The sequence below is a fragment of the Labrenzia sp. C1B70 genome (genome assembly GCF_000475395.1).
GTDB classification, from domain to species: domain Bacteria; phylum Pseudomonadota; class Alphaproteobacteria; order Rhizobiales; family Stappiaceae; genus Roseibium; species Roseibium algicola.
Map to the genome: position 1 here is coordinate 228,287 of NZ_AXCE01000012.1, position 113,479 is coordinate 341,765.

Sequence of the window (113,479 nt, forward strand, 5' to 3'; positions counted from 1 at the left end):
GAGTATGTCCTTGTAGTTTTCAGGCGTCAGGGCGACTTTTTCGAACCGGTATCCCCGGTCGGTCACCAGCTTGGCATCACCATCAACCGGGTCGATGACGGTAAACCGGCTCTTGTCGAATTTGAAATGACGCTCGATCAGCGGCAGCGTTCCCTTGCCGATGGAACCGAGACCGATCATCACAAGAGGACCGGTGATCGTTCCGTGAACAGCGCCTGCTGATGCAGTGGAACCTACTTTCGGTTCAGCGGCCTTCGAAGCTACTGCCTTCGGTGCTGACGCTTTAGGAGCGGCTGTCTTCTCCTTGGAAGTATTCGCTGCTTCCGGTTTCACCGGAGCCGCTTTTTTGGCAGCCGGCTTGGCCGCAGTCTTGGCCTCAGTCTTGGTCTGTGTTTTTGCAGCAGCAGGTTTCGGTGTCCTGCTTGTCGAAGGTTTTGTGGCCGCCACAGACTTTGCGGGCGCTTTCGCGTCAGCTGCCTTGGTGGCGGAGGCGGACGGCTTGTTGGGTGCGGGTTTCACAGCAGCAGGCTTTGCAGAGGCTGTTTTGGCCGGAGATTTTGCAGCAGCCGGTTTCGCAGCCGCCGATTTCGCAGCCGCCGGTTTCGCAGCAGCAGGTTTGGCGGGCGCAGCCTTGGCTGCAGCCGGCGTCGCAGACGGTGATTTGGCAGGTGTCGATTTGGAGCTTGCCGGCTTTGCCGATGCGGCTCTGGAAGCAGGCGTACGCGATGTGGTCTTGCGCCGTGTTGTTGGCTTTGCGGCAGCTTTTACCGCCGGCTTCTTCGGCGCACCGTCGTTGGTGTCGTCGGTCATATGCGTAACTCCAATCCTATCCGATATGCCGCCCACATCGCTTCCAGAGGGTCCGGCCCGTTGGGAAATCCTTCAAACAACAAGGCGCACTTATTGCACCTTCGTTAGGTGTGGCTGGTTTCCGCAGGAATTTCAAGTCTTCTCGGTGAAAGCCCGTTCAAGGAAAGACAAATGACTGTCTCAACCCCTATTATTTTTAAACAATCAAGCCTGTGCTTAAAAAACAAGAGACGGCGGCGAAAAACTTCGCCGCCGTCTCCAAGTCTAAAGCTTCAAATTGCTTGCGAAACCGAGAAGACGTCTTCCCGGGCAGCCGGCACTGCCATCGGATCCAGTACACCGGATGCCGAAAGCACACCCTCCAGGCCGTCAATGTGCCCTGGAGTGAACTCCAATGCGAGGAAACGGTGATAGTCCACCGGTCCCGGCATCCCGACCTTGTCGAGAAGGCCCGCAGCAAAACCGAAGCGGGTATAATACGGCTGATCGCCGACCAGGATCACGGATCCATGGCCAAGCACGGCAGCCTGGTTGAGGGCGTGCCGCATCAGGCGGTCCCCGACCTTCAATCCCCGGCAACCCGGATCGACGGCAAGGGGTCCGAGCAACAGGCTTTGCGAGCCGTTGCGGTCCGCCACAGACCAGAGCCTTACCGTGCCAACGAGCTTGCCAGATTCGTCGATTGCAGAAAATGCGAAGACCGGAAGCCGGCCTTCACGCAGACGCTCGGAGGTTTTCCTGAAGCGGTCCTCGCCGAAACAAAGGTCAAGCAGACCCTCGCGGGCGCCGGTGTGATCCGGCGCCTCGTCCACAATATCAATCATGGCACTTGCCTCAGATGACGAAGGACGCCAGCGGCGCGAAGCCGTTGAAGCCGACCGTGGAATAGGTCGTGGTGTAGGCACCACAGGCCTCGATCAGCACCTTGTCGCCAATGGACAGGCTCACCGGCAGTTCGTACGGCGTCTTTTCGTAAAGAACGTCGACGCTGTCGCAGGTCGGGCCGGCCAGCACGCAAGGTGCGGTGGTGTCGCCGTCGCGCGGGGTGCGGATCGGATAACGGATCGCCTCGTCCATGGTTTCGGCCAGGCCGTGGAACTTGCCGATATCGAGATAGACCCAGCGCACTTCGTCGTTTGCGGATTTGCGGGAAATCAGAACGACTTCAGCTTCGATCATGCCGGCATTGCCGACCATGCCGCGGCCCGGCTCGATGATGGTGGACGGCAGACGGTTGCCGAAGTGCTTGCACAGCGCCTGGAAGATCGCTTCGCCGTATGTTGAAACGCCCGGGACGTCCTTCAGGTAACGGGTCGGGAAGCCCCCACCCATGTTGACCATTTTCAGTTCGATGCCGCGGAGCGCCATTTCCTGGAAAACGCCTGCTGCCATGGCGAGAGCGAGATCCCACGCCGTGAGGTTGGCTTGCTGGGAGCCGACATGGAAGGAAACGCCATGGGCGACAAGGCCGAGCCGGTGCCCGTGTTCGAGGACGTCGGGCGCCATTTCGGGGTCGCAGCCGAATTTGCGGGAGAGCGGCCACTCGGCGCCGACACCGTCGCACAGGACACGGCAGAAGATTTTGGAGCCAGGGGCAACGCGGGCGATTTTTTCAACTTCTTCGACGCAGTCGACGGCGAAGAGGCGGACGCCATACTGATAGGCACGCGCAATATCCTTCTCCTTCTTGATCGTGTTGCCGTAGGAAATGCGGTCGGCGGATGCGCCGGTTGCCAGCACCATTTCGATTTCGCCGACGGAAGCGCAATCGAAGGAGGAGCCGAGGCTTTCCAGGAGCGACAGGATTTCAGGTGCCGGGTTGGCTTTCACTGCGTAGTAGACGGAGGTGTCCGGCAGGGACTTGGCAAAAGCTTCAAAGTTGTCGCGCACGATGTCGAGATCGACAACAACGCACGGGCCATCTTCGTCACGTCGGCGGAGGAAATCGCGGATACGGTCGCTCATTGGGGGGCTCCCCTCTTTCTCAATCTCAGCCGCAGGCGCGCTAATCCTTGGCGTGCGCGCTGCGTTCACGTCGCAGGGTGCTGCAATGCGCACCGGGCCTCCCCCGGGATGGAACCGGAGGCCGGGTTGACTGCAGCGACGGTTGGGCTATGCGACTGCCAAGCAGCACAAAGCTTTCCCGCGTCGGGAAATGCCGTTGATTGGATCGGGAGAACCGAACCGCACGTCGGGCAATGATGTAACAAGTGCCTCTTCAGTGACGCCGGAGGTTGGAAACCCCGGCAGAGACCAAAAAAGCCCTCTTACGTCGTTGCTTTAAGCCGTCCGGATCTCAACTGCCCCGCCCCTTGGCGGATTGTCTGGCAGCGGCCCCTTAAGAGATGTCTTGTTGAACATCCCATGGACGACCACGGGCACGTGCGAATTTGGGCAAGGCGTATATGCGCCCGTTCGCCCCCCGATGCAATAGGAAATTTTCAGTTGCAGAAGGTTTTTTTTCACGCTGAACCGGACGAGTGGTCTTCAGAGCCGAAAGCCTTGCCCGACCTTAACTATTTGCTAAAAATTGTGACAGTCCCGGCAGGTGTTTCGCGGTGCCTTGCCCGGTTCCCTGGATGCCGACCGGCATTGACTTGCCAGCCCTCGAGGGTCAGACAACAAATCACCACTTACCGGACCAAACGGACCGCTCTGGAAAGGCCAGCGCATGAAGATCGGAAAGCTAGACCACGTCAATCTTCGCACCACGCGGCTCGACGAACTGATCGCCTGGTATGGCGACATTCTCGGGATGAAACCCGGACCGCGTCCCGATTTTCCCTTTCCAGGCGCCTGGCTCTACGCAGGTAACGATGCAGCCATTCATCTGGTCGGCGTTGAGGGGCCGGAAGCGACCGGATCCGAAGCCAAGCTGAAACTGGAACATTTCGCCTTTGCTGCTTCCGGTCTGGAGGCTTTCGAAGCAAGACTGAACGAACGCGGCGAACGTTATCGCCGCTCCGTTCAGCCCGGCACGGGGACAGTTGCCATCAACGTCTGGGACCCGGACGGCAACCATATCCATGTCGACTTCACCCCGGAAAGCTGAGTACCGGATCGAAACGCCCGGATCGCCCTCAGAAGGCTTCGAAGTGGATCCGCTCCTGCGAAACACCAAGCTGTTCCAGCCCGGACTTCAGATCAGCCAGGAAGGCAGACGGACCGCACAGGAAATATTGCGTCTGCAGTGTGGGTGACAAGTCCAGCAGCTCTTGTGCCGTTATCCGGCCGACTGCATCATAATCCTGACCTGAAACGTCCGAAGGCTGTGGGCGGCTATAACGGATCTCATGCCGAATGTTCGGCCTCCCCGCCGTCAGGCTTTCGACTTCCTGCCGGAAGGGATGATGATCGCCATCCCTGACACTCTGGACAAACCACACGGGACGGCTCCCGTCCTCACCAGCCAGATGATGCAGCATGCTCAGGAGCGGCGTGATACCGATGCCCGCACTTGCCAGCACCACCGGGTCATTCGTCTCCGGCAGCGAAAAATCGCCAGCCGGCCTTCCAGCGTCTATGTATCCGCCAACCTGAAGCACGTCATGCAGGAGACGCGAGACAAGTCCGTTCGGCTCGCGCTTCACGGATATTCGATAGCGGCCTTCGGACGGATCGCCGGAAAGCGAATAGCTTCGCTGGATCTTGCCATGGCCGGCAGGAAGGCTGAGTTCGATCGGCAAATGCTGACCGGCCTTGAACGAAGGCAAAGCTCCCTCATCGCGAGCCTCGAACACAAACGACGTCACATCGGAACTTTCCCGGATTTTCTCTGCGAGCCGCAATGACCGGATTGCTGATGCTTCTTTCTGCCAGCGCAAATGCAAGACCGACGTCAGTTCAACGATCTCGTCGACCTCGAAGGACACGAGTTGACGTGCACCAGGCACTTTCGCCACTTCTTCCACATCCCAAACGATCGTTGCCCGACCGGTCACCTGCAACAGGCTGCCGCTTGCAAAATCCAGGAACAACAGCCCTGTTCGCGCATCCGCCAGAATGTTGCCGAGCGTGTTGTAGAACCTGTTGCCCGCATAGTCGGGGAACATCAGCCGGCGATCATCCAGAACATGCACGAAGCCGCGTTCACCACCCCGGTGAGACACGTCCATGCCAAAGGCCTCGTCATCTCCCTCTCCCCGGTACCCGGTTGCGATGAAGAACGTATCGGCAGACCTGATCCACGCCGTTTGCGTCGCGCTCAGACGCGATCCACGAACTGCTTCTCCCGAGACAGCTTCCGTGCTCCAGCGCACATCCCGTGCCCGGATATATTGCGGGCAATTTCCGAACGACTGCCCGACAGTAAACCGGAAACCGTCGGACCCTGCTGACGCGACTGTCCCGTTAACGCGATTGCGCCGCCGGGTCGCGAGTTCGATCCCGATGAACCCGACATCCGCGCCTTCGACAAATGCCTCTTCCAGGGCGTCTCCTGCGACAGGACGCGCTGAAATCGTCAACGACCCGGGATCGGGTGAGCGTACAAATCCGGGCCAGCCCTCCAGCACTGTCGCCCAGGGGCGACCGGCAGCATCGCGCGCCGAGGCGATCATGAATGGCTGGTCCTCGAAGAAGGCCCGATGCTGATCAGGCATGAAGCCGCGGATGGCACCACGCGCCCAGCGCTCCACGTCCCTGTCGCCAAGTCGTTCTTGCACCTGGCGTTCGCCGTCATGAAACGGAGAAGGGATGACCGTCCGGTTTGCAGTCTCATCGATCTCAGCCATCGTCAAATCCTTTCGGTACCTTCGAGAACGCCAGACGCAGGCCCTTGCTCGCAAGGACCTGCAGCTCCGGGAAACGTTACGCGGCAAGGCCTGCCTTGGTAGCCGGCATGGCCACAAAGCCCGGCAAATCCTCGATGCGCTTCAAAAGACCGCGGATGCGCGGATAGGGCTCCAGCGAAACGTTGCCTTCCGGCGCATGCGCCGTGTAGCTGTAGATGGCGATGTCAGCGATCGTCGGCCGATCGCCAACGAGCCACTCGCGGCCATCCAGATGGGCTTCCAGATTATCGAAAGCCACCTTGGCGACAGACTTCGCGCGTTCCGGATCAAGCGGCCGTCCGAAGACCGTGATCAACCGCGCCGCACCCGGGCCGCTGGCAAGTTCACCGGCGGCAAAGGCCAGGAAGCGATGAACTTCCGCTTCCAGATACGGATCTGTCGGCAGCCAGTCCGGCGCATATTTGCGGGCCAGGTAGACGAGGATCGCGTTGGAGTCAGAGAGCACGGTCGAACCATCTTCGATGACCGGAACCAGGCCCACCGGATTGAGTTTCAGAAACGGATCGCGTTTGTGCTCGCCATTGGCCAGGTCGACCTCGACCAGCTCGTAATTGATGCCGGTGAGGCTGGAAAAGAGTTCCACCCGGTGGCAGTGACCGGAGAGCGGAAAACGGTGGATCTTGATTGCGTTGGACATCGCCAGCTTCCTCTTGCCTTGAAGGATCTTCCTGCGGCCGAAGCGTCTTGGTCCGGTCCGCTGCCTGCAATATGCCTCCTGACTTCAATGGAGATAATCTTCGAATTCATTCAATGATTATGTACAAATAGGGGATAAATAGCTGACGAGAGCAGGACCCACCGAGGACAATAGTGATGGACAAGATCGAAACCATGCGAGCCTTCATTGCCGTCGCACAGGAAGGATCCTTCACAAGCGCGGGGCGACGGCTGGGCCTGTCGACCAAGCTAGTCAGCAAATATGTCCAGCATCTGGAAGGCCAGTTGAAGACCCAGCTTTTCAACCGGACCACGCGCAGTGTGTCCCTGACCGACGTCGGCGCTGCCTATCTGGAACATTGCCGGCCGATCCTGGAGCAGATCGATGATCTGGATTCGCTTGTGCGTGAACGTCAGGGCGCCCTGGCCGGCCAGATCAGGCTCACGGCACCGACAGGCTTCGGCAGCACGAGGCTGAGCGAGGCGCTTGTCCCTTTCCTGCGCAAGCATCCGGATGTCGAGGTGGATATGCGCCTGACCGATCACCGGCTTGCCCTGGTGGAGGAAGGCCTCGACCTGGCGATCCGCATCGGAGCCTTGCGGGATTCCACCCTGATCGCTCGCAAGCTGGCCGGCATGCCGCTGGTTCTTTGTGCCTCACCGGATTATCTGAAGCGGCACGGCAGACCGCAGGACCCAAGAGCCCTTTCAACCCATGTCTGCCTTGTCGACAGCAATCAGACCGAACTCAACACCTGGCGGTTTCATTCCGGGGACGAAGAGCAGGTCATCCGGCTGCATGGTGCCGTCCGCTCCAACTCTCCCGGAGCCCTGGCCCGTATGGCAATGGGCGGTCTCGGCCTCACAATCGCGCCGCTCTATGCCATCGAGGACGCCCTCGCAGACGGACGACTTGAGCACGTGCTGCCGGAATACAAGACCGACACGTTTGGCCTCTATGCACTCTACCCACCCAACCGGCACCTGACCCGCCGTGTGCGTGCACTGCTCGATCATCTGGCCGCAGTGTTCAGCTCCCGCTGGCCGGACTAATGGCAGGCGGCCTCACCGGAAAGAAGAGTTCGAAGGTTGCGCCACCGGCCCCCGGCAGCAGTCGGATCGCTGCACCATGGGCCTTCAAGAGCGCCTGGACGATGCCAAGCCCCATGCCGGTGCCCCCGCTTTGCCGCCGGGTGGTGAAGAAGAGTTCGAAGACCTGGTCCTGATTGCCTTCGGAAATGCCCTCGCCATCGTCTTGCACCTGAACTGTCAGGCCTTTCTCGTCGGGCACGGCAACAATCGATACCCTGGACGCGGCGTGGCGACGGGAGTTGTCGATCAGGTTTTCAAAAACGATCCGGGCGTTTTCCGCCGACATCGGCAGATCCGCCTCGCCGGACAGGTCAATTTCCAGCCCTTCGAAGCGTCTCCTGAGCGCGGTGGCAACTTCGCTCAGCCGACAACTCCCGCCGATCTCGACGCTGTCGGCCCGGGCGAGATCTCGAAGTCGGTTCAAGAGCTTCGAGGCACGTTCGGTATCGTGCAGGATATTGCCCAGGAACTTCTCCCTGTCCGCTTCGCTCAGCTCTGCCCCTTCATCCTTCAACAGCTCCGCCGCACCATGGATAGAGGTCAGCGGCGTCTTCAGCTCGTGAGTCACGTGGTTGGCGAAGGTGGAGATATAGTCGTTCCGATCGAACAGCTTTCGCGACATGTCCAGCATGCTTTCTGAAAGCGCATGGATCTCGCGGTTGCCGTGAATGGCAAGCGGCACCAATGCCTCCCGCTCGCCATTACCGATCGCCAGAGAACGCCGTGTCAGTGCCTTGATTGGTCCGGTGATGGCGCGCGCGAAAATGAAACCGACGACAAAAGTCGCAGCCAGCACAAAGACCACGACCCAGAAGACGGCCTCGCGCTTAACGAACATTTCCTTGAGGATATTGCTGGGTGTTCGCGAGGCATAGACAACGCCCGCGACCCGGTCGCTGACGATAATCGGCATCGCGACAAAAACGCGAACGCTGGTTCCCCGGCTAATGGAATAGATCGGCTGCGGATTGTCGACGATGCGCTCGCGCAGCGCACTGGCATAATGACCTGAAAGCGCTCTTTTGATCTCCTCCACATGGGCAAGCGACAGGCCGATATCCTCACGTCCGGCGATGATCACACCATTGAAATCCAGCACCCGGAATCCGGCCAGGGTCTTCTTCTGAGTTTCCTGCAGGATGCGGTCCACGGCTTGTCCGGCACTCAGATATTCGAGAAGCGGTGATTCGGCAGCCGGCCGTGGCGCCCCTCTCCCGGGCAAGACATTTGTGCGCGTGAGATCGAGTTCCGGAAGTTGCGGCGTCCAGCTTCCGCCCGGGTTTCGCAGATAGATGCTGCGACTGCCTGGCACCTCCGTAGCCTTCGCAACCTCCGGCCCCAAAGGCAGGTCGGCGCCACCGATCTCCTCAAGGCGCTGCGCCATTGCCGCGGCAATTGCCGCCGACTGCCCGATCAGCTCCGCTTCTGTCGTCTCGATGAGCTGGTTTTCATAGACGCGAAAGAAGGCGACACCTGCGAGAGGCACCAGCAGCATGATGCCAAGAACCCCCGCCACCACGAGCGACAGCGGCGGACGCCATTTGTCTCGGAAGGTGCGCGACAGGATCATCCGCCGTTTCCATTCTCGACCCGGCAGGGCCCAAGCCGGAATCCGACGCCGTGCACGGTCTCGATGGCATCGCCGCATCCAACGGTTCCAAGCTTGGCGCGGATGTTGCGGATGTGGCTGTCGATGGTGCGATCGGAGACGTGAATATTGTCCCGGTAGGCATTCTGGAGGATCTGCTCGCGGGTAAAGACGATCTTCGGCCGGGCCAGCAGGGTAGCCAGGATATCGAACTCGATGGCCGTGAGCGTGACAGGTGTTCCATCGACTGTCACATGGCGCTGCGACCGGTCAAGTTCGACTGCACCGAAACGCAGCGCAGGTAAGTCTTCAACCATTTCGGCAGCCGCGGGGGCGCCGTAGCGCTTAAGGATCGCGCCGACGCGGGCGATCAGTTCGCGCGGGCTGAAAGGTTTGGTCACATAGTCATCGGCGCCCAGTTCAAGGCCGACGATCCTGTCGATCTCGTCATCGCGTGCCGACAGAAACAGGATCGGCACCTCCGACGTGCGGCGCAGATGCCGGCAGACATCCAGCCCGTCCATTTCCGGCAGGCCGATGTCCAGAACGATCAGGGACGGATTGCATAAAAGCGCCTTGTCGAGCGCTTCCTTCCCGTCAGCGGCAACTTCGAACACATAGGACGCTTTTTGAAGCGCGAAACAGATGACGTCCCGGATATGCGGGTCGTCATCAACAACAAGAATGGTTTGACCTGGCAAATGTCTCTTCCCGAAAAATGGCCCCCGCAGTTGCCTGCGGGAGCGTTACCAATAGCGAAGCACGGATCAGGTTTCCAGCCACCAACCATCCCGGCGCAACGTACGGGGCAAGGCAAGATCCGGCTCGCCAGACGCAGCTTCCTCATCGCGTGACCGGAACCCCCGAACCCTTTCCCGCAACTTGCGGAAGCTATTTGCCAGTTGAAGCCGGAACCGGGCAACCACAGCCAGGAGGACCAGCATCACTCCCAATATGCCTTCCGGCTCCGGCGCGGAACTGCCGGAAAGGTTCAAGGACGGATAGGCGTTGGTCGAAACGCCTGCAACTTGCGGCAAGGGCACGTTTCGGTGAGAGGCGGTCGCCGGTGCACCGTTCACCACCTTTTCAGAGACGGCGACAAAGGACGTGAACCGGGTCTGAAGCGAATAGGTCAGGCCCAGATCGACGATTTCCTGCTTCAGTTGCGTGTCGATGCTGCCGCCGATCGTATAGGCGCGCTCCTTGTCGAAAATCTGCTCGCGCGCCCAGATCAGCGGCAGGGCCCGACTGGAAACCGCACTGCCGTCGACAGAAGACTTCAGGTCGATTTCAAGCGGCAGTCTGGCAGCATGTCCGTTGACCAGACCGTTGATGAAAATCGTGTGCTTGCCGCCGGCAGCGTATCGCCCCATCACACGCACCGAGCCGCCTTCGAACAGATCGGGTATCCTGGCCGGGCTCTGTCCCTCGACCTTGAGACCGTTCCAGTCGATGGTGATGTCTGTCAGGAGCGGTGTCTTCAGGTTTGCGGCAAGGCTTTCCGCCGCTTCGCCCGCGTCTTCTCCCAAAGCCACATAGCGGGCATAGCCCCTGCCCTCCGTGGCCATCGCATCCAGCAGGAACCGATTGACCGAGTTGCCGACGCCGAAGGCATAGATACGCGCATTGCCGATACGGTTCGCGACACTCGAGATCACGGTCGCCTCGTCGCCGATATAACCGTCGGTGAGAAAGACAACGATGCGTGTGGTGTTTTCCGGTTGCACCTGATCGAAGGCGGTGTTTACGGCCTGGTTGATTTCCGTCCCGCCACCGGTCGAAAGGCCAGCCACGAAATTCAAGGCCTGCCGCTTGTTTCGCTCCGTTGCCAGAACAGCATTTCCGGCAAATTGGGAAGTGTTATTGGAAAAGCGGAGGATACGGAAATAGTCATCAGGGCGCAGAGACTTGATCGCTGCCGTCATGAAGGTCTTGCTCGCTTCGATCGGCTGCCCGCTCATGGACCCGGATGTATCCAGCACGAAGACAAGCTCGCGCTGGCAAATCATGTCTTCAGCCGGCAGTTTCGGCGGCTCGATCAGCAGCGAAAAATAGCCCCCGCCATCGGCTTCGTACCGGGACGAGACACCGGCAGCAACATTGCTCTGTGCGGCAAGCTCGTAACGCAAAACGAAGTCCCGATTGTCGATGGCCCTGCCGGACTTGAAGCGGACTGTCCGCATTTCGCCCTGGCTGGAAACCTCCAGTGCATGGGTATCGCTCGACAGCCGCGAGACAGGCATCGGTGCCTTGAGAGCAAGTTCCAGCGACACCCGCCTCGGATCGATTTCCTTCGGAGCATTCTGCCCGATGACCTCCGGATAGGCGGGAAGCTTGTCGATCTGCCAGCCGGAGACTGTTTCACTGTGCTTGAAGGCAGCAGGTTTCGCAGAGACGGGTTCATCGCTCGCATATTCGGTATCGCCGTATCCTGGACTGTCGTCCTCCGGCACACTCTTGTCCGCGATGTTTGGCGAAGGCTTCAGGGCAGCTTGCCCGCCCAGCCCCTCGTAACGCGGCCCCACCACCATCGGCATTACCAGCTCATAGGCGCCGTCGATCTTGGGGACAGTCTGGGCGTATTCCAGGGTCACTTTCACCGGGCGACCGGGCATCAGATGCGCAATATCCTGGGTGAACATGTTGAGCCGGTGCTGCGTCAGAAGGGCAGCGGCCTTGCCTTCCCGTTTCGCCTTCTCGAAGGTTGCCTTGGCATCTTCCTTCTTCTTCATCCGTGCCACGATGGTCTCGCCGTCGAGATCCATCCGCATGGCGTGAATGGCCGCCTTCTGGTTCAGCGGAAACAGGTAGGTCGCATTGAGCGGCAGCTTGGTCGGGTTCAGGAAGGTCTGCGTCAGTTCCACATGGGCAACATCGCCGTCAACCTCGACCTTGTAATCGGCCTTCAGAAGCGGCAGATGGATCTCCTTGCCACCGGCAGTGGCAACCACGGTGCCGGACAGATCGTCGAGGTCTGGCTCAGCTGAAGCCGGCAGCGCTGAAAGCGTGCCAAAGACGATGGCCAGCGAGGCTGCCAAAGTGGCTTTCAGAGTTGGTTTTAGAGAACTGGCAGACGCCAATGGGGACAGGAACGTCATATGCGTTTCTCCTTTTGGGCAGGGAAAATACCGGAAGTGCGGGTGTTGAGATCGAGCGCAGCCCCTGCGGCGGCCTCAAAGGCGGCGCGTTGCGGCTCGTCTAGTGTCCACGGGGTAATTCGCTGGATGCTGGTCCAGATGGTGCCGGGCCGTTTCAGCCACAGCCAGATCGCCTCGGCGATGTTGTGGGTCGTCTCGCCGGTGCTGGAGGTAAAGGTGACGGCAACGCGCCAGTCACCTCCGGTTTTCGACCGGGCCCGGTAGAGCGCTGTCGGAACCGGTTCGAAACGGCTGCCGAGAAAGGTCACGTCGAAGCCGAGTCCGCGCAGGCAATCGTCCGGGGCGTGCAGATGGCGCAGCGGCGAAGAGGTGTGCACCAGCGTCAGTGCCATCGGCCCGTAGCGCCGCTTCTGGGCGTGGCCACCATATTGCAGGAAGTATTGCTCCTCGATCGGCAACAGCGCCTCATCGACACCGACCTCACCCGCCAGTGTCAATGGCAATGGCTGCGGCCTGGTCGAAGAAGAAACATCAAGCGCGTGCCGCGGCAGGCTGACGATGAACAAGGCAAGGCTCAGGAACACCAGTGCAGACATCTTCTGCAAGGGCCGCGACATCACCGGCAAGCTGAAGACAGCCTGGGCAGCTCGCCATTCAGCGGGACGTGGCTTGTAAAACGCCAGCACCGGTGCCATCGACAGAAGAAGCGTCAGATAACCGATAAAGTCGTGAAGCGGCTGCGCCATGGCATCGGCTTCAAGGACACTTTCCGGATAGGCAATGCCGACGGCAAGCAAAGCGATGCGCAGAGAATTGCCGATCAGAGCCAGCCCGAGCGTGATGCCAATCCAGAGCACGGCAGTCAGCAGGTTCGGCCGGTAAAGCGCAGTCAGGATGACCAGAAAGGCCATGGCGAGCATCAGCCCGGATGTGCCCGAGCAAGGCAGGTCCACCAGAACGTCCTTGCCGGCAAGACCGATCCGGATGCCTGAGCACGAGAGGTCCGAAAAGAAGAGGCCGAGACCGCCGCAGGAAAGCTTGGCCGACAGTTCCTGCAGCGGATAGCCGATCAGCCGTTGCAGAATGCGCTCGACCGGCAGAGTGAACAGAAACAGGACGGACAGCCAGAAGGGGGAAACGGCTCTCTGCCTCTCCCCTGTCCGCAAAAGAGTTGCCAGCGCGAAGACATCAATTGCCAGCGCCAACCCGCCGATCACGTTGATCGCCAGAACCTGGCTTGCCAGCCGGATCAACGCCGCCCCCAACAGGAGCAGCACTGCCATTTGCCGGTGTCCGATCGAATTCTGCCGGACCGGGCTCGTCATCGACCAGAGCACCAGGGCTGCCACTGCGATCAGATAGAGCGCGCCGGTCGATGGGTAGGATGGGTCAGTCCATGTGCCGACCAGCCAGCGTAGCGGCTCGTAGGCAAGGATCAGCGAGGCCAGGAGGAAGGCCAGTGAGGTCGGGGAAGAGGTTGCCAGGCGGGTCATGGCACCTGTTGTGCCAAGCCCGCTTGCAGGCCTTTGTCAGCCTATGTGCAGATTTTGCGCATTTTGTCGGACGACAGGCCGGAAACGCCCGGCCCGGTGGCCTTGCCCCAGGAAACGATGACCGGTCGTTCCAACCCGTCCAGGAGCATAATCCTGCAGGCGATGCCAAATACGGAAGAGACGGTCGCTTCCGTCAGCACTTCCGTTGTCGGCCCATTGGCGGCGATCCGTCCCTTTTCGAACAGCACAACGTGATCGGCGTAGCGCATGGCCATGTTGAGATCATGCAGGACAATGACGAAGCTTCGGTTCTCGGAACGGCTCAGGTGCTTGACGAGGTCCAGCAACTCAAACGCATGGGCAATGTCCAGATGGTTGGTCGGCTCGTCCAGGAAGATCCGGGGCGCATCCTGCGCCAGTGTCATGGCAACCCAGGCACGTTGCAGCTGCCCGCCGGAAAGCTGGGCGAGAGCCCGGGTTTTCAGCTCGGCCATTTCGGTGATTTCAAGCGCACGGTCGCAGGCAGCCCTGTCCGCTGCCGATGGCCCGCCGAACCGGCTTCGATGCGCAAACCGCCCCATCAGCACCAGATCCTCAACCGAAAGATCCGACGGTGCATCGGGCGACTGGGACAACATGGCGACCTGGCGCGCAAGATCCTTCTGCGACCAGTCGCCAAGAGCCCTGCCTGCGATTTCCACATTGCCGGCATCCGGCCGGTGCAGACCGCGCATCACTTTCAGGGCAGTCGATTTGCCGCTGCCGTTCGGTCCGCAAAAGGCAATGATCCTGCCGTCGGGCAGGTCGAGACAGACCTCGTTCAGCGCAGGGGCGCCGTCATATGCGGCACTGACACGATCGAGACTGGCCAAAGTGTCAGGCATGGGATTGCCGTCCTTTTACAAGCAGATAGAGAAACAGCGGCGCACCGACGAGCGCAGTCAACGCGCCTGCGGGCAATTCCAGCGGCGGCGCGATGATCCGGGCCAGCGTGTCGGCTGCCAGCACCAGGAAGCTCCCGGTCAGAGCCACGGAAACCAGATATCCGGACCGGAACTGACCGTGGAAGATCCGCGCGACGTGCGGCGCGACCAGACCGACAAAACCGATGGCACCGACGTGGGCCGTTGCGATGGCCGTCAGGAAAACGGCAACTGCCAGCAGGCAGAACTGGGCCTTGTCCAGCGACAGGCCGGTCACGGCAGCGCTTTGAGGATCAAGTACGAGTTGCCGCAGTGTGAGCCGTTGCCACAACAACGCCGGGATGATTGCGACAAGGCCGAGACCGACCGCCAGAACGTCCTGCCAGTGGGCTGCACCAACCGAGCCCGTCAGCCAGGTCAGTGCCTGACTTGCCCTGTAGACAGGCCCGAGAATAATCAACAGCGTGACTGCGGCCTTTGCGAGTGCCGCCAGGGCAACACCGTACAAGATGATCTTCAGCGGCTTGCTGCCTGCCCGATCGAGCGATGCCAATGCGATCACCAGGGCACCGAAGACGGCCGCCCCGGCGATGGCGGCCAGAGGCTGCCAGTGAATGGAGACGGTCAGATTGTTCGCCTGATCGGAAAACAGCCACAAGAACAGCACGACGCCAACCGCCGCGCCGTCGGTAATGCCCAGAACCGAGGGCGACGCCATGGGATTGCGCACGACCCGCTGCAGCAAGGCACCCGCAAGGGCAAGCGCCGCTCCGGCCAGTATGGCAAGGGCAACACGGGGCAAGCGGAGGGTCCAGACGATTACTTCATCCATGCGGCTGCCTTGCCCGGCCAGCGCCGCGACAACACGTTCCGGCGGCATGAAGCTGGACCCGATGCCCGTTGCAGCCAGCGTCAACGCAAAAACGAGCAGCATGACCGGCAGCAGCCTGAAAAGTGGAAATGCGCCTGCCATCACGCTGCCAGCCCTTTCCGCCGGTGAAGCAGATGTACCAGCATCGGCACACCGACAAGCGCAAGAACGGCACTCATCGGCGCTTCACCGGGCGCAACCACAATACGCGCAAGAATATCGGCAAGGACTGCGATCAGGGCACCGGTCAGAAGGGAAAGCACGATCAACTGCCGTGTGGACGGCAGGGCGCCGTCGGTCAGGCGCCGGGCAAGATGCGGCGCAACCAGCCCCAGAAACAGCACCGGCCCCGCCATCGCCACCGCCCCCGCCGCAAGCAGGGCTGCAAGACCGAGCGCCGTCAATCGGACTGCGCCAACATTGACACCCACTGACCGGGCACTGGCATCGTCGAGGCGCAGCACATCCAGCGGTGTTGCCAGAAGAAGGCTGCCTGCGACCCCGATGGCAAGCAACGGCAACCCGAGTTGCAACAACCCGATCGGCCTGTCGGAAAAACTGCCCGACAGCCAGAACAGCAGTGTCTCAAGAGCGCTTTCGTCGATCAGCAGCAAGGTCTGCGTGAAGGACGCCAGCAGCGCGGCGACGGTAAATCCGGCCAGCAACGTGGTTGCCGGATTGCCTGCACCGCCAGTGGACGCTGAAATCGAAAACACCAGGGCCGTTGCCGCCAGCGCGCCCATCACTGCTGCCATGCCGATACCGGCAAGACTTGCCACGCCGAAGACCGTCACCCCGAAGGTCACGAACAGCGCACCGCCTGCATTAACCCCGAGCAATCCCGGCTCTGCCAGCGGATTGCGCGTAACCGATTGCATCAACAGGCCGGAAAGGCCGAGGGAGGCCCCGCAAACCACGCCGATCGCGGTTCTTGGAAGACGCAACGTCGTCACGATCAGCGCATCTGCGCCATCGCCCCCCAAGAGCGCGGAAAGGACCGTATGAGGCGTATAGAAGGTCAGTCCGGCATGCAGGCTGAAAATGACAGCCGCGCACAGCGCCAGACACAATGCAATCGCCGGCAGCCTCATGCGCCCTCTCCCCTCCGATTGACAAATCAACGGCCCGTCCATACACGGGTTTAATACTGGAGGCAAATATTCAACTTTTTGGAGTCATTCTAATGAAGATCTGGTCACGCCTGCTGTGCGCCCTGCCGCTGTTTGCAATGCTGGCATCGGCCCCTGCGATTGCTCGCGATGTCACCGACAGCATGGGCACCGTCACGGTTCCGGACGCCCCGAAACGGATTGTCGTCCTTACCAATGAAGGCACGGAAGCGCTGCTGGCACTGGGCGTGACGCCGGTGGGCGCGGCCAATTCCTGGAATGGCGATCCCTGGTGGGACCATATTTCCGATGCCATGGACGGAGCAGAACCTGTCGGCAAGGAAAGCGCGGTGAACCTGGAACTGATCGCGGCTCTGGAGCCCGACCTGATCCTGGCAAACAAGCAGCGGCACGAGGAAATCTATCCGCAGCTGACTGCAATCGCCCCGACCGTCATGTCCAAGGAGCTTCGTGGTGACTGGAAAATCAACTTCCGCCTCTATGCCGAAGCACTCGGCAAGGAGCAGGAAGCAGATGCAGCCATCGCCGATTACGATGCTTCAGTCGCAGACCTTCGCGAGAAACTTGGTGACCACCTCAACGAGGAAGTTTCCGTGATCCGTTTCGTGCCCGGCCAGATCCGCATCTATCAGCTCGACAGTTTCTCCGGTGTGCTTTTGAAAGACATCGGCTTTCACCGGCCGGCGAACCAGAATGTGGAAGAATTTGCCATCCGCACCGGCAAGGAGAGCATTCCGGATATGGACGGCGACCGGATCTTCTATTTCACCTATGACTCTGGCGATGGCAAAGGCACGTCTCTGGAAGAAGAAGTGCTTGCCGATCCGTTGTGGCAGTCCCTGTCCGCCGTCAAGGCGGGCAAGGTGCACCAGGTCAGCGATGCCATCTGGAACACCGCCGGTGGCATTCTGGCTGCAAAGCTGATGCTTCACGACATTGCCGGCATTTACGGCCTTGACTAGAAAACCGTTCGGCTTCCGCTTGAACGGAAGCCGTTCCCACACAGGCACCGCCCTGAGATTGCGGATAAGCGGGTTCTCACCGGCACCGACCGGTTGCCTTGCTGTCCGTCATTGAAAACAGAAGGGTAAGCCATGACCACCGACACTTCCTCGCAGCTGCGGCTCGGCCGCATCGCCGCAACACTGGGCGTCAGCGATATTGAACGTTCCCGTACACTCTACCGGGAAATCTTCGGCCTGGAAAAAGTGTTCGAAAACGGCAGTCCGGTTGGCTTCATGATCCTGAAGAAGGACGAGGCCGAATTGCACCTGACACTCCAGAAAGGCTACCGGGCTCCGCCATTCAATCAGGCCCACATCATGGTGTCCGACGCTGACGCCGCCTGCCGGGCCTGCGAGCGCCATGGTTTGCGCATCGTCAAGCGCCTCCAGAACAAGGACTACGGCCTCAGAGCCTTCGTCTTCGCCGATCCGGACGGCAACCGGATCGACGTTGCCGAGGAAATTTGACCTGGTCGACCTGCTATCTGGTTGCCAGCTGGTGGGCGGCGAATTCGCCCATCAGCTTCATGAAGTCTTCCGGCGGCGGAAAGCCTTCATAACGGTGCCTTGCAGGCGTTTCCGCCCAAGGCAACTTGCTGGCAGTCATTGTTTCCATGAAGGGTTCTGTCCAGTGGAGGTCGTCGAGCAGGACCGAGCGGACATTGACGATTTCGTCATACCCGGGAATACGCGTGAACATCCAGGTCTTGCAGTCCGGGCAGAAGTAATGATCCGCCTCAGGTCCCTGCAATCCACCTTTGACCGGCGTACCTTCGGTCACCTTGAACGCGGGCGCCGGCATGATCGCCGTCAGGGAATAGGCGCTGGAACTCATTTGCTGGCACCCTCTGCAATGGCAGGCACAGGTGATCAGCGGCGGCGCGGAAACCTCGAAGCTCGTGTGGCCACAACGGCATGTCCCCTTGAGTGAAAAAGTCTCTTGCGTCATGTCCGGCTCCATCTGGTTCGGCTGGCCGTTTGGCCAGTGGCGACGGCAACTTGCAGAGGTTCGCGTCTCCTTTCAAGTGTCTTCTGGCCTGTGGCAATTGCTGACGAGCCTGGCCAGAACATTCACCACAAGGCTGTAATCAGCCTCGGAGATTCCCTGCATCGCCTTTCTCCGCAAGGCGGTTTGGCGTTCCATCGCGCTTCTGTGGACGTCCCTGCCCTTGTCCGTAAGCCGCCAGAAATCTTCCTCGGACCGAAGAAGCCCCCGGTCTGCAAGACTGATCAGAACCTTGTGCAGGTCCCTTACCTCCAGCATGGGATCAAAGGTCTGTCTCAGCCGGCCAAACGGCATTCCTGCTGCACTTTCGGCAAGCGTATTGAGCACCTGCCAGTCGGCTCGCTCAAGCCCCAGGTCAGACTGGATGGCCTCGATCGCCTTGGTAAGACATTTATCGGCAGAGCGGATCCAGTACCCGATCGGGCGCGTGGAACCCTACGTTTCAAATGGGATCGTCATGACATGCTCCCTCGACTTCGCAAACGCGAAGGGGCGGCATCTCCGCCGCCACAGTCGGGGGTTCTTGCCGGACGGCGTTTATGCCGCCTGACCGAACAAAGCCTTCACGTGTGAAGGGACCGGGGCTTACCCGGGCGACAGGCCCAACCGGTCACGCCTTTTTCGACAACCTTCAGGTAACCTGACCGCGGCATCCTTGCAATATTGACGACGTGCCAAGAAGCCGGGATGGAACAAAAAAACGTTGGCCGGCCTGGTACCCGGTCAAACTTTCTCCAGCAATGGCCGGAGCAAGGGATGAATGTTCGGGCTTTCTTCCCGGATGAACCGCAGCAGGGCCTTCTCGTTTTCATGCAGGATACCGTCGCGGCCAATGCGCTCCACCAGCCAACTGGCTTCGTCTTCCGTCACCACTTCATTGGCGGCAATCTCCGCAAGCATCTCGTTTCCGCGGGCGGTGAACGGGTCAGGCGTGTCGCCATAGGCGTCACGAATGCCGCCGACACCACCGCTGAACATCTTCTTGAAAAAACCGCCGAGCCCACCTTCAAATCCGCCGGGCTGTTCCAGCCAGTTTTCACGCTCGAGGGCAATCTTGCGGGAGGGTGGCGTGAAACCGGACATCGCCATCATGTAATTGGCGACCGCCTTGGCAAAGAGCTCCGACCAGCCGGGAGCATTTTCCGCCTCTATTGTCGCGTCGTTGAGATCGAACAGTACCTCGGCTTCACCCTTCGAAATGGCAACGCCGCGACTGCCGGCACCGGCATAGAGCACCCGGCGCAGCAGCTCTACTTCAGCCTCGGCAATGACGCCGGGCTTGAGGTTCAGGCCCGGGCGCGTCGGACCTTTCCCCGAAATCACGCTGTCCGCCACAGCCCGTAGTGCAAACTGTTCGAGACTTTCCGGTGCTTCGCGGGCTTTTTCCAGCACATGCAGCACGGCGTCCAGCTCGGTTTTGCCACAGATATGACCATCCGCCATGATCTGGTTGACCAGCCAGGCTGCCTTGTCCTCGGAAACATAGCCCTCTGGTTTTGCCTGGTGCACCAGGATATCGAGGATGGCTTCGGGAAAGAGTTCGTACCAGGTGTCGTGATAGGTGATGTCGGCATTGTTCAGCCGAAAAAGAGCCTCGCCTTCTTCAACGGACACAGCCATGTCGCCGTAAACGTAGCGGCGCACGTTGATGACATCATCCTCACTGAGATGTCCCGCTGCTATTCTGGCAGTCACGAATTCATTCAACGTCGGTTTGGCCATGCTGTCCCCCTTGAAAACCGGAACGACTATTGCCGAAATTTCTTGAAGTTACCCTAAAACCGAACCGACAAAAAAAGGGAGCCGCGAGGGACGGCTCCCTTATCCGTTTCCCGTGCGCGGGGTGGGCCGCCGGGGGTGGGAAACGGCTCCGGCCGGTGTGATCGGCCGGAGTTTTTCAGGTGTTCTGCGCCAGATCAGCCGCGGTGGTGTTTACCCCATCCCTGACCTTGACCTTGACCCTGACCACGACCTTCGCCATCACCATGGCCGTGACCTTTCTTCCAGCCGTGGCCCTTGTCCGGACCATGGCCACCTTTCCGGCCACCCTTGAAGTCCGCCTTGGTGATCACGCCGTCGTTGTTGCGGTCGGCGCGCTCCAGCATGCGGTCCTGGTGTTTGCTCTGTTCTTCCGCGGTAATCCCGAGGCTGCCGTCGGCATCGGCACGCTGGAACATGTCGACCACCCGGTTCTCGTTGATCGAAAGCCACAGCGGACCGAAATCCTGAAGCGTGAACGAGCCGTTGCCGTCGGTGTCGGCCAGAGCAAACAATTCACCGCGCCTTGCATCGAATTCCTCGCGGCTCACCTTGCCGTCCACATCGGTGTCGAACATGCCCAGGAACATGCCTCCCGGGCCGCCGTGACCACCACGACCCATGTGGTGTCCGCCCTGTCTCATTTGCGGTCCACCGCGCCAGCCGTGCTCACCACGGCCGCCGCGCTCGGCGCGCTCTCCGCGCTCTCCACGCTCTGCTCTTTCGCCACGCGGGCCACGATCATCGTCGTCATCGTCGGCCATAGGGCCACGCGGACCGCGAACACGTTCAACGGTTCCGTTGCCGTCACGATCCAGCATGTTGAACATGCGGTTGGCGAGAAAATCCGCTTCTTCCTGGGTTACAGTGCCATCGCCGTCACGGTCGAGGAACTGAAATGCCCTGACCATGCGGTCATTGGAGCGGGTGAGAAATTCGGCCTTGAATTCCTCCAGACTGATCTCGCCGTTGCCATCTGTATCGGCCGATGTGAACTCCTGCGTCCGGACTTCCTCGATTTCAGCCTTGGTGATGACACCGTCTTCATTGACATCGAAACGTTCGAACAGCCGCTCGGCGCGTTCCTTGCCACCGCGCATGCCATGACCCCGGCCAAAGCCGTATCCCGGACCACCGCGCCCATCCATAAGCGCGACACGCTGTCCGTCGGTCTGCTGAATTTGTTGCCCCCCGTCCTGGTTTGCAGTCGCGTTCTGGGCGGAAGCGGACAGGCCGGCCGTCAGCGCGGTACCCGCGACGCTCGCAGCCAGGGCGGCAATTGCAATCTTCTTGAACGGTTTCATTCCAACAACTCCTTGGTTCGTTGATGAGCTGAAGGTAGGCAGCAATTGTCGCAGGAATACCGTCCGAATGGGCCCGAAGTGTCGCCATCTGTCCCGGATGGGCACTGCGACACACTTTGTTACAAGTTCCGGTCGCGCAAGCGCGTTCCGGAGACTATTTTTACCTTAGAAACAGTAGGATCACAGCGCCCGGCCGGTTTGAGACCATTCCCGGCAGGCCAGATTGGAGAGACACTTGAGCGATCCGAGCCCGCATATCCTGGTGGTGGACGATCACCGCGACATCCGCGAAACCCTTGCGCGCTACCTCGTCAAGAACGGACTGCGCGCAACCGTGGCGGAAAATGCCGCACAGGCGCGCAAGACCCTAAAGGCAGCGTCCATCGATCTTGTCGTGCTGGATATCATGATGCCGGGCGAGGACGGACTGTCCCTGTGCCGTCATCTGGTGGAAACCGGCTCCATGCCCGTGATCCTGCTGACCGCGATGGCAGACGACACAGACCGGGTGATCGGTCTGGAAATCGGTGCCGACGATTATGTTACTAAGCCCTTCAACCCCCGCGAATTGCTCGCGCGCATTCGCGCGGTTCTGCGCCGTACATCGCTTGTGCCGAAGGAACGCGATCCGATCGAGCACGACAGGCTTCATTTCGACGGTTGGTCGCTGAATGTCTCGCGCCGAGAGCTTCTGGACCCGGAAGGGACTTCGGTGGCCCTTTCCAGCGGCGAATTCCAGTTGCTGTGCGCCTTCCTCAAACGTCCGAAAATGGTGCTGAACCGCGACCAGCTGATGGACCTGACAACCGGCCGGACGCCCGCTGTCTTCGACAGGTCCATCGACAACCAGGTCTCCCGTCTGCGCCGCAAGATCGAGATCGATCCGAAAGACCCCAAACTCATCAAGACCGTCTGGGGCGGCGGCTACATGTTCACCGCGGAAGTGAGAGACACGGCCGAATGACGACACGTCCGACGCCCCGCCCGATCCTGTCCCGTCTCTGGCCGAGCACCCTCGCCTCGCAGCTGATCATTCTGCTGCTCGCAGCCATCGTCGCGGCACAGGCCTTCAGCATCTGGATCTTCCAGGACGAGCGGCGCATCGCGCTCGTGGCGGCGGCCCGTGACAACCTTCTGTCGCGCGCTGTTTCCCTGGCGGAGCTGATGGAAGATACACCTGCAAACCTGCAGGACAGGATCCTTGTGGCCAGCAGCAGCCGGTTCGCAGTGTTCTGGCTTGGCGACAAGCCGCTGGCACCGGCGCCCGGCAACTCGCGTTTCGAAAAACGCCTGCAGGGGTACATGGCTGAAAGGCTGGAACACGGCCAGACTGTGCATCTCAACATTCTTGCCGACGAAAAACGTGGACCGCGTGGCCGCGAGGCAGACGACGATGATCATCCGAAGTGGCGCGACGAGCCGCGGCACGAACGCCCTTCGAAACTGCGCAAGATCATGAACAAGCCGGAAGACCTGTCGCTGTCTATCCAGATGAGTGACGGGCGCTGGCTGAATGTCGCCACCAGCTATCGCCCGCCAGCAGGCGATTTTCTGCCTCTGGTCGTGCAGCTGTCGATTACCGCCCTGCTGATGGTGCTCATTATCGGATTTGCCGTCCGCCGCGTGACCCGGCCCTTGAAGGAACTGTCCGTGGCTGCCGAGAAGTTCGGCCGCGGCGAACAACAGAAGCCACTGACACCCAGCGGGCCGAGCGAAGTCCGCTCGCTGACGAACGCCTTCAACGACATGCAGGACCGTCTGACACGGTTTGTCAGGGACCGCACACGGATGCTGGCCGCCATCAGTCACGATCTCAGAACCCCGATCACTTCATTGCGCCTGCGGGCCGAATTCATCGAGGACGAGGAAAACCGCGACAAGATGATCGAAACCCTGGAAGAAATGGCCGCAATGACGGAAGCCGCGCTGCGTTTCGCCAGGGACGACGCCCAGGCGGAAACAGCGGAAAACGCCGATCTCGGTGCGATCCTGGAGGCACTTGCAGGCGACCAGCAGGACCTTGGCCACAAATGTACCGTCGAAACGGAAGAACGCATCGTGCTTCCTTGCCGTCCGGTGGCCTTGAAACGGGCCCTGAGGAACCTGATAGAGAACGGGATCCGCTACGGAGACGGCGTCTCGGTCCACGCGGCCAGATCCGCCGGCGAAGCCATCATCCGCATCACCGACAAGGGTCCTGGCATTCCCGAGGAAAAGTTGAAGGACGTCTTCGAACCCTTTGTCAGGCTTGAAGAATCCCGCAGCGAAGAAACGGGCGGCATCGGTCTGGGATTGGCGATCACCCGTTCGATCATCCATGCACATGGCGGCCGGATCGAGTTGAAGAACCGTCCGGAAGGCGGTCTTCAGGCCGACGTCAGATTGCCGCTCGGGGCGGGCAAATAGACTGGATCAAATACCGCGTGGCACAAGCGTTCCCGAGATCAGATGCGACAGCACCGAGGGAACGGGCGGGATACGGCTGACAGGAAACAGCACATTGTCGCGCAAAAAGGGCAGCAACCTGCTGTCACTTTGATAGGCCGGCGTGAACATCGCGCTGAACGCCTGATAGACACCCACATGCCAACGTCTGGCCTTGCCGTAGGCAGGGAGAGCCTGGTCAAGTGGCAGGGTCTCCACAGACTTTGCCAGGGCGGCAGCGTCCAGCAGAGCCATGTTCGCACCCTGCCCGAGCTGCGGGCTCGCCCGGTGGGCGGCATCACCGACAAAGGCAATCCTGTCACCCCAGGGCTGGCGCAAGGTGCCATGGCTGTAGCGCGCCATGGTCATTTGCTCCGGATCCGTGATCTGCTCCAGAAAGGGTCCCGCATCGGGCCAGATCGACAGCGCCGTGTCCTTCCAGGCTGCCAGCCCGCCCTTGAGCCAGTCTTCATAAGCGTCGTGGCGAAGTGACCAGAAAAACGCGGCCTTCCGCCGGTCCTGTCCCGGCATAAGGCCGACAGGCAACACACCAATCATGTGGTCTGCACCGCGATACCGCTGGGAAAGATGATCCTCGGGCAGACCGCCGGAAACCCAGTCGACAGTTCCCCAGATCGCACCGAACGACAGTGCGCGTGCTTTCAGCGGCGACAGAACCGAATTTGCGCCCGACGCATCGATGATCAGGTCGAAGGCCTCGGAAAAGCTGCCATCATCGAAACGCAGTTTTCCATCCTGGTGACCAGTGATCCGGCAATCCGTGTGCCAGTAAAGCGCACGCGTCAGCACCTTTTCATAAAGCGCGGAAAACAGCGCGGCCCGGTGGATACCAAGCCCCGGGACTGCGCCATAGTCGACGTCAAGAACCCGTCTGCCGGTTTGCGACGACCTGCCAAGCACACGCTTGATCGGTGTTGCGTGCTTCAGCACTACATCCGCGACACCAGCCAGCTCCAGGACTTCAAGCCCGACAGGCTGGATCATCAAGCCCGAACCGATGGGAACCGGTTTGCGGAATTGTTCAAACAGGGAAATCCGGTGGCCCAGACGCTCCAGAAGAATGGCTGTGGCCAGTCCTCCGATCCCGGCCCCGACAATGGCTATGTTCATCGGGCAATCACTTCATGAATGGAAACATCCTTTTGACCAGAGTCTGCCGGCAAGCACAATATGCTCCGGCACCCGTGCCGCGGAAGAGCGCAAGGCGTTCGCCGAGAGGAGCCGGGGCAACTTCGGCACCGGGTGCTCAACGCCTTGCCTGAAGGCCACCGGCGTAAGTGGCCTCATCGACCGGTTCGAGCCACTCCGCCGTCGCACCGTCCTGTTCTTCCTGTATGGCCAGATGGACAAGTGAGGTGTTCGGTCCGGCACCATGCCAATGTTTGACGCCAGGCGGGATCCAGATGACATCACCTGGCAGTATCGACAGTTTCTCCTGCCCCCACAGATGCACAAAACCTGCCCCTTCCAGTATCTGAAGGGTCTGCCCAAGCGGATGGGTATGCCAGTGAGTACGTGCTCCCGGTTCGAACGTCACCCGCAATGCACGCACGCGCGCTGGCGCGGGCGCCTCGATCACCGGGTCCTGCCAGACCGTTCCAGTGAAATAATCCGGATTTGCACGTCGCGATGGCCTGGAACCGGCCTCGAATACGGTCAGGACACTCATGGACACCTCCTCGCAAGTCTCTGCCACCATGCGCACGGATTGGGCCGCCCAGTTTCCTGCCGGCCGAATGCCCTCTTACTTGGCGGCAGATACTGGAGCCGAAACGTCTTGACGCTTCACCGCACGTGGCCAGTTGATCAGAACAACACCGAAAATGGCAAGGCAAATTCCGGCAAAGGTCTCCAGATCCAGCGTCTCCGACAGGAATACGACACCGAGAAAGACACCTACGCCTGAGCGCAGATAAGCCTGACTGGCCGTCCCCATTGCCCCAAGGGTCGACAGAAGACGGAAATAGATCAGAAATGCCAGCGCGGTGCACGCGAGCGAGAGCGTCAGCGCGGCAACGATGCCGGTCGTATCCGGCGTCAACTGCCAGGGCCGGTCAACGATGAGGCTTGCCGGGACCAGCACAACCGATGCGCAGATGAGCGTTCCCGCAGCCGGCACTATGGGCGGCAGGCCTGCAAAGACACAGCCGCGCAGGGCCGCGATGCCATAGAGCGCAGCCCCGAACAGGACGACAAGCTGCGGCACAAGGTTCCTGCCGATATCCTCAAGCGCACCGACACCGACGATCAGCACGATACCGGCAAAGCCGAACAAGGCGCCGGTGAGTTGCCGGGCACCTGGCCTTTCGCCATGGTTCAGCAGTAGGAACGAAAAGGCGAAGACCCAGAGCGGCGAGGTTGAATTCAGAACGCTGGAGACAGCCGTACCGGCATATTGCTGGCCCCAGGCCAGCATCAGCCAGGGTCCTGTGCTGTTGACCAGGGACTGGATGAAGAACTGCTTCCAGTTTTGCCTGTCCAGCGGCATGCGAATGCCCCTTGCAGCCATGATGGCCAGCAGCGCCAGCGCAGCAAGAGACACACGGATGGCAATCAGCGTCGCAGGAGGAAACGATGGCAGCGCCAGGCTGATCCACATGTAGGACGAGCCCCAGAGCAGGGCGAGCACACCCAAAAGCGCCAGTTCGATAGATCTGTTTTGCATGGCTGCCGGCTTAACCGTTCACGTCGCGGCTATCGGCGGGAGCCTCGTCGCGCTCGTCCATGCCATAGTCGCGCAGCACCTGCGCCACCCGCAACCGGTAATCCTTGAAATAGCTGTTCCGTCCGGCACGCTGCGCCTTGCGATGCTGCGTAAGCTGCCGCCATTCATTCAGCGCGGCTTCATCGCGAAAGAAGGAGACCGACAGTAATTTCTCCGGATTGGTGAGGCTCTGGAAACGCTCAACGGACAGGAAGCCGTCGATCTGTTCGACCAGGGGCTTCATCTCGGCAGCCATGTCGAGATAAGCCTGTTTCTTGTCCGCATGCGGGATCACTTCGAAGATGACGGCAATCATTTGAGTTTCTCTCCCATGCCATGCGGTGCGGAGGCCAGTTTCAGAAACGTGCGGTCTTCCCGCAAGATGAATTTTTCCTTCATGGCAAAAGCATAGTTCTCCTGCCCCAACGGGTCTGCGGCAAGCCGCGCCCGGTAGGCTTCATATGCCGCAAGGTTCTCGATGGAATAAATACCGTATGCCAGCGTCGTCGAGCCTTCGTGGGGTGCAAAATAGCCGATGAGATCCGCACCGCAACGCGGGATCGCCTGCCCCCAGTTTCGCGCATATTGCTCAAAGGCGGCTTTCTTCGTCGGGTCGATGTGATAGCGGATGAAACAGGTAATCACCAAGGTGTCCTTCAAGGCTGTGTCGATTGCGCTTGTGTGCCACGGTCTATGTCTGCAATGCTTCGACACAGATCGAACCATGGAGGAGATCTGATGAAGGATGGACCGGACATTGCCCGCATCGGCGCCTTGATGGGTGACCCGGCCCGCGCCAACATTCTGAGCGCGCTGTTAAGCGGCAAGGCCCTGACGGCGACGGAACTGGCAACCGAAGCCGGCATCACCGGCCAGACCGCCAGTTCGCACCTGAAGAAACTGATGGAAGGCGGCTTGCTGACCCAGGCCAAGCAGGGCCGGCATCGCTATTTCACGCTCGCGGGCCCGGAAGTTGGAGCCGTGCTGGAAGCCGTGATGGGCCTTGCCGCCCGCAAGGGTCACCTGCGCACACGCACCGGCCCCAGAGACCCGCAGATGCGGGCCGCCCGTGTGTGTTATGACCATTTGGCCGGCGATATGGCGGTGCGTATTTTCGACAGCCTACAGAAGCGCGGGTTCCTTGCCGTCTCGACGGACAAGGGCGGCCTCGCCCTGACCGCAGATGGTGAAGGTTTCGTCTCAGGCATCGGCATTGACCTGGGTGCCCTCACAGCAAGCCGTCGCCCGATGTGCCGTGCCTGCCTGGACTGGAGCGAAAGGCGCAACCATCTGGCGGGAGGTCTGGGGGCCGCTCTTCTCACGCGCTTCACCGAAAGCGGCTTGCTGCGCCGCGAACCGGCGGGACGCATCGTTCATATTTCGCCGAAAGGTGAAGCGGAACTGAAGAAACTGTTTCCGGTGGCCTGAGCAACACCCCCGTCCCTTTCTGCTCATCCACAGATCAACAAAAAACCCGGCCGAAGCCGGGCTTTGTAAGGAAGTGGGCAGACGCCAGGGGCAAACGAGGCGCCCAGTGATCTTGTTCTTGTTTCTTGGGGCCAATTTCGGGGTGGGCCCAGCTCAAAGAGACCGGATGGTCTCCTGAACCTTCGGAAGGGCTTCACGCCAGGAGCGATAAAGCCGTGCCGGCAACCACGCAAGGCGGTCCCGGTTGTAATCCTGGCGATGCTGAACCAGCAAAATTCTAGCGATTTGCACAGTCATGTTTTTTTCTCCTTTGGTGTGCGCAGAACCTTTATCGGCACTCACCTGATAGAGCATATGTTAGCGCACTGCGTGCACATTACAAGAGTGCACAGTGTGCATATTCTCAAAAATTTGTGTTATTTTCCTTACGTCATTTAATTCATTGGAGAAAATAAATGGCCTCCCGCGTGCGACACGCGGGAGGCCATCTGTTTCCAGTCGGTTTTGGTGGTGCGGCCCCTACTCGGCAGCGACCATCCGGGCCGGATCGTAGTTGAGAATCGGAGCAAGCCAGCGTTCCGCGTAGGCCAGATCCCAACCTTTGCGTGCGGCGTAATCCTCCACCTGGTCCCTCTCGATCTTGCCGACACCGAAATAATGGCTGTCGGCATGACCGAAATAGAGCCCGGAAACGGACGACCCCGGCAACATGGCCCTGCTCTCTGTCAGCTGGATGCCTGTCAGGCGTTCCGCATCGAGCAGCCGGAACAGGGTATCCTTTTCCGTATGGTCCGGTTGGGCCGGGTAGCCCGGTGCCGGACGAATACCCTGATATTTTTCCGCGATGATATCGTCGATGGACAGGTCTTCAGCGGCGGCGTAGCCCCAAATGTCCTTGCGTACGATCTGGTGCAGCTTCTCGGCAAAGGCTTCCGCCAGCCGGTCTGCCAGGGCCTGGGAGAGGATCTTGTTGTAGTCGTCCGACTCCCTGGCGTAACGCGCCGCCAGCTCGTCCTCGCCATGACCGGAGGTAACGGCAAATCCGCCGATCCAGTCGGCAATGCCGCTTGCCTCGGGCGCAACGAAATCGCTGAGGGCGATATTGGCGCGGCCACCCGCAGTCCGGCTCATCTGCTGGCGCAGCGTATGGAAGGTCGCCAGCGTTTCACTCCGGCTTTCATCGGTGAAGACACGCACATCGTCACCAACCGCATTGGCCGGCCACAGGCTTGCAACACCACGTGCCGTCAGCAGCTTCTTTTCAACGATTTCATCGAGCATCCGCCGCGCATCGTCGAAAAGCGCCTTGGCCGCCGGGCCGTAGCGATTGTCGGTCAGTACCGCCGGATAACGGCCCTTGATCTCCCAGGTGGAGAAGAACGGCGTCCAGTCGATGAACGGCACCAGTTCCTCCAGCGGGAAATCGTCATAGACAGTCGTGCCTGGCTTCTTCGGCGCAACCGGCTGTTTGCCCTTAAAGTCGGCCTTGAAGGCATTGTCCCGCGCGGCTTTCAGCGACGTGCGCTGCTGAGAGCCCCGGCCGGCTGCATGCTTTTCGGCAATATCGGCATATTCGGCACGCACATCGGCATAGTAAGGCGCGCGGCCACCTTCGCTCATCAGCTTGGAGGCAACACCGACAGCCCGGCCCGCATCGGTGACATAGATTGCCTGGCCGCGGGCATAGTTCGGGTGGATCTTCACCGCTGTATGGATCTTGGACGTGGTCGCCCCGCCGATCAGCAGCGGCACATCAAGCCCTTCACGTTCCAGCTCGGCGGCAACGTGGCACATTTCGTCCAGCGACGGTGTGATCAGGCCGGACAGCCCGATCATGTCGACCTTTTCCTGACGCGCGGTATCGAGGATCTTCGCTGCCGGCACCATGACGCCGAGATCGATCACCTCGAAATTGTTGCACTGGAGCACGACGCCGACAATGTTCTTGCCGATGTCATGCACATCGCCCTTGACCGTCGCCATCAGGATCTTGCCGGCGGAAGAATGACCTGTCTGGCCAAGCTCTTCCTTTTCCTTTTCCATGAACGGCATCAGATAGGCGACCGCCTTCTTCATGACGCGGGCAGACTTGACCACCTGCGGCAGGAACATCTGCCCGGATCCGAAGAGATCGCCGACGACGTTCATACCGTCCATCAGCGGGCCTTCGATCACGTGCAGCGGCCGGTCGAAGGCCTGGCGGGCTTCTTCGGTATCTTCTTCCACGTAATCGGCAATGCCGTGAACGAGCGCGTGTTCCAGGCGCTTGGCAACACCCCAGGTACGCCAGGTGAGATCGGCTTCCTTTTTCTTGCCCCCCTCGCCTTTCCAGCGCTCGGCCGCTTCCAGCAACCGGTCGGTGCTGTCCTGCCGCCGATTGAGGACAACGTCCTCGCAAAGCTCGCGCAGCTCGCGATCAAGATCATTATAGACCGCAAGCTGACCGGCATTCACGATGCCCATGTCCATGCCGCGCTTGATGGCATGATAGAGGAACACCGAGTGCATCGCCTCGCGCACGGCTTCGTTGCCTCGGAACGAGAACGACAGGTTCGATACACCGCCCGACACATGGGCATGCGGCAGGTTCTCGCGGATCCAGCCGGTCGCCTCGATGAAGTCGACGCCGTAGTTGTTGTGTTCCTCGATGCCTGTCGCGACGGCAAAGATGTTCGGGTCGAAAATGATGTCTTCCGGCGGGAAGCCAACCTTTTCAGTCAGGATCTTGTAGGAGCGCGCGCAGATCTCTGTCTTGCGCTCGAAGGTGTCGGCCTGTCCGCTTTCATCAAACGCCATCACCACAACGGCAGCACCGTAACGGCGGACCAGCGTCGCGTGCTTGATGAACTCCTCTTCGCCTTCCTTCATCGAGATGGAGTTCACGACCCCCTTGCCCTGGATACATTTGAGGCCCGCTTCGATGACCGTCCACTTGGAACTGTCGATCATCACCGGAACCTTGGCGATATCCGGCTCGGCGGCCACCAGGTTCAGGAAGGTGACCATGGCTTCCTCGGAATCGAGCAGGCCTTCGTCCATGTTGATGTCGATGATCTGCGCGCCGTTTTCGACCTGCTGACGGGCTACTTCGAGCGCAGTTGGGTAGTCCCCTTCCTTGATCAGCTTGCGGAACCTGGCCGAGCCGGTCACGTTGGTCCGTTCGCCCACGTTGACGAAGTTGGTCTCCTTCGTCACCACGAACGGCTCCAGGCCCGACAGACGCATGTGAATATCGATGTCCGGGATCTCGCGCGGTTTCTTGTCCGCAACGGCGTCCGCAATCGCCTTGATATGCGCAGGCGTGGTACCACAGCAGCCGCCGACAACGTTGACGAGACCCGCCGAGGCAAATTCCTCGATCAGGCCGGCCATATGTTCCGGGCTCTCGTCATATTCACCGAATTCGTTCGGCAAGCCGGCGTTCGGATAGGCGCACACAAGCGTGTCGGCGACGCGGCCGAGCTCGTCCACATGTGCACGCATTTCCTTGGCGCCAAGTGCGCAGTTGAGACCGATGGTCAGCGGGCTGGTGTGACGGACGGAGTTCCAGAAGGCTTCCGGTGTTTGTCCGGAAAGTGTCCGGCCCGAAAGATCGGTGATCGTACCGGAAATCATCACCGGCAGGATCTTGCCGGTTTCTTCGAAGACCTCGTCAATGGCAAACAGCGCCGCCTTGGCGTTCAGCGTGTCGAAGATGGTCTCCACCAGGATGATATCGGCACCACCTGCAATGAGACCACGGGTAGCTTCGGCATAGGCAATGCGCAGATCATCAAAGGAAACAGCACGGTAGCCCGGATTGTTCACATCCGGGGAGATCGACGCGGTCCGGTTGGTCGGGCCAAGCGCGCCGGCAACGAAACGCGGCCGGGACGGATCCTGTGCCGTGACCTTGTCGCAGGCTTCACGCGCGAGTTTCGCGCTTTCGAAGTTCAGCTCATAGGCCAGCTCTTCCATGCCGTAGTCGGCCTGGGCGATCGTCGTGGAGGAAAAGGTGTTGGTCTCGACGATGTCGGCACCGGCTTCCAGATAATCGACATGGATCTTCCGGATCGCGTCCGGCTGCGTCAGGCTCAGCAGATCGTTGTTGCCCTTGATGTCGCTCGGCCAGTCCTTGAAGCGGTCACCGCGGTAGGCCGCTTCATCCAGTTTCAGAAGCTGGATTTCCGTGCCCATGGCACCGTCAAGGACGAGAATACGGGTCTTGGCGAGGTCACGGAGGCGCTCGAAGGCGTCTGACTTGATCACGGGGTTTCCTTCCGGAAATTTCTGTTGGTTTGGCCGGCGGAAGCCGGCGTGATTTAACTGTGCAACCGGACAGCGCGTCAGCTGTCCCGGTCGGTATCGTTGTAGGAGGCGTCCCAGAACTTGGTGCGGCTGTGAACGTCGTCTTCGGTCGGGTGCCAGTCTTCGCCGCGTGCCTCATAAACGGCCAGGAGCCCGAGAATTTCGAGGGCCGAATGCCCGCGGAACTCGTGGTCCTTGTCGGTAGCGACGATCAGACGATTGTTGTCCGCGCCCATGTCGACGACATGAAGCTCGAAGCCCTTCTCGCGCAACACCGCATAGGCGGTCGATTCAATGGCATCGGCAGTGCTTAACTTGATCATCTCGCTCCGCTTCCCGCTTGGTTTCCGGCCGTTCCTGTCCTGAATGACAGCAGCGTGTCCCGGCTGCGCCGATACCCCCAACCCTGCCCCACCCAGGTAAGGGTAAGGGGCCAAGAGGGGGCATCCGCTCTAAATCCCAAACAACTGGCTCGTTTCTGCGCCCGGCCCGGCCGCCTCGCCTCCCTCAGGCTGCCAGGGTTTCCTTGGTTTCCGGCTGCCCCATGCCAAGCATGTGGCAGATGGCAAAGGTCAGGTCGGCCCGGTTCATGGTGTAGAAATGGAAGTCGTTGATGCCGCGGTCGACCAGGTCCATCACCTGTTCGCAGGCAACCGAAACGCCAACCAGCTTCCGGGTTTCCGGATCGTTGGTCAGGCCGGCAAAACGCCGAGCCAGCCACTGCGGAATGGAGGTGCCGCACTTGGCGGAGAACACCATCGTCTGTTCGAAATTGTGGATCGGCAGAATGCCCGGGATCACCGGAATATTGATGCCGGCGGCCGCAATCCGGTCGAGGTAATCATCGAACAGGTCATTGTCGAAGAAGTACTGGGTAATGATCCGGTCCGCACCGGCGTCGACCTTGCGCTTCAGATTGTCGATCTCTTTCTGCCAATTGCCACTTTCCGGATGCCTTTCCGGATAGCCGGAGACGGAAATATCGAAATTGGCGATCTTCTTGACGCCTTCAACCAGGTCGGTCGCATAGGCATAGCCCTCCGGATGCGGCACGTAACGCGAGCCGATGCCGTCGAGCGGGTCACCGCGCAGCGCCACCAGATGACGCACACCCAGATCCCAGTAGTCCTTGACGATCGCATCGATTTCGCTGCGCGCCGCACCGACACAGGTCAAGTGTGCCGCCGGTGCAAGGTCGGTTTCCTTCAGGATCCGCTCGACAGTGCGATGCGTACGCTCGCGGGTGGAACCGCCGGCACCATAGGTCACGGAAACAAAGGACGGGCTGAGCGGCGCCAGCCGCTGAACCGTCTGCCACAGCGTCTCCGCCATCTTGTCGGACTTCGGCGGGAAAAATTCGAACGAAGCCGTGATTGGCGAAGGTGCGGCCTGGTGAGACCGGCGGTTGGAACAGGTTGTCATGTTAGGCGACCTCTCGGGACGTGTCTCGGGCAGGCAGGTCGGTGACAATTCGGCGGTCACGCGCAAGCCAAAGGGTTACGGTAAGGTTGGTGTCGTTGCCGTCTCCCGGAACAAGATCGGTGACCTGTTCCAGGTCCAGTTCGAGCGCTTCAAGCCAGCGCTCCATCTGGTCATGGGCAAAGCCCAGGCGACGATGCGCGTGTTTTTCGCGCAGGAACTCCAGCTGATGCGGAGCAAAATCGATGATCAACAGGCGGCCGCCGGGACGCAGTGCACGGGCAGCCTCGTTGAGTGCCCTTGCCGGTTCCTCAAGGAAGTGCAACACCTGGTGGATCGCCACGACATCGAAGGACCGCGGCGGCACATTCAGTGCGTAAACATCGCCGTGGCGTACCTGGGCGTTTGAAAGCCCGGCCTTGGCAAGGTTCGCGCGGGCAACGGCAAGCATGTCATGCGAGGCATCGACACCGAGTGCCGTCGCATACTGGTCCGCAAACACTTCCAGCAACCGGCCGGTGCCGGTGCCAAGGTCGAGGAACGACTGGAACGGCTTGTCGCCCAGTGCCTTGCGCATCGCCTTCTCGACATCGTCTTCGGAAACATGCAGCGAACGCTCCCGGTCCCAGGTAAGCGCGCGGGCTGCAAAATATGCAGCCGCCTCGTCCGCCTTGGCCTTGCGGATCGCCCGGAACCGTTCCTGGTCCGCCGCCAGCACCGGGTCTTCCAGGGAAATGCGAGCAACAAGATCGCGTGCAAGCTGGCCTTCAGGACCATCCGCCAACCGGTAGTAGACCCAGGCCCCTTCCGGGAACCGCTGAATGAGATCCGCTTCGGCAAGCAGCTTCAGATGACGGGAGATGCGCGGTTGGCTCTGTCCGAGGATCGCCGTGGCATCCTTCACCGTCAGCTCGCTTTCCGCCAGAAGCGCAATCAGCCTCAGGCGCGTCGCCTCGCCGACAGCCCTCAGGGCGGCCAGGGTATCGTCAACGGACAGGGTCTGTTCTTCGGTCATGCGCTTCGCCATCAATGTCGATATAAAGATATCTTTATATGAAATCGAAGCGCCGTGCAAGGGATCAAAACAAATACGACACTGATTGGTCCGTATTCGTCGAAATTACGCCCGCAGGAGAAAACGAGAGCCGACCTGCGCACCGCCTCGCATCCGCTGAGCGGGGCCATCAGCACATATGGAACCAGCCACTTCAGGTCAGGTGAGCTGCCTTACGCGGTCTTGAGCCCGGGCAAGGGCAATAGCCCGGCCCTCGCGTGTCACGCCGAATTGCACCACCTCCCGCATCTGAGCAATGCGGGTGCGCTGACCTAGAGCGTCTGTGCGGCGTTGATGGAGGAGACAAACCGGCGGGTGCGCTCGCGCTCGGGATGACGGAAGATCGCGTCCGCGTCTCCGGTTTCCACCACCTGCCCGGCCTCCAGAAAGACGACATGATTTGCGATCTGCGATGCCAGTCGCAGGTCGTGCGTCGCCATCACCATGGTGGTCCCTTCCCGGGCAAGCTGACCGAGTACGTCGACCACCTCACCGGCCAGTTCCGGATCAAGCGCGGAAGTCGGCTCGTCGCACAGAAGCACCTTGGGCGAAGGTGCAAGAGCACGGGCAATCGCAACACGTTGCTGCTGACCGCCGGAAAGGTTGGCCGGCCAGGCGTCGGTCTTGTGCGACATGCCGACCTTTTCGAGCAGATCCAATGCCCGCTGCCGGGCCTTTTCACGGGGCCATTTCTGAACCACCAGCAGGCCTTCCATCACATTCTCGATCACTGTCCTGTGCGGAAAGAGCAGAAAGTTCTGGAACACCATACCCGTTTCGCAGCGGATCTTCTGAACCGATGCCTGCGGCGCTGAAACGCCCGGCTTGAACGTGATCTTGTGTTCACCGACCTGAACGCTGCCGGAGGTCGGTATTTCCAGCAGATTGATACAGCGCAGCAAAGTACTCTTGCCGCCGCCCGACGGGCCGACAAGCGCGGTGACGCTGCCTTCGGGAAAACGCAGCGAGATATCGTCGAGGATAAGCGCGTCACCGAACTTTTTCTTGATATTGGAAAGCTCGATCATCTTGAGGTCTCCAGCATGCCGCCATATCGCGCAAACCGCACTTCCAGCCGCTCCTGCAGCCAGGCAAGCACGGAACTCATGGCAAGATAGATCAGGGCAGCCTCGATGTAGAGGATCAGCGGTTCATATGTGGTGGCAACGATGCGCTGCGCCGACTGGAACAACTCCGGCACCGTGATGGCAGCGGCCAGAGACGTATCCTTGACCAGCGAAATGAAAGTATTCGACAGCGGCGGCACCGCCACGCGCCCGGCTTGCGGCAGGATCGTGCGCATCATCGCCTGGCGCCATGTCATCCCGGTGGAAAACGCGGCTTCCCACTGTCCCTTCGGCACGGAGGAAATGGCAGCCCGGATGATCTCCGACGAATAGGCGCCGACATTGAGCGTAAAGCCGATCAGGGCGGCTGGAAACGCATCCAGCAAAATTCCGATACTGGGCAGACCGTAAAAGATCACGAAGAGCTGTACCAGCAGCGGCGTTCCCCGGAAGACCCAGACATAAAAGCGCGCGACCAGCACCAGCGGCAGCGGCGCGAACAGACGTGTGACAGCCGTGGTCAGACCAAGACTGAGCCCCAGTGCGAAGGACAACAGCGTGAGCGGAATGGTGAACTTGACCCCCGCCCACAGAAGCGTCGGTAGGGAATCGATCATCAACTGAAGCCAGTGAGGCACGATAAAGCTCCAAAAAAACGCGCCCGGCGCGAACGCCCGGCGCTTTTCGTTTAGGTGAGAAGGGCCGGTCTAGATCTGCATGGACCGGCCTTCATCATGTCAGTTGGACACGTCCTGACCAAAGTACTTGTCGGAAATCGCCTGGTAGGTACCATCCGCCTTGATGTCGGCCAGCGCCGAATTCAGGGCGGCAACAAGTTCCGGATCACCCTTGCGCACCAGAATGCCGGAATAGTCGGCATTTGCCTTCTCGGCGACAACCTTCACCGGCGCGTCCGGTTTCTGCTTCTTGAAGTCCAGATAGGACAGGCTGTCGTTGATGGTCGCATCAGCGCGGCGTGTCAGCACCAGCTGGATTGACTGGTCGAACCCGTCGGTGCCGACCAGTTCCGCTCCGGCTTCTTCCGCCAGCTTGCCGAAATTGCTGGTCAAGGACTGAGCCGCCTTTTTGCCGGTGAGGTCTTCGAAGCCATTGATGTCGTCATTGCTGTCGCGAACGATCAGCACTGCCTTGGAGGCAATGTAGGGGTCGGAAAAATCGTATTTCTGCTTGCGGGCGTCGGTGATGCCGACCTGATTGATGACCACGTCGTAGCGCTTGACGTCAAGGCCGGCGATCAGTCCGTCCCATTTGCCTTCGATGAACTCGGCCTTGACGCCAAGTTTTTCGGCAACGGCCTCGCCGATTTCGACATCGAAACCGACCAGCTTGCCTTCCCCGTCGTGGAAGGTGAAAGGCGCGTAGGTGCCTTCGGTGCCGATCTTCAGGACACCTGCCGATTTGATCGCATCGAGGTTGTCACCCGCCTGCGAGGGAGAAAGGGTAAGTACCTGCAGCACTGCGGCCGCGGCAATCGCTTTGAACCAGCTCATATCAATTCCTTTCCGGCATGATGAGTGAGTGGCCTTAGTGCCGGAATGTGGAAGCGATTGCAGGAGAAGAAAGAGCAAAAATGCAGAAAGAGGGAGAATATTTTGCTCTCATATCGCGGATCGGCAGCACACGACACAACACCGGCCGCAGCCTCGACCGCCCTCTCTGGAAGTGTCCTGGCGGCAACTGTCCGCCGCTGAAACTGGTCCCGTGACCGCTCCTATCGGTGCAGTCAGTCGCTAAAGCGGCGGAAGGTTCATGGATACCTTCTCCAGGTCAGGCTCCAAATCGGCTACATGTGAATATTGCCCAGAAGAAGACGACGCCGTCTCCTTGGGCGAGGAAGCATCCAGCCCGCATCGTGTAGAAGCTCGATCGGAATAGTCACATGGCTGCGATCATCGAGCGTGCCCTCCCGAACGGATCAGGTTTCCGATTACCAATGACCGAATTCGGCGGAACTCGTCAGCTTTCCGCAGGCACAGCACCTTGATCCAGCATGTGATCGAAGCGCCCCTCGCGCACACAGCCCGGCAGACCTTCGCGCGGGATGATCTCGGTGCCGACAAGCTCTTTCGTGTAGAGCCTTTCGATATCGCTGGTATCGACAGTCTGACCATGGACGACAGATGCCAGTTTGGTCCGGAAGGCTTCCACGCCGCCCATGGAGGAAAAATGCCAGCCTGCATCAGGCAGGATTTTCACCGGGCGGCTGATGCCCGACAGGTTGTTGTTGCGGATCCTGAGAAGCGGCTGGGTGACAAAACCCGGCACGTAGGGCTTTTTCGTCATCCGGGCCTTTGTTCGGCGCAGTTGCTGCGGCGTGGTCAGGTACTTCTTTTCAATCATCCGGGACCCCAGCAGCCAGGTCTTGCCGGGCACGATCCGGTCGAGATGGTGTTTGTGCAGGCTCTGTTCGAACACCAGCAGCCGCCCCTTGTATAGCTTCTCGTCCAGCACCTTCTTCAGAACTTCCGCCCGCACGATCTCGTCGACATCCGACAGAAGGATGACGTCGTCCGGCGCACAGGCTTCCAGCCCCCGTGCAATGCAATTGCGCTGATAGTTCTCGCGTTCCCAGTCCGCTTTCCGGCGGTTCTTGTACACGCCGAGCGCTGGTGGCAATTCATCGGGAAACTCGACCTGAAGATCGATGATCTTGTCGGCCCAGGGCGCAAACCGTTCGCGATTTTCCGCAAAGTAGAACGGCTTGGGACCACCGCGTTGCGTCTGGTTCGCTTCCACCAGGACAAACTTGTCGACATGGTTCCCCATCTCCCGAAGACGGATTTCCAGAAGGTCGAATTCGTTATGGAAGACAAAACAGTCGTAGAGCTTCATGCCTGGGCCCGGTTTCCTCGATCAGCGAAGGGTGGCGCATCCCGGCTACCGGATGGCAGCTCAAGTCATGGCAAGCCTCTTCCTGGTGCCTGCCGGGACCGATATCGGATTTCAGTCAAGAGGTCCACGGACCTGGCGCACAAAAGCGAATAGACCGCCTCTAACCCCGTTGCCGATGCACCTACTTGATCGAAAAGGGCATCCGGACTTTCGCGGAATTGCCGCTGAATTCATCGTTGACGGTGAGTTCCAGTATATAGTCGCCCGCCGGGGCCCCGCTGACATTCAGGGTCAGGTTGGCCATGTATTCGGTATTGGGCACGTGGCTCTTGAAGTCGAACCGGCCGAAGCCCTTTTGCCCAGCCAGCACCTTGCCATCGGGCGACGCGAGGTCGAAGTCGACGGTCAGAAGGGATGTGAACAGGCCATCCTGCTGTTTCCAGTCGAAGCCAACCGGCTCCAGATAGATGCGCAGCGGCTCGTCCGCTCCGAAAGCTGCATCTCCCCTGGGTTTATAGATGCCGAAGCCGTCGGCAGGGGCCATCACGAACAAGGCGGTTGGAATGGAAATGGTGGCTTTCGACCAAACGTCGAAGAGGGCCTCGCGCATCAAAGAGATGGCTTCCCCGCCCTTGCCGGCATCAAGCGCGGCCTCCGCTTCAGCCGCCTTGTCCTGCAAAGGTCCCGCAATAGCCTGGCATGACAGGGCAACTGCAAGTGCAGCTCCCAGAAACATTGGTTTCAGCATAGTCTCCCCCTTCACATTTGCGATCCGAGAAGTGAAGCACACCATTATGGCGGTCTCGCCGCAAGTCCAGGATCCGGCGCTGCGACACAGCGGGTGCTAGAGCTGGTCCTCGGCGCTGCCGCCGGTCTCGTCACCAATTCCCTCACCCAGCATTCCAGCCGCGGCAGCACCAGCCGCAGCAGCTTCCCTGGCACCGGGTGTCACGACCTCCTCATCGCCGTCAGACCCGGCAACACGCACGGTCACCTGGCGATGTGCAAACCTGATGCCGTTCTTTTCGAAGAGGTCGCGAAGCCCCGCATAAACGACCTTGCGAAGCTCGAACTGCTTGCCAGGCTTGGTGGTGAACTTGACACGCGCGATCATGGCACTGTCTTCCATCGACATGATTCCCTGAGACTTCAGCGGCGCCAGGAACATGGGCCCGAAATACTCGTCCTCCAGCAGTTCCTTGCCGAAGTTCTTGATGATCTTGCGCATCTTTTCCACGTCGGTGTCGTAGGTAACGCGGAACGCAAGTTTCATCACCGCCCAGTCTCGTGAGAAATTCTCCACTTTCTGAATTTCGCCAAAGGGAACCGTCGTAAGCGCGCCGCGGTGGTGCCGCAGCTGCATCGACCGGATCGAGATCTTTTCGACAACGCCCTTGGCGCTGCCGATATCGATGTATTCCCCTTTCCGGAACGCATCGTCGATCAGATAGAAAGCTCCGGAGAAGATATCCCGGATTAGGGTTTGAGCCCCGAATCCAACTGCCAGACCAACGACACCGGCACCGGCGAACAATGGCGCGATATTTACGCCCAGCTGCGACAGGATCACCATCGTGGCGATCACCACGATCGTGATGAGCAGGAAATTGCGAAAGATCGGCAGCAAGGTGGAAATCCGGCTCTCACCGGTTCCCCCGACTTCCGCCTCTTCGTCTTTCTCGGCGGGCGCTTCCTTGGCAATTTCCCGGTCAATGACGATTTTCACGGCCTCATAGGCCATGTAGCCAAGGAACATGACCAGAAGCACCTCGACGAAGGAACCGATCAGCGAGCCGCTACCGGCAAGCGGCAGTCCCCATTTGGAAGCCAGCATGTCCAGCGAGGTGAACACGACCAGAATAGTGGCGCCCCGGTCGAACAGGTCCCGGAAGGGTGAGCGTCGCGCTTCCCGCTCGGCAGCTTCCGCGCGCGCCTGGGCCAATGTGCTGGCAGCATCCTCTTCGCCGCCCTCGCCTGCTTCGGCACGTTTAATGTCCTCGGCAATCTTCTCCTGTGCGGCGGCCGTGTCCAGCCTCGGCAACAGAACCCGGTCGATGAGCAGGATCAGCAGCCCATAGGCAACCGCAGCCATCAACAGCACTTCCAGCGGTGCACCGACCAGACCGATCGCGTCCGGCAGGTCGAGCAGGATACGCACTGCCGAAATCCCCCAGGCCAGGAAGAAATAGGCAACGGCAACAAAGTGCCAGCCGCTGGCCAGAACCCTTCGCCAGATCGGCGCTTCAGCCCCCTTCTTTCCCCGGATCAGCCGCGCAATTACCCTGCGATAGACAATCGCGATGCCGGACAGGATGACCATCGACAGCGCGGAGGCTGCAATCAATGCCAGCTTATGAATGTCAGGCGACAGACCCAGTCGCTCCATCCAGAGGCAGAAGGCAACCGCCGCAAGGGAAATGGCGGAGCCGACAAGCAGTGTCCTGTAGAGCCCGGTCGCTTCCTGATTGGAAAGCGCCAGCAACCGGTGGCTCGCCGCGTCGGGTGCCAGCACATTCAGCCAGACAACACGAAGCGCCAGAAAAACCGCCATGGTGCCGACAACCACAAGTGCGGTCTTGTTGGATGCATCAATGCCCGTTCCAACCAGAAGAAATACCCCGGCCGCTACGGCAAAGAAGAGCCCGACACCGACGAACATCAGGATCGCCCGGGCATAAAGGTAGATAATCTTGTCAGCCCGTGTCGTCGCGTCCGGCTGGTACCAGGACGCGAATTGCCGCCGGCCCCACCGGTTCACCAGGGCAGAGGCCACAAGGCCGAGAACAACCGCAATCAGGATGTCCACCAGCGTCGACGACATCCAGTTGAGACCCCGTTCGCCCCCCTGGGCCCGCAAGGTCTCCACCATCACATCCTGGATCTCGGGAATTTTCTGAACGATGGATTTGAGGACATCCCGGGCCTCGACGGCATCTTCGGTGAACTCGTCCACGGTCTGAAGAAGGTTTGCGCCTTCGCCGGCGCCGTCGGCCGGCGCCACTGCAGAGCCAGCCGCTTCCGGCTGCGCATTTCCATCTGTCGTCGTTTCTGCGGCCGGAGCCCCGGTACCGGTCTCGGTCTTGGTAGAGCCCTTTCCGGAAAACAGCCCGGGTATTCCCTGTGCCTGCGCCCCAGAGGGCAAACCACCCAGACACAGAAAGAGTGCAAGCAGACCTGACAGAAGAAGGAACGCCTTGCCTGGCCTCTTGCGGCCGCCATCGGCAAGACAGGATCGGCGATAGGTTGGATGTGAAAAGCGCATGTCAGCCCCAGGACGAGTCGCGAAAAGGATCCCCGTCTTTCTTGGCACGGATCTGTGCCATTTGAAAGAAAGCCGGCTTTTCGCAAGGCGCTGAAAAAGAAGAGGCCCGATCCTTTCGAACCGGGCCTTACATGCAGGCAGGAGGCGCCTTGCTTAATTGTGTCAGTGCAGAACGGTGTTGTTCCAATGAGCCATCTTGCGCTTGGCTTCGGCGATCGTCATGCGCTCGAACATGGCCATGGCATCGCTGCGCACATCCGGTGTCAGGCGGTGACGCCAGGGGCCGATGGCCAGCAGGGAACCCACGGTGATGGAGGAGAACCCGGAAGCCTTGGCAAGGATGACGAACGGCTCCGGATCGGGGCGCACCATCCAGTGGCTGACTTCCTCGACACCGCATCTCACCAGCCAGGCAAAAGTGGCGACCGCTTCCGCGAACCGGTCTTCCGAGGCGAACCGGCGCAGGGCCGCCTCATTGACCATCCCGCGTTTGGCCAGCAGCAGTACCCGGCTGCGCGCTGTTTCGAAGTCGTAGCGGCCTAGCCAATACTGGTTGGACATGCGCTGTGCGGCGATATCGGCCGCTTCCTCTACCCGTTCGGCTTCGTGACCACGGCCGGTTGCATGCAGCTTCCGCCGGACTTCCTCGCTGGCAACCGAGATCAGGCTGGCGATATGCGCTTCGGCAAGATCCGCACGCTCGCTCAAGGAAAGCTGCAGCGTCGCATCGGAGGCAGCATCGCTGATCAGGGCCATGATCGATGCATCCGACAGGCAGGCGCCGTCGTTGCTGGCCACCTTGCGCTTGACCTTCAGATCACCGCGACGCACCAGCACATCGGTCAGCTCTTCAGACAGAACTTCGCGCTGTGCGATGGCGAACCGGTGCGCATTGCCGCGCTTTTCGGCGATCTTGATCAGATCGGCCTCCCGCAGCACGGTGGAGCGCAGCAGGATCGGCTCGGCCACCTCGATCTCGTCATCGGCCAGACGGCGGATGGTTTCTTCCGGACCGCGTCTCAGGCTGGACATCTGGTCAGCGACATAACGGCGAACTTCGTCTTCCACCATGTCGACAAGCCGCAAGAGGACGGAGTCATAAATATCGACCTGCTCGTCGGAGCACCGATCGGAGGTCAGGGCAAACAGGGTTGCGACATGCCGGGCCAGTTCGGCCCTCCGGGCGCTGCCAGCTTCACCGGTCAGCTCCGAGAAGTTCACCAGTTCTGTTTTCAACGCTTCAGTCATGTTCCATTACCAATTTTCACAAGTGTGCCGGTTTGGCGTTGGTACAGAAAATGACGATGAGTTTTAAAGAAGGTCGAAACGCGCTTTTCCAGAATGTAATTGTCTTTTTTTAAAACTTGAGAACAATTCTAACTATATCGCATGTATTCATTACATGTCATTGAAATGTAACAATTTTGACCGCTTCGTTCCCCGCTCGAAGTCACTTTTTTATCCCGTTGAAATCCGAATATTTTTTCCGAAAAAAGATTTTCAGGGGCCGTTTCAATAGTCTCCGAAGGTCAGAAATTGCGACTGGTTTAAATACATTCGCTGCGCCGCAAGGTCCCTGGACAGAGGCGTGCCCGTCAGCAGCGCACGAGATAAAGAAATATTTCCCTTTTCTTATTGACCCTTCACCAGGCGCAATCTAAATAAAGAAAGCAATATATTTCTTTATTGGAGCCAGCCATGTCCTCCGTGGTCCGTTTTCCCCGTGTCGCCGCCATACCGACCTCCCGCACCCGCGGTCTCTATCAACTGGCGGCCCTCCTGCGACGGAAACTCGGCAAGGCCCTTTCCCGCCGATCCAGCCATCAATCCATTCCGGACGATCTTCTTTTCGATGTCCTCAGCGACAACGATTTGAGAGCCCGCGAAGAAAACCGGCGGCGGCCGATCATTAGCGGCCCCTGGCGCTAGCTCGTCCATGGACTTGCCTACTGTTTCAGGATTGCAGCGCCTTCACCCCGAGCAAAAGACATAAAAAAACCGGCACCCTGCGGCGCCGGTTTTTTGCTGTTCCTGCTCAGCCTTTATTCGGCTGCCGCCAGAAACTCCTTGGTACCGGTCTTGTTGTCCGAACCGCCGTCGTTGCTTCTGTCGAGCTGCTCTAGAAGCACACGGCGCTTTTCAGTCGCCTTTTCGATGTTGTCATCCTTGATCGGACCAAACCCGCGGATAAGATCCGGAACCCGGGCGAGCTCGACCAACAGGCCGTAGTGCCCGTCCGGCAGCCGCTTCAGGATCTCGGCAATATCGCCCTCATACTGGCTGATGAGCGCGCGCTCTGTCTTGCGTTCCGCCGTACGGCCGAACGGGTCGTACCATTTGCCGCGCATGCCCTTGAACTTCGCCAGGAAGCTGAACGCGGAGAAGATCCAGGGTCCGAAGGCAATCTTCTGCGGACGGCCGGTCTTCGGATCCTTGCGATGCGCGAGGAACGGCGGCGCCAGATGAACCTTCAGCTTCTTCGGGTCTTCAAAGCGCTGCGCGATCTTCTCCTTGAAGGCGGGATCGCTATAAAGCCGCGCGACTTCATATTCGTCCTTGTAGGCCATCAACTTGAAGAGCATGTCGGACACAGTCTGCGTCAGGCGGAACGTGCCCGGACCATGCGCTTCGTCAGCCTCTTTGACCTTGCCGACCAGATCCAGATAACGCTGTGCGTAGGCCGCATCCTGATAGGCAGTCAGCTCCTGGGCGTTGAAGACAATCTTCTCATCGACGGTAAAGACACGCTGTTTTGCTTCCGACGGCAGGGCCTTGAGCAGTTTTTCCGGATCTGCAGCCAGCACGCGGCCTGCACGGAACGCCTTGATGTTGTTCTTCACCGACGCGCCGTTGAGCTCCAGCGCGGTTTCAATGGCATAGTCCGAGACCGGCAATGCGCCACTCTGGAAAGCCATGCCGACCAGCAGCATGTTGGCATAGATGGCATCACCCAGAAGCTTCTCGGCAATGTCTGCAGCATTGACAGGCAGATATGTGCCGGAGGCTTTGCGCAGGGCGCTGTCCATCTGCTTTTCATCGAAGGAAAGCGTCTGCTTCAGCACGAATTCCGCAGTCGGGGCCACCTTGGTGTTGGCAACGGTCATCGTGTGACCACGATGGGCGAGCGCGAGCTGATCCGCGTTCGCGGCCACCACCATGTCACTCGCGATCAGAAGGTCGAGGCTGGCTGCCGGAACCCGCGGACCTTCAATAGACCTGTTGCCCGCCGCAAAACGCACGTGAGACGTCACCGGCCCACCCTTCTGGGCAAGGCCGGTCATGTCCAGCGTGGAAGCCTGTTTGCCGTCCACATGGGCCGCCATAGCCAGGATCGCGCTGATCGTGGTCACACCCATGCCACCGATACCGGCCACCAGCGTGTTCCAGGTGCGGTCAAGCGAAGCAAGTGTCGGCAGCGGCAGGGTTTCCACCAGGGTGTCGATATCGACATCCGCCTTCTTCGGCTTCTTCAGTGCAGCGCCGTTGATCTCGACAAAGGATGGGCAGAACCCCTTGATACAGGAGAAGTCCTTGTTGCAGCTCGACTGGTTGATGACGCGCTTTTCACCGAATGGCGTTGCCAGTGGCTCCACCGACAGGCAGTTGGACTGCACGGAACAGTCGCCGCAGCCTTCACACACCCGGTCATTGATAAAGAGGCGCATGTCCGGATCGGGAAACTGCCCGCGCTTGCGCCGGCGGCGCTTTTCCGCGGCGCAGGTCTGGTCGTAAACGATCACCGACACGCCCTTGAAGGTCTGGAACTCTTCCTGAACGTCCATCAGTTCGTCGCGGTGGTGAATCTTGGTTCCCGGGGCAAGCGGTGTCCAGGAGCCGTAGCTGTCCGGGTTCTCCGAAACCACCGCTATCCGCTCGACGCCCTCGGCTTCAAGCTGACGGGTGATCTGCGGAACGGTCAGCTGGCCGTCCACCTTCTGGCCACCGGTCATGGCAACCGCGTCGTTGTAGAGGATCTTGTAGGTGATCGGCACGTTGGAGGCGAGCGCCTGCCGGATCGCCAGGATGCCGGAATGGAAGTAGGTGCCGTCGCCGACGTTGGCAAAGACGTGGCTGTCGCCGGAGAAAGGCTGCTGCCCGACCCACAGGACACCCTCGCCGCCCATCGCAATCTGGCCTTCCGTTGTCCGGCCGGCCATTTCCGTCATCGCGTGGCAGCCGATGCCCGGCAGCGAGCGGGAGCCTTCCGGTGTCTTGGTCGACGTGGAATGCGGGCAGCCGGAGCAGAAGTAGGGAATACGGGCAGCGCGTTCCGCATGGCCCTGGGCCCACATGGCCTGTTTGGTCATCCGGTTGGCAACCGCGCGCATTTCTTCCGAAACCACATCGCCCGGCAGCCAGGTCATGAGACCTTCGATCAGCTCGGCAACGGACAGTTCCAGAACGTCGGACAGGAACGGTGTCCCGTCCGGACGGCGTTTGCCCCAGATTTCCGGCCGGCTCATTTCCGGCCAGTGATAGGAGATGTCCTTGATCTGGGATTCCATGAACGCACGCTTGTGCTCCACCACCAGCAAACGTTCTGTGCCACGGGCGAAATCACGCAGGCCGAGCGGCTCCAGAGGCCAGCTCATTGCCACCTTGTAAACCCCGAGGCCCAGCGCCTTGGCAAAGTCCTCTGTAATGCCCATCAGGTCGAGTGCCTGCAGCAGATCCCGGTAGGCCTTGCCGGAAGCAACGATGCCGTATTTGGGATTGGTCCTCGTTCCGAAGGTGACCCGGTCCAGACCGTTTGTCCGCACATAGGCCTGAGCCGCCGGAATACGAAGATCGCGCACCAGACGCTCTGTCTCCAGACGGTTGCCCAGAAGAAGATCGCGGTTCTGGTGATAGTCCTTGCGCGGATCGCCTTCCAGCGGACGCACCATGCGCAGCCTGTTCGGAGAGATATTGATCGTTGCCGATGCATCCATCGTGTCGGCAACGCAGATCAGGGCCGTCCAGAGGCTGGTGAAGCGGGACATTTCCAGGCCGTGCAGGCCGTAGTCGAGAACATCCTGGATATCGGCCGGGTTCAGGACCGGAATTTCCGCATGCTCGAAATAGAACTCGCTCTGCGCCGGCAGGATGGAGGATTTTGCAAGGTGGTCATCACCGGCCAAGGCAAGCACCCCGCCGTTGCGGTCGGTGCCCGAAGCGTTGGCCTGACGCAGCACATCGCCGGCACGGTCGACGCCCGGCGCCTTGCCGTACCAGATGCCGAAGACGCCGTCGTAAGAGGTCGCCCGTCCAACACCGCCCTCGCCGCGCAGCTTCTGGCTGCCCCACACTGCGGTCGCGCCCAGCTCTTCGTTGACGCCCGGCTTGAAGACGACGTCATACCCCTTGAGGTGGCGATGAGCCCGCATCAGCTCTGTGTCGTAACCGGCAAGCGGCGATCCCCGGTAGCCGGAAATGAAGCCGCCCGTTTTCAGGCCGGCCAACTGGTCCATGCGCGCCCGATCGAGCGCCAGCCGGACAAGCGCCTGTATGCCTGTCAGATAGACCCGTCCTTCCGTGGCGACGTATTTGTCCTCCAGGGTAACGGTTGGCATGTGCACGTTCATCCGAATTCCTCCTCAACCGACATCTGGGGCAATGTCCCCGGCGGCAACCTCACATAATAGGTAATATCATCCTTTTCTCAGGCAATTTCTGTGCTATCGTCACGGCCAATCACCCAGAGGCAGAATAAAAATTCCTAAAATATCCAATGACAGATAAATATCTTCTCGACCCGTCGGACATACGTGTTCTGCGTGTACTGCAACGGGATGCGTCGCTCTCCATTGCCGAGGTGGCAAAGGAAGCGGGCATGAGCCAGACGCCTTGCTGGCGCCGGATCAAGCGCCTCAAGGAACAGGGAATCATCCGCCAGATCACTGCCATCATCGACCGCGAGTCCGTGGGTCTTGGCTTCGTGGCCTACTCGTTCGTCAAGCTTGCGGTTCCCAGCCGCGAGAACATGGAAACATTCGACAAGCTGGTCCACCATTGGCCCGAGGTCGTGACGTGCGAGCGCATCACCGGTGCCGTCGACTATCTTATCAAGGTTGTGACGGATGATATCAAAACCTACGACAATTTTCTGCGTTTGAAGCTGCTGGACAATACACTCGTGTCCGATGTGCAGTCTCGCATCGTCGTCAATACGGTGAAGGATACCGTCGCCCTGCCCTTGCGCGAGAGCTGACATCCGACCTTGATCGGCCACCAGGTTAGACGCTCAGGTGGCGAACCGCAACGCAGACAGCCCCGCCGGGTCCAGGAAAGGCTGCTTGCCCGCAATCATGCTGGCCAGCAGCCGTCCCGTCACCGGTCCGAGCGTGAAACCGTCATGGGCATGGCCGAAGTTGAGCCACAGGCCCGGGATCTTTGCAGACGGACCAACCACGGGCAGCGAATCCGGCAGGCACGGCCTGCTTCCCATCCACGGCTGTTCCTGTAACGCCCGTCCAAGCGGAAAAATTTCCTCGGCCCGTCGTTTCGCCAGCTTGACGATCGCCGGATTGGGCGGGGCATCGCGCTCGGCCAGTTCGACACCAGTGGTCAGGCGAATGCCATTATCCGTCGGTGTCAGGGCGAAGCCGTTTTCGACATCCACAACCGGTCGTGACAGGGACGCCCCGGACAACGGACGATAATGCATGTGGTAGCCACGCTTGACCGCAAGCGGATAGGTTTCTCCAAAGCGTGCCAGCAGATCCGCGGACCAGGCGCCGAGGGCAACCACTGCCTGGCGAGAAAACAATGTGCCGCGTTCCCCCTCGATTTGCCAGCCGCCACGCTCCTGCTTCAGCTTCATCGCATCGGCGCGGAAATACCCGCCCCCGTCATGCACGAATCCCCGCCAGAAAGCATCGACCACGGCACCGGGATTGGACACCGAACAACTTTCCGGCCAATGAACGCCCCTCAGCCCCTGCGCCGTCAGGCCCGGCTCCAGAGTTCCGATCTCGCCAGCCGACATTTCCCGATAGGAAACGCCAAACACCCGTGCGTATTGGCGTTCGGTCTCGCTTGCCTGGAAGGCAGTCTCCGAGCGGTAAAGATGCAGCCAGCCCCCCTGGCGGTAAAAGCGGTTGGCATTGGTCGCATGCGCCAGGTCCAGATGCTCCTCGACGGCGAAGGCTCGCAACGGAGCAATCGCCCGCGAATAGGCCTCGACCCCGCGGGCATTGCCTGCTGCGTGGAACTGGCGCAGCCACGGTAACATCCGCAGTACGGTGGCCATGTCCAGCGAAACGGCACTTGAGCGGCCGAAAAGGATCCCCAGAAGCGTGAGCGGATGCGTCGGCACCGCATGCGGTACGAAGCCGTTGCGCTGGACAATCCCGGCATTGCCGAAGGAAGCTTCCTCGCCCGGGTGCTTGCGGTCGATCAGCGCAACGGACAGGCCCAGCCGCTGCAGATGCAGTGCCGTCGACACGCCAACGATACCGGCGCCGAGCACCATCACGTCGAAGGATTGCGTTTGCCTGGTTTTTGCTGTCATGCCTGTTCCGGACAGTGCCCTAATACTGGCGTCCGAGGTCCGGATCCTTTAAGAGGCGCGGAAGTGCCTGCCACAACTCGCGGTTCAAAGGACAACTTAAGATGATTCGATGGTGTGGTGCAGGCTTGGCATGGATCGGGCGCAACGGAACGGCCGCCCTTGCTGTGAGTATCTTCATCGGCATGGCCTTGCCGGCGCTGTCCGCCTATCTGCGGCCCTACCTGACCGTTGCCGTCTTCAGCCTGTTGACCCTGGCTTTTCTGCGGGTCGACACCTTCGCGATCCGCATGCGCCTGCGTCGCCCCACGCTTCTGATTGCCGCCCTCCTGTGGATGATGCTCGGCGCACCCCTGCTGACGTGGCTGCTGATCGATCTCTCCGGCCTGAAGGCTCTTGGCCCCGATGTGATGCTGGCCCTCTTCATCGCAACCGCTGCTCCCCCGGTGATGGCGGCTCCTGCCTTCATCTATTTGCTCGGTCTTGATGGCACCCTCAGTCTCGCGCTTTCTGTTGCCGCTCTGATCATCACCCCGCTGACGGCCCCCTTCATCGGCGAGTTGATGCTCGGGCCTGCCCTGCCTCTCAGCGTCGGTGGGCTAGCCATCCAGCTTTCCCTGCTGCTTGCAGGCGCCTTTGCGGTCTCGATCGCCTTTCGCAAGCTGGCCGGTGAAGAGCGCCTGGCTCGCTCCTCCCACCACATCAGCGGTCTCAATGTGCTGCTGCTGCTGGTCTTTGCCATAGCAGCCATGGACGGTGTCGCCGCAAGCTTTGCAGCAAAACCACTGTTCACGCTGGGCCTTACCGCCATCACCTTCTGCCTCGCACTGGTACAGATTGCGCTCAGCCTGTTGCTGTTCTCACCGGCGACCCGAGAAGACGCCTATGCAATCGCCCATACCTGTGGCACCAGAAACATGGGACTGATGGTCGCCGCCTTCGGTGGCACCCTGCCGGAATTCACCTGGCTCTGGTTCGCTGTCGGCCAGTTTCCGATCTACATCCTGCCCCTGTTCCTGAAACCGTTTGTGCGGGTGTTCTGCCGTCTGAACGTGAAAACTGTGACGTAGCACACCTGACAGGCGAACGTGCTAGGCTTACCACTTGCCAGGTCAAACACTTCGCGTGAGGAAAGTGCCGTGTCCGTTCTGCCATCCACCGTCAAATCCCTGTGCTCATCGGCGGGCCGCAGTCTTCTGTGTGCCGCAACGCTCCTGCTTGCCGGTGCAAGCCTCGCCCCGGCTGCAATGGCTGGAGACACGGCAGAGCTTCAGCTTCTCGGCTTTTCCAGGAACGGCGATTTCTTCGCCTTTGAGCAGTTCGGCGTCCAGGACGGATCCGGCTTCCCCTATTCTGAGATCTTCGTTGTCGACGTGATCGGCGATACCTGGGTGCCGCCGTCTCCCTTCCGCCTGCGCAAGGATGTTGACCCGGGTCCGGGCGATGCAGCCGACAACGCCCTGTCGGAGACCAGGGCGGAGAACCGTCTTGCCGCTCAGCCGCTGCTTCAGGACAAGGCCATTGCCGGTAAAGGTCAGACGGTCGGCTTCAATCCTCGCACGGAATTGACATCCGATCCCCACAAGATGCTGGTTGCCCCGCGCATCACTTTCCTGTCCGGTGACGATCCAATCGACCTCACCCTGTCGGAATACCCCCTGCCGAATGCCCAGTGCCAGAGCTACGGTGCCGAGACCAAGGGCTTCCGCCTGACCATGGTCCACAATGGTGTCACCCGCATCCTCAACGAGGACAACAGCGTGCCTGAAAGCCGCCGTTGCCCGCTGGCTTACCGGATCGAGCGCATCGTCACCCATTTCCCCGATGAAGCCCCGCCCGTCTTTGCCGTGCTCATCCAGATGGACAGCGTCGGCTTCGAAGGACCGGACCGCAGATATCTGGCGATAACGGGACGTTTTTGAGCTTCTAAACCGATTGAGGCCGGCTCGGGTATCTTGCCCAGTCGCATCAGAAGTGCTAGCGCGGCGGCAACATCAGAAAACGGGACGATAACGGCCCGTCTGGCCTGTCCGGGAGTTTGCCATGCCGCGCGACGTCAAGATTGCCCCCTCCATCCTCGCCTCCGATTTTTCCAAACTCGGCCAGGAAGTCCGCGACGTGGTGGAAGCGGGAGCCGACTGGATCCATCTCGACGTCATGGACGGCCACTTCGTGCCGAACATCACCTTCGGCCCGGATGTCATCGCCAAGCTGCGCCCGCACACGGACAAGATCTTCGACACCCACCTGATGATCGCTCCCTGCGATCCCTACCTGGAAGCCTTTGCAAAGGCAGGTTCCGACATCATCACGGTTCATGCCGAGGCCGGCCCGCATCTCGACCGGTCTCTGCAGGCAATCCGCAATCTGGGCAAGAAGGCCGGTGTCTCTCTGAACCCGTCGACCCCGGAAAGTGTCATTGAATATGTTCTCGACCGGCTGGACCTCATTCTGGTGATGACGGTCAACCCGGGTTTCGGCGGTCAGAAATTCATCCAGTCGCAGGTCGAAAAGACCCGCCGCATCCGCCAGATGATCGGTGACCGTCCGATCGACCTCCAAATCGACGGTGGCGTCACCCCCGAAACCGCCCCCCTCGTTGCAGCGGCTGGTGCCAATGTGCTGGTGGCAGGATCCGCAGTCTTCAAGGGCGGCACGGTGGAAAGCTATGCCGGCAATATCTCCGCGATCCGCAAGGCCGCGGAAGAGGCTTGAAGGCGGCGCTACCTCTTATCGAGTGCCCGGGTCATACGTCGTGGACTAGGCATCCTAAAGGCAACCGTTTTTATAGAGGAAACGCCGCCACAGGCTGAGCAAGCGGCCCATCCTTCGAGACAGGCCTTTGGCCTTCCTCAGGATGAGGTGGTGGATCGGTTTGGCGCTCTAATGCTCTAGAGCTCTGATGTTTTCAGGCCCAGAGACAACTTTCACTTCAGACCTCCAACAAGCACTTCCTCATCTTGAGGAGGACCGCCAGGTCCGTCTCGAAAGATGGGCTACAGGCACCCGTTTCACCCACGACTTCCGGTCGCGAAGCAATTACTTCCGCAACGCGTCTTTCCGTCGAGACATTCCCTCGGTTAAGCTCTCCCCGTTAAAGACTGGGGGAATCGTCTTGGCGCATATGCAACGCAGTATCGGTCTGCTGAGCCTCACCTTTGTGGCAATCAGCGGAATTCTCGGATCTGGCTGGCTGTTCGCGCCCTTGATGGCTGCGCAAGCTGCCGGGCCGTCATCACTCATCGCCTGGATGATTGGCGGCTTCGCGATGCTGCTTCTTGCCGCGACCTTCGCCGAGATCGCGGCGATCCTGCCGGTTGCAGGCGGCATCGGCCGTGTGCCGCATTTCTCCCACGGGTCGGTCGTCTCCATGACAATGGGCTGGACGGCCTGGGTTGGCTACAACACCACCGCCACCATCGAGGTGGAGGCAGTACTGCGCTACTCGAAGAGCCTTGCGCCCTGGCTTTACGGGTCAGACGGACTCCTCAGCCCTGCCGGTCTGGCGGTTGCCTGCGTCCTGCTGGCGGTCTTCACGGTTCTCAATGCCTTTGGCGTCCGCTTCTTTGCCCGTCTCAACACGGCGCTCACCTGGGTCAAGATCCTTGTTCCGGCCGGACTGGCCGCCGTAATCCTCACCTCCGAGTTCCGATACGCCAATTTCAGCGAATACGGCGGCTTTGCCCCCGAGGGACTGAAGGGCATCCTGTCGGCGATCTCAACCGGCGGCGTGATCTTCGCCCTGATCGGGTTCCGCCACGTGATCGATATGGCCGGGGAAGCCCGCAATCCGAAGGTGAACGTGCCGCTGGCGCTGGTGATCAGCCTGGTCGTCTGCCTGCTGATCTACGGCGGGCTGCAGCTCGCCTTCCTAGGCGCCCTTGATCAGTCACAGCTCAAGCAAGGCTGGGCGGCGCTCAGCTTCCCGGGCGAGCTGGGGCCCATGGCGGCCCTTGCGACCGCCGTCGGCGCGCTCTGGATCGTCAGCATTCTGGACAGCAGTGCCCGCATCTCCAGTTTTGCCTCGGCGCTTGTGTCCGTCGGGTCAAATGCTCGCCTCGGCCTTGCCATGGCCCAGAACGGTCTCTTTCCGAAGTTCATGGAAACCCTTTCGGCGCGCGGCGTGCCGCTGTTCGCTTTGCTGATCAACTTCGTTGTCTCGGCTCTGTTCTTCTTCATTCTGCCATTCAACGAAGTGCTCGCCCTCAACACGTCATCCATCGTGTTGTCTTTCGTCGTCGGCCCTGTCGCCGTGCTGGCCTTCCGCCAGCTGATGGCCGACGCCCCGCGCGCCTTCGTGCTGCCGGCCGCTCCTGTCACCGGGTGTCTTGCCTTCGTCGTCGCCAGCCTGATCATCTACTGGAGCGGCTGGGACACCATGCTGCATCTGGGCGTCTGCCTGGTCATCGGTTTCCTGCTGATGATCTACCGCAACAGCAGAGGCGGCTTCGACAGCCTGGACTGGCGCGAGGCGGCCTGGCTTGCTCCCTATCTTGCAGGTCTTGTGCTCATTTCCTGGCTTGGATCCTTCGGCGGCGGCGCGGGCTACCTGCCGGTTGGACCGGATATCGCCGTGGTGTCTGCTCTGGCAGTCGCGGTCTACATCCTGGCGGTGCGCCTTCGCCTTCGCCAGGACAAGTTCGATCTCTACATGGCCGAGGAAAAGGCTGACGAGCGGATGGAATACGGCGACGGCGCGTGAGGCCTTTCAGGATCCAGCCTAGCTGAAACGGCGGCCCGGAACGGGTTTCCCCGCCTGCCCTGGCAGCTTGTCCTTCAAACCGGAGGGATAGAGCTCAAGCCCCTTGGCGGCCAGTTCGTCAAGCGTGATCCAGCGTGCCGTCCCAACCGTGTCATCGTTCACCTCGTAAACGATGGTATCGGTCCGGTAGTAGCTGTTGTCGGTAAAATGGGCGTGGCACAGGAAAACGATCTCGTGGCCTGCGACACCATGATGATCGTAGATGTTCTCCATGACGATATACTCGTCGAGCAGAGTGATCCTTGCTCCCAGTTCTTCCAGGAACTCACGCTGGAGCGTATCGCGCCAGGGCTCGCCAAACTCCACGGTACCGCCGAGCGGCCGCATGCCGGTGATACGTCCCGTATCGTTCCGCACGTCTGACAGAAGCAGCGCGTCATCCTGCCAGATCAGGGCAAGAGCCTTGACCGCAATCGTGTTAGCCGGCCGCCAGATTGTCATCCGTGTCTCCTCAAAGACAGTCGCATCGCGCTCGTGTGCACCGTAAAATTCACATTCGGGCACTTTGCTGCAAGCAAAAACCGCGTCTTCGCATTGAAGGGGCAGCGCCCCTCTGCTATTCCGCAGCCAGATTTTCCACATACGAGGTCCATTCGCCGATGATCCCGCGCTATTCCCGTCCCGACATGGTTGCCATCTGGTCGCCGGAATCGAAGTTCCGCATCTGGTTCGAGATCGAGGCCCATGCCTGCGACGCACTGGCCGAGCTCGGGGTCATTCCGAAAGAAGCGGCCAAGACCATTTGGGAAAAGGGCGGCAGCGCCACGTTCGACATCGACCGCATCGACGAAATCGAGCGCGAGACCAAACACGACGTCATCGCCTTCCTGACCCATCTGGCGGAAATCGTTGGCCCGGATGCCCGTTTCGTGCACCAGGGCATGACCTCATCCGATGTGCTCGACACCTGCTTCAACGTCCAGCTGGTCAAGGCAACCGACATGCTGCTGGCCGACATGGACGCCCTGCTTGCCGCGATCAAGCGCCGGGCGATGGAACACAAGGATACCGTCTGCATCGGTCGCTCCCACGGCATCCATGCCGAACCGGTAACCTTTGGCCTGAAGATGGCCGAAGCCTATGCCGAGTTCGACCGCTGCAAGAAGCGCCTGCTGGCTGCTCGTGAGGAAATCGCCACCTGCGCCATTTCCGGTGCGGTCGGCACCTTCGCAAACATCGACCCGGCCGTGGAAGAACACGTCGCCAAGGCCATGGGCCTCCAGGCTGAACCGGTCTCCACCCAGGTGATCCCGCGTGACCGTCACGCGATGTATTTCGCAACCCTCGGCGTGATCGCCTCCTCCATCGAGCGCGTGGCAACGGAAGTCCGCCACCTGCAGCGTACCGAGGTTCTGGAAGCCGAAGAATTCTTCTCCAAGGGCCAGAAGGGCTCGTCGGCAATGCCGCACAAGCGCAACCCCGTCCTGACCGAAAACCTGACCGGTCTTGCCCGTATCGTCCGCGGTTTCTCCATTCCCGCAATGGAAAACGTGGCTCTCTGGCACGAGCGCGACATTTCGCATTCGTCCGTCGAGCGCATGATCGGCCCGGACGCGACCATCACCCTTGATTTCGCTCTGGCCCGCCTGACGGGCGTTATCGACAAGCTGCTGGTTTATCCGGAGCGCATGATCGGCAACATGGACCGTCTCGGCGGCCTCGTGCATTCCCAGCGTATCCTGCTCGCTCTCACCCAGGCCGGTTCGTCGCGCGAGGACGCATACCGTCTGGTCCAGCGCAACGCCATGAAGGTCTGGGACAGCTACCAGGTGGCTGGGGCCGCCTCGGTCGACTTCCTGACCGAACTTCTGAACGACGCGGATGTGCGCAAATATCTGTCCGAAGAAGAAATCCGCGACCGCTTCGACCTCGGCTACCACACCAAGAATGTCGATGTGATCTTCGAACGGGTGTTCGGCGAAGCGTAAGGCTTCCCTGAAACGCGGTGGGTTCGTCATCCCGGACGCAGCGAAGCGAAGATCCGGGATCGGAGACCCAATGCAGAACCAACATTGGGAGAGCCACGGCAAAACCTGTGGCTCTCCGATCCCGGCTCGCACTTCGTTTGGCCGGGATGACCCCGGAAGATAAAACGAAGGCAGCGAGGACCGGAGGTATTCGCCTCCCTTTCCTCTTTGGTCGGGAGACTGCACATGTCCGGCGAAAAATCCCTTGTTGCCTGGCAGCGCCTCGAAGCGCTTTTTATCCTGATTGCTTCGCTGGTCCTCTATTTCTGGACAGGGGCGCCGTGGCTGACGTTTGTCATTCTCATTCTGGTGCCCGACCTGTCCATGCTGGGCTATTTTGCCAATCCACGCGTTGGCGCCCTGATCTACAATCTCTTTCACACCTACATCGGCCCGGCCCTCCTGATGGGGCTTGGCGTCCTGCTCACGGATTATGATCTGGATCCCTACGCCTTCTGGGATTTTGCTCCGATCGCGATCATCTGGACCGCCCACATTGCGTTCGACCGGGTTCTGGGCTACGGCCTGAAGAGCCCTGAAGGGTTCAAGATCACTCACCTTGGCCGGATCGGCCGTCAGGATAGCTGAATCATGAAAATCGCCGTCGTCTCGGACATTCACGGCAATGTCCTGGCCCTTGAAGCCGTGCTTGCAGACCTGAAACTGGAAGCACCGGACCTGATCGTCAATCTGGGTGACTGCATTTCCGGTCCGCTCTGGCCGGAGGAAACTGCCGCCATCTTGCGTGAGACTGCCTGGCCGACCGTTCGCGGCAACCATGACCGCATCGTCCTGGACGATCCGATCGACAAAATGGGACCGACCGACGTCTTTGCCGCTGAGCGTCTTTCACAGTCAAGCCGCGACTGGCTGGCAACAAGCCAGCCGACCATACGCCTGACAGACGAGATTTTCCTGTGCCACGGCACCCCGGACAACGATGACCGCTACCTGACTGAAAAGGTGGACGGGCCGAAGGGACACCTGCCGGACGAACAGACCTTGCTGGACGAGTTGAAGGGCGAAACCGCTCCCGTCATCTGCTGCGGTCACACGCACATTCCCAGGGTCATCCGCCTCCAGAAAACCGGGCAGATCCTGCTCAATCCGGGCAGCGTCGGCTTGCCGTCCTACGAAGACGACCATCCGCACCGGCATGTCATGGAAGCCGGCAGTCCGCATGCCCGCTATGCCCTGATGACAAACAATCACGGAGCATGGAACTTTCAGGAAAAGATCCTGACATACGATTGGGATACGGCAGCCGCCGAAGCGGAAAAGAACGGGCGTCCGGGTTGGGCCCGGGCCCTGAAACACGGTTTTTACGGGCCACTTTCCTGAGATCTTCGCGATCACAAATGACGGAGCATGACCATTTCGGGGAACGAAGCCGGGCGCTCCACGTTTTATACCCATGATTAGCATGGAGTATGTGATGTCGATCTGGAAATCCGTTTTAAGTCACGCCGCTATCGGCGGTCTTGCCGTGAGTCTGGCTTTGCCGGCCTTCGCCGCTCCGCTGCCACTACTCAAGACCGCGCCAGTGCCGGTTCAGACGCACTCGGAAGCCCCGGCGAACGTCCTCAAGGTCGACCACAGAAGAGGTCATAACCCACATCGTGGCTACAACAATCGTAACGGACGCCACTATTACAATGGGCACCGGGGTTACCGGAAATATCGCCAAGGCTATCGCCAGTATAACGGCTGGTGGTTCCCGCCGGCAGCTTTTGCCTTCGGCTTCGGCGTTGCTCCCGGCCCCCGCTATGCGGCCCCACCACGCTACGTAGCTCCCCCGCGCTACGCCGCCCCGCCTCGCTACGGCCGTGGCTACAGCCCCGCGCACTATCAGTGGTGTGGTCAGCGTTATCGGTCTTACCGCCCTGGCGACAACAGCTTCCAGCCCTATCACGGACCACGCCGTGTATGCGTCTCGCCCTATGGGCCGTGATTTAAGCTAAAGCCGACAAACATCGAGCCGGTCCTTTGGGCCGGCTCCTTTCATTTGCATCAGCAGTCAGCCCGAAGGCTTGAACGCAAACGGCGCTGAGATCCGAAGGCCTCTGGTTGCTTTTCCAGCCTTCCAAACATCCAGCACCTTCCTTGCCGCGATTGACAAGCGCCCGGAAAAACTGCGAGACAGCGGCACATCTTCGACAGCCACGCAAAAGGTGTAGCCCGTGAAAATTTCAGACACCGATATTCTGCTTGTTCCAGGTTACGGTCAGACGCTGCCGGGCCATTGGCTGTTGCGCTGGCGCGACAAGATGTCGACGGCCCGGGTCGTGAAACAGGCAGAGCTGCATCGACCGAGCAAGAAGGAATGGCTGGAAACGCTGGTGAAAGCGGTTGATGCCGCCGAACGGCCCGTTGTGCTTGTCGCACATTCGCTTGGCTGCATCCTGGTCGCCCACGGTGCCCATGCGCTGAAGGACAAGATTGCCGGCGCCTATCTCGTCGCTCCGTCCGACTGGGACCGCGAGGGGCTGGTGGCGGAATTCGATGGCGGGGACTTCAAGCCCATTCCCGAACATCCGTTGCCCTTCCCCGCGCACCTTGTCGCCAGCCGGGACGACCCATATTGCGACTACGCCCGTGCCGAGCATTTCGCCAAGGTCTGGGGCACCACCTTCCAGGACGCCGGAGCCGCCGGTCACATCAACCTGGAAAGCGGCCACGGCCCCTGGCCGGAAGGCATGATGTCCTTTGCCCATTTCATGAAGAAGCTCGGCTGACGGCTGTCAGGTCCGTGCAGAGGAAGCGTCCATCAACGCTCCGATGCGCGTGGCCACCCAATAGCTCACCGGAATGGCGATCGCGGCGCCTGTCGCCGCACCGCCGACCAGAAGCAGAGCATTGAATGTGCCGACACCGTAGATCGATAACGGAACCAGTGCCCCAAGGCCGGCAAGCGTCGGGCCGATGATGATGAACAGGATCATTGCCAGTTTCCACATGAGGATCTCCCATCGGGAAAGCGGCGGTTCTCCGTCCTGAGCAACAGCGGCAACAGCGGTTGATTATGAGACATAATCAACTTTGTCGTTGAAGCTCAGAACCGTCGCGGTTTCGATATTTGAATACTTTCGCAATATCGAAATTATAACATTGACCCAGGTCAAGCTTCCTCAAGAAGTGCAAATCAATATCCGGCGGCGGGTCCTGTGCCCTGCTCCGCCAGCCAGGCCACTTCCTTGAGCGCAGCCCTGGCGGAATGATCAAGAAAGAGCGTATCGACGCCGTGTGACATCAAACGGAACCCCTGATTATAGGCTTCCTCGACCTTGTCGGCGTTGAGGCAGAAAATCCCGGCAAGTTTCCCTGCCGCGAGCGCCTTTTCCGCGATCTCTCCGGCAACTTCGCCGGTATGTGCCCCATTCGGATCGAGCGAAGCGCCTTTCGACAACGCAAGGGAAAGATCGCTCGGACCGACAAACACGCCATCAAGACTGTCGACGCTCAGGATCTCGTCCAGCGCGTCGATCGCGTCCTGGGTTTCGATCATGGCAAAGGCAAGGGTCTGTGCATTGGCGTTTTCGAGATACTGGTCCCGCGTCTGGCCGCTCAGCATGGCTGCCCGGAACGGCGACCAGCTGCGGTCGCCGATTGGCGGATACTTGACAGCCCGCGCAAAGGTTTCCGCGTCCCGAAGAGAATTGATCATCGGCGCGATGATGCAATCGGCCCCCATGTCGATCAGCCGTCCCGCAAGGGCGTTGTCACCGACGGGAATGCGGGCAATGCGGTGCGCCCCGGCAAGAGCAATGGCTGCCATCGCCTCGCACGCCGATGCAAAATCATACATGCCGTGCTGAAGATCGAGCGTAACCGCCTCGTATCCCGAGCGCGCAAACAACTCCGGAACCATGGGCGCGGACAATTGGGACCAGCCGGTAATGACGGCTTTTCCGGAACGCAACTTGTCGGCAAGAAAGGCATTATCTGACACGGGTCGTCTCCTCCGATAGAGGAGGTATCAAATCCGTCCGCCGACACAACCGCAAGCGCTGTTTTTGCAATTCTGGGAGCTTGGTTGACGCAAAGGGAGATGGGGATTTTCTTCTACCAGGCCGGAAAAGCCCCAACTTGCCGGTCATCATGCCCGTCAAAACAAAAACGCCCGCCGTTTCCGGCGGGCGTTTGAAACTGACAATCGAAGAAAGCCTCGATCAGCCTTCTTTCTGCAACTGGTCGACAGCCGTGTGCATCAGTTCGTCCATGGTGCGACGAATCTGATGATCGGACTGCTCGACCTTGTTTGCGTCGAAATCTTCGCGAAGCTTGCGGAAAACGTCTTCCTCGCCCGGCTCTTCGAAATCGGCCCGGACAACTTCCTTGGCGTATTCGTCGGCCTTCTCGCCTTCAAAGCCCAGAAGACCTGCCGCCCACAAACCCAGCAACTTGTTGCGGCGTGCGGTTGCCTTGAACCGCAGCTCCTCGTCATGCGCAAACTTGTTTTCAAACCCCTGCTCGCGCTTGTCGAATGTGCTCATACTCATCGTCTCCTGAACTGCGCTGATGCACTTCCCCCCATATGGGGCTGATTTGGTCTCTTGCATATCCCCGCAAGCCGATCAAATCAACGCAGTACGTACACTCATGCGTCAAAAGCATAACCGCCCTGCGAACTCTCCGGAAACATAAGATTGTACTTTTGCCCGGCTTCGGTTAAGTTCCGCGCCGCAAAACAGGGCCTGCTGCCTTCAAGCATCGGCCGGTTGACGACAAACGTCCCGGTGGATTTTCAGACAAGGTAAGCATGTTCCGTCAAAGGTTTCTCTAAAAGATACGGTATAGCCTATGAACCGCCGCCGGCGCATTTACGAAGGTAAGGGCAAGATCCTTTACGAAGGTCCGGAACCGGGAACCCTGGTTCAGCACTTCAAGGACGACGCGACTGCCTTCAACAACAAGAAACACGAGATTGTTGACGGCAAAGGCGTGCTCAACAACCGGATTTCCGAATATATCTTCAATCATCTGAATGCCATCGGCATCCCGACTCACTTCATTCGCCGCCTCAACATGCGCGAACAGCTGATCCGGGAAGTCGAGATCATTCCGCTGGAAGTGGTCGTGCGCAACGTCGCCGCCGGTTCCATCGCCACCCGTCTGGGCCTGGAAGAAGGCACGCAGCTGCCGCGCTCCATCATCGAGTTCTACTACAAGAACGATGAGCTCAACGACCCGATGGTCGCCGAAGAACACATCACCGCCTTTGGCTGGGCCACCCCGCAGGAACTGGACGACATGATGGCGCTTGCCATCCGCGTCAACGATTTCCTGTGCGGCCTGTTCCTGGGCGTCGGTATCCGTCTTGTCGATTTCAAGATCGAATGTGGCCGTCTGTTCGAAGGCGACATGATGCGCATCGTCGTCGCCGACGAGATTTCCCCGGACAGCTGCCGCCTGTGGGACATCGAAACCAACGACAAGATGGACAAGGACCGCTTCCGCCGCGACATGGGCGGCATGCTGGAAGCCTACCAGGAAGTTGCCAAGCGGCTGGGGATCATGATCACCAGCGAGCGTCCGGCGGGCTCCGGACCGACCCTGGTCAAGTAAGACGCGCTGCTGATGCAGTATTGACACAGGCCGGCGCAATCGCCGCTAACGGCCCTAACGTCAGTATTGCAACCAAAGGTATTGCAAACTATGACGCCCCCTTGTTCAACGAGGGGGCGTTATGTCTTTTAGATTTTCTTTCATTTTCAAAGCCGTATCGATTGCACTTCTGTGCGGCTTTCTTGCAGCCTGTCAAACCACGGGCCTGAAGCCCGGCAGCATATCTTCCAGCTTTGCACCCAAGGGTTGGGCCAGCAAGCAGAACGGCAACAAGGCCGTCTATGTTTGTCTGCCATCCACCTGCAAATCGCCTGAAGTTGTCGTTGTGGGTCCGATCGAGGTCAAGGGCGACACGGAATCGGCCATCCGGCAAAACCTGATCTCTGCCGAATTGATGAATGCCGTTGGCAACATTGCGAACGTGGCCTCGAAGGGGCAGGTCCGTCTCAAAACCAATCGCCGTGTCGTCACCAAATCCTATTCCGGCTTCGACATGACTGCCAGGTACCGGACGGACAAAGGCAACGTCTATGTTGCCGCACGCATCATCATTCAAAACGACCGCGGCAGCACCGTTGCCTCCTTTGCGACATCAAGCGCCAGGGCAAAGACAAATCTCGACCGCTTCCTGAAGCAGACAACGATCAAACGCCTGCCGTAAATCGCAGGTTTTCTGCACACAGGCCTTTCGCAAATGGGGCTCCTCGTGTATGGGGAGCCCCAAAGTCATTCAACTGCAGAATCTGCAGTCTGCTGCGGGGATCCCAATCATGAAAGCACGTGTGATCGTCACCCTGAAAAACGGTGTTCTTGATCCTCAGGGAAAAGCCATCGAAGGCGCGCTCGGCGGCCTCGGCTTCGGCGACGTCGGCTCCGTTCGTCAGGGCAAGGTGTTCGATGTCGAACTGACCGGCACCGACAAGGAAGCCGCCAAGGCTGAACTGGAGCAGATGTGCGAAAAGCTGCTCGCCAACACCGTCATCGAGAACTACGCGATCGAGATCGCCTGACCGAAACTTCGACACCGGGGCACCACCGATGGATGACGATACCCGCACGGCCCTGATCTTCATGGCCACCAAAGCGGCGATATTCATCCTGGTGCCTGCAATCGCGGCCTTGATAGCCGTACTTGTTCTGCTCTGAACCGACTGGATTGCCCACATGAAAACCGCAGTCATCGTTTTCCCCGGCTCCAACCGCGACCGTGACATGTTCCACGCCCTGGAACTGATCACCGGCACCAGGCCGCAGAGCGTCTGGCACACGGAAAGCACCCTGCCGGATGTGGATCTTGTGGTTGTTCCCGGCGGCTTTTCCTACGGCGACTATCTGCGCTCCGGTGCAATTGCAGCCCGCTCCCCGATCCTCAAGGACCTTGTTGCCAAGGCCGACAGCGGCGTCGCCGTCCTTGGCGTTTGCAACGGCTTCCAGATCCTGACCGAGGCAGGCCTGCTTCCCGGCGCCCTGATGCGTAACGCCGGCCTCACCTTCGTCTGCCGCGAAGTCCTGATGGAAACGGTCAACACCGCGACGAGGTTTTCCTCGAAGTTCGAAAAAGGTCAGGTCTGGCGTTGCCCGGTTGCCCATCACGACGGCAACTACTTCGCCGACGCTGACACGCTGAAGCAGATCGAAGACAACGGCCAGGTCGTTTTCCGCTATGCGGGCGACACCAACCCGAACGGTTCCATCAACAACATTGCCGGCATCATGAATGCCAAAGGCAACGTTCTGGGCATGATGCCGCACCCGGAAAACCTGATCGAGCCGCTCAATGGCGGCCTCGACGGGCGCCTCCTGTTCGAAAGCCTGCTGGAAGCAGCCTGAAGCCATCCGGGAGGCGGACATGACGGACCTGACACTCGACAAGGACGCCAGAACCCGCCTCGCCTCCGAGATCAAGCATTATCTCGAAACAGACCTGGACATCGACATCGGCAACATGGATGCCGAATTGCTGATCGATTTCCTGACGCCATCCCTCGGGGCCAGGTTCTACAACCTCGGCCTCAAGGACGCCCAGGCGCTGCTCGCCCGCAAGGTCGACGACATCAACGACGAACTCTACGCCCTGGAAAAACCGGTTCAGGATCGCGGTTGAGCTGCACTGGGCGACGTGGCGTTGGTTCGTACCGTCCACATTGATTTCCGCTGCGCCGGGCGCACCCTACCCCCAGCCTCCTTGTCATCCCCGCGAAGGCGGGGATCCAGTAACCGGCTACCTGGACCGCTTTGCCCATTCGTTCAGCCCTGAAAGCTACTGGATCCCGGTCTTGGTGCTGCGCACCAAACCGGGATGACAAGCGGGTTGGGAAAGTCGCTGTAGCCTGACCATCGAAGTGTGAATGCGGTACCTACTCGCGCTCCAATCTGCCAGCACCTCGCGAACCCGAGCCGCCCTAACCTTCCTTGTCATCCCCGCGAAGGCGGGGGATCCAGTAACCGGCTGCCTTGGTCACATCGCATTATCTTGCCAGCTCCCACGACTACTGGATCCCGGTCTTGGCGCTCCGCGCCAAACCGGGATGACAAGCGGGTTGGGAAAGTCGCTGTAGCCTGACCATCGATGAGTGAATGCGGTACCTACTCGCGATCCAATCCGCCAGAACCTCACGAACCCGAACCGCCCTCCACCTCCCTTGTCATCCCCGCGCAGGCGGGGATCCAGTAGCCGGCTGCCTCGGTCACATCGCATTATCCTGCCGGCTCCCACGACTACTGGATCCCGGTCTTGGCGCTGCGCACCAAACCGGGATGACAAAAACGGGGGCTAGTGAGGTTCAGCGAACAGACGGTTCAGGCCGCCTGGCTGCGCTTTTGTTTGGGGGAATAGCCGAAACGGCGGGAGAAGGCCCTGGAAAAGGCCGCCGGACTTGCGAAGCCACAGAGGCTAGCGACGGCCTTGACCTGCCTGCCTGTTTCCAGCTCCGAGCGGGCAATATCCAACCGCCAGTTCGAGAGATAACCCATGGGTGTCGTGCCGACGAGTTCCTTGAACGTCACCGCGAACTGGGTGCGCGACATGCCGGCGGTCTCGGCCAGCTTTTCCAGCGTCCAGTGTTCTCCGGGCACCTCGTGGATTGCCACCAGAGCGGCTGCGATCCGCGGGTTTGCAAGACCGTTCAGGAGGCCGGTATCGGCCTTGCCTTCTTCCATGGCATGACGCAGCAGACGGATCACCACCACTTCGCACAAACGCTGGAAGGCAGCCTGCCCACCGCACCTGGGCATAGTCGCCTCCTCGATCAGCGGCGTCACGACAGCGGTGAGATATGGATCTTCCGACATCGGCACGGAAATGCAGTCCGGCAAGGCACTGACCAGCTGCCTGCCGACACCTGATATCGTGATCCGGGCAGCGACAAGCGACGTTTCGTCGGGGGCTGCTTCCATGCCGGCACGCACGGCAGATCCGTCCCGCTCCGGGCAGAAAACCAGTCTCAGCCCTCTCTCAGGACTGTCATAGACCCTCAGGTTGGCATCGCTTTCGCTCCCGTCCGCTGCCAGTGAAATGTCCACCTGAACGCGGAGCCGGTCGATGAGCGAAGACAGCCGGTCCAGCCTTCCATTAAAGGACGTGCGATATGGGACCGACATTTCCGTACTCCTGAGCATATTTTTTGAATGTTTATAGCGCTTGCGTTCACTACCTTACAGCCATCCGCAGGGAAAAGTGAAGCCTTGCCTAGCCAAATGAGGAAAACATGCTCGTTCCACGCCAACCGGTACCCGGCCTCACGGTCGAAACCCTGAGCTCCGGCACCTTTGATCTGTCCAAGGATAACGCCGACTTTGCAACGCTGGTAGTGTTCTACCGCGGCCTTCATTGTCCGATCTGCGCCACTTACCTTAAGGAACTCGGCCGTCTGACCGCCGACTTCGCGGCCAAGGGCGTCAAGACGATCGCAATTTCGTCGGACGACAAGGACCGTGCGGAAAAGATGGCGGAAAAAGTCGGCCACGCGGATCTGCGCTTTGGCTACGGTCTGCCGCTGAGTGTTGCGAGGGAATGGGGACTTTATGTTTCAACCAGCCGCGGCACCACCTCGATCGGCATCGAGGAGCCTGCGCTGTTTTCCGAGCCGGGTGTCTTTCTTGTCAGACCGGACGGCACGCTCTATTTCGCCTCCGTCCAGACCATGCCTTTCGTGCGTCCGCACTTCCAGGAAATGGTCGGTGCACTCGATTTCGTTCAGAAGAACGACTATCCGGCACGCGGCGAATATACCGGTGCAGTCTGACGGCACCTTGATACGGAATTGAAAACAAGGATGCCGGACACGGGCTGCATCGTGTCCGGCATCAACAAAGACTCGCCAGGGGTAGCAGGTCCTTGTTTGGTGGGATCGCCAAAGATCTCCGCATCAATACCGGCCCTTGCGCCGGCTTTCGGTATCCCAGAAGGGGCGCATTGCCTCGGCAAGCGCAGCTTCCCGGGTCAGTCCGAGGTCCTCAAGGGCCGCGTCTGACAATTCCAGAAGTTCCAGGCGGGTCCGGCGCCTGACAAACCAATCCTTCAGATAGCTGAAAGCCGTTTTGGTAAAACCGCCGGGAATCCGGAGCCGCGATATCGGGCGCCCGGATATTGTTTCGATTGAACTCATTTGAGACATCTCCAGGGTGACAATTGCATCAATTGGGCGCATTGTTGCGCTACAATCATATGAATTGACTCCATTCGGGATGCAATATATTAAATTGTCACCATGACAAATTGGCACCCAGAGATTCCCGAGGGCCAAGGGCCCCTCTACATCCGGCTGGCGGACCGCATCGCCGAGGATATTGCCACTGGCGCGCTAGGTGCCGGTTCCAAACTGCCGCCACAGCGCGACCTTGCGTATGATCTGGGTGTCACTGTCGGCACCATAGGACGCGCCTACGCCCTGATCCGACAGCGTGGCCTCGTCAGCGGCGAAGTCGGGCGCGGCACATTCGTGCTCGGCAGCACCTATGAACCGTCACTCGAAGAAGACACCAAACCGAACCTTGACCGGCCGACACAGCAGACCAACGGCTCCGCCGCGCATGACATGTCCGCCTCTTCCTGGACCCAGGGCGCGATGCACATGCCTAAGGATGTCGCCTTTGGCGGCACCAGGGTCATGGTGCCTTCGCCGGAGGCAATCCGCTTCGACAGCACATCCGCTCCCGAGATCGGCCAGGCCGGCGTCATCGGAAGGCTGACGGCAGACATCACCCGTGATGCCCCTTACGAAATTGCCAGCTATACCCGCTCCGTGCCGGAAAGCTGGCGCCAGGCCGGGCGGATCTGGCTGTCCCGTGCCGGCTGGCAGCCGCCGGAAGGCAGCATCGTGCCAACGACGGGCGCCCAGGCGGCAATCATGGCGATCATCGCGGCAACGACAGCACCTGGCGATCAGGTCGCTTTCGAGGAACTGACCTATAGCTCGATCGCCCGTGGCGCGGCTCTCTCCGGCCGCAGGCCGGTGCAGATCGCGCGGGACGACGAAGGTCCCCTGCCCGAAGATCTCGCGAGGGTCTGCGCACAGAAACACCCGAAGCTGCTGTTCGTGATGCCGACCATGCATAATCCGACCCTCGGCATGATGGGTGAACAGCGTCGTGCGGACATTGTGACCATCGCCCGCCAGTACAATCTCTGGATCATCGAGGACGAGGTCTACGGTTCCTTGCGCGAAACCTCGCCGCCCCCGCTCGCCGCACTGGCACCGGAGCGTACCTTTCATGTCGGCTCGCTGTCCAAGTCCGTGACGGCAGGCGTGCGCGGTGGCTGGGTTTCCAGCCCGCTGTCTCATGCACAGCGGATCTACACCGCCCACAAGATGCTGACCGGCGGCATATCCTTTCTCCTGTCGGAACTGTCATCCCGGCTGGTTCTGTCCGGCGCTGCCGACGAATTCCGCCAGAAAATCCTCGCGGAAGTCTCCGCCCGTTTCGAACTGGTACAGAAATATCTCGGCGCCTACGACATGTTTGCCGCCGCCGACGCGCCGTTTCTCTGGCTGAAGCTTCCCGAACCCTGGCTCTCCGGCACTTTCAAGGCGGCGGCCGCTGCCGCCAATGTGCTGATTGACGATGAAGACGAGTTCAAGACCGGCCGATCCGGCAAGGTCTATCACCGCGTTCGCATCGGCATCACCAACCCGATGACCCGCCAGGAAACCGCGAAGGGTCTGCTGATCCTGCAAAATTTGCTGGAGGACAGCGGCGCCTGCTACGACAGTTTCGAATAGCGACCCTCTGAAGGCGGAGAAACATGTCTGAAACCAGCTTGCTCTTCTTGATCCTGCCAGCCTTCGCAGTCGTCTTCGCCCTGTTCTGGTCCGTGATCGTCTTTGTCATTGCCCATACAGGTGGCTGGGCGGGACTGGCAAATGCCTACCCGGCAAACCGGAAGCCGGAAGGCCGCACCTGGAGCTGGCGCACCATCCGCTTCGGTCTCTTCGGCAACTACAGCAACAGCGTGGATGTGACCCTGTCCGATGCAGGGCTCCACATGTACCCGATCTTTGTCTTCAGGATCGGCCACAAGCCGATACTCATCCCCTGGACCGCAGTCTCGGACGCATATCGCCGCGATCTCTGGTTTGCGCCGACGCTGACGCTTTCAGTTTTTGTGACGGGAAACGGCAATGAAAGGCGGGTGTCCTTTTACGGTGCGGAGTTCGTCGAGGCGATCGAGGACTGCCTGAGGCGCAATGGCAACGGCAACGCTCTCCGCAGGTAAGCAAAACGCCGGTTTGCCTGCCTCGCACCGCTTGATACCGGACACACGTTTTCCTTGTCCTGCACCGGCGCTGCTGACAATGTGAACAGACTACCGGGAGGTTGTGATGACAGGGTCTGTGCCTTTGTGGGTGAAACTGGCCGGCGTGGCAGCGGCTGTCTATTGCATTGCCGTCTTCGGAACCGTCTACCGCTACAATCAGTCCATCCTGGAAAGCGCCAGCTTCGCCGAAATCACCGGCGGAGGCTTCATCTACAATTATCGCATCGCCGACATTCGGGCGGGCATTACGGTTGGCCTCGTAAAACCCCTGCCCCTTGGCACCCGGCTCATTGCCGAGTTTGAAAGCCCGCAAGGTGGCAAGATCGAGGTCGAAAAGGCCGTTTCCCACGCCAAGCGCAACTACAGCTTCGAAACACCGTCCCTCAGCGACGTTGAAGCCGAACGCACCTATGCGGCAGTTCTTCATGTCATCGACGCAAAGACGGGTGAGGAACTAGAGCGCCACGAAAAGGGTCTCAAATCCAGCGTTGCGCCAAAGGCGATGCCGGCAAAACCGCTAACCATCGGCCCCGGGTATCACGTCAATCCGGATGTCCGGAGGGCGCCAAAGGGCTAGACCGGTAGCCGCCGCGGGAAGTCCTTTTGCTATCGCGCGAAAAAAGTGTGCGCGGCACCTCAAGAGCCATTGTGCGGTGCAATCCGGCACACCATCTGCCAGCGACGTGTCCTCGGGATCTCCAAAATGACTGTCTTTGAAATTGCGCTCGGCCTGGTTCTCCTCGTGGCCGGTGGTGACGTGCTTGTGCGCGGTTCTGTCGGCCTTGCAAAGCGCTTCGGCATCTCCGAACTTCTGATCGGCCTGGTCCTTGTGGGCTTCGGCACGTCGACACCGGAACTGATGACGAGCGTGCTGGCGGCGCTCAACGGGTCTGCCGGCCTTGCGGTCGGCAACGTCGCCGGCTCGAACATCGCCAATATCCTGCTCATTCTGGGGCTGACGGCCGTCATCTCACCATTGCTGGTCGACCCCAAAGCGTTGCTGCGCGACGGTCCGGCCAACGCTCTGGCAGCTCTCGCTTTCACGGGCCTCGCATTGTCCGGCTTGATTGGACGGGAAGCAGGCCTGGTCCTGATACTCGCACTGGCGGTCTATCTTGTTGTCACCTACCGGATGGAAAAAGGCACGCATACGCCTTCGGCGGAGCTGCACAGGGGGGAAGTCCAGCTGGTCGCTCCCAAAGCCGGACAGCTGAACCTGCTACTCAATCTGGCGATGGCATTTGGCGGACTGGTAATGATCCTTGGCGGAGCGCACTTTCTGGTGTCCGGGGCAACCAGCCTTGCGCAGGCAGCGGGCATCAGCGACGCGGTTATCGGCGTCACCATCGTCGCGGTTGGCACGTCCCTGCCTGAGCTGGTCACCTCGGTGATCGCAGCTCTCAAGCGTCAGACAGATATTGCTCTTGGCAACATCCTTGGCTCCAACCTCTTCAATATCCTGGGCATTCTGGGCATTACCGCGGTTATCACCCCCCTCCAGGTCCCGCAGGAAATCATGAGCTTCGACATCTGGGTCTTGTTGGGGGCTACAGTGATCCTTCTGGTCTTTGCCATGACGGGGGGCCGTATCTGTCGGCGCGAGGGCGCCATCATGCTCCTGGCCTATGCCGGCTATACAGGTTACGTCCTCCACAACGCCCTCGGGTGAACCTCCTCAAAAAAGCCAGCCCTACTGCAAAAGGAAGATCTTCTCCTGCCTGCCCAAGCCGGCGGAGGCTTTTGCTCCGCCGGGCAGAAGCAAAGCTTCAACGACTGCTTCTGATCGGGACCGCAATCGGGCGGATCGGCGAGCCGGTGGCGCCACGCAGTTTCAGCGGCGAGGTGATGAAGGCAAATTCATGCACCCCGTCCCTTGCCAGGTCTTCCAGCCACAAGAGCTCGATAAACGAGACACCCTTCTGCGCCAGCAGATAGGAATGAACAGGTGCGAAATTGTCCGGGTTGGTGGACGGGAAACTTTCCAGACCCAGGTTATCCGCGCCCAGCACCATCGCCTTTTGCTCCTCGGCCAGCCACCTTGCGGCATCAAGGCCAAGCCCTGACTGGCTGAACAGCGCCAGTTTAGACCTGTCCGGCCAATGCTGCATCTGGCCGGTACGAATGAGCACCACATCACCTTCCTGCAAGCTGGTTCCCTGCGCATCCAGCGCGGTTTTCAGATCATCCACCGTAATGGTGTAGGACGCCGGCAGCACATCCACACCCCTGGCCCTCGCAACATCGATCAGCACGCCGCGCGCAATGATGGGTGGATACTTGTCCGCACCCGATTTCGCCCACCCGCGCGCGCCCTGCGCCTCGTCGGCGCTAACGTTGTTCCAGATTTTCCCGTGAAGCCCGAAGTGGCTGAGCGTGTCGATATGGGTTCCCGTGTGGGTATTCATCGAAATCGCTTCGCTGGAATGCGAAAGGAGCTCCTTGCTGCCATCCCCGCGCGCCGGCGTATGAAGCATCATCATCTGGTAGGTCGGATCTCCAAAGGCGGCACTGCAACAATCTGGCATGCCGACAAAGAGATCCACACCGAGATCATAAATCCTGCCGGCATCGATGCGCTGCAAGATCTCCAACCGAGAGGCATCGCTCATCATGTTCAGCGTGCCGATCTCGTCTTCCGGTCCCCATGGACTTTCACCCACCTGATCGCCTGCCGCGAAAACCGGTGAACCGGCAAGGGTCGCGGCCATGAGTGTGGCGGCAAAAAGCTTTCGGGTCTGATTCATCAAGTCTTTCACCAGTGGAATTCCTTCCTCTCAAAACCCCGTGCATGCAGGAACGACCGGCAAGGCGATTCCGTTCGCGGAGGATTGCTCCTCCACGTTTCAGCAGGACGGATTGCCTGACAGGGTTTTCGGTTTTCAGAACAGGCACATTCAAACGCGCCCGGCATGATTAGGACAATTGCCCTAAAATCGAATTAGGACAATCGTCCAAATCTGTCAAGACCGCACCCAAATGCACTGAAACACCCGCATTGCAGCCATCTCCGCTTGCCGGTGAGACTTTTACGAACCGTATTTTCCCTTGGTACCGGGCTTGAATTCGAACTTGCGCCGGTTGGAATGCACTGTGCTGTCAGGTGGAAGAACGTCTGCAAGGCCAATCGCATCGCCCGCGATCAAATTTGTCGAATTTCTTTGCACCGCAAGGCTCCCAAATTGGGGGACAATCTGCTAAACGGCGGCATCATCGTCTGCCCGTGCCGTCGCGGCCCCACCCATTGGCCAGAAACACTGGCCAAAAACAGTGAAACGTCATGATCCCGAACGACATCAAGATCACGCCCGACCTGATTGCTTCCCACGGTCTGAAGCCGGATGAATATGAGCGCATCCTGGAACTGATCGGCCGCGAGCCGACCTTCACCGAGCTGGGCATCTTTTCAGCCATGTGGAACGAGCACTGCTCGTACAAATCCTCCAAGAAATGGCTGAAGACCCTGCCGACCGAAGGTCCGCGCGTGCTTCAGGGCCCGGGTGAAAACGCGGGTGTGGTCGATATCGGCGATGGCCAGGCCGTGGTCTTCAAGATGGAGAGCCACAACCACCCGTCCTACATCGAGCCTTATCAGGGCGCTGCGACCGGTGTCGGCGGCATCCTGCGTGACGTCTTCACCATGGGCGCGCGTCCGGTTGCGGCCATGAATGCCCTGCGCTTCGGCGAACCCGATCATCCGCGCACCCGTCACCTCGTCTCCGGCGTCGTCTCCGGTGTAGGCGGCTACGGCAACTCCTTCGGGGTTCCGACAGTCGGCGGCGAAGTCGAGTTCCACGCCCGCTACAACGGCAACTGCCTGGTCAACGCCTTTGCGGCAGGCCTTGCAAAATCGGATGCGATCTTCCTGGCCAAGGCCGAAGGCGTCGGCCTGCCGGTCGTCTATCTCGGCGCCAAGACCGGCCGTGACGGTGTCGGCGGCGCGACCATGGCTTCGGCGGAATTCGACGATACGATCGAAGAAAAGCGCCCCACCGTTCAGGTTGGCGATCCCTTCACCGAAAAATGCCTGCTGGAAGCGTGCCTCGAGCTCATGGAAACCGGCGCGGTCATCGCCATCCAGGACATGGGTGCGGCCGGTCTTACCTGTTCTGCCGTCGAGATGGGCGCCAGCGGCGACCTCGGCATCGAGCTGGACCTCGACAAGGTTCCGGTGCGCGAAGAACAGATGAGCGCCTACGAAATGATGCTTTCGGAAAGCCAGGAGCGCATGCTCATGGTTCTGCGTCCGGAAAAGGAACACGAAGCCGAAGCCATCTTCAAGAAATGGGGCCTCGACTTCGCCATCGTCGGCAAGACCACCGACACGCTGCGCTTCATCGTCAAGCACCAGGGCGAAGTCGTCGCCGATCTGCCGATCAAGGAACTCGGTGACGAAGCTCCCGAATATGACCGTCCCTGGGTCGAGCCGAAAAAGCGCCCCGTTCTGTCCGCGTCCGAAATCGAGGAACCGGCGGACTATGCCGAAGCTCTCAAGACCCTGGTCGGCAACGCCAACGGCTCGTCCCGCCGCTGGGTCTATGAACAATACGACACGCTGATCCAGGGCAATTCGGCCGCGACGCCGGGCGGTGATGCCGGTGTCATCCGCGTGGAAGGCACCCGCAAGGGCCTTTCCTTCTCCGTTGACGTGACACCGCGCTATTGCGAGGCGGACCCGTTTGAAGGTGGCAAGCAGGCCGTTGCGGAAGTGTGGCGCAACCTGACCGCCGTCGGCTCCGAACCGCTGGCTGCAACCGACAACCTGAATTTCGGCAACCCGGAAAAGCCGGAAATCATGGGCCAGTTCGTCGGCTGCATCAAAGGCATCGGCGAAGCCTGCCGGGAACTCGAGTTCCCGATCGTTTCCGGCAACGTGTCGCTCTACAACGAGACCCATGGCGAAGCGATCCTGCCGACCCCGGCCATTGGCGGTGTCGGACTGCTTCCGGACGTCACGGTGCGCGCAGGTGCGGCCTTCGTAAACGAAGGTGACGCAATCCTGCTCATCGGCGGCAAGGGCACCCATCTGGGCGCATCCCAGTATCTCGCAGATATTCTGGGTCGCGAGGAAGGCGCTCCGCCGCCGGTCGACCTGGCGGCAGAAAAGCGCCGCGGCACGCTGGTTCGCCAGCTCATCGGCGCGGCTCGTCTGACGGCTGTACACGATATTTCTTCCGGCGGCCTGGGTGTCGCTCTCGCCGAGATGGCGATGTCCGGCGGCATCGGCGCAACGGTCAAGATCGATGGTCCAGCCCATGCCGCGCTCTTCGGTGAAGACCAGGGACGCTACGTCGTCACCGTTTCCCAGGACAAGGTGGAAGCCGTTCTGGAAGACATTCTGGACGGCGGTATCGACGTTCAACAAATCGGCACCACCGGTGGCACGGATTTGACTGTTGAGGGCATTCTCACCATATCCGTTGCAAACTTGAAAAAAGCGCACGAAGATTGGTTCCCGAATTACATGGCAACGGCATAAGCCGTTTGACCTTCAGGAACTTAACAACAGGACGGACGCACGATGCCGATGAACGCAAATGAGATCGAGACCCTGATCAAGGCGGCTTTGCCCGATGCTCAGGTCGAGATCCGGGATTTGGCTGGAGACGGCGATCACTATGCAGCGAATGTTGTCTCGGAATCCTTCCGGGGCAAGAGCCGCGTGCAGCAGCATCAGCTGGTTTACGAGGCACTGAAAGGCAACATGGGCGGCGCTTTGCACGCCCTCGCCCTTCAGACCAAGGCACCGGATTGAGTTGACACATTGCCGCGCAGGCAGCGCGAGCACTTGAATCTGCCGCCGGATCTCGCCAGATAGGCGGCAAAGAGACAAAGGACGGACCCATGAGCATCCAGGACTGGATCAAGAACGAAGTCGACACCAACGACGTTGTGCTTTTCATGAAAGGCACGCCGAACTTCCCGCAGTGCGGTTTTTCCGGTCAGGTCGTACAGATCCTTGACTATGTTGGCGCTCCTTACAAAGGCATCAACGTTCTGGAAGACGACGATCTGCGCCAGGGCATCAAGGAATTCACCAACTGGCCGACCATTCCGCAGCTTTACGTGAAGGGTGAATTCGTCGGCGGCTGTGACATCATCCGCGAAATGTTCCAGAACCAGGAACTGCAGGGCCTTCTCACCGAAAAAGGTATCGAGACCACTCAGCAGACCGCCTGAGCCGGCTGCAAGTTCCGATCGAGGCTTTCAAGGGGCGGTTCTACCGCCCCTTTTTCGTGTCTCAGGGTGCTGCAATGGTAATAATCCGGAAATGGAGAGCCGGGCGACGGTTCAAGATGCGCTTTTGGGCGTGTTGAGTTGCGCCTCACCTTCCCGTCATTCCGGACAAGTGAGGCAACGCCGAACGCCGAACGCCGATCCGGAATCCAGACATATTTCGCGCCGGGGGCGCGGCCTTCCATTGAAATAAAGAGTTCACTTTGCTCACGATGACATCTGGTTTCCGGATCGGCGCGCAGCTTCTCCGGACTTGTCCGGAATGACGGGTGCCATAAGGCACTCCGGAACCATTCGCCGGGTAAATCAGAATGATGCCAATCGGGCTCAAACCCCGTCAAAACCACTTGGACTTGCACTTTATCCAATGTTAACCGGAATCGATTGCGGTCGAATGCAGGCGCCATCTCGGCAAAAATTGCCGAATCACCTAAGCTGAACGCAAGGTGAATGCGGATTTCAGGGTGAGTACAGGTGCGTTCCGCCATTCTCCGACCATATCGCAGGGCTCCATCAAACAACGGAGCCGGGAAATGGGACCGGGGACAATGAACAAGATTGCAGTTGCTGCCACCTCCACTTTCGTTCTGGCACTTGTCGGAGCCGGAATCGTCATGTCCGGTGGCGTAAAGACCGATGGCGAACTGCGCCGCGTCGACTGCCAGGCGCTCACCATGTTTACACCAGCCAAAGCCAAGAGTGCCGAAGAACTTTGCGCCAACTACGGCGGTGTTGCACTGAAGGATGCCGAGCCCAGCAAGGAAGGCCTCGTAATCCTTGTCCGCAACCAGCCGATGGGCGGGTTTGACGGAGAACACACCGTCCGCTGAATTCCGGCGCGCTTCAAGCTGAGCGTTCGCTCGCTCACCGCTTGGCAGATGGTGACAGGCATCCCCTGAAACGCTGCCGCTCCCCGAAAAGATCTCCGAAGCAAGAGCGGCAAAGGTCTTTGCAAGCTGGCCGACTTGAAGAATTCAGGTCTCTTGCTCAGTCATCCAACGTCGTAACCGCATGCGCTGCCACAGGCCCGGCGACATTGTGCAGGTCGACCGATCCGAGCGGGATCGAAGGCAGTCCTGCTTCCAGGGCCACTTCCGCCGTCGCAACGATCTCCTGCCCGATAACCTTGCCGTAATCCCCAAGTCGAGCCGCGATGTTGGCTGCATGGCCAATCACCGTGAAATCAAGCCGCTCTCTTGACCCGACATTGCCGTAGGTGACCTCACCAAAGGCGATGCCGATGGCACAGTGCATGGAGATGCCCTTTGTGTCCGGGTCTGGCACCTTCAGACGGCGAACGATCTCCTCGGCACTGGCAACTGCTTGCCGGCAGGCCTCTTCCAGGCCGACGCCCGCGGGGAAAATCGCCAGCACTGCATCGCCGATAAATTTCAGGACCTCGCCTTCATGCGCGTTGACGATGTCGGTCGTGACCTCGAAGAACCGGTTGAGTTCACCGACGTAGGCTTGCCGGCCAAGCTCCGTTTCGAGCCTGGTGGAATGCCTGAGGTCGCAGAACAGGATCGCCGCGTCGATGACATCGCCGTCCCCGCGCCGGATATCGCCGCCCAGAACCCGCGCGCCTGTCCGCTTGCCCAGATAGGTTTCCAGAAGGGACGTCGCATTGGAGGTCAGCGCAAACACCTCGAATAGCCGGCTGATAAGGGCCGAACATTCGAACACCAGCCCGAGGTTTGCCGTGGTGAAACCGGCAGGATGATCCGAAGCGAGGGTCATCACATTGATCCGCCCGTCGGAAAAAGGCAGCGGCATGGCGACGTAGTCGGTAACGCCCTGCTGCCTGAGGTCTTCCATGATCGGGAAATTGAACTCGTCGGGGTTCGAATCGATCTTTTGCCGAATGCCTCCCAAACCGTCGGCCACATGTTGAAGCGGGCTCAGGCGAAAGGCCGGGCTCTCCAGTGTCTCGTAGGACGGAGCAAAGCTCTGCACGGTATCGTCGTCGCGCGTCCACACATAATGACGGCCGGCAATCATCGGGTGCAGTGACCATATCAGGATGCTGATTCGGCAGACGGCTATCCCGTCCTCCACCAGTTTCCGGCCGAGGGCGGCTGTTAGTTCTTCCGGCGTTTTCGCGGCCCAGGCTTCGCGCAGCAGCCAATCGACTGTCGGCCCTGTGATGTTCCCGACAGGCAGAGGATCAATCGGGGCGCCCTGAAAATCGACCCGGCTCGCCACACCCGGCATGAAGGCCACAAGGCCATCAACAGCCTTACCTTCCGGCAACGCATTGAGATAACTCCAGGCGCCGTTCTCCAGCGTTTCATTGCCGACCCGGACGTGGCTGTAGCTAGCCGTTCCCTTGAACGGGCAGAAGGTTCTGCGCTCCGGCGCCGGTTCGAGGTCTGCCAGAACGTCGTCGCGCGGGAAATAGATCGCAGGAGCAAGCCGGGTTTCATACATCACCCGTGCCTTTGAAGACCGCGCCAGCAACTGGTCCCCCCGCCAGGCCGTCACTTCGCCGGCAAGCGGTTCCACAAGGATCCCGTAGTCGTTCGAGGTTTGCTGCGCGTGCACGGTCATGAAAAAGAGATATGGAACACATGGCGAGCTGTCCAGTGCACATGCACGCGCCCCCTCTGCTCACACCTGTGTGGCGCGCCCCAGTCGCCGACACTTGCAAAAAACGCATAGGTGGTACCCGGGGCAGACTTCGGGGCAAGCCACGGTTTGACCTCAATTCGCGATTACGCGCTTGTGAGCAGCCAAGGTATGGAAATTGAGACCCCTGTCGGGTACTGAGATTGAATGCGCAACGTCTTGATCACATTGTTGATCTGCTTTTTTGCCGGGGTCACAACCGCCGCAGCCTACACGCATGTTCCAAAGAGCATTCGCGCTCTGGAACGCTCGATGGCGGTGGAAACGGACCTGGCCGCAAAGAAGGTGCAATTTACCGCGCATCATGCCCAATGTTGCCAACCGGACAGCCAGACCGGAAAAACCACCAAACCCTTCGGGTGCGGCCCGGATTGCCTGTCTCATTTCTCCGTTGTGGCACTGCAATTCCAATCCGCGGTGACCGGGCCGGAAACCACGTCACCTCCCGTCCTGACGGACGCTCTGCCGTCTGCGGAAGATCAACCTCCCATTAAAGGCTGACAATCCAACGGAACACAAAGTTCCGGCTTAGCCAACACTATTGGAAGGTTGAACGACATCTTGCCGGGGCACAATTGACCGGCATGAGAACAGTTCGCCTGAAAGACAGGAAAAAATCATGAGTCTTCAGGAAAACGGTACACAGGCATCCTATGCCGCGCCTGCATTTCGAACTCAGAAATATCTGAACAGGAACAATCTCTTCATGTTCGGCTGCTGCCTGCTGATGGCGGTGGTGACCGGTCTGCTGATCGTTTCCGCACCGACCGGACTGACGGCTGGTGAAGCGTTGCTGCTGGCGGTGCCGATGTTCGGCTGCGTCGCCATGCATGTGATTCTGCATCGTGTCATGGGCAAGCCGTGCCATGCGCACGCACGAAAGGAGGCCGACCATGTCTAGGAGACCTTTCGCTTTTGCACTTGCAGGTGGGTTCCTGGCCTTGTCCTCGGTCGCCTGGGCTGCGGAAGACAACACAATCACGGTCTACAAGTCACCCTGGTGCAGTTGTTGCGAGCTGTGGACCGAGGCTGTCGAGGCTGCCGGCTACAAGGTCGCCGTTCACGATATGGAAGACCTGAGCTCCATCAAGGCGCAGGCAGGCATTCCGGATGACATGCAGGCCTGCCACACGGCGGTGACCGGCGGTGACCGGAAATACATCATCGAAGGACACGTGCCGCTGGAAGCGGTTGAAAAAATGCTGTCGGAGCGTCCGGACATTCGCGGCATCGCGGTTCCCGGCATGCCCCAGGGGTCGCTCGGCATGGGCGACGACCCGACGGCGCAATACACGGTTTACACCCTCGGCCAGAATCCGGCCGATCCTCCCGTCCCTTATCTAGAAACAGGCCAGTAGCCTTCAAATGACGAACCTTACAAGAAGATCATTTCTTGCCGGGTCGGCGAGCCTTACAGGGCTCGCCGTCAGCGGCTGTATGACGACCGCTCCCCAGCAGCCACTTGCCCCCTGGCAGGATCCGTCCGTCCTTGCCATGTACCGTGCGATGCCGGAAGAGCAGTTTCCGATCCCTGCTCCGGATTTGAAGAAGGTACCGGAACGCTACTACCGCAAACAGGTCGATTATCAGACCAGCGAGAAGGTCGGTACGCTGGTCGTCGATACCAGCAACTACTACCTCTACCTCGTCCAGGAAAACGGCAAGGCGATGCGCTACGGCGTCGGCCTTGGTCGTGCCGGGTTCGAATGGTCCGGCCGGGCGCGGATCGCCCGCAAGGCCGCCTGGCCCAAATGGACACCGCCGGAAGAGATGATCCAGCGGCAGCCGGAACTGGAAAAATGGAGCTGGCGTAACGGCGGCATGCCCCCGGGCATCGAAAACCCGCTGGGTGCAAGAGCGCTCTACATCTTCCAGGGCAACAAGGATACGCTCTACCGTATCCACGGCACGGGCGAATACTGGACCATCGGTTCTGCCGTTTCCAGTGGTTGTGTCCGCCTGATCAACCAGGACGTCATCGATCTTTACAGCCGGGTTGCTGACGGATCCCAGATCGTCGTTTTGTAAGGTTCAAGACACGCTTGCGGAAAAGGGGCCGGCCAGCCGGTCCCTTCGCCATCTCCAGCCATCAGCAATGGCTGGTGCGTCCGCTGCCTGGTATCAGCCTGTAATGGCTTTCAGTTCCAGAAAGTCTTCCAGGCCGAATTCGCCATATTCGCGGCCATTGCCGGACTGCTTGTAACCACCGAACGGCACATCCCAGTCCGGGCTGTTGCCGTTGATATAGACGCTGCCCGCGCGCAGTTTGCGGGCTACGCGTTTCGCCCGTTCCGGATCACCGGTCTGGATATAGGCGGCAAGGCCGTAAGGCGTATCGTTGGCAATCGCGACAGCCTCCTCTTCCGTGTCGAACGGGATCATCACCAGCACGGGCCCGAAGATCTCGTTACGGGCAATCGACATCTGGTTGGTAACATCGGCAAAGACTGTCGGCTGAACGAAATATCCTGTCTCGAACCCCTTCGGTTTGCCCGGACCTCCGGCAACAAGGCGGGCACCGTCTGCCAGACCGCGCTCGATATGACCCTGGATCTTTTCGTATTGCAGGTCACTGATCACCGGCCCGATGTGATCTCCCTCCTCCGCCGGATCCCCGACCTTGGTTTCCGCCGCAATCTTTCCGGCAAGCGCAATAGCCTCGTCATAGACGCTTCGCTCCACGAGCAGACGGGTCGGTGCATCGCAGGACTGACCGGTGTTGGAAAAGCAGCCTGACAGCGACGTGCGCAGGGCCGTTTCCAGGTCCGCATCCGCAAAGAGCAGGTTGGCCGACTTGCCGCCGAGCTCCAGAGCAACACGCTTGACCGTCGGTGCAGCATTCTGACTGACCGCGACGCCGGCACGGGTCGAACCGGTAAAGGACATCATGTCGATATCCGGATGCGAGGACATTGCAGATCCGACGCCCGGTCCATCGCCATTTACCAGATTGAAAACACCAGCCGGGCAGCCGGCCTCATCCAGGATCTCGGCGAAGAGAAGCCCTGAGAGAGGCGCAATTTCACTTGGCTTCAGCACCATGGTGCAACCAGCGGCAAGCGCCGGCGCGACCTTTGCCGCAATCTGGTTGATCGGCCAGTTCCAGGGTGTGATCAAGCCACAAACGCCAATCGGCTCGTGCCGCAGCACGCTGCCTCCTCGCGGGCTCGGACGTTCGAACACATGATGCTTCAGAGCTTCAAGCGTCGCTTCCAGGTGGCCGGATCCGGCAGGCGTCTGGCTGCCGCGCGCAAAGCTGCGCGGTGCCCCCATTTCAAGCCGGATCGCTTCGTCCATTTCCTCCGACCGGCGTTGGTAGATCGCGATGACACGCTCAAGAAGTGCGGCACGTTCCTCGACACTTGTCTCAGACCAATCGGCAAATGCGGCCTTGGCTGCAGCAACCGCCTTGTCCACATCGGCGGCACTGCCCAGGGAGATCACGGCAACCGGCTTTTCCGTCGCCGGGTTGATCACCTCGAGCGTTTTTGCCTCGACCGGATCGACCCAGGATCCACCGATATAGAACTGCCGCTTTTCAATCATCCGCCTGCTGCTTCCCGTCTGTTCAGTTTCATGTCGTCGCCACTTCTTGGCGTAACCTCATATCCGGCTTCTTCCGGCTCCTCGTCAACCATCTCATCCGGAAAACCCGGTGCCCGGATATCAAGACCGGTTGCATCTTCAAGGCGTTTGATGATGTTGGGCGACAATTCCCGCGGACCATAGCGGTTGATCCCGTCTGCAAAAATCCGGTTGAGAAGCGGCGACACTTCCAGCGGAACCTGATGATCGTCTGCGATTTTCTGGAACAGGCCGATGTCCTTGGCAACAAGATCCATGGTGAAGGAAATGTCGCGCGAGCCGTTGAGGATGACCTGGCTCTCCGTATCATGGACGAACGAGTTACCTGAGGAAATCCGGATTGCCTCGTAAGCCGTGCCAAGATCCATTCCGGCTGCCTTGCAGGTGGTCAGCGCTTCGACCAAAGACACCAGATTGGCCGTTGCCAGATAGTTGGTGACGACTTTCAGAACAGATGCCGAGCCGATCTCGCCGGTGTGCAGCACGCGCCGCCCCAGAACGGTCAGGAGCGGCAGCATGCGCTCGAAGGTTTCCCGCGGACACCCGGCAAAGATCGAGATATTTCCGGTAGCAGCCCTGTGGCAGCCGCCCGAAACCGGGCATTCGATCGCCTCCGCGCCTCTGGCGACAACAAGCCCTGCCAGACGGCGCACTTCGCCGGCATCCGTTGTCGACATTTCCGCCCAGATCCTGCCCGGGCCGATACCTTCCAGAATACCGTCCGGACCTTCCACGACCGCAGCACAGGCTGCCGGACTGGGCAGGCAGGTGATGACGACATCGCAGCTTTCTGCAAGCTCCTTCGGGCTTTGGCCGCGTAGGGCTCCCCTGGCCGCAAAGCTTTCCATAAGCAGCGGATTGAGGTCCAGCACCATGACCTCAAGACCGTTGCGCAGCAGGCTGCCAGCCAGTTTGCCGCCGACATTGCCCAATCCGATGAAACCGACCTGCATGAGAAGCGCCTTTCGTGAAACAGGGTTTGATGCCCTCACTTTGCGCCTCGCCTATAAAATAGAGAAATGATATTAATTCGGCCAATTACCAAACTATTTTTATGAATGAAGAGAATGTCGGCACTCCCCAATCTCGTATGGCTGAGAAGCTTCGAAGCCGTCAGCCGGCTGGGCGGCTTCACCGCAGCGGGCGCGGAACTCGGCCTCACCCAGGCCGCTGTCAGCACGCATATCAGCGCACTGGAAAGCCAGCTCGGCCATCAGCTTTTCGAACGCACGACGCGAAAGCTGGAGCTTACCGCCAGCGGCCGGGCTTATCTGCCGTCGGTACGCAAGGCCTTGCAGGACCTTGCCGTATCCACGGACAGGCTCTTCGGCAACCGAACGGCCGGCTCCGTAACCATTCGCGCTCCGATTTCCGAAACTGTTCTCATCATCGCCCCTGCCCTGGCGGAGTTCCAGAAGACCCATCCTGAACTGGACATCCGGCTCTTGTCGGCAATCTGGGCCGACACGGCCCTTGAGACCGGCACCGACATCGAGATCCGCCTCGGCACAGGCAATTGGCCCGGTGTGCATGCAGAACCGCTGGGACCGGAAAAGATCGTGCCGGTGTGTCATCCAGCGCTAGCCGAAAGATTGAAGGAACCGGCGGATCTGATGGATCTTCCACGCATTCACATTCTCGGCTTCGACGATCACTGGCCACGTTTTTTCGAAGCTCAGTCCCTCACGCAGCCATCCGGACACTCGGGCGTCACCGTCGACACCTCCCTCGCGGCGGTTGAACTGGCGGCTGCCGGCGGCGGTGTCGCCCTGCTGCTGGGCAAGGTTGCAGCCCGGCTGGCGGGAAGCGGACGGCTGACGACCCCTCTGGACCCGGGGCTGCCTTCCATGCGCACCCATTACCTGCTGAACCGGGACAATTCCTCTCCGCGAAAACCGGCGGTTCAACGGGTGGAAACCTGGCTGCGAGACCTGTTTGCAGCATAGGCCGGTGGCTATTCCGGTCAGGTCAAACGCTCACCTGCGCGCTGGAAGTGGGCAAGAGGCTCATATCGTTTTCAATAGATGCACGTCTCCGCGCTCACAGGCCTCACCCCAGCGAAAAACCGATAAGATATTGAAATACATTTCTTTTTAGAAGTCCAATCGCAAGGCATACTGGATCCCGGTCTTGTCGCTCGTGCGACAAACCGGGATGACAAGCCAAGGACGTGTGACAATGACGGAGCAGGCTGAGCTGCGAGATCATCCCTTTCCGTGCCACACCCTCGTCATGCCATGGCTCGACCATGGCATCCGTGCCGATGCAACACGACACGGCAACGCCTATCCATTTGGAAAGGCCGCGGAGTGGATTGCCGGATTAAGTCCGGCAATGACGGGGAGCGTGGGGGATAAGGAATAGGGCTATCTGAACGCCGTTGTTACCGCGGATGCGCCTCAGAAGGTCACTCCGCTGCGAACAGCTTTGCCGTCATCGCCAGGCTTGCGCCACAGGGCTCTTCGGCTTCGCCGCTCACCTCTACCCCGCCCTCGGCAGGGCGCAGGTTGACGAAGTCGTAGAGCGAGCGGTCGAGGAGATGCGACGGCCGGGTGTGGCCGAGGGCGCGGGCCATGACGCCAAGGCGGCCGGGTGTTGCCTTTTCCCAGCCCTGCAGCATGCGTTTGACTTCCTCGCGCTGCAGACCGTCCTGCGAGCCACAGAGATTGCAGGGAATGATCGGGAACTGCATGCCATTGGCAAAGCGTGCGATGTCGCTTTCAGCAGAATAGGCAAGCGGGCGGAGCACCAGAAGATCCCCCTCGTCGTTGATCAGCTTGGGCGGCATGGAGGCCAGACGGCCACCGTGGAAGAGGTTCATGAAGAACGTCTCCAGAATATCTTCCCGGTGATGGCCGAGCACGATGGCCTCGCAGCCCTGCTCCCGTGCGATCCTATAAAGAATTCCGCGGCGCAGGCGCGAACACAGCGAACAATAGGTGCGGTGCTCGGGGATCTTGTCGGTGACAATGGAATAGGTGTCTTCGCGCACGATGATGTGCTCGATACCGTTGTCCTCGAAGAATTTCGGCAGGATGTCCGCCGGAAAACCGGGCTGAGCCTGATCCAGATTGCAGGCGATCAGGTCGACTGGCAGCAGACCACGCCATTTCAGTTCGATCAGCACCGCCAGCAGCGTGTAACTGTCCTTGCCACCTGACAGGCAGACCAGCCACTTCGGCCGCTTTTCCTGGGAAGCCCCTTCCGGCAGCATCCCGAAATCGGCAATCGCCTCACGCGCCTGGCGCAAAAGGCGCTTTCTCAGCTTCTTGAACTCGACGCTTGCAGGTGCATTGCGAAGCAACGCGGGTACGTCGATGTCGGTACTGTCGGCAATATCGTTCATTTGAGAAGCTCGGCGGCTTGTTGGGTTCGCTTTCTTTGCGCTGACATAGCGGATCAAGGCTGCCGGGAAAAGGGAAAAGCCGTGCGTATCAGGGGATGGCAGTTCGCTCACTGGAGCTGTTCTTGCCATTTCCCAGCGTATTGCTTCAGCCGAGAGAGACGTTCGCCGCCGCGTCCGCGTGGGCCAGCCTGCGGCCGTTTTTCCGTATCACCGTCTGCTACCAGCAACGCGGCGCCGATACTGGTTCCAGTGAGCGACCCTGCCGATGCTTCAACCGGCCGCCCGGTCGCAGCCTCCAGCATGTCAAGGTAAAGCCCGTTCTGAGCGAACGGCCCCTCCACAACAATTGGACCTTCTGCACCGGTCATCGCCAGGCACTCTGCCGTCACCAGCGCCAGATAGAAGGACAGAGCCGCAAAGCATTCGCCGTCGCTCAGGAGCGTCTCATCCACGCTCCAATGATACTCGCTGCCCTGGAAAGGGCCGGAGCGTGGGTCGACAGCGGGAAAAAGCATGATCTCGCGAGAAAGCACGGTATCAATCTGTTCTTCCGAACAGCCCTTCTCACGTCCCTTCAGGATCATGTCGAACTCACGTCCCCCCATGAACCTTGCCGAAGGCACAGGATCACCGAAAGCGTTGACGTTGATCAGCGTGTCGCGGGACGGGTCGAGGAGCACCCGGCCGCCTCCTATCGCCAGCACGATCACCCAGGTGCCGGTAGAGACGACCGAAAACGGAGGCTGTCGCAGGATCAGATGCGGATAAAGCGAAGCGTTGGAATCGTGAATGCCGCAGGCGACCGGAATATCCTTCGGCAATCCGGTCCGGGCCACAACCTCCGGCAGGACGGACCCGAGACGATCACCCGCCTTGCGCACGGGAGCCATCTTCTCCTCCAGACCGAGCTGGTCCACAAGCGAGGAGAACCGGTTTTCGGACGGACACCACAGGTCGGTATGGCAGCCGAGCGAAGTCACCTCGTTGGAAAGAACGCCGGTGAGCTTGAAGGTCCAGTATTGCGGATAGGTCAGAACTGTCGCCACCCGGTCAAGCAGACCCGGGTCCGTTTTCAGCTGCCAGTGGAGTTGCGCTCCCAGATTGAGGCCCATGCCGAGCCTGGGTGACCCGGTTTCCGCGAAGTCCGGCCGGATTGCATCATAGGCGGCCGCCAGGTCGTCCGGGCCGGTGAATTCATAGTCCAGCATCGGCGCGGCAAGGTTCCCTTCCGCGTCCAGAAGAACGGCGCTGGCACCATGTGTCGTCACCGACAGGGCATCGATACCATGGGCCTTGTGCAGCTCCGCCAGCGCGTCGCAGATGAAATCCCAGTGGCCTGCCAGGTCGAAATGCGGATAGGGCGGTCCCGGCAGGACCGAGTTGGGCCGCGTCAGGACCCCAAGCTCCCTACGCTGGTCCAGATCGACCACGGCGACCTTGGCGTTGGTCTTGCCGATATCGATGACGCCCACATTCCGGATCGCTGCCATCAACGCTCAATCCATGTGAAAGACGGTTGTGAGCGGTATTGCAACTGGTTCGTTGTCCGGCTTGGTCGCCATAACATCGGCCATATGTGCCCACCATTTCCGCATCACCGGGTGGTTCGGCAGATCGTCCATCTTGTGGCCATTCTGGCGCCAAAGCACGCCGAAGAGGATGTCGGTCTCGGGATCCAGATGAATGGAATAGTCGCTGATGCCTGCGTCTTTCAACAAGGCCACCAGTTCCGGCCAGATTTCGTCATGGCGCTTCCGGTATTCCGCTTCCATGCCCGGATTGAGCTTCATCTTGAAGGCATATTTTTCCATGGTTCAGGCCTTCCGCTTTGCGAGAACCCGGTGGGCGATGCGCGGCAAGGCAATGACGGCAATCAGCAGCAGACCGATGAAGATCGACATGACGATGCCCGGTACGTTGAGCAGGCCAAACCCGAAGGTGACCATGCCCATCACAAAGGCAGCGATCACCACGCCCGGAATGGAGCCGGAGCCACCGAGAATATTGACGCCGCCCAGCACCACCATTGTCACGATCTCAAGCTCCCAGCCGAAGGCAATCGACGGTCTTGTCGCCCCGAGGCGCGAGGTCAGGCAGATGGCGGCAACACCGGACATAAGCCCCGTGAGCAGGAAAAGCGCGAATTTGACCCGCGGCACGCGAATGCCGGAAAAAAGCGCACCGACCGGATTGTTGCCGACAACATAGACCGCGCGGCCAAAGTTGGTCTTGTGCAGAATGACAGCGAAAACAATGGCGAGCAGTGCGAACAGGACGAACTCGAAGGAGATCACCCACCAGACGTAGCCCTGACCGAAAAAGGCAAAGTCGGATGGATAGCCGGTGTAGGCCTTGTCGCCGAGCACGATATAGGAAATGCCGCGGAACAGGCTCATGGTGCCGATGGTCACCACGATGGACGGCAGGCCGAAGCCGGTCACCAGGAAGCCGTTGAAGGCACCGCACAACAGCCCTGTGCCGAGGCCGATCATCACCAGAACCGGCGTATCGGCCCCCATCTGGACGGCAAAGCCCATGGCCGTGGACGAAAGCGCGATAATCGAGGCAACCGAAAGGTCGATCTCGCCGGAAATGATCAATAGCCCCATAGCAAAGGCAATCATCGCCTTTTCGGTGAAGTTGAAGGTCGCGTCGGAGAGGTTCCACGGGTCGAGGAAATAAGGCGAGGCAAAGCTGTTTAGCGTGAAGACGGCGACGGCAACCACCAGCAGAAGCAGTTCCCAGTTCACCAGAAACCGCTGCAGCGGCGACTTCAGCCTGTCCGGAATCTGACGCCCCTGCGCGCCGGTGTCTGGGGTGGCGAGGCTCATGCTGCGTGCTCCGCTTTTTTCAGGATCACCCGGCCCTTGGTCCGGTTGGACGTGGCGTTGAAGGCTACGGCGATGATGATTGCGCTGCCGGAAATCGCGAGTTGCCAGAAGGGTGAGATATTGATCACCGGAAGGGCGTTCTTGACGATACCGAGGAACAGCGCACCGAGCAGAGCCCCGCCGACAGACCCGATGCCGCCGGCAATCGAGATCCCGCCGATGACACAGGCCGCAACCACCTCAAGTTCGAAACCGCCGGCGATATCGACATAGGCAACGGCATAGCGGGCAACCCAGAGATAGCCGGTGAGACCGGCAAGCGCGCCGGAAATGACATAGGCCGCGCATTGGGTGAGGCCGACATTGATGCCCGTATAGACCGCCGCGTGCGGATTGCCGCCAACGGCAAAGAAAGCCCTGCCAAGTGGTGTCCGCCCGACCAGAACGATAAACCCGATCACGACGGCGATCGCGATCCACGACAGAACCGGCAGACCGAGCATGACCTCACGCGGGAAGGCCTTGAAGGCGTCACTCATCTCATGGGCGTTGATCCACTCCCCACCGGAAATGACGAAGATGATGCCCCGGTAGATGGTCATGGTGCCAAGGGTGACGACAATGGGCGGAATATCCAGCTTCCAGACAAGCAGTCCGTTTGCAAGCCCCATCAAGGCCCCAAGACAGATCGCCAGGGCCAGGATAACCGGCACCGGCAGACCGGGCATGGCCATGTTGAGCATGGCGACCACCATGCCGGTGAGCGCCAGGTTCGCGGCAACGGACAGATCGATACACCGGGTGAGGATCACCACCATCTGGCCGAGTGCCAGAATGATCAGCGGAGCCGTGTCGTTGAAGACATTCGCCAGGTTGGACGGCGCGACGAAGCCGGGAAAGCGAGTGGCAATGGCCAACACCAGAACCAGGATAGCTCCGGCGAGAATGGTCTCGCGCGATTTCATCAGCGAGCGGATCATGTGCGCACCTCCGTGATGCCGGCAGCCGCCCGCACCAGATGTTCGGGCGACAGGTCAGCGCCTTCAAATTCGGCGGCGATACGCCCCTCCCGCATGACAATCACCCGGTCGGACATGCCGAGAATTTCGGGAATTTCGGACGACACCATGATGACCGCCAGACCTTCGGCGGCCAGTTCCGCCATGAATTCATGCACCGCGGCCTTGGACCCGATGTCGATGCCCTTGGTGGGTTCATCCAGGATGATCACCCGAGGTTTGGTCGCAAGCCATTTGGCGATGACAACCTTCTGCTGGTTGCCGCCGGACAGTTCGCCGATATCCTGGTCAAGAGCTGCTGCGCGCAAGTCCAGCCGCCGCGTGTAGTCACGGGCCAGCTTGAATTCCTCCGCAAGCCGCAGGAACCCCTTGCGTGAGGTTTCCTTGAGCGACGGCAGCGAGACATTCTGGAAAATGGGCAGGCCCTTGATCGCGCCCTGTTTGCCTCGGTCCTCAGGGACATAGACGATGCCCTGCCGGATGGCCTCGTTGGGATCGCGAATGACGGCGATCCTGTCGTCTATCCGGATTGCCCCTTTGGAAGGCCTGGTCACGCCGAACAGCGCCTGCATGAATTCGCTGCGCCCGGCCCCCACAAGGCCGTAAAAACCAAGGATCTCTCCCGCACGAAGCGTGAAGCCGATGTCCTCGAATTCCGTCGGGTGGCAATAGCCGACAACCTTCAGCACTTCCTCACCCAGTTGCGGTGCCCGTTTCGGGAAAACCTGGTCGACCGACCGGCCGACCATGAGCTTGACCAGCTCCTGTTCGGAAACAGCCTCGATCTTGCCTTTGCCGACCATCTGGCCGTCCCGGAAAACCGTGTAGCGGTCCGCGATGCGGAAAATCTCGTCGAACTTGTGACTGATGAAGAGGATCGCCTTGCCTTCCGCCTTCAGGCGTTCCACCAGCTCGTAGGTTTCCTCAATTTCCTTGTGGGAGAGCGAGGCGGTCGGCTCATCCATGATGACGATCTTGGCGTCGATGGAGAGCGCCCGAGCAATCGCCACCAGGTGCTTGTTGGCAATACCGAGATCCTTCAGCGTGACATTCGGATCGATCCTGGCGCCGATCCGGTCAAGCAGCGCTTGTGCCTTGCGCAGCATTTCCTTGCGGTCGATCAGCCCGAAACGGGTTTTCGGCGCATGGCCGATGAAAATGTTTTCCGCCACCGACAAATCATCGAAAAGGACGGTTTCCTGATGGATCGCCGTCACCCCTGCCCGGCCCGCGTCCTGGGCAGTGGGAAAGGAAACCGGTGTGCCGTTGATCGCGATTGCGCCCTCGTCCGGCTGATAGATGCCGGTCAGGATCTTCACGATGGTGGATTTACCCGCGCCGTTTTCCCCCACCAGGGCAGTAACTTCCCCCGGGAACAGCTCCAGCGATACTTCGGAAAGCGCCTTCACGCCCGGGAACGACTTGGAGATACCGCTGAGCGTCAGTACCGGCCCCGCGCCGTCTTCCGATTGCGGATGCGTATCCGCTATGCCCTGCGTGTTCGCAAGCATGACCATTTCCCGGAGCCTGGAGTTTCGTTGCTGGTTTCAAAGACCCGGTGCGCATGGCACCGGGTCTGACATGTTTCTATCGTCCGGTCCTGGCGACCAGCTTAGAAAATGTCCTTGAAGTCGTCGATGTTGGAGCTGTCATAGACGAACGGGTCCGCCATCGCGCCTTCGTTGCTGTCGTTGAGCGTCAGCGTGCCCATACGTCCCATCGGGATTTCCGCACCCGGCTTTGCTTCCGCGGCGCCGGTGGACAGGTTGTAGGCCAGCATGGTAGCCGAATAGCCGAGATCGATCGGGTTCCAGATCGCGAACGACTTGGATGCACCGGATGCGATGTGGCCAGCCATTTCTGACGGCAGGCCGAGCCCGGTCACGTTGACCTGACCGGCTTTTTCGGCGTCGGAGACCGCTTGAGCTGCGGCAACGATGCCCACGGACGTCGGCGCGATGATCGCCTTCAGGTCCGGATAGGTCTGCATCAGGCCCTGGGCTTCACGGTAGGACTTGTCGGCAAGGTCATCACCATAGACGGTGGCGACCACGTTGATGCCCGGATAATTGTCCTTCACCTTGTTCATTTCCTCGATCCAGATGTTCTGGTTCGTGGCCGTTGCGGACGCGGACAGGACGGCGACATCACCGCCATCGGGCAGATGATCGGCGGCCAGCTTGATGATCATGTTGCCGATCAGCGGATTGGACGACGGATTGAGGTGAAGCTGGCGACCTTCCGGCGCAACGCCGCTGTCCCAGGAAATCACGGTAATGCCGCGGTCCATGGCTTTCTTCAGTGCCGGAACCAGGGCGTCCTGATCGTTGGCGGAGATTGCAATGGCATCAACCTTCTGGGCGATCAGCGCGTTGATGACCTCGATCTGACCTTCTGCGGTCGTGTCGGTCGGGCCGGTGTAGATGATCTCGACATCACCGAGTTCCTTGGCGGCCTCTTCAGCGCCCTTGGCGGCAGCTTCAAAGAAGCCGATGCCGAGTGCCTTGACGACAAGGGCGATGCGTTTTTCCGCGGCACTGGCCGGTGCGGCTATGCAGACGGCGGCGACAGCTGTTGCCGCCAGAAGTGACTTGAGCAATTTCATGGTCTTCCTCCCTAAAGTGCTGCCGGCCCCTCCCAAGGTCCGGACAGTGTGCCGGCTACCCGTTCGAGGTTGCCTTGGTCTGTGCGGCGCTTGTTTCCGCCACGATCAGATGGATGTCGGCCTGTTCCAGCATGTTGGCCGCGCTGTCGGGGATCCTGTCATCGGTGATGACGGTGGAAATCCGCTCGAGCGGGCACAGGATCAGGCTGGAACGTGCGCTGAATTTCGACGAATCCGCCAGAACCACCAGTTCATCCGCCTGGCCGATCAGCTTCTGCTCGGCCTGAATGAGCAACGGATCTGCCTCCATGAGCCCAAGCGGCCCAAGCCCCTGAGCGCCCATGAACATGCGCGTCGCGTAGAAGTTCCGGGTCACGTCATTGTCGAAGGGGCTCAGGATGATGTTCTGTTCGCGATAGATCACCCCGCCCGAGAGCATGATGGTGTTCTTGGAATTCTTGAGGAGATGCTCGGCAATCGGAAACGAGTTGGTGAACACCTGGCAGCGCTTGGTTGCCAGCGGATGCACCATCTGAAAGGTGGTTGTGCCGCCGTTGATGATGATGGCATCGCCATCCTCGCACAGCTCCACCGCCTTTTGCGCGATTGCGCGTTTCTGAGCGATGTTGATCGTTTCGTTGACACTGAACGGACGCCCCGCCAGCCCGACGAATTGCGGCGGATGAATGCTCTCCGCCCCACCCCGCACGCGGCGCAGCTTCTTCTGCACATGCAGCTGGGCAATGTCGCGACGGATGGTCGCTTCTGAGGAATCCGTCAACGCCACCAGCTCCTGCACCGTCACGACCGGACGATCCTGGACTGCGGACAATATGATCCTGTGGCGTTCTTTCTCGTGCATCTGGTCCTCCCATTGATCAAACGTTTCCACCAATACCGGTCAATGTCAATCATAAAAAATCAAAAATGATCATTTTGCAGCGCAATATGATTGATATTGATCGTTTTTGATTGACAACCTGATCCGTTCAAGCGAGTTTCTAGACAACGAGACGCAAGCCGTCAGGCTTACCTGGGAGGAAAAGATGTTGAATTCCGCTGCCGGTTCCCGGCTTGCAAACCTGTGGGATGACCAGAAGGCTTCCGGCATGAGCGAAGCGGAGCTGCTGCTCTATCGCTCCAACCTCCTGGGCTCCGACAAGCGCATCACCAACTACGGTGGCGGCAACACCTCCGCCAAGGCGATGGAAAAGGATCCCCTCACCGGCGATCAGGTCGAGGTACTGTGGGTCAAGGGCTCCGGCGGCGATGTCGGCACCATCAAGATGGATGGTTTTGCGACGCTCTACATGGACAAGCTGCGGGCACTTAAAGGGCTCTATCGCGGTGTCGAGTTCGAAGACGAGATGGTCGCCTGCCTGCCCCATTGCACCTTCAACCTGAACCCGCGCGCCGCCTCCATCGATACGCCGCTTCATGCCTATGTGCCGAAAAGTCATGTCGACCATATGCATCCGGACGCAATCATCGCCATTGCAGCGGCAAGCGACAGCAAGGCAATCACGCAGGAAATTTTCGGCGCCGACATCGGCTGGCTTCCCTGGAAGCGTCCAGGCTATGAACTGGGCCTGTGGCTGGAAAAATTCTGCCTGGAAAATCCGGAGGCCCGCGGGGTCGTTCTGGAAAGCCATGGCCTTTTTACCTGGGCTGACGACGCCAGGACCTGCTACGAAACCACACTGGAAATCATCAACAAGGCGATTGCCTGGTTTGAGGAAAAGACGGCAGGAAGAGATGCTTTCGGCGGCTCGAAACACCGCGCCCTGGCCCCATCCGACCGGCGCGCCGTTGCCGCCCGCCTGATGCCTGCAATCCGGGGGATGGTCTCCGGCAAGCAGCATATGGTCGGTCATTTTGACGACAGCGACGCTGTGCTGGAATTCGTCTGCGCCAATGACATGGAAGCCCTTGCCGCCCTCGGCACAAGCTGCCCGGATCATTTCCTGCGCACCAAGATCCGCCCGCTCGTGGTCGATTTCGATCCCGCGACCCCGGACATCGAGGCAACGCTTGCCGGGCTCGGTCAGGCTGCAGAAGCTTACCGTGACGACTATGCGGCCTATTATGAGCGCTGCAAGCACGACGACAGCCCCGCCCTTCGCGACCCGAACGCCGTTGTCTACCTGGTGCCGGGCGTTGGCATGATCACCTTCGCCAAGGACAAGGCGACGGCACGCATTTCCGGCGAATTCTATACCAACGCCATTAACGTCATGCGCGGCGCTTCCAGCGTTTCCACCTACCGCGGCCTGCCGGAACAGGAAGCCTTCGACATCGAATACTGGCTTCTGGAGGAAGCCAAGCTGCAGCGCATGCCCAAACCCAAGAGCCTTGCAGGCAAGATCGCGCTGGTCACCGGCGGCGCCGGTGGCATCGGCTCGGCCACCGCTGAACGCTTCCTGCGCGAAGGCGCCTGTGTGGTGCTGGCCGACATCGACGCGGACGCACTTGGGGCCGCCGCCGACAATCTCACCTCACGTTATTCCAGGGACGTCGTGCGCACGGTGACGATGGATGTCACCAGTGAAGACGCAGTGGCAGACAGCTTTGCCCGAGCTGCACTGGAATTCGGCGGTGTCGACATTCTCGTTTCCAACGCCGGCATCGCGTCTTCCGCCCCGATCGAGGACACCACGCTCGACCTGTGGAACCGGAACATGTCGATCCTGTCGACCGGTTATTTCCTGGTGTCCCGTGAGGCCTTCAAGGTCATGAAGACGCAAGGGGTCGGCGGCTCCATCGTGTTCATCGGATCGAAGAACGGCCTCGCCGCGTCTCCCGGCGCCAGCGCCTATTGCACGGCCAAGGCTTCCGAACTGCACCTTGCCCGCTGTCTCGCCCTGGAAGGTGCTCCGGAAGGGATCCGCGTCAATGTGGTCAATCCGGACGCTGTCCTGCGCGGGTCCAAGATCTGGTCCGGTGACTGGCTGAAGGAACGCGCAGAAGCCTACGGCAAGGACACGTCGGAGCTGGAGGAACACTACCGCCAGCGCTCGCTGCTGAAACTGTCCGTGCTGCCGGAAGACATCGCCGAGGCAACCTACTTTTTCGCCTCCGAGTTTTCCGCCAAGTCGACCGGGAACATCATCAACGTCGACGCCGGCAATGTTCAGGCTTTCACGCGGTAGCAGTCCTCAAGGTAATCGAACCACATCTTCCCTCATCCTGAGGAGGACCGTCAGGTCCGTCTCGAAGGATGGGCCACACGATCAGAGCTTGCCGCCCATCCTTCGAGACGCGAGCAGGCTCGCTCCTCAGGATGAGGAAGTGGCTTGAGGGAAGTGATCTTGGAACAAACGGATCGAAGAAAATCCGGGAAAGGATCTTCTCATGATGATCGACACATCGCTGGTCGCCGGGGAAAACGAGACCCGCACAGCCGACCTGAAGCGTGACTATGAAACCCTGGGTGAAAGGCTTGACCGGCGCGGCGTCTCCATCGATGCGATCAAGGCGAAGGTCGCCGCCTATGGCGTCGCGGTGCCGTCCTGGGGTGTCGGCACCGGCGGTACGCGCTTTGCGCGGTTTCCCGGCAAGGGCGAACCGCGCCATATCTTCGACAAGCTGGAAGATTGCAGCGTCATCCAGCAGCTAACCCGCGCAACACCAAACGTTTCGCTGCACATTCCCTGGGACAAGGCCGACCCGGCGGAGCTGAAGGCCAAGGCAAGTTCGCTCGGGCTTGGCTTTGACGCCATGAACTCCAACACCTTTCAGGATCAGGACGGTCAGCCTCTTTCCTACAAGTTCGGCTCGCTCAGCCATACGGATGCAGGCACGCGCAGGCAGGCTGTCGAACACAATCTGGAATGCATCGAGATCGGCAAGGCCATCGGCTCCAGAGCCCTGACCATCTGGATCGGCGACGGATCGAACTTTCCCGGCCAGGCCAACTTCACACGTCAGTTCGAGCGGTATCTGGACGCAGCAAAAGCCATTTATGCGGAACTGCCGGACGACTGGCGGCTGTTCACCGAGCACAAGATGTATGAGCCGGCATTCTATTCAACTGTCGTGCAGGACTGGGGCACCAACTACATGATCGCGCAGGAACTGGGCGCGAAGGCCTACTGCCTTGTCGATCTCGGCCACCATGCGCCCAACGCCAATATCGAGATGATCGTTGCCCGGCTGATCCAGTTCGGAAAGCTCGGCGGTTTCCACTTCAACGACAGCAAGTATGGCGATGACGATCTGGATACGGGCTCCGTCGATCCCTACCGGTTGTTCCTGGTGTTCAACGAACTGGTGGACGCCGAAACGCGGAAGGCGCCCGGCTTCGACCCGGCGCATATGCTCGACCAGTCTCACAATGTCACCGATCCTATCGAAAGCCTGATGGTCTCCGCCATGGAGGTGCAGCGCGCCTATGCCCAGGCACTACTGGTCGACAGGTCTGCCCTGGACGGTTTTCAGGACACGAATGATGCCTTGATGGCGACGACCACGCTGAAAACCGCTTTCCGCACCGATGTCGAGCCGATCCTGGCCATGGCAAGACTGGAAAACGGCGGCGCCATCGACCCTGTTGCGGCTTATCGGACTGCCGGATACCGGCAAAAGGTCGCGGAGATCCGCCCGGAAGTTTCCGGGGCTGGCGGCGGGATCGTCTGACCCAGGAGTATTGACCAGGAAATACCGGCCGGGAGGGGGCCCTCTTCCCGGTCAGACAGAGGCGCGAATGAGAGAGACCAGTGCCTCGACTTCCGGGTCGAATTCATCCTTGTTCGGGATCAAAAGCCCGTATCGGCTCATGTGCTCTTCCAGTCTGACCGGCAGAATGCGGATCAGGCCGTTTTCCTGATAGTAGTCGGCAACCGATTGCGGCAGAACGGCCAGCATGTCGCTTTTTCCGACCGCCAGCGTCGTCATCAGCATCGACGACGTTTCAAGGCCGTAATGCGGTGCGGGCAGATCTGCATGAGCAAAAGCAAGCTCGATCGACATGCGCATCGGGCTGGGCCTTGGCTGCAGGATCCAGCTGAAATCACCAAGGTCCACCAGACTGAGCTGCTTGCTTGGCACCAGAGGATGCGACGGCGCCGCCACGACAGCGAGCCTCTCCTGCCAGAGCGGTTCGAAGCGGATGCCGGTCATGTCGAGATGTTCCACCGGCCGCCCCAACACAATATCCAGCGCACCTTCGTTGAGCGCGGAAATGAGATTGTCGGAAGTCGACACCATCAGGCTGATCTGCGGGCCGACATTGGTTTCCATCAGGTTCATCAGCAGCTCGGATACCTGCCCCGGCAAGGCTTCCATGATCGCGCCAAGCCGCACCTTGCCATATTCGCCGCGCTGCATCGCCGACAATTGCGCCTTCAGCCGCCCTGTCTCGGAAATGATCTGGCGGGCATGCCGGGCGACCACCACGCCATAGGCCGTTGGTTTCATTCCCCTGGAAAGACGCTCGAACAGCGTGACCCCGAGCGTGTCCTCCACTTCCTTCAAAAGTTTTGTCGCCCCGGGCTGGGAAAGGTTCAGCTCGCGCGCGGATTCGTGCAGATTGGTCGTGACTTCCAGGCTCGCCACAAGGGCAAGCTGTTTGAACCGCAGGCGAGACAGGATCGCCATGTCGAAGGTTCCATGCATATCGATCGATCCGCTCAGTCGTTGGCGTACCCGCTTGGCGGTCTCAATCGATACCGGATTTTTTCCTTTCCAGACAGTCAAATACCCGGCCTCATGTCTTTAGGTGGATCAAACGGCGGCTGACCGCCCCGGAGTTCTCCTCACTGCCCCCAGCGCAAAACCAGGGGATCGAGCCGGCGCAGAAGCGTCAGTAGCCTCTCGCGCACCGGCTGCGGCAGCGGGTCGATCGGATGCCGGCAGAAATCGGATTTGATGACACCGCCTTCGACCATCGCCGCCTTGCAGGAGCGCCAGCCGCACAAGCGGTTCTCGTGATTGATGACGGGCAGAACCCGCGCATAGGCATCTGCTGCCTCGTCGGTTTGGCCCGCGTGATAGAGCTCGATGACGGGCTTGATCTGGTCGACGATCATCCCCGAGGTCATCGATCCGCGCGCGCCTGCGTCCAGATCCGCCAGCAACGTGATGCCTTCTTCACCATCAAATGGGCCTTCGATGGCAGGGCCGCCTTCAGCAATGAGAGACCGCAGCTTGTTGGCAGCCTGCGGGCATTCGATCTTGAAGAGCTTCACCATCTCGATCTCGCGGGCCATCTTCACCAGAAGCGGCACCGGCAGGTCGACGCCGGACAGGGGCGCATCCTGGATCATGATCGGAATGCCGACCTCGCCAACGGCAGCGAATTGATCAAACGTCTGCTGGGCGTTCCCTTTCAAAAGAGCACCGTGATAGGGCGGCATCATCATGACAATGGCTGCGCCAAGCGACTTGGCAAGCTGCGCCCGCTCTACCGCGATCCGTGTCGCGAAATGGCTGATCGTGACGATGACAGGAACGCGGCCGTCGATATGCTCGATGCAAAGCCGTGTCAGCAACTCGCGCTCTGCATCCGACAACAGGAACTGCTCGGAGAAATTCGCCAGGATGCAGATGCCATCCGCGCCCTGGTCGATAAGGCAATCCAGCACGCGGCGCATGCCCGGTTCATCAAGCGAACCGTCTTCGTGAAAGGGTGTCGGGGCGACAGGCCAGATACCGGAATAAGGGGTCATGGGGCTACGTGCTTTTGTCTTTGAGGATAATGGATGAGCTTCCTGCCTCGGTTTGCGGGCCGGAGCAGGAAACCCGAAAGGTCACTCGGCAATGTCGAAATGCTGGAGATGCTTGTCCGAGATCGTGATGCCGAGGCCGGGCAGATCGTCGTCAAGCTGCAGATAGCCGTCCACGGCTTCCGGGTCTCCTTCGAAGATGTAATAGAAGAGCTCGTTGCCGACCTCGACATCGAACACCGGAAAATACTCGCTGATCGGGCAATTCGTGTTGGCCATGGTCAGATGGTAGTTGTGCATCTGGCCCGCATGGGGAATGACCGGGATCTGGGCAGCTTCGGCAATGGCGTTGATCTTCTGCGCCGCCGTGATGCCGCCAACCCGGTTGGTATCATACTGCAGGATGCTGACGGCCTTGCGGTTGATGAGCTCGGCACAGCCGATCACCGAAAACTCGTGCTCGCCGCCGGAAATCGGCACGATGTTCATAGCATTGAGTTCGGCATACCCGGCAACGTCATCCGCGATCACGGGCTCCTCTAGCCAGCGTGGCTCGTAAGGAGCAAGTTTCGGCAACATGCGCTTGGCATAGTCGAGGTTCCAGCCCATGTAGCATTCCAGCATGAGGTCATTGTCGTAACCGATGACCTCGCGAACCGCCTCGACCCGCTTCAGGTTTTCCCGCATGCCCGGCATGCCGTCCTTGGGGCCAAAGCCAAAGCGGGACTTGAAGGCCTTGTAGCCGCCCTTCATTGCCTCCTCGGCTTCCTTCTGCATCGCCTCGATCGACCCGGCGTAAAGCTTGGAATAATAAACCGGGATCTTTTCCTTGGTGCGACCGCCCAGAAGCTTGAAAACCGGCTTGCCGACCAGCTTGCCCATCAGGTCCCAGATCGCGATATCGATGGCCGAGATAGCCGTCATGCCGATCCCCTTGCGCCCCCAGGCGTGGCTGCGCCGGTACATCTTTTCCCAGATGTAGGCATAGTCGAACGGGTCTTCGCCGATCACCAGTGGTGCATACCAGTCGTCGATGGCCTTCTTGACGACCGAGGGAGCCAAGGCGGCGTTGCCGATACCGATGGTGCCGTCTTCCGTCTCGACTTCACATGTCAGCCACTGGTGAAAGCGGAAGGAGGACATTGCATCGCCCTTCATCCACAGGGCATCTGAAGCGTTGGTGCAGAAGTTGCCCTGCGGCGGGACCGTCGGACCTTTCCAGGTCCAGACGCGCGTGCGTACGGATTTGATTTTCATATGACTGATCCACTCAATTGGAAATTCGGGAAGACCGGCGCCGCGTTCCCATGGCGCAGGCGATGTTCCAGGCGTTGCGCATCGGGCCGACATTGGCCGTTCCCTTGCCGCGAATGTCGAAGGCGGTTCCGTGTGCCGGTGTGGTGATCGGGATCGGCAGGCCGCCCTGCACCGTCACCCCCTGCCAGAAGCCCAGCAGCTTGATCGCGATCTGCCCCTGATCGTGATAGAGCGTCACGATGGCGTCGAGTTCCTTGGCGACAGCTTTCAGGAAAATGGTGTCGGAGGGATATGGCCCTTCCACAGGCAGGCCCAGCGCCTTGGCACGTTCGACTGCGGGCGAAATGATCTCGATTTCTTCTGTTCCGAAATTGCCGTTGTCGCCATTATGCGGATTGAGGCCGCAGACACCGATCCGCGGGCTCTCGAACCCGGCATCCTTCAAGGCCGAATGGATCAGGCGTGCAGCCTCGATGATCTTGTCTTCGGTGATGAGGTCAGCCACATCGCGCAGGGCGATGTGGCTCGTTACCCGGCTGGTCCATAGACCGTCCATCACGTTGAGTTCCGAGACACTGCCATTGTGGCCCAGCCGGCCGGCAAACCAGTGCAGCTCGTCCGACTGGCTCATGCCGGCCGAATGAAGTGATGCCTTGTTGAGCGGGGCGAAGACCAGCGCATCCGCCTTGCCTGCCCGAACCATGTCGACACCCATGCCAAGCGTTTCCAGGCAATGTGCGCCACCTTCCGCGCTCACCTCGGCACGTTTCCAGCCACCTTCCGGAGCCTTGCCAACCTGCAGGAATGCCGGAACCCCGGCCCCTTGCGCGGGCAACGCAGCCGCTGAGACGACCTGATAGTCGAAACGGACACCGGCGATCTCCATGCCGGTTTTCAACTCTCCCTCGTCTCCAAGGATCAGGATATCCGCCGCCTGGCGGGCTTCCTCCTCGGCGAGAAGCCGGGCGACCAGTTCAGAGCCGATACCCGCCGGGTCACCAAGGGTCAGAACCAAACGCGGTTTGGGCGTCGTCATTGAATAAACTCCGTCAAAGCAAGGGAAACCTGGGGAACGTAGGTCACCAGAAGCAGGATCAGGGCGAGCACGCCGATGAACGGCAGGTTGGCACGGGACGTTTCCCAGATGCCCGCCTTGGCAATCGAGCAGGACGTGATCAGCACCGAGGCGACCGGCGGTGTCTGCTGACCGATGGCAAGGTTGAGTGTCACCATGATGCCGAAATGGATCGGGTCGATGCCAACCGCATTCACCAGCGGCATGACCACCGGTACGACCAGGATGATTGCTGCCGCCCCGTGCAGGAACATGCCGAGCACCAGCAAGAGCAGGTTGAGCAAGGCCAGCACGATGAAGGGATTGGTGGTCAGTTCGGTGATCTGCGCGGCCAGTTGCTGCGGCACCTGGGCCTGCGTCAGGAACAGCCCCAGCGCGGCGGATGTTGCCACCAGCAGCATGACCACACCCGTCTGGCTGATACCTTCCAGCATGGTCTTGCGCAGGCGCCGGACATCGAGATCCCGGTAGATGAACAGGCCGATCACCAGGGCGGCCAGTACCGCCAGCCCGGCGCCTTCCGTTGCCGTCACGATACCGGAGAATATGCCGCCCAGGATGATCACCGGCATGGTGAGCGCCCAGAACGCTTCCCGGAAGGTCCTGGCAACGTGGCGAAGGTCGAAGCCTTCGGCGCGCGGCAGGTTGTAGCGAACCGCCAGAATGTAGGTGACGATCATCAGCAGTCCGCCGCCGAGAACGCCCGGAACGATACCGGCCACGAACAGCTTCAGCACCGAAGTTTCGGCAATTGCACCATAAAGGATCATGGGAATGGACGGCGGAATGATGATGGCAAGGGACGCCGAAGACGAAGTGATTGCCGCCGCAAGCGTCCGGGAATAGCCGCGTTTCTTCATTTCCGGGATCAGCACCGTACCGGTGGCGGCCACATCGGCCACGGCTGACCCGGAAATTTCGGCAAAGACCATCGAGACACCGATGTTGACCATGCCCAGCCCGCCCCGGACAAAGCCGATGAGAGCAGTGACAAAGTTGATCAGCCTGACGGAAATGCCTGACGTGTTCATCAGGTTGCCGGCAAGGATGAACAGCGGGATGGCGATCAGCGGAAAGGAGGTCGAGCCCGAATAGAGCGCGATGGCCATGTCGTAGAGCCGGTCCGTACCCGAAGTCAGGACGAACCCGCCGAGAGCGACAATCCCGATTGCCACGGCAATCGGCACGTTGATCAGGATCAGACCGATGAGGACGATTGTTGTCAGAAGAAGGATCATCGCGTGCCCTCCCGTGCGTGCATGGCCTGGGCCTCTTCTTCAGCCTCGGCAATTGCGTGTTCGATTTCCGCGTGTTCTCGATCAACCCCGGCGGCAGCGTCGCGCAGAGTGCGTGGCAGCGTCAGCAACGTTCCGATGATCATGAGACCTGAGGTGATGGGGATGACCGATTGCACGATGTCGAGCGTCATCCACGGAAGGCTGAGGAGTGAATCCCACTTGGCAACCGCCAGAACCGCATAGCCGTACCAGGCAACAATTGCGAAGAAGGCGATGACGAGCAGTTCCGAAAAGGCTGTCAAGGCCACCGCCAGCCCTCTCGGCATGGCAGTCACCAGGCCGGAAAAGGACATGTGATGCCGCATGAAGACAGCGTAGGTCGCGCCGAAGTAGGTCAACCACGCCAGCATCACGCTGGCCAGTTCGTCGTACCAGGACGGCGAAGCCCCCAGGTAGCGCATTGTCGTCGAGTAGATGACCGCTCCCGTCAAGGCGAGCAGAAGTGCAATGCAGACAGCCTCGATTGCGCGCAACAAAAGGCGCTCGAACAAAGCAATCATGGCTCCTCCCAGAGAAATTGCCGGCCGGTTGACCCGGCCGGCTGTTTTGTCAGTGTCTTGTTTGATCAGTCGGCAAGGCTCTGCGCCAGCCCCACCAGCTTGTCGCCACCCTCAACCTTTGCTGCAAAGGCCTCGTAGATCGGCGCAGACGCTGCGATGAAAGCGGACTTGTCGGCCTCGTTCACCTCGACCCCGGCGGCACGCACCTTGTCGACCAGCTCCCTGTCCGCAGTCTCGCCTTCATTGAGCGACCAGTCCTGCACCGAAGCTGCAACTTCGGATACGGCCGTCTTGACGTTTTCCGGCAGCTTGCCCCAGGTGCCGGCACCCGTCGTCAGGTAGGTCGGCGAATAGACGTGGCCTGTCAGGCTGAGATACTTCTGAACTTCCTGGAAATTGGCGCCGACAATGTTGGTGAGCGGATTTTCCTGCCCGTCCATCGTGCCGGTCTGCAGGGCCACGAACACTTCCGAAAATGCCATCGGCGTCGGGTTAGAGCCCCACTCCTTGAACATCGCGACACGCCACTCGGAAGACGGTGTACGGATTTTCAGCCCGTCCAGGTCGGCCGGTGTGTTGATCGGGCGGGAGTTGTTCGTGATCTGGCGGAACCCGTTTTCCCAGGTCGAAATCACGTGAAGACCGGCGGCTTCAGCTTTGGGAGCCAGTTCCGTCTTGACCAGATTGGCGTCGATGGCCTTCAGATGCTCGCGGTCCTTGACGAGGAACGGCATGTCGAACAGGGCGAATTCCGGCGCCACGTTGGTCATGATGGACGAAATCAGGGTGAACTGCACGGTGCCGAGACGCAGCTTCTGCATCAGCTCCTTCTCGTCGCCCAGCTGTGCGTCGGCATAAAATTCGACCTTGTCGGCATCGCCGAGGCGCGCCTGCAGCTCCTCGGCAAACTTCTGCGCGCTGCGGCCCTGCAAGCTGTTGGAAGCCGCGCCAACGGCAACGATGTAGGTCTCGGCCTGCGCGGGCAGTGCACCGAAAGCAAAGACGGACGCGAGCAGGCCTGCACAAAGGCCCTTGTGTATCTTGTTCATTGATGTCTCCTCCACTTGACGGGACCGACGACCGGCGACGGACGTCAACTCCCACCTAAGGGAACCTAGTGAAAGTCCGTTGCCAAGAATAATGGGAAGACAGGATCGACCGATAACCAAATGGAATTGATCACACCTGTTGCGAAAACCATGAGAGCAAGTACCAGCACCTGTTGCAAGCCCGATAACGGCGGTTTCCGCCCCTTGTCCCAAGCCGAAATGCAGCGTTCTGTAGCCTGATCAACCGAACTTTGGCACAGTCTGGCACTGCCAGAAATCAACCGGAAGGCCCATGGCGTGAAAGCCCAATATGTGGAACTGATCGACGCTGTCGCGACCCTTGGAAGCCTGGCGGCCGCCGCGAAGGTCCTTGGAAAATCTCAGCCAGCAATCACCAAGGCGTTGAAGAAGATAGAGGGCGACCTCGGCGTTGTTCTTTTTCACCGGGTGCCGAGCGGCATCGTGCCGACACTGGAAGGCCAGACCGTCATCGACCGCTGTCGCCGCATCCAAAGCGACCTGAAAAAGCTTTCGGAAGATGTCGCCCAGTCACGCGGGCAATATGTCGGCATGATTTCCGTGGTGGTGTCACCGCTGGCCGCGCTCAAGATCATTCCGCCGGTGTTGCGCCGGTTTCAGAACCGGTTTCCGGGCATCGAGCTGAACATCACCGGAGGCCACGCCCCGAAGGCCTTTCATGCGCTGAGGTCAGGCGAAGCGGATTTCGTCATCGGCCCGGCTCCTGACGGACAGCCCAGGGCAGGGCTTCATGTCGAACCGCTGCTGACGACATCGGTGACCTTCCTTGCGGGCCAGCAGTCTTACCTGAAGGACCTGTCAAAACCGCAGGACCTGTTGAACGCACGATGGGCCGTTATCGGCCCGAGCAGCCGTCGCCCTCTTTTTCAGGACTTCTTCCGCCTGCACGGTCTGCAAGGGCCCGCCCCTGTCATCCGCTCCGATTCGATCCTCAGTATCCTGTCCGTTCTGGAACAGTCCGACATCGTCTGTTCGTTTCCTTCGCTCATTGTGGACGAGGTCAGGGAGCGGTGGTCCGTGACGGCGCTGCCTGTCGACCTGAGCATGCTGACGGTGGATATTGCCCTTACCTGGACCAAGGAAAGGCTGCTGACGCCTGCGGCCCTCGCCTTTGCAGACATCGTTCGCGAAGAAGGCCGCAATTGCGCTCCCCAGACATGAATGGATATAACCTGAAGTTATATCCATGAGTTCGAGTTAATTGAGGGATATACCTCCGGAGTGCTAGTCTCCCCCCCAAGAAGGCCGCAGAAGCGGCACCTTGGGAGGACATCTGAGTGAATATCCTGTTCGTCATGTACGACCAGCTGCGCTTCGACTATCTGAGCTGCGCGGGACACCCCTATCTGCACACACCGAATTTTGACCGGGTTGCCGCCAGGGGCGTGCGCTTTACCAACGCCTATGTGCAATCCCCCATATGTGGCGCCAGCCGGATGAGCTTCTACACCGGGCGCTATGCGTCCTCCCACGGGGCACAGTGGAATGGCTTCCCGCTCCGGGTCGGCGAACACACGCTCGGCGATCACCTGCGCAAGGCCGGCATGGACTGCTGGCTTATCGGCAAGACGCACATGAAGGTGGATGCGGAAGGCATGACCCGGCTGGGGCTGTCCCCGGACAGCATCATCGGCGCCCGGCAGGCCGAGTGCGGATTTGATGTCTGGGTGCGGGACGACGGGCTCTGGGGCGAAGGGCCGGACGGCTTTTATGACGAAAAACGTTCGCCTTACAACGAATACCTCAAGTCCCGCGGCTATGCGGGAGAGAACCCCTGGGCGGATTTCGCCAACGCCGGCGTCGAAAACGGCGAGAAGGCGTCCGGCTGGATGTTCGACAATGCCGACAAGCCCGCCAATATCCGCGAGGAAGACAGCGAAACACCCTGGCTGACGACCCGCACGATCGAATTCATTGAACAGGCAACTGCACCCTGGTGCGCGCATGTCAGCTATATCAAGCCCCATTGGCCATACATCGTACCGGCGCCCTACCACGACATGTACGGGCAGAACCACGTTCCCGCCGCGATACGCGCCGATGTCGAGCGCGAAAATGCGCATCCTGTCTACGCGGCCTTCATGGCCAACAAGATTGCGGCTGCCTTTCAGCAGGAAGATGTGCGCCGGAAGGTCATTCCCGCCTACATGGGCCTGATCAAGCAATGCGACGACCAGCTCGGCAGGCTCCTGGACTACCTGGAAGAGACCGGCCGGATGGAGGACACGATGATCGTGCTCACCTCCGACCACGGCGATTACCTCGGGGACCACTGGCTCGGCGAAAAGGACCTGTTCCATGAGCCTTCCGTCAAGATCCCGATGATCATCTATGATCCGCGCAGTGAGGCGGATGCCACAAGAGGCACCACTTGCGACGCACTTGTGGAGGCGATCGACCTTGCCCCGACATTTCTGGAAGCTGCCGGTGGGGTCGAAGCCGGTCACATTCTTGAAGGCCGCAGTCTGAGCCCTTGGCTGCGCGGGGAGACGCCCGACTGGCGAGAGGCGGTCATCAGCGAATACGACTATTCCGTCACCCCCATGTGCGCCTCCCTTGGCGTCACCACCAAGGATGCCCGTCTCTTCATGGTGTTCGACGGCCGCTACAAGCTGATCCATGCCGAAGGCGGTTTCCGGCCGATGCTGTTCGACCTTGAGAACGACCCGGAAGAATTCCACGACCTGGCCAAGGCCGACGGCCATGAGGCCGAGATCACCCGCATGTACGACCTTCTGGCCCGCTGGGGCCGGCGTATGTCGCAGCGTGTGACGCGGTCGGATGCCGATATCGCCGCCATGCGCGGCAAGTCCGCCCGGCGCGGTATTCTTCCGTTCCTGAAGGATGGATCGGAAGTGCCGGAGGAACTGACCGAGGCCTATCGCGGCCCTGCCCTGCAGGATCATGTTTCGCCCGAAAAGGGAGGACGTTGAGGTGAGCACGGCAACAGGCGACACCCCGACCATTGCCCGTAGCGACAAGTGGATTGCCGACTGTCTCGCCGTGCTTTTCGTGCTTGTGATCGTTACCTATGCGGCCTCCGGCCCGATCACGGATTTTGTCCGCTGGTTCATCGAGACCACAACACAAGGCTTCGATGAACTGTCGCGCCGCGATCAGCGCGCTCTGCTTCGCGACCACTGGCTTGGGGCTGGTTACCGCTCGTTCGAACGATCCTTCCTGCTGCCGACCGGGCTGATCATCGGCCTGCCAATCGTCTTTTCCTTTGCCATCTGTCTGCTGACACTGCACCGGGGCCGCGCCTGGCGCTGGCTCAACTGGGCGCTGACGCTGCTCGCGCTCGCCGCCTTTGTGTCCTGGATGCTGAAGATCTTCGCGACTGACGGCGGTGCGCTGCCAAGCGCCAGCCCCATCGACTTCGTGATGTTCCCGATCGCCACCGCCATTACACTTTATCTGACCTGGCGCATGTTCGGCGGCTTCATCGTCGCCTTCTGCCTGTTCTGGGTGGTCTATTTCTTCATTCGCGGCTACCTGCCGGACTGGACCGGTATTCTGGCCGGATCCGACTCCACATTCGGGCAGAGCCTGCGCGCCATGGTGTTGAACTTCTGGGCCCAGACCGGTGGCCAGTTCGGTCAGCCCCTGCAGGTCGTCTCCGGCAGCGTGCTGATCTTCATCGTTTTCGGTGCGGTGATGATGGCCTCGGGCGCGGGCGACCTGCTGTTGAAGATCGCCAACCGGCTCACCGGCGGGCTCGTCGGTGGTGCCGCTCATGCGGCGGTCGCCTCCTCCGCCCTATTCGGGACGCTTTCCGGCGCCGCGATTTCCAACGTGGTCTCCACCGGCGTGATGACCATTCCCGTCATCAAGAAATCCGGCTTCAAGCCGGCCTTTGCCGGGGCTGTGGAAGCTGCCGCTTCCACGGGCGGTCAGATCATGCCGCCGGTGATGGGAGTTGTCGCCTTCTTCGTCGCCGGACAGATCGGGCTGGAATACCGCTACATCGTTGTGGCCGCCATCCTGCCCGCGATCATGTTCTACTTCGCCACCTTCCTGACGGTCTATTTCGAGGCCCGGCGCCTTGGCATCGGGGCCCTGCCGAAAGAGCAACGGCCGCCACTGACAGGCAAGGATTGGGTGCAGTGCCTCGTGTTTGTCGTGCCACTGGGTGTGCTTACCTATTTCCTGTTCAGCCAGCCGTCCGTACCCAAGGCAGGGTTCTACGGCTTTGTTGCCGCCATCGTCTCCGCGCTGGTCCTGTTCCGCGAATTCCGGTCCCGCAAACGCCTCTGGCAGGCGTTCGTCAACGCGGGTCGCATGGCGGCTACGATCGTCGTCATCGTTACGGCGATCGGACTGATCGTCGGCCTGATCCAGGTATCCGGTTTTGCCGGTCGCCTTGCGCTGTTGCTGACACAGCTCGCCAGCGGGCCGCTGCCGCTCGTACTGGTGGTCGTTGCCCTCGGCGCCATCGTGCTCGGCATGGGTCTGCCGCCTGGCGCAACCTATTTCATCATCGTGATCGCGCTCTCTTCCGGCATTGATGCGGTTGGTATCCCCGAACTGACGCTGCACCTGTTCGTGGTCTTCTTTGCGGTCATGTCCACAGTTACCCCGCCCGTTGCGCTCGCCGCCTTTGCCGCCGCCCCGATTGCCGGGGCAGACCCGATCCGCACGGGTTTCGAAGCCGCCCGGATCGGCATTGCCGGCTTCCTGATCCCCTTTGTCTTCGTCTATCACCCGGCGGTTCTCTACAAGCTGCAGGTGCTGTTCGCCTGGTTCGGCACCGGCGCGCCGGACAGCAAGGCGATGGTCGATCTCGCAACAGTCTCCTGGGGAGCATTCTTCTGGATCATCGCCGCTTTCGCGCTCGCCATGTGGTCGATCGCTTCCGCTTTAGCCGGGTTCGACCGGGGGCGCCTGCCGTACTGGGAGCGTATTTTGCGCATTTGCCTCGGCCTGCTGGTTCTGGTGCCGAACGTGGCCATTGCCGGTGCAGCCGCGGTTCTGACCCTGGCGGACCTCGCCTTTCACGCAATGCGGCACCGGAGCCCTGCCGCCGCGCCCAATCCATCACAATGAAAAGAGCAATTTTCCACGGGAGGACGGAATGAAACGATTTGCCTTTACAGCCCTTGCGGGCCTGATACTGGCCGGCTCTGCGTCGGCTCAAGACACCACGCTCAAGATGCAGACCATCGAGCCAAGCCTCGGTCAGGCAATCACCATGGCGACCTTCGCCAACATCGTGACGGACAAGCTCGATGATGTTTCCATCGAAGTCGCAGGCGGCGGCGCGGCAACGCTGCACCAGATGGAAACCGCTCGCGGCAATCTCGACATGTACATGATCTCGCCGACCATACACATCCTGATGAGCAACGGTGCGGCCATGTACAAGAACGAGCCGGAAGCCCCGGAACTTGCCAAGAATGTGCAGGTGCTGATGTGGTTCCCCTACGGCCAGTATCACTTCGCCGTTCGTGGTGACAGCGACATCACCGTTCTGGACGACATCGAAGGTGCAACGGTCTTCCTCGGACCGCAAGGTGGCGGTGCTTACAACGCAGCCAAGGGCTGGATCGAGGCCACCACCGGACTAGTCGCCGGTGAGGACTACGACGCCATCAAGGCAAACTGGGCAACCGGCTTCCAGTCCTTCCTGGACGGCAAGGTGGAAATGTACGTCAACGGCTGTATCGACCCGTGCCAGCAGTTCATCCAGTTCACCGAAACCGAGACAGTCCGCTTCATCGGACCGGAAGACGATCAGGGTGAAGAGGTCGACAAGTTCCTCGGCAAGTTCCGCCAGCGGGCTGAAATTCCGGCAGGTCTCTACGAGAACCAAGTGAATGACGGTCCGGTCATGTCCAACGACACGGCAGTCGGGATCGGTGTGCGTGCAGACCTTGACGAAGAACTCGTCTACCGGATCACCAAGGCCTTCTGGGAAAACCTTGGCAGCATCACAACCGATGCCCCCTGGGCCAAGGCCTTGTCGCCAGAATATGCCGCCCAGACACTCGGCACGGCCACGTTCCACCCGGGCGCTGCCCGTTACTACAAGGAAATCGGGGTTCAATAACCGGCGTTAGCCCTGGCCGACGAAAAGCGGCCGGGCAAATCCACCAAGACCGGGGGTCTCCAGCCGTGAGCGCAGACCCCCGGCAAAGTTGCATCTATCGTTTTTCCGCCAAAACGTTGTACCCTTGTCAAAGCCGGCTGGGGGCAGCGGAAGATACCTGAGACTTTTTACGCGGAAGGTATTGATATGACTGTAACTCTGGATATTCGGCAACCACAGCCGTTTGATCTGGTGGGATCAAGAATACTGATCGCAGGCAATGCGACCGCATTCGAAGGAACCTTGAGCATTCGGGTTTCCGAAGGACACGACGAATATGCCTCCTTCACCCAGGTAGGCTCTCTCGGCCTCAAGCAGTTCCAGGGATATATCGATATCCCGGACACCAACCAGTTTCAGCTCAATCGCCTGTTCCTGACCCTGGCCGACGACACCGGCAACGAAAATGGCCCGTCCGTCGTCATCCCTGTCCTGTTCGGCCCCAGGATCCTGGCGGGATACGGTGGCTGGCAGCCCTACACGGTGAAGTCGGGCGATACCCTGACCAAGATCGCGCAAGACCAGTATGGCACTAGCGACTATCAGCCGATCTTCGATGCCAACCAGCACATCCTGAGCAGTCCAAACGTTATTTTCCCGGGTCAGGTTCTTCGAATACCGCGCAACGACATCTGACGCCCGGCATTCGCCTCAAACAAAGGCCGGCAAAAAGAAAAGGCCCGCCAGAGGCGGGCCTTTCCGTCAAACCGTATTCGGCGCTGATTAGCGCGAATAGAACTCGACCACCAGGTTCGGTTCCATCTGTACCGGGTACGGTACGTCAGAGAAGCCCGGAACGCGGGAGTAGGTCGCGGTCATCTTGTTGTGGTCGACGTCGATATAATCCGGAACATCACGCTCTGCGGACTGGGTTGCTTCCAGAACCAGGGCGAGCTGCTTGGACTTCTCACGAACTTCGATCACGTCACCCGGACGGATCTGGTAGCTCGAGATGTTGACGCGCTTGCCGTTCACCTTCACGTGGCCGTGGTTGATGAACTGACGTGCTGCGAAAACGGTCGGGACGAACTTCGCACGGTAGACGATGGCGTCCAGACGGCGCTCCAGCAGGCCGATCAGGTTTTCGGAAGTGTCACCTTTCATACGGGACGCTTCAGCATAAACCTTGCGGAACTGCTTTTCGGAAATGTTGCCGTAGTAGCCTTTCAGCTTCTGCTTTGCGCGGAGCTGAACACCGAAGTCGGACAGCTTGCCCTTGCGGCGCTGGCCGTGCTGACCCGGGCCGTATTCACGCTTGTTGGCCGGGCTCTTCGGACGACCCCAGATGTTTTCGCCCATCCGGCGGTCAATTTTGTACTTAACGCTATGGCGCTTCGACATCGCGGTTTCCTTTGAATTCGCGTTGTTATTTAAAAGGAAACGCGCCCTCCTTTATCGTCACAACCCGTCTTGCGACGGAAAGGTCAGATCGACAGGGACCCGGCTAGACGGCGCCGGCCGGATGCCCACGGGTGCGTAGATCCGGAAGACATTGTCTGCCGGACCGCGCGGAGATACAGGCAGAGCCTTGAAATGTCAATCCGTGCACCCGGTCCGCTTCGGAAAAGACCCGCCAAACCCGGCCAATTCTGCTTATTTTGTCGGACAAGCAGGCATATTTAACGGTTCAGATGGAATTCATTGCCATAATTTATGACGTAGCGTCCACAAAATGGGGAAAACAATGCATACATTTAGAGATTTTTAATTGCAGCTTTTCACTATGCAATCGCCGTTGCAACCATAGCGAATAATATCAGTGCAACGGACTGTTCCGAGACCCCATCAAACAACGGAAGCTTATCGGCCGGACCTCGGCAATAGGATCTAGAATGTCAGCGAATCGTCAACCAGTTCTTCAGACAGTTCCGGAAGCGCCCGGCTTGCTCTGTCGTACGCCGAAGGACACGCTGGCGAAACTGGATTATGCCCTTCAGCCGGTCGTCGATATCGGCACCGGTGTTGTTTACGGCTATGAGGCCCAGATCCGGAACTGCGATCTTGTCGGTGCGCAATCTCCTGACGAACTGATCGATTTTGCCCACGCCGAAGGATATCTGCCCCAGTTGGAGGCCCATCTTCTGGCAAAGGCGATGAACCGCTTCGGCAGGTTGAAGATCGCCCAGGGCACCAAACTCTATTTCAAGCTGGATGGACGCGACCTCGGCCAGGACAACGATCCGCGCATGCGGCTGGCAGGCCTTGTGGCGGAAGCCGGCTTGCAGGTGAACCAGATCTGTCTGGAATTTTCCGAGCGGCACCAGCAGACCTTCACCGACGTTACCCACCACGCCGTCAACGACCTGCGCCAGTTGGGCTTCCTGATCGCGCTTGACGATTTCGGCCGGGGCTCTTCCGAGCTGCGTCTGCTGCACGACATGTCGCCCGACTACGTCAAGATCGACCGTTTCTTCCTGAACGGCATCGATTGCGACGCAAGGAGAAAGCTCTTTGTCACCACGGTGGCCAACCTGGCGCACGTGCTGGGCGCAAGGGTGATTGCCGAAGGTGTTGAAACGGAGAGCGAGTTCAAGGCCTGCCGGGAAGCCGGCTGCGACCTGATCCAGGGCTACTTCGTCGCCAAGCCGTTCCAGGAAGCTTCTTCCGCCAAGCTCTTTTATGACCATGTGCGCGCGCCGGGTGTCGGCCGCAAGCGCCGGGAGGAGCTGGACCGGATCCGCAACGAGCTGATCAAGGTACCGACCATCCAGTCGAACGCTTCCATGAACGACCTGCTCGACATGGTGGTCCATAACCAGGAGGCCAGTGTGGTTCCGGTTGTGGATGCCAACAACGAGCCGCGCGGCCTGATCCACGAACGCGACCTGAAAGCCTATCTTTATGCGGGCGCACCGGACGACGACGATGCCAAGGCGGCCCTCGATTTCCCGCTGCGCTCTTTCGTCCGCGCCTGCCCGATCGCCGACATCGATTCCAATGCGGACATGCTGCTGGTGACCTTTGCCTCCTCTATCAATTCGGATGGCATCATCATCACCGAGAACTTCCGCTATGCCGGTTTCCTGTCAGCCACCTCTCTTCTGAAGATCATTCACGAAAAGCGTCTTCAGGAAGCGCAGGACCAGAACCCGCTGACCCGCCTGCCCGGCAATGGGGCCATTTCCAGGTTCATCGCCGAAAGCGGGCGCAAGGGCACGTACGACCGGCACATGTGTTATTTCGACTTCGATAACTTCAAGCCGTTCAACGACACCTATGGCTATCGCCAGGGTGACCGGGCGATCATTCTATTCAGCGAACTGCTGCAGCGTCATATTTCAGGATCAGGCACGTTTTACGGCCATATCGGCGGCGACGATTTCTTCGCCGGTTTCCAGAATGTCGACCAGACCGATGTTGCTGCGCGCATGCTGGCGCTGAAACGTGCATTCCGCCTGGATGTCGAAAGCTTCTATGAACCCGAGCACCGGGAACGCGGCTTCATCGAAGCCCAGGACCGCTTCGGCACGACGCGGCAGTTCCCGCTGCTGCAGTGTTCCATATCGATCCTCAGCCTGCCCAAGGGCCTGACGCTGCATCCCGATACGCTCAACCACGAGATCATGGAGCTGAAGCGCGCCGCCAAGCGCTCCGACGACGGCCTGGCCGTCAAATGCCTGGCTGCGTGAGGCCAAGCCACACTTCTACCCGTCCCAGGAAAAACTTTCCGCTTTCTCACCTGACCGGCGGGACACGGCTCTGAGCACACCTCTCAAGGGAGGTCACGTTCGGGATGATGCCTTGCGCTGCTGTGTGGCTCGGTTCGCGGAAAAGATCCGGGCGACCGATGGCCAGGGAAAAAGGCCGGTGCGACTACACTGCCAATCAGTCCAGCACCAGGCCAAACCCGGCCAATAGCCGTGACAGCCCCGCATTCTTCGTACCAGAGGTGAAGATCGCCCGATCTGGCAGATGGCGCGAAGGCTCACTTGCGGCCCCCTCCCCCAAAACACGGACCAACTGGCGGGCAATGGCTTCCGCCGGATCCAGCCAGTCGACCGGCCAGGGAGCAATCCTGCGGAAACGGTTGGCAAGAAACGGGTAGTGGGTGCAGGCCAGCACGACGATGTCGGTCCGCTTGCCGTCCTGCTCCAGGAAGCAGTCAGAGATTTCTGGCAGAAGATCTGCGTCGGAGACGGTGTCGCCACGCAGATGTTTTTCGGCCAGTTCCGCCAGCTTGTCCGATCCGACAAGCCGGACATGGCACTGGCTGGCAAAACTCTCGATCAGGCTTCGTGTATAGGTTCTGCGCACCGTGCCCGGCGTTGCCAGAACCGAGATCAGCCCGGATGAAGTGCGCTCCGCCGCCGGCTTGATTGCCGGAACAGTGCCGACAAAAGGCACGTCAGGATGTCTCTCTCGCAAGGCGTCCCCTGCGAGCGTGAAGGCTGTATTGCAGGCAATCACCACCGCCTTGGGGCCGTGTTCGGCAATCAGATCGTCGAAAAGGGATACGATCCGTTCTTTCAATTCCGCTTCCGGCCAGCGGCCGATGGGAAAGGCCGCATCGTCGGCGACATAAAGGAGCGGCTCATAAGGCAGCAGATATCGCGCTTCGCGCAACACCGTGAGCCCGCCAAGACCTGAATCGAAAAAGAGTACCGGCCCCGAACCCTGCAAGATCTGCCTCTATTCTTCGCTGCCTGAACCTGATCTGTCCTTGCGCGGTCGCGTTTCCCG

110 protein-coding genes (2 of these 110 cut by a window edge) are annotated in these 113,479 nt (G+C 60.0%); 46 read left to right on the top strand and 64 right to left on the bottom strand.

What is annotated here, in order from left to right; all coding sequences use genetic code 11:
• The 3 genes from Q666_RS49355 to Q666_RS49375 form a co-directional block, all read right to left on the bottom strand.
• On the bottom strand, window positions 1-180 hold the 5' end (the start) of the coding sequence (locus Q666_RS49355) for a homospermidine synthase (protein WP_023000941.1). The gene continues 1,206 nt to the left of window position 1, outside the view; only the first 180 of its 1,386 coding nucleotides appear in the window; its start codon is at window positions 178-180; its stop codon lies beyond the left edge, outside the window.
• A 902-nt stretch (window positions 181-1,082) separates the two neighbouring features.
• Window positions 1,083-1,634, bottom strand: coding sequence for an N-acetyltransferase (locus Q666_RS49370; RefSeq protein ID WP_023000939.1), 552 nt, complete (start codon window positions 1,632-1,634; stop codon window positions 1,083-1,085).
• Between the two features lie 10 nt (window positions 1,635-1,644).
• Window positions 1,645-2,775, bottom strand: coding sequence for a type III PLP-dependent enzyme (locus tag Q666_RS49375; protein WP_023000938.1), 1,131 nt, complete (start codon window positions 2,773-2,775; stop codon window positions 1,645-1,647).
• A gap of 706 nt (window positions 2,776-3,481) precedes the next feature.
• Between Q666_RS49375 and Q666_RS49380 the strand changes: the two genes are divergently transcribed.
• Window positions 3,482-3,862, top strand: a complete 381-nt coding sequence (locus tag Q666_RS49380; protein WP_023000937.1) for a VOC family protein — start codon at window positions 3,482-3,484, stop codon at window positions 3,860-3,862.
• 28 nt (window positions 3,863-3,890) lie between these two features.
• On the opposite strand, the gene Q666_RS49385 is transcribed toward Q666_RS49380, so the two are convergent.
• Together Q666_RS49385 and Q666_RS49390 are read right to left on the bottom strand one after the other, a co-directional pair.
• Window positions 3,891-5,543: a pyridoxamine 5'-phosphate oxidase family protein gene (locus Q666_RS49385; RefSeq protein ID WP_023000936.1), complete on the bottom strand. Its 1,653-nt coding sequence runs from the start codon at window positions 5,541-5,543 to the stop codon at window positions 3,891-3,893.
• 76 nt (window positions 5,544-5,619) lie between these two features.
• Window positions 5,620-6,240, bottom strand: a complete 621-nt coding sequence (locus tag Q666_RS49390) for a glutathione S-transferase (RefSeq protein ID WP_023000935.1) — start codon at window positions 6,238-6,240, stop codon at window positions 5,620-5,622.
• Window positions 6,241-6,416: 176 nt separating this feature from the next.
• Between Q666_RS49390 and Q666_RS49395 the strand changes: the two genes are divergently transcribed.
• Window positions 6,417-7,313 carry a LysR family transcriptional regulator gene (locus tag Q666_RS49395; protein WP_023000934.1) on the top strand — a complete coding sequence of 299 codons (897 nt, stop codon included), beginning with the start codon at window positions 6,417-6,419 and terminating at the stop codon, window positions 7,311-7,313.
• On the opposite strand, the gene Q666_RS49400 is transcribed toward Q666_RS49395, so the two are convergent.
• The 7 genes from Q666_RS49400 to Q666_RS49430 form a co-directional block, all read right to left on the bottom strand.
• Window positions 7,291-8,922 (bottom strand): ATP-binding protein, encoded by a 1,632-nt coding sequence (locus Q666_RS49400; RefSeq protein ID WP_023000933.1) that lies wholly within the window; start codon window positions 8,920-8,922, stop codon window positions 7,291-7,293. The two genes, Q666_RS49395 and Q666_RS49400, sit on opposite strands and share 23 nt — an antisense overlap.
• On the bottom strand, window positions 8,919-9,641 hold the full coding sequence (locus Q666_RS49405; RefSeq protein WP_023000932.1) for a response regulator transcription factor: 723 nt from the start codon (window positions 9,639-9,641) through the stop codon (window positions 8,919-8,921). Before Q666_RS49405 ends, Q666_RS49400 begins: the two co-directional genes overlap by 4 nt.
• A 66-nt stretch (window positions 9,642-9,707) precedes the next feature.
• Entirely contained in the window at window positions 9,708-12,038 is a 2,331-nt protein-coding gene (locus Q666_RS49410) for a VIT and VWA domain-containing protein (RefSeq protein WP_081713273.1), read from the bottom strand.
• Entirely contained in the window at window positions 12,035-13,531 is a 1,497-nt protein-coding gene (xrtT, locus tag Q666_RS49415; RefSeq protein ID WP_023000930.1) for an exosortase T, read from the bottom strand. Before xrtT ends, Q666_RS49410 begins: the two co-directional genes overlap by 4 nt.
• A gap of 41 nt (window positions 13,532-13,572) precedes the next feature.
• Entirely contained in the window at window positions 13,573-14,415 is an 843-nt protein-coding gene (locus Q666_RS49420; protein ID WP_023000929.1) for an ABC transporter ATP-binding protein, read from the bottom strand.
• Window positions 14,408-15,427, bottom strand: a complete 1,020-nt coding sequence (locus Q666_RS49425) for an iron ABC transporter permease (protein WP_023000928.1) — start codon at window positions 15,425-15,427, stop codon at window positions 14,408-14,410. Before Q666_RS49425 ends, Q666_RS49420 begins: the two co-directional genes overlap by 8 nt.
• Entirely contained in the window at window positions 15,427-16,416 is a 990-nt protein-coding gene (locus tag Q666_RS49430; RefSeq protein WP_023000927.1) for an iron ABC transporter permease, read from the bottom strand. Before Q666_RS49430 ends, Q666_RS49425 begins: the two co-directional genes overlap by 1 nt.
• 92 nt (window positions 16,417-16,508) lie before the next feature.
• On the opposite strand from Q666_RS49430, the gene Q666_RS49435 reads away from it, so the two are divergent.
• The gene (locus tag Q666_RS49435; protein ID WP_023000926.1) at window positions 16,509-17,417 is read left to right on the top strand and encodes an iron-siderophore ABC transporter substrate-binding protein; all 909 of its coding nucleotides are present in this window, start codon (window positions 16,509-16,511) and stop codon (window positions 17,415-17,417) included.
• Between the two features lie 132 nt (window positions 17,418-17,549).
• Window positions 17,550-17,927, top strand: coding sequence for a VOC family protein (locus Q666_RS49440; protein WP_023000925.1), 378 nt, complete (start codon window positions 17,550-17,552; stop codon window positions 17,925-17,927).
• Between the two features lie 13 nt (window positions 17,928-17,940).
• On the opposite strand, the gene Q666_RS0133335 is transcribed toward Q666_RS49440, so the two are convergent.
• The 4 genes from Q666_RS0133335 to Q666_RS49455 all read right to left on the bottom strand — a co-directional run bounded on the left by Q666_RS0133335 (window position 17,941) and on the right by Q666_RS49455 (window position 21,527).
• Window positions 17,941-18,408, bottom strand: a complete 468-nt coding sequence (locus Q666_RS0133335) for a GFA family protein (protein WP_031269258.1) — start codon at window positions 18,406-18,408, stop codon at window positions 17,941-17,943.
• Window positions 18,409-18,480: 72 nt separating this feature from the next.
• Window positions 18,481-18,759: a hypothetical protein gene (locus Q666_RS49445; RefSeq protein WP_286133814.1), complete on the bottom strand. Its 279-nt coding sequence runs from the start codon at window positions 18,757-18,759 to the stop codon at window positions 18,481-18,483.
• Between the two features lie 429 nt (window positions 18,760-19,188).
• On the bottom strand, window positions 19,189-20,187 hold the full coding sequence (locus Q666_RS49450) for a hypothetical protein (RefSeq protein WP_023000922.1): 999 nt from the start codon (window positions 20,185-20,187) through the stop codon (window positions 19,189-19,191).
• A 194-nt stretch (window positions 20,188-20,381) separates the two neighbouring features.
• Window positions 20,382-21,527: a calcium-binding protein gene (locus Q666_RS49455; RefSeq protein ID WP_023000921.1), complete on the bottom strand. Its 1,146-nt coding sequence runs from the start codon at window positions 21,525-21,527 to the stop codon at window positions 20,382-20,384.
• A gap of 235 nt (window positions 21,528-21,762) precedes the next feature.
• Between Q666_RS49455 and Q666_RS49460 the strand changes: the two genes are divergently transcribed.
• A complete protein-coding gene (locus Q666_RS49460; protein ID WP_023000920.1) occupies window positions 21,763-22,491 on the top strand; it encodes a response regulator in 729 nt (242 codons plus the stop codon).
• Window positions 22,488-23,933 carry an ATP-binding protein gene (locus Q666_RS49465; RefSeq protein WP_023000919.1) on the top strand — a complete coding sequence of 482 codons (1,446 nt, stop codon included), beginning with the start codon at window positions 22,488-22,490 and terminating at the stop codon, window positions 23,931-23,933. The genes Q666_RS49460 and Q666_RS49465 overlap by 4 nt, the downstream gene beginning before the upstream one ends.
• Before the next feature lie 6 nt (window positions 23,934-23,939).
• Here the strand turns inward: Q666_RS49465 and Q666_RS49470 are convergent, their stop codons facing one another.
• The 5 genes from Q666_RS49470 to Q666_RS49490 form a co-directional block, all read right to left on the bottom strand.
• The gene (locus Q666_RS49470; protein WP_023000918.1) at window positions 23,940-25,082 is read right to left on the bottom strand and encodes an NAD(P)/FAD-dependent oxidoreductase; all 1,143 of its coding nucleotides are present in this window, start codon (window positions 25,080-25,082) and stop codon (window positions 23,940-23,942) included.
• 136 nt (window positions 25,083-25,218) lie between these two features.
• Window positions 25,219-25,641, bottom strand: coding sequence for a cupin domain-containing protein (locus Q666_RS49475; RefSeq protein WP_023000917.1), 423 nt, complete (start codon window positions 25,639-25,641; stop codon window positions 25,219-25,221).
• Between the two features lie 75 nt (window positions 25,642-25,716).
• Window positions 25,717-26,637, bottom strand: a complete 921-nt coding sequence (locus Q666_RS49480; RefSeq protein WP_031269254.1) for an EamA family transporter — start codon at window positions 26,635-26,637, stop codon at window positions 25,717-25,719.
• Window positions 26,638-26,647: 10 nt separating this feature from the next.
• On the bottom strand, window positions 26,648-26,992 hold the full coding sequence (locus Q666_RS49485; protein WP_023000915.1) for an antibiotic biosynthesis monooxygenase: 345 nt from the start codon (window positions 26,990-26,992) through the stop codon (window positions 26,648-26,650).
• Window positions 26,989-27,321 (bottom strand): NIPSNAP family protein, encoded by a 333-nt coding sequence (locus tag Q666_RS49490; RefSeq protein WP_035908768.1) that lies wholly within the window; start codon window positions 27,319-27,321, stop codon window positions 26,989-26,991. The genes Q666_RS49485 and Q666_RS49490 overlap by 4 nt, the downstream gene beginning before the upstream one ends.
• Before the next feature lie 93 nt (window positions 27,322-27,414).
• On the opposite strand from Q666_RS49490, the gene Q666_RS49495 reads away from it, so the two are divergent.
• Entirely contained in the window at window positions 27,415-28,104 is a 690-nt protein-coding gene (locus tag Q666_RS49495; RefSeq protein ID WP_023000913.1) for a winged helix-turn-helix domain-containing protein, read from the top strand.
• Between the two features lie 153 nt (window positions 28,105-28,257).
• Here Q666_RS49495 and Q666_RS66215 read toward each other — a convergent pair whose 3' ends face one another.
• From Q666_RS66215 to Q666_RS49550, 12 genes are all read right to left on the bottom strand, one after another.
• Complete coding sequence (locus Q666_RS66215; RefSeq protein ID WP_156912470.1) at window positions 28,258-28,401, bottom strand: hypothetical protein; 144 nt, start codon at window positions 28,399-28,401, stop codon at window positions 28,258-28,260.
• Between the two features lie 222 nt (window positions 28,402-28,623).
• On the bottom strand, window positions 28,624-32,352 hold the full coding sequence (gene metH / locus Q666_RS49505) for a methionine synthase (protein WP_023000911.1): 3,729 nt from the start codon (window positions 32,350-32,352) through the stop codon (window positions 28,624-28,626).
• Between the two features lie 77 nt (window positions 32,353-32,429).
• Complete coding sequence (locus Q666_RS49510) at window positions 32,430-32,714, bottom strand: hypothetical protein (protein ID WP_077292563.1); 285 nt, start codon at window positions 32,712-32,714, stop codon at window positions 32,430-32,432.
• Between the two features lie 184 nt (window positions 32,715-32,898).
• Entirely contained in the window at window positions 32,899-33,813 is a 915-nt protein-coding gene (gene metF / locus Q666_RS49515; RefSeq protein WP_023000909.1) for a methylenetetrahydrofolate reductase [NAD(P)H], read from the bottom strand.
• A 1-nt stretch (window position 33,814) separates the two neighbouring features.
• A complete protein-coding gene (locus Q666_RS49520) occupies window positions 33,815-34,825 on the bottom strand; it encodes a metalloregulator ArsR/SmtB family transcription factor (RefSeq protein WP_031269253.1) in 1,011 nt (336 codons plus the stop codon).
• A gap of 311 nt (window positions 34,826-35,136) precedes the next feature.
• Window positions 35,137-35,892, bottom strand: a complete 756-nt coding sequence (locus Q666_RS49525; RefSeq protein WP_023000907.1) for an amino acid ABC transporter ATP-binding protein — start codon at window positions 35,890-35,892, stop codon at window positions 35,137-35,139.
• Window positions 35,889-36,569, bottom strand: coding sequence for an amino acid ABC transporter permease (locus Q666_RS49530; protein ID WP_031269252.1), 681 nt, complete (start codon window positions 36,567-36,569; stop codon window positions 35,889-35,891). The genes Q666_RS49525 and Q666_RS49530 overlap by 4 nt, the downstream gene beginning before the upstream one ends.
• Window positions 36,570-36,668: 99 nt before the next feature.
• A complete protein-coding gene (locus Q666_RS49535) occupies window positions 36,669-37,442 on the bottom strand; it encodes an amino acid ABC transporter substrate-binding protein (protein WP_023000905.1) in 774 nt (257 codons plus the stop codon).
• Between the two features lie 466 nt (window positions 37,443-37,908).
• On the bottom strand, window positions 37,909-38,784 hold the full coding sequence (locus Q666_RS64910) for a hypothetical protein (RefSeq protein ID WP_023000903.1): 876 nt from the start codon (window positions 38,782-38,784) through the stop codon (window positions 37,909-37,911).
• Between the two features lie 181 nt (window positions 38,785-38,965).
• A complete protein-coding gene (locus Q666_RS49540; protein ID WP_023000902.1) occupies window positions 38,966-39,532 on the bottom strand; it encodes a hypothetical protein in 567 nt (188 codons plus the stop codon).
• 96 nt (window positions 39,533-39,628) lie between these two features.
• Complete coding sequence (locus tag Q666_RS49545) at window positions 39,629-42,046, bottom strand: mechanosensitive ion channel domain-containing protein (protein ID WP_023000901.1); 2,418 nt, start codon at window positions 42,044-42,046, stop codon at window positions 39,629-39,631.
• Window positions 42,047-42,208: 162 nt separating this feature from the next.
• Window positions 42,209-43,294, bottom strand: a complete 1,086-nt coding sequence (locus tag Q666_RS49550; protein ID WP_023000900.1) for a DUF2336 domain-containing protein — start codon at window positions 43,292-43,294, stop codon at window positions 42,209-42,211.
• Window positions 43,295-43,744: 450 nt separating this feature from the next.
• On the opposite strand from Q666_RS49550, the gene Q666_RS49555 reads away from it, so the two are divergent.
• Window positions 43,745-43,975, top strand: a complete 231-nt coding sequence (locus Q666_RS49555; protein ID WP_023000899.1) for a hypothetical protein — start codon at window positions 43,745-43,747, stop codon at window positions 43,973-43,975.
• Between the two features lie 113 nt (window positions 43,976-44,088).
• Here the strand turns inward: Q666_RS49555 and Q666_RS49560 are convergent, their stop codons facing one another.
• The gene (locus tag Q666_RS49560) at window positions 44,089-47,610 is read right to left on the bottom strand and encodes an indolepyruvate ferredoxin oxidoreductase family protein (RefSeq protein ID WP_023000898.1); all 3,522 of its coding nucleotides are present in this window, start codon (window positions 47,608-47,610) and stop codon (window positions 44,089-44,091) included.
• Window positions 47,611-47,756: 146 nt separating this feature from the next.
• Between Q666_RS49560 and Q666_RS49565 the strand changes: the two genes are divergently transcribed.
• Window positions 47,757-48,236 (top strand): Lrp/AsnC family transcriptional regulator, encoded by a 480-nt coding sequence (locus tag Q666_RS49565; protein WP_006939550.1) that lies wholly within the window; start codon window positions 47,757-47,759, stop codon window positions 48,234-48,236.
• Window positions 48,237-48,269: 33 nt separating this feature from the next.
• Here Q666_RS49565 and Q666_RS49570 read toward each other — a convergent pair whose 3' ends face one another.
• Window positions 48,270-49,538, bottom strand: coding sequence for an FAD-binding oxidoreductase (locus Q666_RS49570; protein ID WP_023000897.1), 1,269 nt, complete (start codon window positions 49,536-49,538; stop codon window positions 48,270-48,272).
• Between the two features lie 101 nt (window positions 49,539-49,639).
• On the opposite strand from Q666_RS49570, the gene Q666_RS49575 reads away from it, so the two are divergent.
• The 4 genes from Q666_RS49575 to Q666_RS49590 all read left to right on the top strand — a co-directional run bounded on the left by Q666_RS49575 (window position 49,640) and on the right by Q666_RS49590 (window position 54,237).
• Entirely contained in the window at window positions 49,640-50,605 is a 966-nt protein-coding gene (locus Q666_RS49575) for a sodium:proton symporter (RefSeq protein ID WP_031269250.1), read from the top strand.
• 69 nt (window positions 50,606-50,674) lie between these two features.
• Window positions 50,675-51,457 (top strand): DUF2259 domain-containing protein, encoded by a 783-nt coding sequence (locus Q666_RS49580; RefSeq protein WP_023000895.1) that lies wholly within the window; start codon window positions 50,675-50,677, stop codon window positions 51,455-51,457.
• Between the two features lie 121 nt (window positions 51,458-51,578).
• Window positions 51,579-52,250: a ribulose-phosphate 3-epimerase gene (gene rpe / locus Q666_RS49585; protein WP_023000894.1), complete on the top strand. Its 672-nt coding sequence runs from the start codon at window positions 51,579-51,581 to the stop codon at window positions 52,248-52,250.
• Window positions 52,251-52,659: 409 nt separating this feature from the next.
• On the top strand, window positions 52,660-54,237 hold the full coding sequence (locus Q666_RS49590; RefSeq protein ID WP_023000893.1) for an APC family permease: 1,578 nt from the start codon (window positions 52,660-52,662) through the stop codon (window positions 54,235-54,237).
• A gap of 18 nt (window positions 54,238-54,255) precedes the next feature.
• Here Q666_RS49590 and Q666_RS49595 read toward each other — a convergent pair whose 3' ends face one another.
• On the bottom strand, window positions 54,256-54,738 hold the full coding sequence (locus tag Q666_RS49595) for an NUDIX domain-containing protein (RefSeq protein WP_031269247.1): 483 nt from the start codon (window positions 54,736-54,738) through the stop codon (window positions 54,256-54,258).
• A gap of 158 nt (window positions 54,739-54,896) precedes the next feature.
• Here Q666_RS49595 and purB point away from each other — a divergent pair, with 158 nt between their 5' ends.
• The 5 genes from purB (at window position 54,897) to Q666_RS49615 (ending at window position 58,999) form a co-directional block, all read left to right on the top strand.
• Window positions 54,897-56,225, top strand: a complete 1,329-nt coding sequence (purB, locus tag Q666_RS49600; RefSeq protein WP_023000891.1) for an adenylosuccinate lyase — start codon at window positions 54,897-54,899, stop codon at window positions 56,223-56,225.
• 225 nt (window positions 56,226-56,450) lie between these two features.
• Window positions 56,451-56,852, top strand: coding sequence for a DUF4260 domain-containing protein (locus Q666_RS49605; protein ID WP_023000890.1), 402 nt, complete (start codon window positions 56,451-56,453; stop codon window positions 56,850-56,852).
• Between the two features lie 3 nt (window positions 56,853-56,855).
• Window positions 56,856-57,605, top strand: a complete 750-nt coding sequence (locus Q666_RS49610; RefSeq protein ID WP_023000889.1) for a metallophosphoesterase family protein — start codon at window positions 56,856-56,858, stop codon at window positions 57,603-57,605.
• Window positions 57,606-57,699: 94 nt separating this feature from the next.
• Window positions 57,700-58,215: a BA14K family protein gene (locus Q666_RS65540; RefSeq protein WP_081713290.1), complete on the top strand. Its 516-nt coding sequence runs from the start codon at window positions 57,700-57,702 to the stop codon at window positions 58,213-58,215.
• A gap of 229 nt (window positions 58,216-58,444) precedes the next feature.
• Window positions 58,445-58,999, top strand: coding sequence for an alpha/beta fold hydrolase (locus tag Q666_RS49615; protein WP_023000887.1), 555 nt, complete (start codon window positions 58,445-58,447; stop codon window positions 58,997-58,999).
• 6 nt (window positions 59,000-59,005) lie between these two features.
• On the opposite strand, the gene Q666_RS49620 is transcribed toward Q666_RS49615, so the two are convergent.
• The 3 genes from Q666_RS49620 to Q666_RS49630 all read right to left on the bottom strand — a co-directional run bounded on the left by Q666_RS49620 (window position 59,006) and on the right by Q666_RS49630 (window position 60,757).
• Window positions 59,006-59,221, bottom strand: a complete 216-nt coding sequence (locus Q666_RS49620) for a hypothetical protein (protein ID WP_023000886.1) — start codon at window positions 59,219-59,221, stop codon at window positions 59,006-59,008.
• Between the two features lie 185 nt (window positions 59,222-59,406).
• On the bottom strand, window positions 59,407-60,213 hold the full coding sequence (locus Q666_RS49625; protein WP_023000885.1) for an aldolase/citrate lyase family protein: 807 nt from the start codon (window positions 60,211-60,213) through the stop codon (window positions 59,407-59,409).
• Window positions 60,214-60,433: 220 nt separating this feature from the next.
• The gene (locus Q666_RS49630; RefSeq protein ID WP_023000884.1) at window positions 60,434-60,757 is read right to left on the bottom strand and encodes a DUF1476 domain-containing protein; all 324 of its coding nucleotides are present in this window, start codon (window positions 60,755-60,757) and stop codon (window positions 60,434-60,436) included.
• A 307-nt stretch (window positions 60,758-61,064) separates the two neighbouring features.
• Here Q666_RS49630 and purC point away from each other — a divergent pair, with 307 nt between their 5' ends.
• From purC to Q666_RS0133350, 6 genes are all read left to right on the top strand, one after another.
• A complete protein-coding gene (gene purC, locus Q666_RS49635; RefSeq protein WP_006932454.1) occupies window positions 61,065-61,829 on the top strand; it encodes a phosphoribosylaminoimidazolesuccinocarboxamide synthase in 765 nt (254 codons plus the stop codon).
• A gap of 121 nt (window positions 61,830-61,950) precedes the next feature.
• Window positions 61,951-62,490: a hypothetical protein gene (locus Q666_RS49640; RefSeq protein WP_023000883.1), complete on the top strand. Its 540-nt coding sequence runs from the start codon at window positions 61,951-61,953 to the stop codon at window positions 62,488-62,490.
• Window positions 62,491-62,596: 106 nt separating this feature from the next.
• The gene (gene purS / locus Q666_RS49645) at window positions 62,597-62,839 is read left to right on the top strand and encodes a phosphoribosylformylglycinamidine synthase subunit PurS (protein WP_031269246.1); all 243 of its coding nucleotides are present in this window, start codon (window positions 62,597-62,599) and stop codon (window positions 62,837-62,839) included.
• Between the two features lie 28 nt (window positions 62,840-62,867).
• Window positions 62,868-62,975 (top strand): phosphoribosylformylglycinamidine synthase-associated small membrane protein, encoded by a 108-nt coding sequence (locus tag Q666_RS66755; RefSeq protein ID WP_023000881.1) that lies wholly within the window; start codon window positions 62,868-62,870, stop codon window positions 62,973-62,975.
• An 18-nt stretch (window positions 62,976-62,993) separates the two neighbouring features.
• Window positions 62,994-63,659: a phosphoribosylformylglycinamidine synthase subunit PurQ gene (gene purQ, locus Q666_RS49655; RefSeq protein WP_023000880.1), complete on the top strand. Its 666-nt coding sequence runs from the start codon at window positions 62,994-62,996 to the stop codon at window positions 63,657-63,659.
• 19 nt (window positions 63,660-63,678) lie between these two features.
• The gene (locus Q666_RS0133350; RefSeq protein WP_006932460.1) at window positions 63,679-63,933 is read left to right on the top strand and encodes a DUF2164 domain-containing protein; all 255 of its coding nucleotides are present in this window, start codon (window positions 63,679-63,681) and stop codon (window positions 63,931-63,933) included.
• A 695-nt stretch (window positions 63,934-64,628) separates the two neighbouring features.
• Here the strand turns inward: Q666_RS0133350 and Q666_RS49660 are convergent.
• A complete protein-coding gene (locus Q666_RS49660) occupies window positions 64,629-65,429 on the bottom strand; it encodes an AraC family transcriptional regulator (protein ID WP_023000879.1) in 801 nt (266 codons plus the stop codon).
• 107 nt (window positions 65,430-65,536) lie between these two features.
• Here Q666_RS49660 and Q666_RS49665 point away from each other — a divergent pair, with 107 nt between their 5' ends.
• Window positions 65,537-66,073 carry a peroxiredoxin-like family protein gene (locus Q666_RS49665; protein ID WP_023000878.1) on the top strand — a complete coding sequence of 179 codons (537 nt, stop codon included), beginning with the start codon at window positions 65,537-65,539 and terminating at the stop codon, window positions 66,071-66,073.
• A gap of 123 nt (window positions 66,074-66,196) precedes the next feature.
• On the opposite strand, the gene Q666_RS49670 is transcribed toward Q666_RS49665, so the two are convergent.
• Window positions 66,197-66,436 (bottom strand): DUF1127 domain-containing protein, encoded by a 240-nt coding sequence (locus Q666_RS49670; protein ID WP_208992478.1) that lies wholly within the window; start codon window positions 66,434-66,436, stop codon window positions 66,197-66,199.
• Between the two features lie 102 nt (window positions 66,437-66,538).
• On the opposite strand from Q666_RS49670, the gene Q666_RS49675 reads away from it, so the two are divergent.
• From Q666_RS49675 to Q666_RS49690, 4 genes are all read left to right on the top strand, one after another.
• Window positions 66,539-68,050: a PLP-dependent aminotransferase family protein gene (locus Q666_RS49675; RefSeq protein WP_023000876.1), complete on the top strand. Its 1,512-nt coding sequence runs from the start codon at window positions 66,539-66,541 to the stop codon at window positions 68,048-68,050.
• Window positions 68,051-68,073: 23 nt separating this feature from the next.
• Window positions 68,074-68,544 carry a hypothetical protein gene (locus tag Q666_RS49680; protein ID WP_023000875.1) on the top strand — a complete coding sequence of 157 codons (471 nt, stop codon included), beginning with the start codon at window positions 68,074-68,076 and terminating at the stop codon, window positions 68,542-68,544.
• A 106-nt stretch (window positions 68,545-68,650) separates the two neighbouring features.
• Complete coding sequence (locus Q666_RS49685) at window positions 68,651-69,163, top strand: hypothetical protein (RefSeq protein ID WP_152533349.1); 513 nt, start codon at window positions 68,651-68,653, stop codon at window positions 69,161-69,163.
• Between the two features lie 126 nt (window positions 69,164-69,289).
• Complete coding sequence (locus Q666_RS49690; protein WP_023000873.1) at window positions 69,290-70,255, top strand: calcium/sodium antiporter; 966 nt, start codon at window positions 69,290-69,292, stop codon at window positions 70,253-70,255.
• Between the two features lie 97 nt (window positions 70,256-70,352).
• Here Q666_RS49690 and Q666_RS49695 read toward each other — a convergent pair whose 3' ends face one another.
• The gene (locus Q666_RS49695; RefSeq protein WP_023000872.1) at window positions 70,353-71,330 is read right to left on the bottom strand and encodes a cyclase family protein; all 978 of its coding nucleotides are present in this window, start codon (window positions 71,328-71,330) and stop codon (window positions 70,353-70,355) included.
• 533 nt (window positions 71,331-71,863) lie between these two features.
• Here Q666_RS49695 and purL point away from each other — a divergent pair.
• The 3 genes from purL (at window position 71,864) to grxD (ending at window position 74,763) form a co-directional block, all read left to right on the top strand.
• Entirely contained in the window at window positions 71,864-74,062 is a 2,199-nt protein-coding gene (purL, locus tag Q666_RS49700) for a phosphoribosylformylglycinamidine synthase subunit PurL (protein ID WP_023000870.1), read from the top strand.
• Window positions 74,063-74,104: 42 nt separating this feature from the next.
• Window positions 74,105-74,338 carry a BolA family transcriptional regulator gene (locus Q666_RS49705; protein WP_006932469.1) on the top strand — a complete coding sequence of 78 codons (234 nt, stop codon included), beginning with the start codon at window positions 74,105-74,107 and terminating at the stop codon, window positions 74,336-74,338.
• An 89-nt stretch (window positions 74,339-74,427) separates the two neighbouring features.
• On the top strand, window positions 74,428-74,763 hold the full coding sequence (gene grxD, locus Q666_RS49710; protein ID WP_023000869.1) for a Grx4 family monothiol glutaredoxin: 336 nt from the start codon (window positions 74,428-74,430) through the stop codon (window positions 74,761-74,763).
• On the opposite strand, the gene Q666_RS65930 is transcribed toward grxD, so the two are convergent.
• Window positions 74,748-75,308, bottom strand: a complete 561-nt coding sequence (locus tag Q666_RS65930; RefSeq protein ID WP_152533350.1) for a hypothetical protein — start codon at window positions 75,306-75,308, stop codon at window positions 74,748-74,750. The two genes, grxD and Q666_RS65930, sit on opposite strands and share 16 nt — an antisense overlap.
• Window positions 75,309-75,368: 60 nt before the next feature.
• Here Q666_RS65930 and Q666_RS49715 point away from each other — a divergent pair, with 60 nt between their 5' ends.
• Window positions 75,369-75,650, top strand: coding sequence for a hypothetical protein (locus tag Q666_RS49715; protein WP_023000868.1), 282 nt, complete (start codon window positions 75,369-75,371; stop codon window positions 75,648-75,650).
• 157 nt (window positions 75,651-75,807) lie between these two features.
• Here the strand turns inward: Q666_RS49715 and Q666_RS49720 are convergent, their stop codons facing one another.
• Entirely contained in the window at window positions 75,808-77,367 is a 1,560-nt protein-coding gene (locus Q666_RS49720; protein WP_023000867.1) for a DUF427 domain-containing protein, read from the bottom strand.
• Between the two features lie 225 nt (window positions 77,368-77,592).
• On the opposite strand from Q666_RS49720, the gene Q666_RS49725 reads away from it, so the two are divergent.
• From Q666_RS49725 to Q666_RS49740, 4 genes are all read left to right on the top strand, one after another.
• Entirely contained in the window at window positions 77,593-77,946 is a 354-nt protein-coding gene (locus Q666_RS49725) for a hypothetical protein (protein ID WP_023000866.1), read from the top strand.
• 118 nt (window positions 77,947-78,064) lie between these two features.
• On the top strand, window positions 78,065-78,346 hold the full coding sequence (locus Q666_RS49730) for a hypothetical protein (RefSeq protein WP_023000865.1): 282 nt from the start codon (window positions 78,065-78,067) through the stop codon (window positions 78,344-78,346).
• Entirely contained in the window at window positions 78,339-78,803 is a 465-nt protein-coding gene (locus tag Q666_RS49735; protein WP_031269243.1) for a DUF411 domain-containing protein, read from the top strand. The genes Q666_RS49730 and Q666_RS49735 overlap by 8 nt, the downstream gene beginning before the upstream one ends.
• Window positions 78,804-78,810: 7 nt before the next feature.
• On the top strand, window positions 78,811-79,473 hold the full coding sequence (locus Q666_RS49740) for a L,D-transpeptidase (RefSeq protein ID WP_062488371.1): 663 nt from the start codon (window positions 78,811-78,813) through the stop codon (window positions 79,471-79,473).
• A gap of 93 nt (window positions 79,474-79,566) precedes the next feature.
• On the opposite strand, the gene Q666_RS49745 is transcribed toward Q666_RS49740, so the two are convergent.
• Entirely contained in the window at window positions 79,567-80,991 is a 1,425-nt protein-coding gene (locus Q666_RS49745) for an aldehyde dehydrogenase family protein (RefSeq protein ID WP_023000862.1), read from the bottom strand.
• On the bottom strand, window positions 80,988-81,983 hold the full coding sequence (locus Q666_RS49750) for an NAD(P)-dependent oxidoreductase (protein ID WP_023000861.1): 996 nt from the start codon (window positions 81,981-81,983) through the stop codon (window positions 80,988-80,990). The genes Q666_RS49745 and Q666_RS49750 overlap by 4 nt, the downstream gene beginning before the upstream one ends.
• 114 nt (window positions 81,984-82,097) lie before the next feature.
• Here Q666_RS49750 and Q666_RS49755 point away from each other — a divergent pair, with 114 nt between their 5' ends.
• Window positions 82,098-82,976, top strand: a complete 879-nt coding sequence (locus tag Q666_RS49755) for a LysR substrate-binding domain-containing protein (protein WP_023000860.1) — start codon at window positions 82,098-82,100, stop codon at window positions 82,974-82,976.
• Between the two features lie 461 nt (window positions 82,977-83,437).
• Here Q666_RS49755 and ttcA read toward each other — a convergent pair whose 3' ends face one another.
• The 8 genes from ttcA to Q666_RS49795 all read right to left on the bottom strand — a co-directional run bounded on the left by ttcA (window position 83,438) and on the right by Q666_RS49795 (window position 91,693).
• The gene (ttcA, locus tag Q666_RS49760) at window positions 83,438-84,376 is read right to left on the bottom strand and encodes a tRNA 2-thiocytidine(32) synthetase TtcA (RefSeq protein WP_023000859.1); all 939 of its coding nucleotides are present in this window, start codon (window positions 84,374-84,376) and stop codon (window positions 83,438-83,440) included.
• 107 nt (window positions 84,377-84,483) lie between these two features.
• Window positions 84,484-85,866, bottom strand: a complete 1,383-nt coding sequence (locus tag Q666_RS49765) for an FGGY-family carbohydrate kinase (RefSeq protein WP_023000858.1) — start codon at window positions 85,864-85,866, stop codon at window positions 84,484-84,486.
• 6 nt (window positions 85,867-85,872) lie between these two features.
• Window positions 85,873-86,187 (bottom strand): L-rhamnose mutarotase, encoded by a 315-nt coding sequence (rhaM, locus tag Q666_RS49770; RefSeq protein ID WP_023000857.1) that lies wholly within the window; start codon window positions 86,185-86,187, stop codon window positions 85,873-85,875.
• Between the two features lie 3 nt (window positions 86,188-86,190).
• Window positions 86,191-87,207 (bottom strand): ABC transporter permease, encoded by a 1,017-nt coding sequence (locus Q666_RS49775; RefSeq protein ID WP_023000856.1) that lies wholly within the window; start codon window positions 87,205-87,207, stop codon window positions 86,191-86,193.
• Entirely contained in the window at window positions 87,204-88,187 is a 984-nt protein-coding gene (locus Q666_RS49780) for an ABC transporter permease (RefSeq protein ID WP_023000855.1), read from the bottom strand. The genes Q666_RS49775 and Q666_RS49780 overlap by 4 nt, the downstream gene beginning before the upstream one ends.
• Window positions 88,184-89,737: a sugar ABC transporter ATP-binding protein gene (locus Q666_RS49785; protein ID WP_051990135.1), complete on the bottom strand. Its 1,554-nt coding sequence runs from the start codon at window positions 89,735-89,737 to the stop codon at window positions 88,184-88,186. Before Q666_RS49785 ends, Q666_RS49780 begins: the two co-directional genes overlap by 4 nt.
• Window positions 89,738-89,838: 101 nt before the next feature.
• Window positions 89,839-90,831 carry a rhamnose ABC transporter substrate-binding protein gene (rhaS, locus tag Q666_RS49790; RefSeq protein ID WP_023000853.1) on the bottom strand — a complete coding sequence of 331 codons (993 nt, stop codon included), beginning with the start codon at window positions 90,829-90,831 and terminating at the stop codon, window positions 89,839-89,841.
• A 55-nt stretch (window positions 90,832-90,886) separates the two neighbouring features.
• Window positions 90,887-91,693 (bottom strand): DeoR/GlpR family DNA-binding transcription regulator, encoded by an 807-nt coding sequence (locus Q666_RS49795; protein ID WP_031269240.1) that lies wholly within the window; start codon window positions 91,691-91,693, stop codon window positions 90,887-90,889.
• Between the two features lie 184 nt (window positions 91,694-91,877).
• On the opposite strand from Q666_RS49795, the gene Q666_RS49800 reads away from it, so the two are divergent.
• Window positions 91,878-93,980, top strand: a complete 2,103-nt coding sequence (locus Q666_RS49800) for a bifunctional rhamnulose-1-phosphate aldolase/short-chain dehydrogenase (protein WP_031269239.1) — start codon at window positions 91,878-91,880, stop codon at window positions 93,978-93,980.
• Between the two features lie 202 nt (window positions 93,981-94,182).
• On the top strand, window positions 94,183-95,466 hold the full coding sequence (gene rhaI / locus Q666_RS49805; RefSeq protein ID WP_023000850.1) for an L-rhamnose catabolism isomerase: 1,284 nt from the start codon (window positions 94,183-94,185) through the stop codon (window positions 95,464-95,466).
• A gap of 51 nt (window positions 95,467-95,517) precedes the next feature.
• Here rhaI and Q666_RS49810 read toward each other — a convergent pair whose 3' ends face one another.
• The 7 genes from Q666_RS49810 to Q666_RS49840 all read right to left on the bottom strand — a co-directional run bounded on the left by Q666_RS49810 (window position 95,518) and on the right by Q666_RS49840 (window position 102,672).
• Window positions 95,518-96,525 (bottom strand): LysR family transcriptional regulator, encoded by a 1,008-nt coding sequence (locus Q666_RS49810; RefSeq protein WP_023000849.1) that lies wholly within the window; start codon window positions 96,523-96,525, stop codon window positions 95,518-95,520.
• Between the two features lie 59 nt (window positions 96,526-96,584).
• Window positions 96,585-97,496 (bottom strand): dihydrodipicolinate synthase family protein, encoded by a 912-nt coding sequence (locus Q666_RS49815; protein ID WP_023000848.1) that lies wholly within the window; start codon window positions 97,494-97,496, stop codon window positions 96,585-96,587.
• A gap of 81 nt (window positions 97,497-97,577) precedes the next feature.
• The gene (locus Q666_RS49820; protein WP_023000847.1) at window positions 97,578-98,750 is read right to left on the bottom strand and encodes an L-rhamnonate dehydratase; all 1,173 of its coding nucleotides are present in this window, start codon (window positions 98,748-98,750) and stop codon (window positions 97,578-97,580) included.
• A gap of 13 nt (window positions 98,751-98,763) precedes the next feature.
• Window positions 98,764-99,786 (bottom strand): 4-hydroxythreonine-4-phosphate dehydrogenase PdxA, encoded by a 1,023-nt coding sequence (locus Q666_RS49825; RefSeq protein ID WP_023000846.1) that lies wholly within the window; start codon window positions 99,784-99,786, stop codon window positions 98,764-98,766.
• Window positions 99,783-101,063 carry a TRAP transporter large permease gene (locus Q666_RS49830; RefSeq protein ID WP_023000845.1) on the bottom strand — a complete coding sequence of 427 codons (1,281 nt, stop codon included), beginning with the start codon at window positions 101,061-101,063 and terminating at the stop codon, window positions 99,783-99,785. Before Q666_RS49830 ends, Q666_RS49825 begins: the two co-directional genes overlap by 4 nt.
• Complete coding sequence (locus tag Q666_RS49835) at window positions 101,060-101,623, bottom strand: TRAP transporter small permease subunit (protein ID WP_023000844.1); 564 nt, start codon at window positions 101,621-101,623, stop codon at window positions 101,060-101,062. Before Q666_RS49835 ends, Q666_RS49830 begins: the two co-directional genes overlap by 4 nt.
• A 65-nt stretch (window positions 101,624-101,688) precedes the next feature.
• On the bottom strand, window positions 101,689-102,672 hold the full coding sequence (locus Q666_RS49840; RefSeq protein ID WP_023000843.1) for a TRAP transporter substrate-binding protein: 984 nt from the start codon (window positions 102,670-102,672) through the stop codon (window positions 101,689-101,691).
• 297 nt (window positions 102,673-102,969) lie between these two features.
• Here Q666_RS49840 and Q666_RS49845 point away from each other — a divergent pair, with 297 nt between their 5' ends.
• The 5 genes from Q666_RS49845 to Q666_RS49865 all read left to right on the top strand — a co-directional run bounded on the left by Q666_RS49845 (window position 102,970) and on the right by Q666_RS49865 (window position 109,435).
• The gene (locus Q666_RS49845; RefSeq protein WP_023014532.1) at window positions 102,970-103,872 is read left to right on the top strand and encodes a LysR family transcriptional regulator; all 903 of its coding nucleotides are present in this window, start codon (window positions 102,970-102,972) and stop codon (window positions 103,870-103,872) included.
• A 116-nt stretch (window positions 103,873-103,988) separates the two neighbouring features.
• Window positions 103,989-105,644: a sulfatase-like hydrolase/transferase gene (locus Q666_RS49850; protein WP_031269237.1), complete on the top strand. Its 1,656-nt coding sequence runs from the start codon at window positions 103,989-103,991 to the stop codon at window positions 105,642-105,644.
• Between the two features lies 1 nt (window position 105,645).
• A complete protein-coding gene (locus Q666_RS64915; protein ID WP_051990127.1) occupies window positions 105,646-107,757 on the top strand; it encodes a TRAP transporter fused permease subunit in 2,112 nt (703 codons plus the stop codon).
• 28 nt (window positions 107,758-107,785) lie between these two features.
• Window positions 107,786-108,760: a TAXI family TRAP transporter solute-binding subunit gene (locus Q666_RS49860; protein ID WP_023000839.1), complete on the top strand. Its 975-nt coding sequence runs from the start codon at window positions 107,786-107,788 to the stop codon at window positions 108,758-108,760.
• A 186-nt stretch (window positions 108,761-108,946) separates the two neighbouring features.
• Window positions 108,947-109,435, top strand: coding sequence for a LysM peptidoglycan-binding domain-containing protein (locus Q666_RS49865; RefSeq protein ID WP_023000838.1), 489 nt, complete (start codon window positions 108,947-108,949; stop codon window positions 109,433-109,435).
• Between the two features lie 87 nt (window positions 109,436-109,522).
• Here the strand turns inward: Q666_RS49865 and rpsD are convergent, their stop codons facing one another.
• Window positions 109,523-110,140: a 30S ribosomal protein S4 gene (rpsD, locus tag Q666_RS49870; RefSeq protein WP_023000837.1), complete on the bottom strand. Its 618-nt coding sequence runs from the start codon at window positions 110,138-110,140 to the stop codon at window positions 109,523-109,525.
• A gap of 491 nt (window positions 110,141-110,631) precedes the next feature.
• Between rpsD and Q666_RS49875 the strand changes: the two genes are divergently transcribed.
• Entirely contained in the window at window positions 110,632-112,428 is a 1,797-nt protein-coding gene (locus Q666_RS49875) for an EAL domain-containing protein (protein ID WP_023000836.1), read from the top strand.
• A 196-nt stretch (window positions 112,429-112,624) separates the two neighbouring features.
• Here Q666_RS49875 and murI read toward each other — a convergent pair whose 3' ends face one another.
• Window positions 112,625-113,419 (bottom strand): glutamate racemase, encoded by a 795-nt coding sequence (gene murI / locus Q666_RS49880; RefSeq protein WP_023000835.1) that lies wholly within the window; start codon window positions 113,417-113,419, stop codon window positions 112,625-112,627.
• A 9-nt stretch (window positions 113,420-113,428) separates the two neighbouring features.
• Window positions 113,429-113,479 carry the 3' portion of an RNA methyltransferase gene (locus Q666_RS49885; RefSeq protein WP_023000834.1) on the bottom strand. Its footprint extends 762 nt past the window's final position, so only the last 51 of its 813 coding nucleotides appear in the window; its start codon lies beyond the right edge, outside the window; its stop codon occupies window positions 113,429-113,431.

Coding starts and splice junctions, on each gene's coding strand:
- Q666_RS49370 (WP_023000939.1), bottom strand. CDS start 1,634: ATGATTGATATTGTGGACGAGGCGCCGGATCACACCGGCGCCCGCGAG.
- Q666_RS49375 (WP_023000938.1), bottom strand. CDS start 2,775: ATGAGCGACCGTATCCGCGATTTCCTCCGCCGACGTGACGAAGATGGC.
- Q666_RS49380 (WP_023000937.1), top strand. CDS start 3,482: ATGAAGATCGGAAAGCTAGACCACGTCAATCTTCGCACCACGCGGCTC.
- Q666_RS49385 (WP_023000936.1), bottom strand. CDS start 5,543: ATGGCTGAGATCGATGAGACTGCAAACCGGACGGTCATCCCTTCTCCG.
- Q666_RS49390 (WP_023000935.1), bottom strand. CDS start 6,240: ATGTCCAACGCAATCAAGATCCACCGTTTTCCGCTCTCCGGTCACTGC.
- Q666_RS49395 (WP_023000934.1), top strand. CDS start 6,417: ATGGACAAGATCGAAACCATGCGAGCCTTCATTGCCGTCGCACAGGAA.
- Q666_RS49400 (WP_023000933.1), bottom strand. CDS start 8,922: ATGATCCTGTCGCGCACCTTCCGAGACAAATGGCGTCCGCCGCTGTCG.
- Q666_RS49410 (WP_081713273.1), bottom strand. CDS start 12,038: ATGACGTTCCTGTCCCCATTGGCGTCTGCCAGTTCTCTAAAACCAACT.
- xrtT (WP_023000930.1), bottom strand. CDS start 13,531: ATGACCCGCCTGGCAACCTCTTCCCCGACCTCACTGGCCTTCCTCCTG.
- Q666_RS49420 (WP_023000929.1), bottom strand. CDS start 14,415: ATGCCTGACACTTTGGCCAGTCTCGATCGTGTCAGTGCCGCATATGAC.
- Q666_RS49425 (WP_023000928.1), bottom strand. CDS start 15,427: ATGGCAGGCGCATTTCCACTTTTCAGGCTGCTGCCGGTCATGCTGCTC.
- Q666_RS49430 (WP_023000927.1), bottom strand. CDS start 16,416: ATGAGGCTGCCGGCGATTGCATTGTGTCTGGCGCTGTGCGCGGCTGTC.
- Q666_RS49435 (WP_023000926.1), top strand. CDS start 16,509: ATGAAGATCTGGTCACGCCTGCTGTGCGCCCTGCCGCTGTTTGCAATG.
- Q666_RS49440 (WP_023000925.1), top strand. CDS start 17,550: ATGACCACCGACACTTCCTCGCAGCTGCGGCTCGGCCGCATCGCCGCA.
- Q666_RS0133335 (WP_031269258.1), bottom strand. CDS start 18,408: ATGACGCAAGAGACTTTTTCACTCAAGGGGACATGCCGTTGTGGCCAC.
- Q666_RS49445 (WP_286133814.1), bottom strand. CDS start 18,759: ATGCCGTTTGGCCGGCTGAGACAGACCTTTGATCCCATGCTGGAGGTA.
- Q666_RS49450 (WP_023000922.1), bottom strand. CDS start 20,187: ATGGCCAAACCGACGTTGAATGAATTCGTGACTGCCAGAATAGCAGCG.
- Q666_RS49455 (WP_023000921.1), bottom strand. CDS start 21,527: ATGAAACCGTTCAAGAAGATTGCAATTGCCGCCCTGGCTGCGAGCGTC.
- Q666_RS49465 (WP_023000919.1), top strand. CDS start 22,488: ATGACGACACGTCCGACGCCCCGCCCGATCCTGTCCCGTCTCTGGCCG.
- Q666_RS49470 (WP_023000918.1), bottom strand. CDS start 25,082: ATGAACATAGCCATTGTCGGGGCCGGGATCGGAGGACTGGCCACAGCC.
- Q666_RS49475 (WP_023000917.1), bottom strand. CDS start 25,641: ATGAGTGTCCTGACCGTATTCGAGGCCGGTTCCAGGCCATCGCGACGT.
- Q666_RS49480 (WP_031269254.1), bottom strand. CDS start 26,637: ATGCAAAACAGATCTATCGAACTGGCGCTTTTGGGTGTGCTCGCCCTG.
- Q666_RS49485 (WP_023000915.1), bottom strand. CDS start 26,992: ATGATTGCCGTCATCTTCGAAGTGATCCCGCATGCGGACAAGAAACAG.
- Q666_RS49495 (WP_023000913.1), top strand. CDS start 27,415: ATGAAGGATGGACCGGACATTGCCCGCATCGGCGCCTTGATGGGTGAC.
- Q666_RS66215 (WP_156912470.1), bottom strand. CDS start 28,401: ATGACTGTGCAAATCGCTAGAATTTTGCTGGTTCAGCATCGCCAGGAT.
- Q666_RS49510 (WP_077292563.1), bottom strand. CDS start 32,714: ATGATCAAGTTAAGCACTGCCGATGCCATTGAATCGACCGCCTATGCG.
- metF (WP_023000909.1), bottom strand. CDS start 33,813: ATGACAACCTGTTCCAACCGCCGGTCTCACCAGGCCGCACCTTCGCCA.
- Q666_RS49520 (WP_031269253.1), bottom strand. CDS start 34,825: ATGACCGAAGAACAGACCCTGTCCGTTGACGATACCCTGGCCGCCCTG.
- Q666_RS49525 (WP_023000907.1), bottom strand. CDS start 35,892: ATGATCGAGCTTTCCAATATCAAGAAAAAGTTCGGTGACGCGCTTATC.
- Q666_RS49535 (WP_023000905.1), bottom strand. CDS start 37,442: ATGAGCTGGTTCAAAGCGATTGCCGCGGCCGCAGTGCTGCAGGTACTT.
- Q666_RS64910 (WP_023000903.1), bottom strand. CDS start 38,784: ATGAAGCTCTACGACTGTTTTGTCTTCCATAACGAATTCGACCTTCTG.
- Q666_RS49540 (WP_023000902.1), bottom strand. CDS start 39,532: ATGCTGAAACCAATGTTTCTGGGAGCTGCACTTGCAGTTGCCCTGTCA.
- Q666_RS49545 (WP_023000901.1), bottom strand. CDS start 42,046: ATGCGCTTTTCACATCCAACCTATCGCCGATCCTGTCTTGCCGATGGC.
- Q666_RS49550 (WP_023000900.1), bottom strand. CDS start 43,294: ATGACTGAAGCGTTGAAAACAGAACTGGTGAACTTCTCGGAGCTGACC.
- Q666_RS49555 (WP_023000899.1), top strand. CDS start 43,745: ATGTCCTCCGTGGTCCGTTTTCCCCGTGTCGCCGCCATACCGACCTCC.
- Q666_RS49560 (WP_023000898.1), bottom strand. CDS start 47,610: ATGAACGTGCACATGCCAACCGTTACCCTGGAGGACAAATACGTCGCC.
- Q666_RS49565 (WP_006939550.1), top strand. CDS start 47,757: ATGACAGATAAATATCTTCTCGACCCGTCGGACATACGTGTTCTGCGT.
- Q666_RS49570 (WP_023000897.1), bottom strand. CDS start 49,538: ATGACAGCAAAAACCAGGCAAACGCAATCCTTCGACGTGATGGTGCTC.
- Q666_RS49575 (WP_031269250.1), top strand. CDS start 49,640: ATGATTCGATGGTGTGGTGCAGGCTTGGCATGGATCGGGCGCAACGGA.
- rpe (WP_023000894.1), top strand. CDS start 51,579: ATGCCGCGCGACGTCAAGATTGCCCCCTCCATCCTCGCCTCCGATTTT.
- Q666_RS49590 (WP_023000893.1), top strand. CDS start 52,660: ATGCAACGCAGTATCGGTCTGCTGAGCCTCACCTTTGTGGCAATCAGC.
- Q666_RS49595 (WP_031269247.1), bottom strand. CDS start 54,738: ATGACAATCTGGCGGCCGGCTAACACGATTGCGGTCAAGGCTCTTGCC.
- purB (WP_023000891.1), top strand. CDS start 54,897: ATGATCCCGCGCTATTCCCGTCCCGACATGGTTGCCATCTGGTCGCCG.
- Q666_RS49605 (WP_023000890.1), top strand. CDS start 56,451: ATGTCCGGCGAAAAATCCCTTGTTGCCTGGCAGCGCCTCGAAGCGCTT.
- Q666_RS49610 (WP_023000889.1), top strand. CDS start 56,856: ATGAAAATCGCCGTCGTCTCGGACATTCACGGCAATGTCCTGGCCCTT.
- Q666_RS65540 (WP_081713290.1), top strand. CDS start 57,700: ATGTCGATCTGGAAATCCGTTTTAAGTCACGCCGCTATCGGCGGTCTT.
- Q666_RS49620 (WP_023000886.1), bottom strand. CDS start 59,221: ATGTGGAAACTGGCAATGATCCTGTTCATCATCATCGGCCCGACGCTT.
- Q666_RS49630 (WP_023000884.1), bottom strand. CDS start 60,757: ATGAGCACATTCGACAAGCGCGAGCAGGGGTTTGAAAACAAGTTTGCG.
- purC (WP_006932454.1), top strand. CDS start 61,065: ATGAACCGCCGCCGGCGCATTTACGAAGGTAAGGGCAAGATCCTTTAC.
- Q666_RS49640 (WP_023000883.1), top strand. CDS start 61,951: ATGTCTTTTAGATTTTCTTTCATTTTCAAAGCCGTATCGATTGCACTT.
- Q666_RS66755 (WP_023000881.1), top strand. CDS start 62,868: ATGGATGACGATACCCGCACGGCCCTGATCTTCATGGCCACCAAAGCG.
- purQ (WP_023000880.1), top strand. CDS start 62,994: ATGAAAACCGCAGTCATCGTTTTCCCCGGCTCCAACCGCGACCGTGAC.
- Q666_RS0133350 (WP_006932460.1), top strand. CDS start 63,679: ATGACGGACCTGACACTCGACAAGGACGCCAGAACCCGCCTCGCCTCC.
- Q666_RS49660 (WP_023000879.1), bottom strand. CDS start 65,429: ATGTCGGTCCCATATCGCACGTCCTTTAATGGAAGGCTGGACCGGCTG.
- Q666_RS49665 (WP_023000878.1), top strand. CDS start 65,537: ATGCTCGTTCCACGCCAACCGGTACCCGGCCTCACGGTCGAAACCCTG.
- Q666_RS49670 (WP_208992478.1), bottom strand. CDS start 66,436: ATGAGTTCAATCGAAACAATATCCGGGCGCCCGATATCGCGGCTCCGG.
- Q666_RS49675 (WP_023000876.1), top strand. CDS start 66,539: ATGACAAATTGGCACCCAGAGATTCCCGAGGGCCAAGGGCCCCTCTAC.
- Q666_RS49680 (WP_023000875.1), top strand. CDS start 68,074: ATGTCTGAAACCAGCTTGCTCTTCTTGATCCTGCCAGCCTTCGCAGTC.
- Q666_RS49685 (WP_152533349.1), top strand. CDS start 68,651: ATGACAGGGTCTGTGCCTTTGTGGGTGAAACTGGCCGGCGTGGCAGCG.
- Q666_RS49690 (WP_023000873.1), top strand. CDS start 69,290: ATGACTGTCTTTGAAATTGCGCTCGGCCTGGTTCTCCTCGTGGCCGGT.
- Q666_RS49695 (WP_023000872.1), bottom strand. CDS start 71,330: ATGAATCAGACCCGAAAGCTTTTTGCCGCCACACTCATGGCCGCGACC.
- purL (WP_023000870.1), top strand. CDS start 71,864: ATGATCCCGAACGACATCAAGATCACGCCCGACCTGATTGCTTCCCAC.
- Q666_RS49705 (WP_006932469.1), top strand. CDS start 74,105: ATGCCGATGAACGCAAATGAGATCGAGACCCTGATCAAGGCGGCTTTG.
- grxD (WP_023000869.1), top strand. CDS start 74,428: ATGAGCATCCAGGACTGGATCAAGAACGAAGTCGACACCAACGACGTT.
- Q666_RS65930 (WP_152533350.1), bottom strand. CDS start 75,308: ATGGCGGAACGCACCTGTACTCACCCTGAAATCCGCATTCACCTTGCG.
- Q666_RS49715 (WP_023000868.1), top strand. CDS start 75,369: ATGAACAAGATTGCAGTTGCTGCCACCTCCACTTTCGTTCTGGCACTT.
- Q666_RS49720 (WP_023000867.1), bottom strand. CDS start 77,367: ATGACCGTGCACGCGCAGCAAACCTCGAACGACTACGGGATCCTTGTG.
- Q666_RS49725 (WP_023000866.1), top strand. CDS start 77,593: ATGCGCAACGTCTTGATCACATTGTTGATCTGCTTTTTTGCCGGGGTC.
- Q666_RS49730 (WP_023000865.1), top strand. CDS start 78,065: ATGAGTCTTCAGGAAAACGGTACACAGGCATCCTATGCCGCGCCTGCA.
- Q666_RS49735 (WP_031269243.1), top strand. CDS start 78,339: ATGTCTAGGAGACCTTTCGCTTTTGCACTTGCAGGTGGGTTCCTGGCC.
- Q666_RS49740 (WP_062488371.1), top strand. CDS start 78,811: ATGACGAACCTTACAAGAAGATCATTTCTTGCCGGGTCGGCGAGCCTT.
- Q666_RS49745 (WP_023000862.1), bottom strand. CDS start 80,991: ATGATTGAAAAGCGGCAGTTCTATATCGGTGGATCCTGGGTCGATCCG.
- Q666_RS49750 (WP_023000861.1), bottom strand. CDS start 81,983: ATGCAGGTCGGTTTCATCGGATTGGGCAATGTCGGCGGCAAACTGGCT.
- Q666_RS49755 (WP_023000860.1), top strand. CDS start 82,098: ATGTCGGCACTCCCCAATCTCGTATGGCTGAGAAGCTTCGAAGCCGTC.
- ttcA (WP_023000859.1), bottom strand. CDS start 84,376: ATGAACGATATTGCCGACAGTACCGACATCGACGTACCCGCGTTGCTT.
- Q666_RS49765 (WP_023000858.1), bottom strand. CDS start 85,866: ATGGCAGCGATCCGGAATGTGGGCGTCATCGATATCGGCAAGACCAAC.
- rhaM (WP_023000857.1), bottom strand. CDS start 86,187: ATGGAAAAATATGCCTTCAAGATGAAGCTCAATCCGGGCATGGAAGCG.
- Q666_RS49775 (WP_023000856.1), bottom strand. CDS start 87,207: ATGAGCCTCGCCACCCCAGACACCGGCGCGCAGGGGCGTCAGATTCCG.
- Q666_RS49780 (WP_023000855.1), bottom strand. CDS start 88,187: ATGATCCGCTCGCTGATGAAATCGCGCGAGACCATTCTCGCCGGAGCT.
- Q666_RS49785 (WP_051990135.1), bottom strand. CDS start 89,737: ATGCTTGCGAACACGCAGGGCATAGCGGATACGCATCCGCAATCGGAA.
- rhaS (WP_023000853.1), bottom strand. CDS start 90,831: ATGAAATTGCTCAAGTCACTTCTGGCGGCAACAGCTGTCGCCGCCGTC.
- Q666_RS49795 (WP_031269240.1), bottom strand. CDS start 91,693: ATGCACGAGAAAGAACGCCACAGGATCATATTGTCCGCAGTCCAGGAT.
- Q666_RS49800 (WP_031269239.1), top strand. CDS start 91,878: ATGTTGAATTCCGCTGCCGGTTCCCGGCTTGCAAACCTGTGGGATGAC.
- rhaI (WP_023000850.1), top strand. CDS start 94,183: ATGATGATCGACACATCGCTGGTCGCCGGGGAAAACGAGACCCGCACA.
- Q666_RS49815 (WP_023000848.1), bottom strand. CDS start 97,496: ATGACCCCTTATTCCGGTATCTGGCCTGTCGCCCCGACACCCTTTCAC.
- Q666_RS49820 (WP_023000847.1), bottom strand. CDS start 98,750: ATGAAAATCAAATCCGTACGCACGCGCGTCTGGACCTGGAAAGGTCCG.
- Q666_RS49825 (WP_023000846.1), bottom strand. CDS start 99,786: ATGACGACGCCCAAACCGCGTTTGGTTCTGACCCTTGGTGACCCGGCG.
- Q666_RS49830 (WP_023000845.1), bottom strand. CDS start 101,063: ATGATCCTTCTTCTGACAACAATCGTCCTCATCGGTCTGATCCTGATC.
- Q666_RS49835 (WP_023000844.1), bottom strand. CDS start 101,623: ATGATTGCTTTGTTCGAGCGCCTTTTGTTGCGCGCAATCGAGGCTGTC.
- Q666_RS49840 (WP_023000843.1), bottom strand. CDS start 102,672: ATGAACAAGATACACAAGGGCCTTTGTGCAGGCCTGCTCGCGTCCGTC.
- Q666_RS49860 (WP_023000839.1), top strand. CDS start 107,786: ATGAAACGATTTGCCTTTACAGCCCTTGCGGGCCTGATACTGGCCGGC.
- Q666_RS49865 (WP_023000838.1), top strand. CDS start 108,947: ATGACTGTAACTCTGGATATTCGGCAACCACAGCCGTTTGATCTGGTG.
- rpsD (WP_023000837.1), bottom strand. CDS start 110,140: ATGTCGAAGCGCCATAGCGTTAAGTACAAAATTGACCGCCGGATGGGC.
- Q666_RS49875 (WP_023000836.1), top strand. CDS start 110,632: ATGTCAGCGAATCGTCAACCAGTTCTTCAGACAGTTCCGGAAGCGCCC.